112 protein-coding genes and 4 pseudogenes (2 of these 116 cut by a window edge) are annotated in these 115,343 nt (G+C 42.4%); 104 read left to right on the top strand and 12 right to left on the bottom strand.

What is annotated here, in order from left to right; all coding sequences use genetic code 11:
* The 13 genes from BN3282_RS13005 to BN3282_RS15135 all read left to right on the top strand — a co-directional run.
* Nucleotides 1-1,054 carry the 3' portion of a polyribonucleotide nucleotidyltransferase gene (locus BN3282_RS13005; RefSeq protein WP_059069789.1) on the top strand. 1,034 nt of this gene lie to the left of the window's left edge, so 1,054 of the gene's 2,088 nt are visible here — the last part of the coding sequence; its start codon lies off the left edge, out of view; the stop codon is at nucleotides 1,052-1,054.
* A gap of 593 nt (nucleotides 1,055-1,647) precedes the next feature.
* Nucleotides 1,648-2,532, top strand: a complete 885-nt coding sequence (locus tag BN3282_RS13000) for an NAD(P)-dependent oxidoreductase (RefSeq protein WP_059070488.1) — start codon at nucleotides 1,648-1,650, stop codon at nucleotides 2,530-2,532.
* A complete protein-coding gene (locus BN3282_RS12995) occupies nucleotides 2,529-3,326 on the top strand; it encodes an HpcH/HpaI aldolase family protein (RefSeq protein WP_242866640.1) in 798 nt (265 codons plus the stop codon). Before BN3282_RS13000 ends, BN3282_RS12995 begins: the two co-directional genes overlap by 4 nt.
* A gap of 17 nt (nucleotides 3,327-3,343) precedes the next feature.
* The gene (locus BN3282_RS12990) at nucleotides 3,344-4,300 is read left to right on the top strand and encodes a hydroxyacid dehydrogenase (protein ID WP_059069787.1); all 957 of its coding nucleotides are present in this window, start codon (nucleotides 3,344-3,346) and stop codon (nucleotides 4,298-4,300) included.
* A gap of 25 nt (nucleotides 4,301-4,325) precedes the next feature.
* Nucleotides 4,326-5,639 (top strand): GntP family permease, encoded by a 1,314-nt coding sequence (locus BN3282_RS12985; RefSeq protein WP_059069785.1) that lies wholly within the window; start codon nucleotides 4,326-4,328, stop codon nucleotides 5,637-5,639.
* 18 nt (nucleotides 5,640-5,657) lie between these two features.
* The gene (locus tag BN3282_RS12980; protein WP_059069783.1) at nucleotides 5,658-6,800 is read left to right on the top strand and encodes an amidohydrolase family protein; all 1,143 of its coding nucleotides are present in this window, start codon (nucleotides 5,658-5,660) and stop codon (nucleotides 6,798-6,800) included.
* 23 nt (nucleotides 6,801-6,823) lie between these two features.
* On the top strand, nucleotides 6,824-8,344 hold the full coding sequence (locus tag BN3282_RS12975; protein ID WP_059069781.1) for a CoA-acylating methylmalonate-semialdehyde dehydrogenase: 1,521 nt from the start codon (nucleotides 6,824-6,826) through the stop codon (nucleotides 8,342-8,344).
* 19 nt (nucleotides 8,345-8,363) lie between these two features.
* Nucleotides 8,364-9,329, top strand: a complete 966-nt coding sequence (locus tag BN3282_RS12970; RefSeq protein WP_059070484.1) for a D-2-hydroxyacid dehydrogenase — start codon at nucleotides 8,364-8,366, stop codon at nucleotides 9,327-9,329.
* Between the two features lie 12 nt (nucleotides 9,330-9,341).
* Nucleotides 9,342-10,688 (top strand): nickel-dependent lactate racemase, encoded by a 1,347-nt coding sequence (gene larA, locus BN3282_RS12965; protein ID WP_059069779.1) that lies wholly within the window; start codon nucleotides 9,342-9,344, stop codon nucleotides 10,686-10,688.
* Nucleotides 10,645-11,508, top strand: coding sequence for an AraC family transcriptional regulator (locus BN3282_RS12960; protein ID WP_059069777.1), 864 nt, complete (start codon nucleotides 10,645-10,647; stop codon nucleotides 11,506-11,508). Before larA ends, BN3282_RS12960 begins: the two co-directional genes overlap by 44 nt.
* Before the next feature lie 211 nt (nucleotides 11,509-11,719).
* Nucleotides 11,720-11,938: an AbrB/MazE/SpoVT family DNA-binding domain-containing protein gene (locus BN3282_RS12955; protein ID WP_059069775.1), complete on the top strand. Its 219-nt coding sequence runs from the start codon at nucleotides 11,720-11,722 to the stop codon at nucleotides 11,936-11,938.
* Nucleotides 11,935-12,150, top strand: coding sequence for a hypothetical protein (locus BN3282_RS12950; RefSeq protein ID WP_059069773.1), 216 nt, complete (start codon nucleotides 11,935-11,937; stop codon nucleotides 12,148-12,150). The genes BN3282_RS12955 and BN3282_RS12950 overlap by 4 nt, the downstream gene beginning before the upstream one ends.
* Before the next feature lie 97 nt (nucleotides 12,151-12,247).
* The gene (locus BN3282_RS15135; RefSeq protein ID WP_162858249.1) at nucleotides 12,248-12,424 is read left to right on the top strand and encodes a hypothetical protein; all 177 of its coding nucleotides are present in this window, start codon (nucleotides 12,248-12,250) and stop codon (nucleotides 12,422-12,424) included.
* 177 nt (nucleotides 12,425-12,601) lie between these two features.
* On the opposite strand, the gene BN3282_RS15595 is transcribed toward BN3282_RS15135, so the two are convergent.
* Entirely contained in the window at nucleotides 12,602-12,979 is a 378-nt protein-coding gene (locus BN3282_RS15595) for a transposase (protein ID WP_162858248.1), read from the bottom strand.
* A gap of 437 nt (nucleotides 12,980-13,416) precedes the next feature.
* On the opposite strand from BN3282_RS15595, the gene BN3282_RS12940 reads away from it, so the two are divergent.
* Nucleotides 13,417-14,739, top strand: coding sequence for a replication-associated recombination protein A (locus tag BN3282_RS12940; RefSeq protein WP_059069770.1), 1,323 nt, complete (start codon nucleotides 13,417-13,419; stop codon nucleotides 14,737-14,739).
* On the opposite strand, the gene BN3282_RS12935 is transcribed toward BN3282_RS12940, so the two are convergent.
* The 4 genes from BN3282_RS12935 to BN3282_RS12920 all read right to left on the bottom strand — a co-directional run bounded on the left by BN3282_RS12935 (nucleotide 14,718) and on the right by BN3282_RS12920 (nucleotide 18,142).
* Nucleotides 14,718-15,608, bottom strand: coding sequence for a sensor histidine kinase (locus BN3282_RS12935; RefSeq protein WP_059069768.1), 891 nt, complete (start codon nucleotides 15,606-15,608; stop codon nucleotides 14,718-14,720). The two genes, BN3282_RS12940 and BN3282_RS12935, sit on opposite strands and share 22 nt — an antisense overlap.
* Before the next feature lie 43 nt (nucleotides 15,609-15,651).
* On the bottom strand, nucleotides 15,652-16,485 hold the full coding sequence (locus BN3282_RS12930; protein ID WP_059069766.1) for an ABC transporter permease: 834 nt from the start codon (nucleotides 16,483-16,485) through the stop codon (nucleotides 15,652-15,654).
* The gene (locus BN3282_RS12925; protein WP_059069764.1) at nucleotides 16,478-17,392 is read right to left on the bottom strand and encodes an ATP-binding cassette domain-containing protein; all 915 of its coding nucleotides are present in this window, start codon (nucleotides 17,390-17,392) and stop codon (nucleotides 16,478-16,480) included. The genes BN3282_RS12930 and BN3282_RS12925 overlap by 8 nt, the downstream gene beginning before the upstream one ends.
* Nucleotides 17,393-17,476: 84 nt before the next feature.
* On the bottom strand, nucleotides 17,477-18,142 hold the full coding sequence (locus BN3282_RS12920) for a response regulator transcription factor (RefSeq protein ID WP_242866639.1): 666 nt from the start codon (nucleotides 18,140-18,142) through the stop codon (nucleotides 17,477-17,479).
* Between the two features lie 559 nt (nucleotides 18,143-18,701).
* Between BN3282_RS12920 and BN3282_RS12910 the strand changes: the two genes are divergently transcribed.
* From BN3282_RS12910 to ftsH, 34 genes are all read left to right on the top strand, one after another.
* Complete coding sequence (locus BN3282_RS12910) at nucleotides 18,702-21,650, top strand: COG1361 family protein (protein WP_059069759.1); 2,949 nt, start codon at nucleotides 18,702-18,704, stop codon at nucleotides 21,648-21,650.
* Nucleotides 21,651-21,761: 111 nt separating this feature from the next.
* Complete coding sequence (locus BN3282_RS12905; RefSeq protein ID WP_059069757.1) at nucleotides 21,762-22,631, top strand: LytTR family transcriptional regulator DNA-binding domain-containing protein; 870 nt, start codon at nucleotides 21,762-21,764, stop codon at nucleotides 22,629-22,631.
* Nucleotides 22,632-23,160: 529 nt separating this feature from the next.
* A complete protein-coding gene (gene spoIIIAA, locus BN3282_RS12900; RefSeq protein WP_059069755.1) occupies nucleotides 23,161-24,117 on the top strand; it encodes a stage III sporulation protein AA in 957 nt (318 codons plus the stop codon).
* Nucleotides 24,090-24,608 (top strand): stage III sporulation protein AB, encoded by a 519-nt coding sequence (locus BN3282_RS12895; protein WP_059069753.1) that lies wholly within the window; start codon nucleotides 24,090-24,092, stop codon nucleotides 24,606-24,608. The genes spoIIIAA and BN3282_RS12895 overlap by 28 nt, the downstream gene beginning before the upstream one ends.
* A gap of 197 nt (nucleotides 24,609-24,805) precedes the next feature.
* On the top strand, nucleotides 24,806-25,000 hold the full coding sequence (gene spoIIIAC, locus BN3282_RS12890; RefSeq protein WP_059069751.1) for a stage III sporulation protein AC: 195 nt from the start codon (nucleotides 24,806-24,808) through the stop codon (nucleotides 24,998-25,000).
* Between the two features lie 23 nt (nucleotides 25,001-25,023).
* Nucleotides 25,024-25,410, top strand: coding sequence for a SpoIIIAC/SpoIIIAD family protein (locus tag BN3282_RS12885; RefSeq protein WP_059069749.1), 387 nt, complete (start codon nucleotides 25,024-25,026; stop codon nucleotides 25,408-25,410).
* Nucleotides 25,407-26,600 (top strand): stage III sporulation protein AE, encoded by a 1,194-nt coding sequence (locus BN3282_RS12880; protein WP_059069748.1) that lies wholly within the window; start codon nucleotides 25,407-25,409, stop codon nucleotides 26,598-26,600. Before BN3282_RS12885 ends, BN3282_RS12880 begins: the two co-directional genes overlap by 4 nt.
* A 25-nt stretch (nucleotides 26,601-26,625) precedes the next feature.
* Nucleotides 26,626-26,979, top strand: a complete 354-nt coding sequence (locus tag BN3282_RS12875) for a stage III sporulation protein AF (RefSeq protein WP_059069746.1) — start codon at nucleotides 26,626-26,628, stop codon at nucleotides 26,977-26,979.
* Entirely contained in the window at nucleotides 26,969-27,571 is a 603-nt protein-coding gene (locus tag BN3282_RS12870; protein ID WP_059069744.1) for a hypothetical protein, read from the top strand. Before BN3282_RS12875 ends, BN3282_RS12870 begins: the two co-directional genes overlap by 11 nt.
* An 11-nt stretch (nucleotides 27,572-27,582) precedes the next feature.
* The gene (locus BN3282_RS12865; protein ID WP_059069742.1) at nucleotides 27,583-28,194 is read left to right on the top strand and encodes a SpoIIIAH-like family protein; all 612 of its coding nucleotides are present in this window, start codon (nucleotides 27,583-27,585) and stop codon (nucleotides 28,192-28,194) included.
* A 166-nt stretch (nucleotides 28,195-28,360) separates the two neighbouring features.
* Complete coding sequence (locus tag BN3282_RS12860) at nucleotides 28,361-29,953, top strand: peptide chain release factor 3 (protein WP_059069740.1); 1,593 nt, start codon at nucleotides 28,361-28,363, stop codon at nucleotides 29,951-29,953.
* Between the two features lie 89 nt (nucleotides 29,954-30,042).
* A complete protein-coding gene (locus BN3282_RS12855) occupies nucleotides 30,043-30,426 on the top strand; it encodes an Asp23/Gls24 family envelope stress response protein (RefSeq protein WP_059069738.1) in 384 nt (127 codons plus the stop codon).
* Between the two features lie 96 nt (nucleotides 30,427-30,522).
* On the top strand, nucleotides 30,523-30,921 hold the full coding sequence (gene nusB, locus BN3282_RS12850; RefSeq protein WP_059069735.1) for a transcription antitermination factor NusB: 399 nt from the start codon (nucleotides 30,523-30,525) through the stop codon (nucleotides 30,919-30,921).
* Nucleotides 30,922-30,936: 15 nt separating this feature from the next.
* Complete coding sequence (xseA, locus tag BN3282_RS12845; RefSeq protein WP_059069734.1) at nucleotides 30,937-32,163, top strand: exodeoxyribonuclease VII large subunit; 1,227 nt, start codon at nucleotides 30,937-30,939, stop codon at nucleotides 32,161-32,163.
* Nucleotides 32,164-32,167: 4 nt separating this feature from the next.
* Nucleotides 32,168-32,383 carry an exodeoxyribonuclease VII small subunit gene (gene xseB / locus BN3282_RS12840; protein WP_059069732.1) on the top strand — a complete coding sequence of 72 codons (216 nt, stop codon included), beginning with the start codon at nucleotides 32,168-32,170 and terminating at the stop codon, nucleotides 32,381-32,383.
* Entirely contained in the window at nucleotides 32,373-33,269 is an 897-nt protein-coding gene (locus tag BN3282_RS12835; protein WP_059069730.1) for a polyprenyl synthetase family protein, read from the top strand. Before xseB ends, BN3282_RS12835 begins: the two co-directional genes overlap by 11 nt.
* Before the next feature lie 15 nt (nucleotides 33,270-33,284).
* Nucleotides 33,285-35,177: a 1-deoxy-D-xylulose-5-phosphate synthase gene (gene dxs / locus BN3282_RS12830; RefSeq protein WP_059069729.1), complete on the top strand. Its 1,893-nt coding sequence runs from the start codon at nucleotides 33,285-33,287 to the stop codon at nucleotides 35,175-35,177.
* A gap of 14 nt (nucleotides 35,178-35,191) precedes the next feature.
* A complete protein-coding gene (locus tag BN3282_RS12825; RefSeq protein WP_059070482.1) occupies nucleotides 35,192-35,998 on the top strand; it encodes a TlyA family RNA methyltransferase in 807 nt (268 codons plus the stop codon).
* 10 nt (nucleotides 35,999-36,008) lie between these two features.
* Nucleotides 36,009-36,842, top strand: coding sequence for an NAD(+)/NADH kinase (locus BN3282_RS12820; protein ID WP_059069727.1), 834 nt, complete (start codon nucleotides 36,009-36,011; stop codon nucleotides 36,840-36,842).
* Between the two features lie 3 nt (nucleotides 36,843-36,845).
* A complete protein-coding gene (gene argR / locus BN3282_RS12815) occupies nucleotides 36,846-37,313 on the top strand; it encodes an arginine repressor (RefSeq protein WP_059069725.1) in 468 nt (155 codons plus the stop codon).
* 13 nt (nucleotides 37,314-37,326) lie between these two features.
* The gene (recN, locus tag BN3282_RS12810) at nucleotides 37,327-39,021 is read left to right on the top strand and encodes a DNA repair protein RecN (RefSeq protein ID WP_059069723.1); all 1,695 of its coding nucleotides are present in this window, start codon (nucleotides 37,327-37,329) and stop codon (nucleotides 39,019-39,021) included.
* 77 nt (nucleotides 39,022-39,098) lie between these two features.
* Nucleotides 39,099-40,175 (top strand): SpoIVB peptidase, encoded by a 1,077-nt coding sequence (spoIVB, locus tag BN3282_RS12805; RefSeq protein WP_059069721.1) that lies wholly within the window; start codon nucleotides 39,099-39,101, stop codon nucleotides 40,173-40,175.
* 126 nt (nucleotides 40,176-40,301) lie between these two features.
* Entirely contained in the window at nucleotides 40,302-41,093 is a 792-nt protein-coding gene (gene spo0A, locus BN3282_RS12800; protein ID WP_059069720.1) for a sporulation transcription factor Spo0A, read from the top strand.
* 113 nt (nucleotides 41,094-41,206) lie between these two features.
* A complete protein-coding gene (gene glgA, locus BN3282_RS12795; protein WP_059069717.1) occupies nucleotides 41,207-42,655 on the top strand; it encodes a glycogen synthase GlgA in 1,449 nt (482 codons plus the stop codon).
* 35 nt (nucleotides 42,656-42,690) lie between these two features.
* Complete coding sequence (gene metF, locus BN3282_RS12790) at nucleotides 42,691-43,566, top strand: methylenetetrahydrofolate reductase [NAD(P)H] (protein ID WP_059069715.1); 876 nt, start codon at nucleotides 42,691-42,693, stop codon at nucleotides 43,564-43,566.
* Between the two features lie 7 nt (nucleotides 43,567-43,573).
* Nucleotides 43,574-44,224, top strand: coding sequence for a vitamin B12 dependent-methionine synthase activation domain-containing protein (locus BN3282_RS12785; protein ID WP_059069714.1), 651 nt, complete (start codon nucleotides 43,574-43,576; stop codon nucleotides 44,222-44,224).
* Entirely contained in the window at nucleotides 44,221-46,608 is a 2,388-nt protein-coding gene (locus BN3282_RS12780) for a homocysteine S-methyltransferase family protein (protein ID WP_059069712.1), read from the top strand. Before BN3282_RS12785 ends, BN3282_RS12780 begins: the two co-directional genes overlap by 4 nt.
* Nucleotides 46,609-46,742: 134 nt before the next feature.
* Entirely contained in the window at nucleotides 46,743-48,254 is a 1,512-nt protein-coding gene (locus tag BN3282_RS12775; protein WP_059069710.1) for a 4Fe-4S dicluster domain-containing protein, read from the top strand.
* A 32-nt stretch (nucleotides 48,255-48,286) separates the two neighbouring features.
* On the top strand, nucleotides 48,287-53,167 hold the full coding sequence (gene alaS, locus BN3282_RS12770; protein ID WP_059069708.1) for an alanine--tRNA ligase: 4,881 nt from the start codon (nucleotides 48,287-48,289) through the stop codon (nucleotides 53,165-53,167).
* Nucleotides 53,168-53,293: 126 nt separating this feature from the next.
* Nucleotides 53,294-53,470: a 30S ribosomal protein S21 gene (gene rpsU / locus BN3282_RS12765; protein ID WP_004054229.1), complete on the top strand. Its 177-nt coding sequence runs from the start codon at nucleotides 53,294-53,296 to the stop codon at nucleotides 53,468-53,470.
* Nucleotides 53,471-53,575: 105 nt separating this feature from the next.
* The gene (locus BN3282_RS12760; protein WP_059069706.1) at nucleotides 53,576-54,112 is read left to right on the top strand and encodes a putative ABC transporter permease; all 537 of its coding nucleotides are present in this window, start codon (nucleotides 53,576-53,578) and stop codon (nucleotides 54,110-54,112) included.
* Nucleotides 54,113-54,399: 287 nt separating this feature from the next.
* A complete protein-coding gene (gdhA, locus tag BN3282_RS12755) occupies nucleotides 54,400-55,734 on the top strand; it encodes an NADP-specific glutamate dehydrogenase (protein ID WP_059069704.1) in 1,335 nt (444 codons plus the stop codon).
* A gap of 342 nt (nucleotides 55,735-56,076) precedes the next feature.
* Nucleotides 56,077-58,689, top strand: a complete 2,613-nt coding sequence (locus BN3282_RS12750) for a cation-translocating P-type ATPase (protein ID WP_059069702.1) — start codon at nucleotides 56,077-56,079, stop codon at nucleotides 58,687-58,689.
* 31 nt (nucleotides 58,690-58,720) lie between these two features.
* Complete coding sequence (gene ftsH / locus BN3282_RS12745; protein ID WP_059069701.1) at nucleotides 58,721-60,556, top strand: ATP-dependent zinc metalloprotease FtsH; 1,836 nt, start codon at nucleotides 58,721-58,723, stop codon at nucleotides 60,554-60,556.
* Nucleotides 60,557-60,597: 41 nt separating this feature from the next.
* Here ftsH and BN3282_RS12740 read toward each other — a convergent pair whose 3' ends face one another.
* Together BN3282_RS12740 and BN3282_RS12735 are read right to left on the bottom strand one after the other, a co-directional pair.
* On the bottom strand, nucleotides 60,598-61,356 hold the full coding sequence (locus BN3282_RS12740; protein ID WP_059069699.1) for a type 1 glutamine amidotransferase: 759 nt from the start codon (nucleotides 61,354-61,356) through the stop codon (nucleotides 60,598-60,600).
* Nucleotides 61,353-62,714: a Mur ligase family protein gene (locus tag BN3282_RS12735; protein ID WP_059069697.1), complete on the bottom strand. Its 1,362-nt coding sequence runs from the start codon at nucleotides 62,712-62,714 to the stop codon at nucleotides 61,353-61,355. Before BN3282_RS12735 ends, BN3282_RS12740 begins: the two co-directional genes overlap by 4 nt.
* 156 nt (nucleotides 62,715-62,870) lie before the next feature.
* Between BN3282_RS12735 and BN3282_RS12730 the strand changes: the two genes are divergently transcribed.
* The 16 genes and pseudogenes from BN3282_RS12730 to BN3282_RS12660 all read left to right on the top strand — a co-directional run bounded on the left by BN3282_RS12730 (nucleotide 62,871) and on the right by BN3282_RS12660 (nucleotide 78,286).
* Nucleotides 62,871-65,312 carry a cation-translocating P-type ATPase gene (locus BN3282_RS12730; protein ID WP_059069695.1) on the top strand — a complete coding sequence of 814 codons (2,442 nt, stop codon included), beginning with the start codon at nucleotides 62,871-62,873 and terminating at the stop codon, nucleotides 65,310-65,312.
* Complete coding sequence (locus BN3282_RS12725; protein WP_059069694.1) at nucleotides 65,297-66,328, top strand: 3-deoxy-7-phosphoheptulonate synthase; 1,032 nt, start codon at nucleotides 65,297-65,299, stop codon at nucleotides 66,326-66,328. Before BN3282_RS12730 ends, BN3282_RS12725 begins: the two co-directional genes overlap by 16 nt.
* A gap of 398 nt (nucleotides 66,329-66,726) precedes the next feature.
* Nucleotides 66,727-66,852 (top strand): annotated as a pseudogene (locus BN3282_RS15625) (hypothetical protein); the annotation flags it as partial.
* Between the two features lie 23 nt (nucleotides 66,853-66,875).
* Nucleotides 66,876-67,730: a hypothetical protein gene (locus BN3282_RS12720; RefSeq protein WP_059069692.1), complete on the top strand. Its 855-nt coding sequence runs from the start codon at nucleotides 66,876-66,878 to the stop codon at nucleotides 67,728-67,730.
* A 24-nt stretch (nucleotides 67,731-67,754) separates the two neighbouring features.
* Complete coding sequence (locus tag BN3282_RS12715) at nucleotides 67,755-67,964, top strand: hypothetical protein (RefSeq protein WP_059069690.1); 210 nt, start codon at nucleotides 67,755-67,757, stop codon at nucleotides 67,962-67,964.
* Between the two features lie 28 nt (nucleotides 67,965-67,992).
* Nucleotides 67,993-68,214, top strand: coding sequence for a hypothetical protein (locus BN3282_RS12710; protein ID WP_059069688.1), 222 nt, complete (start codon nucleotides 67,993-67,995; stop codon nucleotides 68,212-68,214).
* 21 nt (nucleotides 68,215-68,235) lie between these two features.
* A pseudogene (locus BN3282_RS15590) lies at nucleotides 68,236-68,947 on the top strand (AAA family ATPase).
* 77 nt (nucleotides 68,948-69,024) lie between these two features.
* Nucleotides 69,025-69,213: a hypothetical protein gene (locus tag BN3282_RS15360; RefSeq protein WP_242866637.1), complete on the top strand. Its 189-nt coding sequence runs from the start codon at nucleotides 69,025-69,027 to the stop codon at nucleotides 69,211-69,213.
* A 138-nt stretch (nucleotides 69,214-69,351) separates the two neighbouring features.
* Entirely contained in the window at nucleotides 69,352-69,552 is a 201-nt protein-coding gene (locus BN3282_RS12695; protein WP_059069686.1) for a kinase to dihydroxyacetone kinase, read from the top strand.
* A gap of 346 nt (nucleotides 69,553-69,898) precedes the next feature.
* Nucleotides 69,899-70,123 carry a helix-turn-helix domain-containing protein gene (locus BN3282_RS12690; RefSeq protein ID WP_059069684.1) on the top strand — a complete coding sequence of 75 codons (225 nt, stop codon included), beginning with the start codon at nucleotides 69,899-69,901 and terminating at the stop codon, nucleotides 70,121-70,123.
* Entirely contained in the window at nucleotides 70,116-71,138 is a 1,023-nt protein-coding gene (locus BN3282_RS12685) for a DNA adenine methylase (RefSeq protein ID WP_059069682.1), read from the top strand. The genes BN3282_RS12690 and BN3282_RS12685 overlap by 8 nt, the downstream gene beginning before the upstream one ends.
* Before the next feature lies 1 nt (nucleotide 71,139).
* Nucleotides 71,140-72,048 carry a DNA adenine methylase gene (locus BN3282_RS12680; protein ID WP_205408548.1) on the top strand — a complete coding sequence of 303 codons (909 nt, stop codon included), beginning with the start codon at nucleotides 71,140-71,142 and terminating at the stop codon, nucleotides 72,046-72,048.
* Nucleotides 72,049-72,057: 9 nt separating this feature from the next.
* Nucleotides 72,058-74,175, top strand: a complete 2,118-nt coding sequence (locus tag BN3282_RS12675; RefSeq protein WP_059069678.1) for an AlwI family type II restriction endonuclease — start codon at nucleotides 72,058-72,060, stop codon at nucleotides 74,173-74,175.
* Between the two features lie 402 nt (nucleotides 74,176-74,577).
* Complete coding sequence (locus BN3282_RS12670; RefSeq protein ID WP_059069676.1) at nucleotides 74,578-77,532, top strand: DEAD/DEAH box helicase; 2,955 nt, start codon at nucleotides 74,578-74,580, stop codon at nucleotides 77,530-77,532.
* Between the two features lie 20 nt (nucleotides 77,533-77,552).
* On the top strand, nucleotides 77,553-77,939 hold the full coding sequence (locus BN3282_RS12665) for a (deoxy)nucleoside triphosphate pyrophosphohydrolase (protein WP_059069674.1): 387 nt from the start codon (nucleotides 77,553-77,555) through the stop codon (nucleotides 77,937-77,939).
* Nucleotides 77,940-77,950: 11 nt separating this feature from the next.
* A complete protein-coding gene (locus tag BN3282_RS12660; protein ID WP_242866636.1) occupies nucleotides 77,951-78,286 on the top strand; it encodes a class I SAM-dependent methyltransferase in 336 nt (111 codons plus the stop codon).
* 80 nt (nucleotides 78,287-78,366) lie between these two features.
* On the opposite strand, the gene BN3282_RS12655 is transcribed toward BN3282_RS12660, so the two are convergent.
* Nucleotides 78,367-78,726 carry a helix-turn-helix transcriptional regulator gene (locus BN3282_RS12655; protein ID WP_059069670.1) on the bottom strand — a complete coding sequence of 120 codons (360 nt, stop codon included), beginning with the start codon at nucleotides 78,724-78,726 and terminating at the stop codon, nucleotides 78,367-78,369.
* Nucleotides 78,727-78,812: 86 nt separating this feature from the next.
* Between BN3282_RS12655 and BN3282_RS15130 the strand changes: the two genes are divergently transcribed.
* From BN3282_RS15130 to BN3282_RS12525, 30 genes and pseudogenes are all read left to right on the top strand, one after another.
* Nucleotides 78,813-79,217, top strand: coding sequence for a helix-turn-helix domain-containing protein (locus BN3282_RS15130; RefSeq protein ID WP_059069669.1), 405 nt, complete (start codon nucleotides 78,813-78,815; stop codon nucleotides 79,215-79,217).
* 15 nt (nucleotides 79,218-79,232) lie between these two features.
* Nucleotides 79,233-79,991: a HipA domain-containing protein gene (locus BN3282_RS12645; protein WP_118977232.1), complete on the top strand. Its 759-nt coding sequence runs from the start codon at nucleotides 79,233-79,235 to the stop codon at nucleotides 79,989-79,991.
* 440 nt (nucleotides 79,992-80,431) lie between these two features.
* Nucleotides 80,432-80,701 carry a helix-turn-helix domain-containing protein gene (locus BN3282_RS12640; protein ID WP_317246542.1) on the top strand — a complete coding sequence of 90 codons (270 nt, stop codon included), beginning with the start codon at nucleotides 80,432-80,434 and terminating at the stop codon, nucleotides 80,699-80,701.
* Nucleotide 80,702: 1 nt separating this feature from the next.
* The gene (locus tag BN3282_RS12635; RefSeq protein ID WP_059069665.1) at nucleotides 80,703-81,110 is read left to right on the top strand and encodes a hypothetical protein; all 408 of its coding nucleotides are present in this window, start codon (nucleotides 80,703-80,705) and stop codon (nucleotides 81,108-81,110) included.
* Nucleotides 81,111-81,694: 584 nt separating this feature from the next.
* Nucleotides 81,695-82,441, top strand: coding sequence for a nucleotidyltransferase domain-containing protein (locus BN3282_RS12630; protein ID WP_059069663.1), 747 nt, complete (start codon nucleotides 81,695-81,697; stop codon nucleotides 82,439-82,441).
* Between the two features lie 135 nt (nucleotides 82,442-82,576).
* A complete protein-coding gene (locus BN3282_RS15125) occupies nucleotides 82,577-82,744 on the top strand; it encodes a hypothetical protein (RefSeq protein ID WP_162858213.1) in 168 nt (55 codons plus the stop codon).
* A gap of 203 nt (nucleotides 82,745-82,947) precedes the next feature.
* Nucleotides 82,948-83,427: a hypothetical protein gene (locus tag BN3282_RS15235; RefSeq protein ID WP_205408547.1), complete on the top strand. Its 480-nt coding sequence runs from the start codon at nucleotides 82,948-82,950 to the stop codon at nucleotides 83,425-83,427.
* Nucleotides 83,428-83,448: 21 nt separating this feature from the next.
* Complete coding sequence (locus BN3282_RS15230) at nucleotides 83,449-84,360, top strand: hypothetical protein (RefSeq protein WP_059069661.1); 912 nt, start codon at nucleotides 83,449-83,451, stop codon at nucleotides 84,358-84,360.
* A 5-nt stretch (nucleotides 84,361-84,365) separates the two neighbouring features.
* Nucleotides 84,366-85,829: a hypothetical protein gene (locus BN3282_RS12615; protein ID WP_059069659.1), complete on the top strand. Its 1,464-nt coding sequence runs from the start codon at nucleotides 84,366-84,368 to the stop codon at nucleotides 85,827-85,829.
* 66 nt (nucleotides 85,830-85,895) lie between these two features.
* Nucleotides 85,896-86,219, top strand: a pseudogene (locus BN3282_RS15585) (WYL domain-containing protein); the annotation flags it as partial.
* A pseudogene (locus BN3282_RS12610) lies at nucleotides 86,210-86,917 on the top strand (site-specific integrase); the annotation flags it as partial. The pseudogenes BN3282_RS15585 and BN3282_RS12610, both read left to right, overlap by 10 nt.
* A 546-nt stretch (nucleotides 86,918-87,463) precedes the next feature.
* Nucleotides 87,464-88,438 carry a DUF6017 domain-containing protein gene (locus BN3282_RS12605; protein ID WP_032509785.1) on the top strand — a complete coding sequence of 325 codons (975 nt, stop codon included), beginning with the start codon at nucleotides 87,464-87,466 and terminating at the stop codon, nucleotides 88,436-88,438.
* A gap of 24 nt (nucleotides 88,439-88,462) precedes the next feature.
* Nucleotides 88,463-88,681 (top strand): DUF5348 domain-containing protein, encoded by a 219-nt coding sequence (locus BN3282_RS12600; protein WP_015529213.1) that lies wholly within the window; start codon nucleotides 88,463-88,465, stop codon nucleotides 88,679-88,681.
* A 93-nt stretch (nucleotides 88,682-88,774) separates the two neighbouring features.
* On the top strand, nucleotides 88,775-89,257 hold the full coding sequence (locus tag BN3282_RS12595; protein ID WP_031476076.1) for a PcfB family protein: 483 nt from the start codon (nucleotides 88,775-88,777) through the stop codon (nucleotides 89,255-89,257).
* Nucleotides 89,254-91,044, top strand: coding sequence for a VirD4-like conjugal transfer protein, CD1115 family (locus BN3282_RS12590; protein WP_059069656.1), 1,791 nt, complete (start codon nucleotides 89,254-89,256; stop codon nucleotides 91,042-91,044). The genes BN3282_RS12595 and BN3282_RS12590 overlap by 4 nt, the downstream gene beginning before the upstream one ends.
* The gene (locus BN3282_RS15120) at nucleotides 91,037-91,204 is read left to right on the top strand and encodes a hypothetical protein (protein ID WP_016729065.1); all 168 of its coding nucleotides are present in this window, start codon (nucleotides 91,037-91,039) and stop codon (nucleotides 91,202-91,204) included. The genes BN3282_RS12590 and BN3282_RS15120 overlap by 8 nt, the downstream gene beginning before the upstream one ends.
* A 19-nt stretch (nucleotides 91,205-91,223) precedes the next feature.
* On the top strand, nucleotides 91,224-91,391 hold the full coding sequence (locus BN3282_RS15115) for a hypothetical protein (protein ID WP_162858247.1): 168 nt from the start codon (nucleotides 91,224-91,226) through the stop codon (nucleotides 91,389-91,391).
* 263 nt (nucleotides 91,392-91,654) lie between these two features.
* The gene (locus BN3282_RS12585; RefSeq protein WP_009906233.1) at nucleotides 91,655-91,870 is read left to right on the top strand and encodes a Maff2 family protein; all 216 of its coding nucleotides are present in this window, start codon (nucleotides 91,655-91,657) and stop codon (nucleotides 91,868-91,870) included.
* An 18-nt stretch (nucleotides 91,871-91,888) separates the two neighbouring features.
* Complete coding sequence (locus BN3282_RS12580) at nucleotides 91,889-92,758, top strand: VirB6/TrbL-like conjugal transfer protein, CD1112 family (protein ID WP_032509784.1); 870 nt, start codon at nucleotides 91,889-91,891, stop codon at nucleotides 92,756-92,758.
* A gap of 21 nt (nucleotides 92,759-92,779) precedes the next feature.
* Nucleotides 92,780-93,184: a PrgI family protein gene (locus tag BN3282_RS12575; RefSeq protein WP_054329836.1), complete on the top strand. Its 405-nt coding sequence runs from the start codon at nucleotides 92,780-92,782 to the stop codon at nucleotides 93,182-93,184.
* A complete protein-coding gene (locus BN3282_RS12570) occupies nucleotides 93,132-95,561 on the top strand; it encodes a VirB4-like conjugal transfer ATPase, CD1110 family (protein ID WP_059069654.1) in 2,430 nt (809 codons plus the stop codon). Before BN3282_RS12575 ends, BN3282_RS12570 begins: the two co-directional genes overlap by 53 nt.
* Before the next feature lie 152 nt (nucleotides 95,562-95,713).
* Nucleotides 95,714-97,501, top strand: a complete 1,788-nt coding sequence (locus BN3282_RS12565) for a CHAP domain-containing protein (protein ID WP_456297526.1) — start codon at nucleotides 95,714-95,716, stop codon at nucleotides 97,499-97,501.
* Nucleotides 97,502-97,531: 30 nt separating this feature from the next.
* The gene (locus BN3282_RS12560; RefSeq protein ID WP_059069653.1) at nucleotides 97,532-97,804 is read left to right on the top strand and encodes a DUF4315 family protein; all 273 of its coding nucleotides are present in this window, start codon (nucleotides 97,532-97,534) and stop codon (nucleotides 97,802-97,804) included.
* The gene (locus BN3282_RS12555) at nucleotides 97,794-98,522 is read left to right on the top strand and encodes a DUF4366 domain-containing protein (protein WP_059069651.1); all 729 of its coding nucleotides are present in this window, start codon (nucleotides 97,794-97,796) and stop codon (nucleotides 98,520-98,522) included. Before BN3282_RS12560 ends, BN3282_RS12555 begins: the two co-directional genes overlap by 11 nt.
* On the top strand, nucleotides 98,519-98,704 hold the full coding sequence (locus tag BN3282_RS12550) for a hypothetical protein (protein WP_059069649.1): 186 nt from the start codon (nucleotides 98,519-98,521) through the stop codon (nucleotides 98,702-98,704). The genes BN3282_RS12555 and BN3282_RS12550 overlap by 4 nt, the downstream gene beginning before the upstream one ends.
* Before the next feature lie 12 nt (nucleotides 98,705-98,716).
* Entirely contained in the window at nucleotides 98,717-100,807 is a 2,091-nt protein-coding gene (locus tag BN3282_RS12545; protein ID WP_059069647.1) for a DNA topoisomerase 3, read from the top strand.
* A 218-nt stretch (nucleotides 100,808-101,025) separates the two neighbouring features.
* Nucleotides 101,026-104,853, top strand: a complete 3,828-nt coding sequence (locus tag BN3282_RS12540) for an antirestriction protein ArdA (RefSeq protein WP_059069645.1) — start codon at nucleotides 101,026-101,028, stop codon at nucleotides 104,851-104,853.
* A gap of 3 nt (nucleotides 104,854-104,856) precedes the next feature.
* Nucleotides 104,857-105,801 (top strand): hypothetical protein, encoded by a 945-nt coding sequence (locus tag BN3282_RS12535; RefSeq protein WP_032509773.1) that lies wholly within the window; start codon nucleotides 104,857-104,859, stop codon nucleotides 105,799-105,801.
* Nucleotides 105,798-106,010, top strand: coding sequence for a transposon-transfer assisting family protein (locus BN3282_RS12530; RefSeq protein ID WP_005933795.1), 213 nt, complete (start codon nucleotides 105,798-105,800; stop codon nucleotides 106,008-106,010). Before BN3282_RS12535 ends, BN3282_RS12530 begins: the two co-directional genes overlap by 4 nt.
* Nucleotides 106,007-106,372 carry a cysteine-rich VLP domain-containing protein gene (locus tag BN3282_RS12525; protein WP_059069644.1) on the top strand — a complete coding sequence of 122 codons (366 nt, stop codon included), beginning with the start codon at nucleotides 106,007-106,009 and terminating at the stop codon, nucleotides 106,370-106,372. The genes BN3282_RS12530 and BN3282_RS12525 overlap by 4 nt, the downstream gene beginning before the upstream one ends.
* A 172-nt stretch (nucleotides 106,373-106,544) precedes the next feature.
* Here BN3282_RS12525 and BN3282_RS12520 read toward each other — a convergent pair whose 3' ends face one another.
* The 4 genes from BN3282_RS12520 to BN3282_RS12505 all read right to left on the bottom strand — a co-directional run bounded on the left by BN3282_RS12520 (nucleotide 106,545) and on the right by BN3282_RS12505 (nucleotide 109,725).
* The gene (locus BN3282_RS12520; RefSeq protein WP_032509771.1) at nucleotides 106,545-107,408 is read right to left on the bottom strand and encodes a hypothetical protein; all 864 of its coding nucleotides are present in this window, start codon (nucleotides 107,406-107,408) and stop codon (nucleotides 106,545-106,547) included.
* 76 nt (nucleotides 107,409-107,484) lie between these two features.
* The gene (locus BN3282_RS12515) at nucleotides 107,485-108,831 is read right to left on the bottom strand and encodes a relaxase/mobilization nuclease domain-containing protein (protein WP_032509770.1); all 1,347 of its coding nucleotides are present in this window, start codon (nucleotides 108,829-108,831) and stop codon (nucleotides 107,485-107,487) included.
* Nucleotides 108,792-109,121, bottom strand: coding sequence for a plasmid mobilization protein (locus tag BN3282_RS12510; protein WP_032509769.1), 330 nt, complete (start codon nucleotides 109,119-109,121; stop codon nucleotides 108,792-108,794). The genes BN3282_RS12515 and BN3282_RS12510 overlap by 40 nt, the downstream gene beginning before the upstream one ends.
* A 244-nt stretch (nucleotides 109,122-109,365) precedes the next feature.
* Nucleotides 109,366-109,725, bottom strand: a complete 360-nt coding sequence (locus BN3282_RS12505) for a helix-turn-helix transcriptional regulator (RefSeq protein ID WP_257341972.1) — start codon at nucleotides 109,723-109,725, stop codon at nucleotides 109,366-109,368.
* 309 nt (nucleotides 109,726-110,034) lie between these two features.
* On the opposite strand from BN3282_RS12505, the gene BN3282_RS12500 reads away from it, so the two are divergent.
* The 10 genes from BN3282_RS12500 to BN3282_RS12455 all read left to right on the top strand — a co-directional run.
* Nucleotides 110,035-110,298 (top strand): CD3324 family protein, encoded by a 264-nt coding sequence (locus tag BN3282_RS12500; RefSeq protein ID WP_032509768.1) that lies wholly within the window; start codon nucleotides 110,035-110,037, stop codon nucleotides 110,296-110,298.
* Between the two features lie 131 nt (nucleotides 110,299-110,429).
* Nucleotides 110,430-111,137 carry an Ntn hydrolase family protein gene (locus BN3282_RS12495; protein ID WP_032509767.1) on the top strand — a complete coding sequence of 236 codons (708 nt, stop codon included), beginning with the start codon at nucleotides 110,430-110,432 and terminating at the stop codon, nucleotides 111,135-111,137.
* Nucleotides 111,138-111,150: 13 nt separating this feature from the next.
* Nucleotides 111,151-111,771, top strand: a complete 621-nt coding sequence (locus tag BN3282_RS12490) for a CatB-related O-acetyltransferase (protein WP_032509766.1) — start codon at nucleotides 111,151-111,153, stop codon at nucleotides 111,769-111,771.
* An 82-nt stretch (nucleotides 111,772-111,853) separates the two neighbouring features.
* Nucleotides 111,854-112,378 (top strand): PadR family transcriptional regulator, encoded by a 525-nt coding sequence (locus BN3282_RS12485; protein WP_032509765.1) that lies wholly within the window; start codon nucleotides 111,854-111,856, stop codon nucleotides 112,376-112,378.
* A gap of 4 nt (nucleotides 112,379-112,382) precedes the next feature.
* Nucleotides 112,383-112,799, top strand: a complete 417-nt coding sequence (locus BN3282_RS12480; protein ID WP_032509764.1) for a YjdF family protein — start codon at nucleotides 112,383-112,385, stop codon at nucleotides 112,797-112,799.
* Between the two features lie 2 nt (nucleotides 112,800-112,801).
* A complete protein-coding gene (locus BN3282_RS12475; RefSeq protein ID WP_032509796.1) occupies nucleotides 112,802-112,990 on the top strand; it encodes a cysteine-rich KTR domain-containing protein in 189 nt (62 codons plus the stop codon).
* Nucleotides 112,991-113,510: 520 nt separating this feature from the next.
* On the top strand, nucleotides 113,511-113,951 hold the full coding sequence (locus tag BN3282_RS12470; RefSeq protein WP_021395650.1) for an RNA polymerase sigma factor: 441 nt from the start codon (nucleotides 113,511-113,513) through the stop codon (nucleotides 113,949-113,951).
* Nucleotides 113,932-114,189: a helix-turn-helix domain-containing protein gene (locus BN3282_RS12465; protein WP_032509763.1), complete on the top strand. Its 258-nt coding sequence runs from the start codon at nucleotides 113,932-113,934 to the stop codon at nucleotides 114,187-114,189. The genes BN3282_RS12470 and BN3282_RS12465 overlap by 20 nt, the downstream gene beginning before the upstream one ends.
* 415 nt (nucleotides 114,190-114,604) lie before the next feature.
* Nucleotides 114,605-114,811, top strand: a complete 207-nt coding sequence (locus tag BN3282_RS12460) for an excisionase (protein WP_032509762.1) — start codon at nucleotides 114,605-114,607, stop codon at nucleotides 114,809-114,811.
* Nucleotides 114,812-114,962: 151 nt separating this feature from the next.
* Nucleotides 114,963-115,343: the start of an integrase DNA-binding domain-containing protein gene (locus tag BN3282_RS12455; RefSeq protein ID WP_032509761.1), read on the top strand. It continues 819 nt past the right edge of the window; 381 of the gene's 1,200 nt are visible here — the first part of the coding sequence; the start codon lies at nucleotides 114,963-114,965; the stop codon falls past the right edge of the window.

The following is a 115,343-nucleotide window of genomic DNA, read 5'->3' as shown; positions in this document are numbered from 1 at the left end:
ACAGATATGTACAGTGACAACACTGGCGCCTTTGTCTGACGCACAGCGTATCGATGGACTGGATGAGGCAGAGACATCCAAGAGATATATGCATCACTATAATTTCCCGTCTTATTCTGTAGGAGAGACGAAACCCTCCAGAGGTCCGGGACGCCGTGAGATTGGACATGGAGCATTGGCAGAAAGAGCATTGCTTCCGGTACTGCCGGATGAGTCTGAATTCCCATATGCGATCCGTACCGTGTCAGAGACATTTGAATCCAATGGTTCTACATCTCAAGCAAGTGTATGTGCATCAAGTATGTCATTGATGACAGCAGGTGTGCCGATCAAAGCTGCTGTAGCCGGGATTTCAGCCGGTCTGGTAACAGGCGAGACAGATGACGATTATCTGGTGCTGACGGATATCCAAGGATTAGAAGACTTCTTTGGAGACATGGACTTTAAGGTTGCAGGAACACATAAGGGAATTACGGCAATCCAGATGGATATCAAGATCCATGGTCTGACAAGACCGATCATTGAGGAAGCAATTGCTGCTACAAAGAAGGCAAGAACATATATCCTGGACGAGATTATGAATAAAGCAATCAGCGAGCCTCGTCCGGAAGTTGGACCATATGCGCCTAAGATCATACAGATGCAGATCGATCCGCAGAAGATTGGAGATGTAGTTGGGCAAAGAGGAAAGACAATCAATGCAATCATTGATGAGACAGGCGTGAAGATCGATATTACAGACGATGGAGCAGTGTCCATCTGTGGAACAGAAAAAGAAGGCATGGACAAGGCTGCAAAATTGATCGCTACGATTGTGACAGATTTTGAAGCCGGGCAAGTATTTGAAGGAAAAGTTGTCAGCATCAAAGAGTTTGGCGCATTCTTAGAATTCGCACCGGGAAAAGAAGGCATGGTCCATATCTCTAAAATTTCTAAGGAAAGAGTCAATAAAGTAGAAGATGTTCTTTCTTTGGGAGATGTGGTAAAAGTCGTATGTCTCGGTAAAGACAAGATGGGAAGATTCAGCTTCAGTATGAGAGATGTGGCAGAATGATAATTAAGGGCAAGTCGAGGTAGCGTATCAGGGGCAAAATTCCCCCATCGTCCCTACCTCACCAACATTTCAAAAAAAAGACTCAGTACAGAGGAAAAACCTCTGTGTTGGGTCTTTTTCTATGGAAAATTTTGACAAAAAAGTGGAGGATTTCATAAAAAGAAATCTGAAAGCCTGTTGAAGCAAAATGGGATTTATAAGCACCTGTATGAAAGTTATATCCCTATACACAAAGCAGCTAGTCTTAGGATTGGCTGCTTTTTATACAAGATACAGAGGAGTCTCTGTTATTACATATCATTAGAAACAGCATTTATATTTGTTAATTAAATATCAATTTTGTAAGATTTGAAATATAAAAAATAAAATAAGAAATGAAATAAACAGTAAAAAAAGAAGAAATCAAAAAAAGTGTATCAATATTAAAGAAAATAAAAAATTAACAAAATAAAATAATATAAATGTAAATTTATAGAATAGAACAATTAAACTGTAAGATTGTTAATGGTATTGAAATTGGGTATATTGGATAATATTAAGTGTAAAAAACAGAAAAACTTAGTTGAAATGACTAAAAGAAAGGAGAAATTATGATCAAGAGCATTGGATTTGTCGGCGTGGGAATTATGGGAAAACCCATGGTACTAAATCTAATAAAAGCAGGATTTGAAGTCTCTGTTTATGCCAGGACAAAAGCAAAAGTGGATGATGTTATAAAGGAAGGAGCGATGTTCTGCAATTCTATCAGAGAGTGTGCAAAAGGCAAGGATGCGGTTATCACAATGGTGGGGTTTCCGGAGGATGTAAGAGAAGTATACTTTAAGGATGATGGAATTTTAAACAGCGCGGAGGAAGGGACCTACTTAATTGATATGACAACTACAAGTCCGACGTTAGATAAGGAAATTGCATGGGAGGCAGAAAAGAGACATATGCATGCGTTAGATGCTCCGGTGACCGGAGGTGACTTTGGAGCAAAGACCGGTACACTCTCTATATTAGTGGGGGGGAAAAAAGAGGAATATGAGTATTGCCGTCCGGTTTTTGAAGCAATGGGAAAAACAATTGTATATTTTGGAGAATCTGGTAAAGGGCAGCACGCTAAATTAGCTAATCAGATTGTAATTGCCGGTACATTATGCAGTGTTTGTGAAGCAATGAGTTATGCGGAAAACGAAGGAATTGAATTGCATACGCTGTTTGCTGCTATTTCTGATGGGGCAGCAGGAAGCACACAGATGAAAAAAGTTGCTTCTCTTGCGTTGGATGAAAATTATAATCCGGGATTTTTCATTAAACACTTTGTAAAGGACATGAAATTAGCACAAGGAGAAGCCGAAAAAGTAAATCAGAAGCTGCCTGTTTTGGAGAAAGTTTTGGACATGTATCAAAAACTTGAAAAGGAAGGAAAAGGAAATTTGGGAACACAGGCGTTAATCCAATATTATAGAGACAAAAAAAGGAGTGACATGGAATGATGAAGGAAAATAAATTACGGTACCATTTGGAGAATAACCTGCCAACATTATCAACTAGGCTTTGGAGTACATGGCCTTTTTATACAGAGGTAGTCGGCTCCACGCATAATTTTGATTACATAGAATTTGTGGGAGAATATGCCCCGTTCAGCCAGATGGACTTGGAAAACATAGCGAGAGCAGCGGAATTACATGAAATGGGAACGATGATAAAACTGGATTTACAGAATCGGGGATATGTAGCGCAAAAAGCGGTCGGAGCAGGATTCCAGGCCATTATGTTCGTGGATCATGTCAGTGTGGAACAGGTAAAGGAAAGTGTGGAGATGATGAAGCCGAAGACACCGGATGGAAAAGGGACATTCGGATATCCGAACAGACGGTTTATAGGAACACAGTCACATATTCCGGCGATGGAACATGCAAAACGTCTGGAGGACGTTGTCTTATGTTTTATGATTGAAAAAGAAGAAGCCGTGCAGAATATAGATGAGATCTGTTCTGTCCCCGGGGTGGATATGATTCAGTTCGGACCGAATGATTATTGCATGAGCAAGGGATGGAATACGGTAGATCACAGAGATGAATTTAAAGCGGCGGAGCGAAAATGTATTGAAGCGGCGATTGCACACGGAGTAAGACCAAGATGTGAGATTGTACATCCGGAAGATGCTCAATATTACATAGAGTTGGGAGTAAAAGACTTTTCTCTAGGAGATCAGCTGGCAAAATTGAAGGCATTCTGGAACGGGGAAGGCAAAACAATGAGGGAAATAGTAGAAGGCTTAAAGTAGGGAGGAAACGGAGAACTATGAAATATAAAGTAATTATACCTGAAGATATCACAGAACCGGGAAAAGACTATCTGAGAAAAAATAACTGTGAGATTGTCGTTCTAAACAGTACGGAACCAGAAGTGTTGGAAAAGGAAGGGGCGGACGCGGACGCGCTGCTCGCCAGAACAGCAAAATATCCAAAAGAAATTCTGAGTAAAATGCCGAAACTGAAAGTGATAGGGCGCCATGGAGTCGGGTATGACAATATAGATATGGATTTCTGCAATAAAAATAAGATATGGGTTACGATTACTCCGAACGCGAATGCCAATGCGGTAGCAGAACATACGATTATGCTGTTGCTGGCATGTGCCAGAAATTTGCTTTATCAGAACCAGGAGGTGAAAAAGGGAAACTGGAATTCCAGAAACCAGGTAAAAGGAGAAGAAGTAAACGAAAAGGTAATCGGAATTGTAGGCTGCGGAAGAATCGGAAAACAAGTAGCACAAAAAGCAGTTTTGGGATTGGGGATGAAAGCAATCGGATACGATCCTTATTTGGGAAAGGATATAAAACCTGAGAATATTGAAATGGTGGATTCTGTAGAAACCGTGTTCAAAACCGCTGATTTCATTTCACTTCATCTTCCGGAAACCGGAGAGACAAAACGGATGGTAAATGAGAGATTACTCTCCATGATGAAACCGACCGCAACACTTTTGAACTGCGCGAGAGGCGGAATCATTGACGAGGTAGCCTTATATAACGCTTTGAAAGAAAAGAGAATTCATGCGGCAGGTGTGGATGTATTGGCGGAAGAACCGTTTGACAAGGAACATAAATTCATGGAACTGGAGAACATGGTGATCACTCCGCATAATGCCGCGCTGAATGTGGAAACCATGAATAAAATGGGACTGGACGCTGCGGCAGGTATCGTGGATGTTCTGAATGGAAAGACACCTGCGTGGGCAGTAAGTAAATTTGCATAAGAGTAGAGTGAAGGAGGCGATAAGAATGTTGGGTGTAATTGGAATCATTATTTCACTGGCAGTGTTGATTTTACTGGTGTTTAAAGGGTGGCATATGGGAGTGGTAGCCATCATTTCCTCCCTGATTGTCATTGTGACAAGCAAGATGGATATATGGACAGGTATATCAGAATCCTTTGGTGGCAGCTTTATGTCATTTGCAGGTTCGTGGTTCTTGATATTCGCACTGGGAGCAATTTTCGGTAAGGTAATGGAATTAGGCGGTGCGTCTATGGCCATTGCGAACAGTGTGGTAAAACTTCTCGGGAAAAAACATATTGTACTTATTGTTTTATTGACAACGCTGGTTTTGTCCTATGGCGGTATCGGGGTATTTGTAATTGCGTTTACTATGTACCCGATCTGTATGGCGCTGTTCAAAGAGGCGGATATACCAAAGAAAATCTTTCCGGGGCTGCTTCTGGCGGTTCCAGCTACGGTGACTATGGTGTTTGCACCGGGGACGCCGTCTACGCAGAATCTGATCCCTACGGAATATTTCGGAACTAATATCTATGCGGCGCCAGTTATCGGAATTATTACCTCTGTTTTCGTACTTATATGTGATTATATATTCTATAACTATGTAGTAAAAAGGTGCGCGGCACGGGGCGAACATTTTGTTTCGGGAGAGAATGATAAAATCGAGGATTTGAATGATACAGAGATAATAGAGAAGCTGCCTGCTCCATGGAAGGCGTTTCTTCCGCTGATTGTGCTGATTGTGTCGATTTTTATATTCCAGAGTGTTGTCTCTGTTTCTAATTATGCGGTTGTTTTGGGAATGACACTTGCAATTATTGTGGCGATTATCCTGTATAGAGGAAGATTTGATGTGAAACTGACACTGGCAGACGGTACGACAAACGGTTTAAACGCACTGATGATCACTTCCTGTATTATGGGATTCGGAGGAGTTGTTACGGCGTCGCCGACATACACGCAATGCACGGAATGGCTGTTAAGCCTGGATATGAACCCATTGCTTCTGATGTTTTTCTCCATCAATGTCATCTGCATGATCACAGGTTCCTCTACAGGCGGATTAAACATTTTCCTCAATTCCATGGGAGAATATCTTCTGACAACAGGAATCAATGTACAGATCTTGCACCGGCTGTCCGCAATCGCATCGGCGGGACTGGATGCCATGCCTCATGCCTCGGGAGTTGTTCTGGCGAACTCCGTCGCAAAGACAGATATGATAGATACATATAAATATACATTCGTATCACAGTGCCTGATACCAATGCTTGGATTCGGGGTTGCCGTGGCCTTGTATGTGATAGGGCTTTGCTGATAAAGCGGGAGGTGCAAAATGCGATATGATTTTATTATCCGGGGCGGACATGTGATAGACCCGGAAAGAGGGATAGATGAGACTGCCGACATTGGAATTACAGGCAATAAAATTGCAGAGGTGTCAGATGACGCTGAATGCGGCAGGATAATTAATGCTGCCGGTTGCTATGTATTTCCGGGATTGATTGATTTTCATACGCATATATACGGAAATGGAAGTAACTGTGGCGTACATGCGGATTATCTACTGGCTACAGGGGTGACGTCTGCTGTGGATGCAGGAACAGCAGGAAGCAGTAATTTTGATTCTTTTTATGGCGGAACGGTTGTTCCGAGTAAGGTCAGGATTAAGAGTTACCTTAATATGTATGGAAGCGGTCAGATTGACTATAATATTGTCGAAAAATTTGACCGATGCGAATACAGAAAGCAGGATATTCTTAAAGTGATAGACAGATACCGTGACAACATACTGGGACTGAAAATTAGGATGAGCAGAGGGGTTGCCAAGGATATAGACGCGATGGACGCTATGATGGAGATTGCGCAGGAGGAGGGGGTCGGAGTATGTGTGCATACGAGTAATCCAGTTGTTCCCCTTCCAGAGATAACAGAACGTCTGAGGGCAGGAGATATCTACTGCCACTGCTATCAGGCGTGGGGAGATGAAAGTATTCTGGATGAAAACGGAAAGCTGCGTGGATTTATTATAGAAGCGCGAGAAAAGGGCGTGCTGATGGACGCGGCAAACGGCCGGATGAATTTTAGTATAGAATGTTGCAAAAAAGCGCTGGAACAGGGATTTTATCCAGATATTATTTCAACAGACTGGCTGGATGATAAATATAATATTTCCAGCCATGCGAAGAGCCTTACGTTTGTGATGAGCAAATATATGGAACTGGGAATGACGCTTCCCCAGGTGCTGCGCTGTGTAACTTCTGCGCCGGCAAAGGCTATGGGAATGCAGGGAAAGATAGGAACACTGAAACCAGGGGCATATGCAGATGTGGCAATCTTTAAACTGACAGAGAAGAAGGCGATTCACAGAGACTCCGCTAATCTTACTTTTGAGACACATAAATTATTTGTTCCGCAATGTGTTTTTGCAGATGGTGAACCAGCATTCTGTCAGGCGGATTTTGCGTTGCTGGATTAAAATGAAGGAAGGAATTATATAGAATGGAGAAGATAGGGTATTTTATAAACGGAGAAATGCGTACGTCGGTTACGACAGAATATTATAAGCTGTATGATCCTAGTACCGGACAGGTGGAGGCAGAAGCAGCGAAATGCACGGAGCAGGAGGTATACCGTTGTATTGAAGCGGCGGCAGAACAGTATCAAAAATGGAAGAAAGTTCCCGTAATGAAGCGTGTACAGGTTCTGTATAGAGTCAAACAGTTAATAGATGAAAACATAGAAGAACTTACACTGTGCGTTGCAAAAGAGCACGGGAAAGTATGGTCGGAGGCAAAAGGCGATGTTTTAAAGGCTAGGGAAGGAACAGAACTGGCGTGTTCGGTAAATTCTCTTATGATGGGAGAAGCGCTGATGGATACTTCCAGCGGATACGATACGGTACTGTACCGTGAACCAGTGGGCGTGTTCGGAGGGATTTGTCCGATGAATTTCCCTGCCATGATTCCGTTTGGGTGGATGGCACCGGTGTGTATCGCATGTGGGAATTCAATTATTCTGAAAGTTTCCAGCAAGACACCGAGGACGGCTTTTGCAATGGCAAAGCTTTACAGGCAGGCATTTTATGAAATGGGGTATGAGTATGTCCCTCTGAATGTTATAACTACAAGCAGAAAGGAAGCTGAAATATTACTGACACATCCTGAGGTAAAAGGTATATCCTTTGTGGGCTCTACGCCGGTCGGACTTCATGTATATGGTACGGCAGCGGCACATGGAAAAAGAGTACAGTGTCTGACGCAGGCGAAAAATCATGCGCTTGTATTGAACGATGCACCGGTTACAAGGACGGCGGCAGGAATTATCAACTCAGCATTCGGATGCGCGGGAGAACGCTGTATGGCTCTGCCGGTTGTAGTTGCCCAGGAAAGGATTGCCGATGCATTGGTGGCAAAGCTGACAGAACTGGCGAAAGAGCTAAAGGTAGGACCGGCGTATGACAAAACGTCGGGGCTCGGACCAGTTGTGGACAGCGGACATAGGAAAAAGATAGAAGCATATATAGAGTCGGGAATAAAAGACGGAGCGAAATTAATATTAGACGGCAGAAACGTGACTGTTCCGGGATATGAAGAAGGTTTCTATCTTGGCCCCACTATTTTTGATTATGTGAAACCGGGAATGAAAATAGGCGAGGAAGAAATATTTGGACCGGTACTCTGCATAAAGAGAGTGAAGACATTTGAAGAAGGACTTAGGATAATGAATGAAAATCCATATGCGAATGGCTCCGTGATTTTTACACAAAACGGATATTACGCGAGAGAATTTGTCAACAGGACAGATGGAGGCATGGTGGGTGTAAATGTAGGAATTCCGGTTCCTGTCGGCGTATTTCCGTTTAGCGGACATAAACAGTCATTCTTCGGAGATCAACATTGTCTGGGAAAAGACGGCGTGCGTTTCTATACGGAAAGCAAAACTGTGACAACAAGATGGTTTGACGAAAAAGAGGCGGAAAATACAGTAATCAACTCATGGGACGGAACAATTGATGAATAAAAATCTGGAGGCGGAAAAGATGAAGATTGTCGTATTAGACGGATATACATTAAATCCGGGGGATCTGGACTGGGCAGGACTGGCAGAACTCGGGGAATTAAGAGTATATGAGAGAACCTCGCTAATAGATGAGGAAGAAATTATTGAACGTATCGGAAGTGCTGAGATTGTATATACTAATAAGACCCCGATTTCCAGATATGTACTTGAAAAATGCCCGTCTGTCAGATTTATCGGGGTGCTGGCAACGGGATATAATATCGTAGATGTTGAAAGCGCGCAGAAACGAGGGATACCGGTGGCAAATATACCGTCATATGGCACGGATACGGTAGGACAGTTCGCAATAGGGTTGCTTTTGGAAATTTGCCATCATATCGGATACCATGATCACGCGGTACACGAAGGAAAATGGGAGAAGAATCCGGACTGGTGCTTCTGGGATTATCCTCTGATCGAGTTATCGAAAAAGACCATAGGTATTATCGGGTATGGAAGAATCGGCCAGGCAACAGGGAAAATTGCAAAAGCGCTGGGAATGACCGTACTGGCATATGACAAAAAAATAAGTGAGGAAGGCAAGAAAACGGCAGAGTATACAGATCTGGAAGAACTGTTTGGAAAAGCAGATGTAATCGCGCTGCATTGCCCGTTGTTTGAAGAGACACAAGGAATTATTAATAAAGAAAATATTACGAAAATGAAAACAGGAGTGATTATTATTAATAATTCAAGAGGCGGGCTTATAGTCGAGCAGGACCTGGCGGATGCTCTCAATAGCGGGAAAGTATACGCGGCAGGACTGGATGTCGTATCTTCAGAACCTATACGAAAAGATAATCCTCTGCTGAAAGCAAAAAATTGTCTGATTACGCCGCATATTTCATGGGCATCCAAGGAGAGCAGAAAAAGGCTGATGGATATGGCTGTCGATAACCTGAAAGCATATATAAATGGGACCCCCATTAATATTGTGAACGAATAGAGGAAGTATATGATGGTACATTTTGAATTTCCCTACGGAAAAGGGACGATAAGTACGGATATAGAAGAGGAGAGAGTAAATAAAGTGTTGATTCCTCCGTTTCACACATATTACAATGAAAAAGCAGAAGAAAAGATTATAGAGGAATCACTTTTGCATCCGATCGGGACGGCCAGGCTGCAGGAACAGGTAAAAGGGAAAAAAAGTGTTGTGATCATATCTTCTGATCATACACGGCCTGTGCCGAGCAGAATCATTATGCCGTTGCTTCTAAAAGAAATACGTTCGGGAAATCCGGATATAGATATTACAATATTGATTGCTACAGGATGTCACAGAGAAACAACGAGACAAGAACTGGAAGAAAAATTCGGTACAGATCTTGTGGAACGTGAAAAAATTATAATACACAATTGTGACGCACAGGACGATTTAAAAGAATGTGGCCGACTGCCTTCCGGCGGTCGGCTGCTTTTAAACAAGTTTGCATTGGAGACGGATCTCTTAATTGCGGAAGGATTTATAGAACCTCATTTTTTTGCAGGTTTTTCAGGGGGAAGAAAAAGTATTCTGCCGGGAATAGCGGGAAGAGAAACGGTATTATATAATCACAACGCGCAGTTTATAGACGATCCGAATGCTAAAACAGGCGTTTTGAAACATAATCCGGTACATGAGGACATGATCTATGCCGCAAAAAGGGCTGGCCTTGCTTTTATTATCAATGTAATATTAGATTCTTGCCGGCATATTATATACTGCGTATCGGGCGACTATGAAAAGGCGCATATGGAAGGTGTGAACTGGCTGAAACGAGCGTCAACTGTAAAAGTAGAAAAAACAGAAGTAGTACTGGCCGCAAACGGTGGGTATCCTTTGGATCGTGATATATATCAGGCGGTAAAGGGGATGACAGCTGCTGAAGCAGCTGTAAAAGACAGGGGCGTGATTATCATGCTGGCCCAATCAATAGATGGGCATGGTGGAGAATCCTTTTATAAGACATTTTACAATAAAAAAACACTGGCAGAAATTGCGGAAGACTTTATAAGGACTCCGAGAGAAAAGACAGTTAAAGATCAATGGCAGTCGCAGATATTTTGTCGTATTCTTAGGAAAGCATCAATTATTTATGTATCAGATCTACCTGATGATATTATCAGAAATATGAGAATGATACCCGAAAAAAATATACAAAATGCATTATGTAGAGCAGAACACATATTGCGAAAAAAAGATTTCAAAATAAATATAATTCCAGATGGGGTGTCAGTTATTGTTGATAATGGCTCCACGAATTTACAGGAGAAAAACATTGGAAAAGACAGAGATAAGATCCTATCCCAGAACACATTATGACGAATTTAAGAAACAAGGATACAGAATTTTTTATTTTAAAGATATTATCACGCATCTTCCGGAATATCATTACCATGATTATTATGAGGTATCGGTTATTTTAAGCAGTAGAAACGTAAACTATGTAACAAAAGAAAAAGAATATGAAATAGCGTCAGGAGACATTATAATTTGTAATGTGTTTGAACCGCATTGTTATAAAGAGATGTTGAAAAACTCTTATTGTGAAAGGCTGAATCTAGGTATAGATCCTACAAAATTATTTCAATATTCTGGTAAAAATATAAGAATGCTGTCAGTATTTCAGAAAAGTAATCTGAACTACCCTGTTGTAAAGTTTGATTTTGGAACACTTTATAAATATTATCAGTTAATTGAGATTTATAAAAATATTAAAAACTATCATAATGAATTAATGGAATTATCTATGATTCAATTGCTGTTGGCATATTTGTGTGAAGATTGCTCTATTGATGACAATAATAATGAAAAACAGATTAAGGACATCAGGCTGGTGGCTCATATTATTGAATATATTAATAAATATATTGAATATAATATCACATTGAGTCAGCTTGCCAAAGAGACAAGCTATAGTGTTTCTCATATATGCAGTATTTTCAAAAGTATTACAAATAAGACGATTATCAATTATATTAAAGAAAAAAGAATGGAGTTGGCTTTACAGTATTTAAAGGAAAATTTATCCCTTGTAGAAGTAGCGGAAAAGGCAGGGTTTAATAATTATAGTTATTTCTATAAAGCATTTAAAAAAATGTATGGTATCAGTCCGATACAATACAGGAATGATAAACAGTGAACCAGTATAAAACAGAAATGAGTTAATAAAGGAGTTTAAGAGTGGCCGAAAAATATTTCAGTATATGGAGTTCTATAATTCTAAATTACAGTCTATAGGGGACGGTATAATCGTCATGCAATACTTCGGATGAACAGGAGTATTTTGCTGAAGATTGGATATAATATGAATAAACTTTGTCATAAAATCCAGGTGAGAAGGACAGGTCACAATCCCGAAAGATGTTCGTGACGTTTTCGATGTGGCAAGCGGCGATAGGATTACTTTCGTGGTGGAAGGAAACACTGTCCGTATTGTCAATTCTGCTGTTTACGCCATGCAAATGCTCCAACAGGAAATGACCGGAGAAGCAGAGTGCGCCGGTCTGACTTCAGAAGATGATGTGATGGAACTCGCCAAGAAATTGAGAAATGAGGACGAAAAGGCATGAGAGTTTTGATAGATACTAAGGTCCTGATTTCTGCGGAATTAAGCACCAACGTAACACCATTTCAGGCGTATGTAAAGGCTGCATTCTATTCCAATCATGGTCTGATTTGTGAGGCAGCGGGGCGTGTAAAAACTCCTGACCCGCTGTGTTTATATCTGTTGAATCTCATTTTTGTCGTGTTGGGAATTGACAGGAAAGTTATTCTTTGCTAGAACGAAAATAGAAAAAGGCACTACTGATAGACCGTTAGTCCCCAATATTTAGTTGCTCAGAAGAGTAACCGTAACCTTGGCTGAGGCGGTTACTTTTTTGATTGTCAAATGCATTTTTGACAAAGTAGACGACCTGTATATGGGAGCACCGGGGACGGCGGAAGATGGAATTAAGAGAAATGTTCTTCACAGAAAAGAATACCCAGACCATCCCTGTTTTCGAGATATTAAAAAAGGAATGACTGCGATGCAGAAGATGATAAAGGAAAATTAAGGAAATGAAAAGGACCCTACGATTGAGCAATGTCATTAAGTTAAAAAATTGAATCGAATGATTCTTTGTAACAGAGATGGTAGAATTGAATTCTGCTATCTCTGTTTTTCTATTTCAAAGCACGACAATTAGACAGATTTTCATCTGTCTAAAAAATAAGTATTCAATTCGGCAGTTTTATGCTACTCTGTATAAGAAACCATGAAATATTTTTGCAGTTAGATTGCGTTCTCTGTGTCTACCTGGTTTTATTGGCATTTCTGCAAAGTTATACATAATTAAATGTGCATAAATTTCTTGTTTGATACACACCACCTTTTTTGAATGAAAATTTAGCATTCCCACTGTATATTTGAAATTTCGAAAAGATGTTTCCATCCCCCATCTTCTTGCATATAAATCTTTTATAGTTTTCGCAGGATATTCCATTCTACTTAAATTTGTAAGAACAGTTTCATAAGTATTTTCCGTGATTTTAAAGCGTACAATTCTAAAACTTAGTTTGTAGAATTGTATAGGGTCATTTTTTTCGGAGTTTGTTCGAGAGAAAGTCAAACGGTGTACTGTGTGGAATAAATTTATAGTGATTTTTATCTTTTGTAAAAAGTTCTTTTATTTCATTTGTCTGCTTTCGCGTTAATTTTAAAGATATGTCAACATCAAACTCTTCCTTATCTGGAAGCTATAAAGACGAAATCAAATCTATTTTGGTTTTATAAATATCTAAAAATTTCAATATTTATTATTTAATTAAAAAAAGATAAGAAATAATGTAGACACAGCAAATACAGAGAATCTCGGCATTTGTTATCCAAGGGTGACTACAACGGCGATTTGTTCATTTACAGGAGTAGGCGGATCGATTCTTGCAGTAATGCTTTTGACAGTAATAATGGTCGCTATCGAGGAGCAAATAAGCTTGTGATTACCTTTTCACAAGAGTAAAATAAAAATGAACAGGTTGTTTGGTTTAAGAACAGAGGGATGTACAGATGGAACAGATGACATTATTTGAAAATCGTCCGGCTATGGTGCCGCTCGCCAGCAGGATACGACCGGATTCTCTTGAGAAATTCGCAGGCCAGGAGCATCTCCTTGGCCCAGGAAAGGCGCTGCGGCAACTTATTGAGCGGGACCAGATTTCCTCCATAATATTCTGGGGACCGCCCGGAGTAGGAAAGACAACGCTTGCCAGTATCATAGCGGGAAGGACAAAAGCAGAGTTTATTAATTTCAGCGCAGTGACAAGTGGGATCAAAGAAATAAAGGAGGTTATGAACAGGGCGGAGCAGAGCTGCAGAATGGGTATGCGGACAGTCTTGTTCGTAGACGAGATCCATAGGTTTAATAAGGCGCAGCAGGACGCGTTTTTGCCTTTTGTGGAAAAGGGAAGTATCGTATTAATAGGAGCAACGACAGAGAATCCTTCGTTTGAGATCAATGCGGCGCTTCTCTCCAGGTGCCGTGTGTTTGTACTAAAAGCACTGGAAGAAAAAGACGTGATAAAACTTTTAAAGAATGCTCTCGTAAATCCGGCAGGTTTTGGCGGGCAGAATGTGCAGATCACAGAGGACGATCTGCAGGCGATCGCAGCCTTTGCCAACGGGGATGCCCGCACTGCTTTAAATACGCTGGAGATGGCAGTGTTAAACGGGGAGATTAGTGCGCACGGAATTACCGTTACAGAGGAGGGACTGGCACAGTGTATTAGCCGCCGCTCTCTTTTGTATGATAAAACAGGGGAGGAGCATTATAATCTGATATCCGCGCTTCACAAATCCATGCGCAACAGCGATGTAGACGCGGCGATCTATTGGATGTGCCGTATGCTGGACGGCGGGGAGGATCCCCTGTACATCGCCAGACGCCTGGTGCGCTTTGCCAGTGAGGATATTGGAATGGCAGACAGCCAGGCATTGCAGGTGGCTGTAGCAGCATATCAGGCATGTCATTTTCTGGGAGTGCCGGAATGTGATGTACATCTGACCCATGCAGTTACGTATCTCGCAGCAGCGCCCAAGTCAAATGCGTTATATAAGGCATGTGAGAGATGTAAACAGGACATAAAAGATATGCCGGCACAACCGGTACCTCTGCATCTGCGCAATGCGCCGACCAGACTTATGAAAGAGCTGGAATATGGCAAAGGGTATATCTATGCGCATGATACAGAAGAAAAAATGGCACATATGCAGTGCATGCCGGACGCCTTAAGAGACAGGCGGTACTATATGCCTACAGAAGAAGGCGCTGAAAGAATGGTGAAAAGCCGGCTGGAAGAAATTGCGGCATTTCAGGCGGGAAAGAACAGATGAATACTTAAGACTCCGTCTTGATATACAGCATCGATCGTCCCATGCATTTGTTCTGTGAGGGCTTTTGCGATAGAAAGCCCAAGTCCTGTTGATCTAGAGGCTGTTTCGACCGTGTAAAACCGGTCGAACAGCCTTTTTGCCTGAATTTCATCCATGTTGACGGCGTGATTGGAAAAAATGATCTCTCCGGTATTTTTCAGTGTGATATGCAGGTCGCCGTCGCTGTATTTGAGTACGTTGCTTAAGATATTTGCGAAAATACGCAGAAGCATATCAAAATCCAGGGTGCGCCGTATTTTTTCTTCGGGCAGAGAGATCACAGGACAGATCTTTTTTTGCTTTAATGCCGCATAGTATGCCGATATACTGTATTCAAGCGCATGGTTTAAAATGACAGTCGTGTAGTTTACGTCTTTTGACAAAGATGAAAATACAGAATAACGAAATAATTCTTCTGTCAATTGTCGCAAAACAATGGAACGTTCCCGGATGATATGAAGGTAACACTCTGCAGTCTCTGTTGTTTCTTCCTTTTCTAACAGATCCAGATAGCCAAAGATGGCGGTGAGCGGTGTCCGCAGATCATGGGATATATTCGTCACCGCTTCTTTGAGTTCCAGATCTCCCTGTAAGAAACGATGGCGCTGTACACGGAGTTCTTTTAGCTGTACGTTGATCTGGGCGGCTAATTTCTGCATAGCCGGATCCCGGCTGGATATACTGATCAGGATATTTGTATCTTCCTGTAATCTTGCGGCAAACTGCGCCTCTATTTCTCTGGCAGATTTTTTTAGAAGCCAGATCTTTATCGAAAGCCAGAACAGGAGGATATTAAGAATACAAAGGATGCACGTGAGGTAAAATGTCATATATGTGGAAGGTCCTTTCCATAATTTTACGACGGCTGCCGTATTATTTGATATCTTTTTTGCGAAATGCCACCATTCCGGCTCCGGAGGCGAGTACGCAGACGGCGGCTGAAGAAAGTCCGGATACTAAGGGATCGTCAGGGAGCATCTGTGTGAACTGGATGGACTGCCCGGTGGGAAGCGCATCAAAGCAAAATTGATATACACTTCGTTTTCTTCCGGAGAGGTAACTAGGATTTTCTTCTTCGCCTTCTTCTTCGATCACCCCGGATTCTGTGGCATACATATAGGCGTCATAAGTTTCAGGCTCCTGCAGACGCGCATTGATATACGCTGCAAGGAATAAAAGAAGAAAGACACCCAGTATATTGATGACAGATGCTATGGCCCGGCTTTGCTTCAGCATGGAGACCAGAGTGAAAAGGGAGACGAAAGCAAATGTCATGACTATACTCAAAATGAAAATGAGCAGGATAAAGCGTAAGTCTGCAGAGAAAAAGCCAAAAAGCGGAATTCCGATCGCCAGTGTAGGCAGGATAAAACAAAGACACATGATTAATCCGGCAAAACAGCAGGTAAGCAGATTTGCCAGATAAATAGCAGATCTTGAATGACCGACTACAATTTTATTCCGGATCGTGCCGTCGCTGTATTCCGTCCCGATAAAAAGGCTGACAAAAGCGGACAGCAGGATGCCGATAAAGGTACAATAGGTGAAAAATAGTGTTTCCAAAGTGATAGTAAAATCATGCAGGATCATATTTCTGTAATAGGTGATCTCCAGAAAAACAGAAAGAACGATCATAAAGATGTTACAGATCCAGAAGGTTTTATCTTTTTTTAAACGGGAAAAATTGGCAGCAAGCAGCTTATACATTGTGGACACCTCCGATCAGATTAACATAATAGCTTTCCAGTGTTTCTTCCCGTTCGGTGACAGAGAGGATATCGCAGTCCCGTTCAAGAAGGGAAAGAGCAAGTTGAGAAATATTGACTTTTGAAAAAATATCTGCCAGAGTGTCTGACAAAATATGATAATCGATCCCCATCGTGTCCAATGTCAGAGCGAGCGCTTTCATATCAGAAACCTGTATACGGATACACTTGCGGCATGCGGCTTCCAGCTCTTTTGCCCCGATCTCTTTTATCATACGGCCATTGTCTATGAAACCGTAACAAGTGGCAAGACGGGACAATTCATCCAGAATATGACTGGATATCAAGACCGTGATCTGTTTTTCCCGGTTCAGTTTGAGTATCAGTTCCCGCATTTCAATGATCCCTTGCGGATCCAATCCATTGATCGGTTCATCCAGAACAAGAAAATCCGGGCTGCCTGCAAGTGCGACGGCAATACCAAGCCGCTGCCGCATACCAAGAGAAAAATTTCTGGCCTTCTTTTTTCCTGTATCTGATAGTCCTACAAGGCAGAGCAGTTCCGGGATATCATCAAAAGAAGGCAGACCTAAGATCCGGTATTGTTCCCGCAGATTTTCTTCGGCCGTCATATCCAGATAAATAGAAGGGGTCTCGACGACAGCGCCTATCCTGCGGCGGCATTGCCGTATCTCCTTTTTTGTGTGTTTAGTCCCATACAATGTATAGGACCCTTGGGTTGGTTTTTGCAGTCCGCAGATCAGACGGATAAGCGTGGTTTTTCCGGCGCCGTTTTTGCCGACGAAACCATAGATCGCGCCTTTTGGAATATGCATAGAAAGCCTATCCAATGCTTTAAAATTCCCATAGTGTTTGGAAAGGGAATCTGTTGTCAGAATATACTCCATAAATGTGAATCCTCCTTGTTGTTGATAGGAGTATTTTACTGTATACGAGTTAAGAAACCAGTAAAGGAAAACGTAAAGAAATGGTTAAGGATTTTCTCTTATCTTAAATCCGATTCCCCATACAGATTCAATATGATCTTTGCCGTCTGCTTCCTTTAATTTTCGGCGCAGGTTACTGATATGCACTTTTAGAGAACTTTCTACGCAGTCAGGAGTATCGGCGCTTATCTCATCCAGCATGACAGATTTTGTGATGACCTGGGACGGATTTTTTAACAAAAGCTTGAGAATCGCATATTCTGTTTTTGTCAGTTTTACAGAAATGCCGTTTACAGTGACACGGCGGGAAGACAGATCCATCTGTATAGGCTCAAAGCACAAAAGAGAAGGCGCAGATACTGTCCGATTCCGTAAATGGACTTCCATGCGTGCAAGTAACTCTGCTGTGTCAAAAGGTTTGGTCATATAGTCCACGGCGCCGCTCCTGAGCAATGCGACTTTACCGCACACATCGGTTTTGGCGCTGACAACAATGACAGGCAGATTTTTGATATAAGGAAGCAGTTCCTCTCCGTTTAATCCCGGCAGCATCAGATCCAGCAGGATCAGATCGGGCGTGTGGTCTTTCAGATATAAAAGGACTTCTGTCCCGGAATAGGCACGGGCAGCAGCATATCCCTCGCGTATAAGGAGTTCCTCCAGCATATCTCCGATGGATACATCATCGTCTACAATCAAAATCGTTTTCAAATTCACGGCCTCCAGTCTATAGTATGAAAAATAATCGTGTCTCTGTGTGATTTCTAGAGATATTATATCCATATGAAAGAACGTTTACAAGAAAAATTTGAGGAGGAAGAGAGGAACAGGGATTAACAGATACACGTTTATATGTATTTCCATAAATCTTACAATCAAAGCAAGATATTTTATTCTCATGCCATTATTCGTCCTTTGACGCAGGTTATCGGCCTATTTCGCTTGATATTAAAAATTCAAATAGATATACTGAACGATAAAGACGAAACGATAGGGATAGAAATACAGTGCGGCGCTTTGAATAAGGAAAAATCGGCTGTAGTAAATATCCAGAAAAGAAAGAGAGAAAGGGGTTGACAAAAATGACGCAGGAAATTAGCCTTGTAGAGGCAGGCAGGATAAGTCTGCCCTTTTTTCTTGTCAAGCGGCAAATTACATAAATTCAAAAGGCGTATTTCACCAGTGGAATTACCACGGGCGGGATGCGCCTTTTTATATTGCGAAGTTCATGTAAAAAGTAAAAATGAAATTTTAGAAAGGACGATTTAACATGCTTAAAAAACTCTCAGCAGTTGCATTAACAGTACTGTTAGGTATTTCATCTATCGGTTATCCTGTTGATGCAAAAGAAACAAAAGCAGGCGCACTTCCGCCAAAAGAACAGTTTGCGACCGTTGATGAATTAAAAAGCTTTGACACAGATGATAATGACGGAGACATAGATCCGGCAAAAGTGTATTTTGGAAAAGACAAGCAGCAGTGGTGGATTGCGGGAAGCCAAAGCACGGACAGCATGACGCTGTTCGCGGCAAGTTCGTTAGCAACAGGCGTTGAGTTTAACCCAATATACATATCAAATGGTATGCAAGCCTATAGCAGGGATTGGGGCTGTACGTATACAGGTTTAACAAATGTGGACAGCCCAGGGGACGTCGGCTTGAACCATTATGGCGGAAGCCCATTAAGGAATACGACCTTAAAAGAGTTGGAAACTTCCTGCTTTTCAGATACGGAACGAAGCCTGATGAATGACACAACCATTTATACCAATGATATGACATGTTACGATTATATGAATAATAGAGGTTGGAGTCATCTATTTACGCACGATAAATATTTCACACAGGATAAGCTGTACCTTGCTTATAGTGATGAAATATTTCATGGAGAGGGGAGCGACACCTCTATCACCGTAGGCGGAAACAGAGCGGAGGATCTAACCGGCGGTCTTCGTATTGATTCCAAGTATTGCGAAAGCGTCGGTGCGGAGTTTTGGCTGCGTGCGCCGGACACCACGGCTGCTGATCCAACGAATGCGATGACCGTGAAAAGTATGGGTTCGACTTATGGTTGGGTTCCTTGGTCACTGGAAGCCAGAAATACGGCTGCAGTGGTACCCGCTTTTGAGTTCAATCTGTCATCGGTCCTCTTCGCGTCTGCCGCGCCAGCAGCAACATCTGACGGGGCATTGACACTTGCGGATACCGCCGGCGATGGGGCATTTACCTTACGATACAGTGCAGATGATCTGGGCTATGATCTTGGTTATGCCCTCCATACGGATGATAAGAGTGCGATTGCCGTAAGAAACGTTCCGGAAGGTACTTGTTTAGTCGCGCAGAACAGTGAGGGCGCCTATGCAAAACGAATCACAAATGAAAAAGAAGTTACCGCAGCCGAGATGCAGTTAGATAGTTTTGAAAACTGCGAGGTATGGCTGGAACGGACGGATGAAGAACAGAGAATTACGTATGCGGCAAAGGCGCAATATGGTGTAATTATTGAAGTTGCCTTTAATGAATCAGTAGAAATCACCTCAGACAACGGCATTCAAATAATCCCTTCTGGTACGCCGATAGAACCCATTACCCTAGAAGGACACGACTTCAACCAACTCGGATTTTACATTCTCAAGGGTTACGCCGACAAAATTGAAGGCTTGAATGGCTTGACTGCAACCGAAGAAGAAACAGATAACGGTATTGTTGTTACACTTGCGGGAACGCCAAACGGAAACGTCAATATTACACTGCCGACCGGAGAACCAAAAGGCTCTCAACAGCCGCCAAAGGTAACAGGCGGTATCGGCAAAAAAATCAACGGCACCACAACGGCGATGGAATATGCAATGATTGTTCCACGTGACCCATATTATTCATGTAGTGATGGAAGCACAGAAGCAGTCACCTTCGGCAAGTGTTATGTTCGGTTCAAAAAGACACCAACGCTGAACGCAAGCGATTGGACAGAAGTTGACCTAATTGCACCGACGTATACAATTTCCGCGAATGAAAGTTCTTTGAAATTTGATACAAAAAATGAGGGATACAGCACTGACGGTCTTTCAAAGACAGTCACAATAACCAACACAGGAAACAGTACTGTTACCCTGCTGTCCCCTACAAGTCAAAGCTACGATGTTTCTTTATCACCCACAGAGCTCGCGCCAAGTGAAACGGCTGTTTTAACCGTTACGCCAACGGCTGGTTTAACGAACGGAACGTATGAGGAAACAATCAAAGTTGAGACAACAGAGCGTACGACAGCAAACATAGATGTGTCCTTCAAAGTCAACGGCGCATTGAATGTATCTCTTACGCCAAGCGCAACAGAGATTATCGAAGGACAGACTGTAACACTTACTGCTCATGCTCAAGGCGGAAGCGGTCAGTACACTTATGTATGGTATGCAAATGACGCAGAAGATAATACGCTTCAAGGAAATGAAGTAACTGTATCTCCAACCGTGACGACAACCTATAAAGTAGTCATTACAGATACGATTGAAGATAAATCTGCCACAGCAACTATTACGGTTATTCCAAAGAACTATGATTTAGAAGTGACGGGTAATTTTACATTCGACCAAAAACATATAGGATATGAAGGTGTTTCTGCCAATTGTTTCACTATCGAGAATATAGGAAATGTTGATGTTACAAATATCCAGGCAGCCTTAATAGGAGCAAATGCAGACGTATTTACTTTAGACACAGCAGAAATGCAAGATACACTTGTCCCAACTGGCGCTGCTTCATTTACAGTAAAAACAAATGCCGGCTTAGGCGCAGGAACATATACTGCCCAGGTACAAATCACAGGAGATACCGGCATTTCAAAGACATTTGAAATCAGTTTTACCGTAGAAAACCATGATTATGGAGAATGGAAATCCGATGAAACAGGACATTGGCAGGAGTGCAGCATCTGCAACGAGAAAACCGAAGTAACAGCGCACACCTATGGCGACTGGGTTGTAACGAAGCCAGCCACGGCAACCGAGGACGGAAGCCGTGAAAAGATTTGCTCCATGTGCGGCGACAAGGTAGTCAAGGCTATTCCGGCCACGGGCAGTACCGGCGAGCCGACAAAGCCGCAGACCGATATCCCACAGACAGGCGACGTTTCACACAGTTATCTGTGGTTTAGCCTTATGGCAGCAGGGGTTTTGTTTATCATTATGCTTATGAGGCGTAAAATGAAGAAAGAAAAAGAATAGGAATAAGTCTGTAACATACGAAAAATCGGTATTGCTGTTTATTCCAATGATACCGATCTTAAAAATACAAATGGATATTAATGAGGTAAAAAGCGCAGAGAGGAGAACGATATGGAGAACAATGCAATGACAGCATCCTCTGAATTTGACGCGGCGGCTTTTACAAAGTCGCTGCTCGAGCAGTATTATCACTTAGATGTGGAGCCGTTTTTGAACGCATTGGCGGATAGCGCCATGTGGATCGGTCCCGGCAATGTCTATGTGTCCGGCGCGGCGGCAATCCGAAAATTGTTTGATACGATCTATATGCCCGTTATCCATCTGAGCGAGGTTGAGATGGAGGAGATTTACAGGACAGAAAATCTGGCTGTAGTCGTCGGGCAGTTCAACGCCGTAACAGACGAGAAGGCAGACGGTATTCTGGCAGTACATCAGCGGATTACATTCCAATATCTTCTTACGGACGGCGAATGGAAAATCCTGCATCTGCACGTTTCCAATGAATACAGCGAGTTGGTTGGAGAAGAGGTTTATCCCATTAAAATGAGCCGTGAAACTTATCGATATATGCAGCAACTTTTAGCGAAAAAGTTTATGGACAGTAAAAAGCTGACGCTGGAAGAGGATGCGAAGACCTATTTCATCAACCCGGATGAAATCGTCTGTGTGGAAGCGATGAAGAACCGCAGTGTCATTCACTGCATGACCAAAACGATCGTCAGCAACAAGCCCATCGGCACGCTGGAACAAAAGCTGCCTGCGAATTTTTATCGGGCGCATCGCAGCTTTCTTGTCAATTGCAACAGTATTGTGAAGATTTCCCGCTTTATGCTGGAACTGCAAGGCGGTCTGACAATCCCCCTGCCGGAAAAACGGTATACGGCAATCCGGGAGAATATCAAGACGCTGCTCGGCCGTACGGAATCTGTTCCTTTTCATTCGGCGACTGCCGATAGCGAAATGAAGCGTAAGCGGAATTGAGCTAACACTGCAGAAGTATCTATTCCCTTCCGATTGGAGATGTACAACAGCGTGAAGTCGTCTTTTTTCTGAAATTTAATTGCGAATCTGTCTTCTGATAGAAGGTGAAACTTCTGAATTGGAAGAAACAGCGAAGAAACACTGTGTCAGATAAACAGGGCATTGACAGGAGCGTTCCGAATACAGTTCGCCTGGTTCTTAGCGCAGTACATCTGCGTGTTCCAATGGACACGTCGATGTTCTGTGCTTAGAACCACTCGAACGGATGAGGTAAAGCGGGTCCTGTCCTGTGTTCTGACACAGTGTTTCTTTGCGTATCTTCTGTCGTTTTTTCAATTTTGAAATATAAACTTAAGCTGAGAAAGTGTAAGTGGAAAATATATGTGTTACGTGAGCGAGGAATTTCGGCAAAGCCCTGACGAGTGATGTAACACATATATTTTCCACGATCATTTTGTCAGTTAAATTTATATTTTCAGTCATATTTTATTTCTTTGCTCAATATATATTGTTTTAAGAGGTGGACAAGATGGAAGCAGAGAAAAGGAAAGCGCAGATCCTTCAGGTCTTAGCAAGAGCAGTGCGACAGATCCTGGAGGAGGAAAAGATGGAGTTTACATATCTGCAGGAGATACGGCTTAGAATAGGACAGCCTTTACGCATGATTTATGATAATGAGGAAAAAACACTCCCGATAAGAAGTGAACAGAAGTATATTGTTACTAAGGAGGCAATCAGAGAGACGATGGAGTATATCAGCCATTATTCCCTGTATGCCTATGAAAATGAACTAAAACAAGGATTTTTGACAATAGAAGGAGGACATCGGGCGGGCGTGACAGGTAAAGTGATCGTAGAACAGGGAAAAGTAAAAAATATACAGTATATTTCATCTATTAATATCAGGATGTCACATGAGATCCTGGGATGTGCCAAAGGAATTCTTCCATTTATAACAAAAAACAGACAGGTATGCCATACGCTGATCATTTCTCCGCCTCGCTGTGGAAAGACCACTTTGATACGGGATCTGGTCCGGCAGATCTCGGATGGAAGTGAACACGTGAAAGGCTGTACTGTGGGAGTAGTAGATGAGCGCTCAGAGTTAGGAGGATGTTATCTGGGAGTGGCGCAGAATCATCTGGGGAGCAGAACAGATATTCTGGACTGTTGTCCGAAAGCAGAGGGAATGATCATGCTCATTCGTTCCATGGCGCCCCAGGTGATCGCTGTAGATGAAATCGGCACACAGGAGGAGATACATGCCGTTGAATATGCTATGCAGTGCGGCTGTAAAATGATCGCAAGCGTGCATGGCGCTTCTCTGGAAGAAGCCCAAAATAAACCTATTCTGGGAGAATTGATCCGAAGAAAGCGGTTTGAACGTTATATTGTATTGCAAAATGAGAGAAGACCTGGGGAAATTCAGGGAATCTATGATGAGCGGGGGAGTTCGTTGTGCAAAGAGTGCTGGGAAGTTGTCTGATCATTACTGCAACCACATGCGGAGGACTTCTTTATGCGGCAGAATTGAAAAGTTATCTGGAAAAATTACTCTATATCCGGCATGTTCTTTATCTGATACAAGGAGAGATGGAGTATACAAACGCGCCATTGAGCGAGGTGTTTGGGAAAATAAGCATGCGTGTGAAGGAGCCTTACCGTACATGGCTAAAAGTGATGGAACATGAAGTGGAATCGAGAAGAGAACAAGGGTTTGTGAAAATATGGAACCGCTCTATAGATAAGTATCTGGGCGATCTTCATCTAAAGAGCGTACATTCTATCCAGCTGAAAGAACTGGGGACTTTTTTGGGACAGCTTGACAGAGAGAGTTTTCGGCATACCATGCAGATGTATTTAAATCGAATGGAACTGGAGATAGAAAAAGTGCGGGAAGGAATGGCTTCTAAAAGAAGGATCAGCAGTTGGCTGGGGGTGATGGGAGGAATTTTTCTGGTCGTGATATTACTCTGAATATACAGACAGTTTTGCCTATTCCTGCGCTGATAGGTATACCCATCCGGGCACTCCGTAATATACGCCTTGCAGGCGGGCGTGCTGCGCACGACAAGGTATACCCTTCGGGCACCCCGTAATACATGCCTTGCAGGCGGGCGTGCTGCACACGACAAGGTATAAGAGAGCAGGCAAAGAGAAAGCAGGAGGGAGCCATGACGATAAATCTGATATTTAAAATTGCGGCAGTGGGGATACTGGTCTCTATTTTGAGCCAGGTATTAAAACACAGCGGGAGAGAAGAACAGGCTTTTCTGACCAGTTTTGCAGGACTGATCTTAGTCCTGTCGTGGGTTCTGCCGTATATTTATGATTTGTTTCTGTCTATCAAACAACTGTTTTCCATGTAGTTTTCAAGAGAAGGGGAGAAAGCATGAGCGTATTGCAGATAGGGATCATTGGTGTGATAGGCGCTTTGCTGGCGATCCAGTTTAAAAGCGGGAAAAGTGAATATGGGATCTATATGGGTGTAGGGGCTAGCATACTTTTATTTTCCTGTATTGTCGACCGACTGGAGATATTCATTCGGACAGTAGAACAGATCAGCCATTTTATCAAGGCAGACATGAGTTATATTTCAACGATGATGAAAATGATAGGGATCACATATATCGCAGAATTCTCTTCTAGTATCTGTAAAGATGCGGGATATCAGACAATAGCAGTACAGATCGAGATTTTTAGTAAATTGACGATATTGGCATTGGGAATGCCGGTTTTGCTTGCACTTTTAGAAACAATTCAGGAGTTCTTATTATGAAGCGCTTCTGCAGGCCGTTTTTTTTCTGTTTGTTGTTGCTTTTTCTTTTGCAGTGGACAAAAAGCGTATGCGGCGGCGCAATAACAGTATTTGCAGAAGAAGGAGAAATGACGGAGGAAGAAGAAAAACAGATACAAAACGAAGTAGAGAAAGCTGTGATAGAAGAGTTTGATTTTTCAGAAGTAGATGAAAGCTTAAGGCAGATGTTTCCGTCGGAAAAAGTAAAGTTTAAAGATGTTTTGATGCCGCTTCTGTCTGGAAATATAGAGGAGGCGGGAAAACTATTGCTCACTCTTCTTACAGATCAGCTGTCGTATGAATTTAGATATAACAGACAAAATCTTGTTTATATATTGTTGATTGCGTTGATCGCAGCTGTATTTACAAATTTTTCTAATACGTTCCAAAACAGACAGGCATCGGAGATTAGTTTTTATGTGTTGTATATGCTTTTGATCGTACTGTGTTTACAGTCTTTTTGTGTCGCGATAGAGGGGGTGGAGGAAAAACTGTCGTTTCTTACCACGTTTATGAGGGTGTTATGCCCCAGCTATTTTCTCGCTGTAGCGCTTGCGGCAGGAAGTGTTACGTCATTATTTTTCTATAATGTGATCTTATTTTTAATATATGTTGTGGAAATACTGATCCTTCAGTTTTTACTTCCGCTTATCAATATTTATATCATGGTACAGGTTCTAAGCAATCTGACAGGGGAAGACTTTCTCTCACAGTTTGCAGGACTTTTACAAAAACTCGTGGCATGGATATTAAAGACACTGCTGGCATGTGTGCTGGGGATCAATGTAGTACAAGGGCTTCTCGCCCCGGCGGTCGATTCTTTGAAAAGAGGCGTACTTACAAAAACGGCGGAGGCTTTGCCGGGCATTGGAAATGTAGTTGGAGGAGTGACAGATGTGATACTTGGGACGACCGTATTGATAAAAAATGGGATTGGTATGGCAGGAGCTGTGATCGCTGTAGGAATCTGTGTGATCCCGCTGCTTCAGATGCTTTTGATGGCGTTTCTGTACAAATTTGCCGCTGCCCTAGTACAACCGGTATCCGACAAGAGGATTGTCGGCTGCATAGGGAGTGTTAGTGAGGGTTATGAACTGATCGTAAAAGTAATTTTTTCTACAGGGATCCTTTTCCTGTTGACGATTGCAGTTGTGGCGGTTTCGACGACTTAAAAGACGGACAAAAAGGAGAAAACAGATGTTGACACAGTTATATGACTGGATTATGGATATTACTTCTTATCTGATCGTTGTTTCAGCGGTTTTACAGGTAATACCGGGAAAAGAATACAAAAAATATATTCAATTTTTTTCGGGACTTGTTCTAATACTACTTTTATGTACACCAATTTTGAAACTATCCGGAATGCAGGACACTTTCACAGCTATATATAGCAGCAGAGAATATGAAATGGAAAAACAAGAAATAGAACGCAGAGCACAATATTTTGAAGATCTGGATATCCTCAAGTTTGTGCCTGAACAATACAAGGAACGTATGGAAGAAAGCGGGGGACAGATAGAGGTGGAGGAGATTAAGGTTGGAAAATAAATGGAAGGAATGGCTGTCTAAAATTAAGAAGAATGAGAAACTTCCAAAGAAAAACCAGATACTGATTCTTCTTCTGGCAGGGATACTCTTATTGGTCATTGTATTTCCGGTACCTGAAGACGATAAAAAGGAAGAAGAAAAAATACAGGCACAGTTTCAGGAGCAGACAGAAGATCAAAGCATGTCTGCGTATCAGGAGTATTTAGAGAGGAGAACAGCAGAAGCTTTAGAAGAAGTAGAAGGGGTGGGGAAAGTATCGGTCATGCTTACATTGAGATCGTCTGCGCAAAAGGTGATAGAAAAAGATCAGCAGACATCCAGCCAATCGACAGAGGAGGCAGACAGTGAAGGAGGGACTCGCAGTACGACAGACAATTCTTCTGATAAGACGAGTGTATATGAACAAGGCGCGGACGGAAGTCAGTCTCCCTATGTCAGTAAGGAATTGACTCCGGAGGTAGAAGGGGTAGTTGTAGTGGCAGACGGAGGAGACAACGCAGTGACAGTACAAAATATAAGCGAGGCAGTTCAGGCATTATTCGGGGTGGAAGCGCATAAGATTAAAATAATGAAACGTCACAGTACATCATAAAGGAGGATTCCATGAAACGTTTATTTAAGAAGAATCAAATCATTATCACTACACTTGCAGTGATGATTGCGATTGCCGGGTATCTCAACTATTCGGGCAAGCTGTTCGGAGAAAAAGAGAAAAATACGACAGAAGCAAATGCAGAGTTGGCAAATCAGGAACTTCTGGATATTTCTCAAGAAGACATTGAAACAGGCTCCGAAGATATTGAAAGTAATGATTCTGAGGTGGAGGGAACGCCGGGAGAAGCTGTTCTGACAAGCGGAAGCGCGGATACCACTGTAGCGCAGGCAAAGATCTCCAGAGAACAGGTGCGCGCGCAGAATAAAGAAACTTTGCAGGCGATCATCGATAATACAGATTTAAGCGACGCAGAAAAACAGGACGCAGTGGCACAGATGGTACAGCTTACGGAAATATCGGAACAAGAAGTAGCTATAGAGACATTGATGGCTTCTAAAGGATTTTCAGAGGCAGTCGTAAGCTTAACAGCAGATTCGGCGGATGTTGTAGTAAATGCAGAAGAACTGACAGATGCAAATCGTGCGCAGATCGAAGACATCGTGACACGCAAGACAGAAATCGCCCCTGAAAATATCGTGATCACACCGATACACGAGTAAGTTGGGGATTGCAGTCTTTTATTACATATGCTAAACTAAATTCGTATGTCCAGAAGGAGAACAGTGCCGGACTCACATGCCTGTTTTTGTCTGTTTCATTTTGTTAAAACAGACATGCAGACCAGACCGGCACTGCAGAATTTTATAAATAGGAGAATCAGAAGCTATGTCCGAAATTACGAATGAGATCAAAAAAAGAAGAACATTTGCGATTATTTCTCACCCGGATGCGGGAAAAACGACACTTACAGAAAAATTCCTTTTATATGGAGGTGCGATCAATCTGGCAGGATCTGTAAAGGGAAAAGCGACTGCCAGACATGCTGTATCGGATTGGATGGAGATTGAAAAGGAAAGAGGAATTTCGGTGACATCTTCTGTGCTGCAGTTTAATTACGGCGGATTTTGTATTAATATCCTGGATACGCCGGGACACCAGGATTTTTCCGAGGATACGTACCGTACGTTGATGGCCGCGGATTCTGCCGTGATGGTCATTGATGCGTCAAAAGGTGTGGAGGCTCAGACGAGAAAGCTGTTTAAAGTCTGTGTCATGCGTCATATTCCAATCTTTACATTTATCAATAAGATGGATAGGGAAGCAAAAGATACATTTGATCTGCTGGATGATATAGAAAAAGAATTGGGAATTGCTACATGTCCGGTCAACTGGCCGATCGGTTCGGGAAAGGAATTCAAAGGGGTTTATGACAGACAAAAGAAAGAAGTAGAATTGTTTTCTGAGACGCATAAAGGGACGACAACGGGGGAAGTTAAGACAGTAGATGCAAATAATCCGGAATTGGACTGGCTGATAGGCACAGAGGCAAAAACAAATCTGTTGGAAGAAATCGAGTTATTGGACGGCGCTGCTGCGGAGTTTGATCAGGAAATGGTGGACAAAGGCGAGTTGTCGCCTGTCTTTTTCGGTTCGGCGCTTACAAATTTTGGTGTGGAGACTTTCTTAAAGCATTTTTTGAAAATGACGACTGCTCCTCTTCCAAGGATGTCGGATCAGGGAGAGATAGATCCAATGACAGAACCGGATTTTTCGGCGTTTGTATTTAAGATACAGGCAAATATGAATAAAGCACATAGAGACAGGATCGCCTTTATGCGTATCTGCTCGGGAGAATTTCAGGCAGGTATGTCTGCGTACCATGTACAGGGAAAGAAGGAAGTGCGCCTTTCTCAGCCACAGCAGATGATGGCGAGCGAGAGAAAGATGATAGACAAAGCATGTGGCGGGGATATCATCGGTATATTTGACCCGGGCATTTTTTCGATCGGCGATACATTGACAACATCTAAAAAGAAATTTGCATATGAAGGGATCCCTACTTTTGCGCCGGAACATTTTGCACGGGTGCGGCAGGAAGATACGATGAAGAGAAAACAGTTTGTCAAAGGGATCAACCAGATTGCGCAAGAAGGGGCAATCCAGATCTTTCAGGAGTTTAATACCGGAATGGAAGAGATCATTGTCGGTGTAGTCGGGGTTCTGCAGTTTGACGTGCTCAAATATCGTCTGAAAAATGAGTATAATGTGGAGATACGCCTTGAAACTCTGCCATATGAGTATATCCGCTGGGTAGAAAATGAAGAGATAGATATGAGCAAACTAACTGGTACATCTGATATGAAGAAGATCAAAGATCTGAAGGGCAGACCGCTTCTTTTATTCGTACATGAATGGAGCATCCGTATGACACAGGAGAGAAACGAAGGACTGATCTTATCCGAGTTTGGCCGCTCCTGATGATTCCCCTTTGCAAACAGAGGGATATTTGTTATAATGATAAAAGAGAAAAAGCAAAACGAGTGGAAATAAAACAGGAGGTTTTTAAGATGGCAAGGGACGAAAGAAATACGTATACAATACAGAATGATGCAAATATGGGAGAAGTAAAGATCGCAGACGAAGTGGTTGCGATCATTGCCGCGTTGGCAGCCACAGAAGTGGATGGCGTTGCATCTATGGCAGGAAATATCACGAATGAGCTAATCAGCAGGCTGGGCATGAAAAATCTGTCAAAAGGCGTAAAAGTGGATGTGTTGGAAGGTGTTGTGACAGTTTCTCTTGCTCTGAATTTAAAATATAATTATAGTATTATGGATGTTTCCGGCAAGGTACAGGAAAAAGTAAAAAATGCAGTAGAAACTATGACAGGATTAGAAGTTGCAGATGTAAATATCAAAGTCGCGGGAGTAGAAATGAGTTCTCAGGAGTAAGCTTTTATTGCCAAAGCGTATATCTATGTAGTATAATAAAGGATGTCGTAAGACATCCTTTTTCATTTTAAAGGAAACCTTTAGGAGGAACCAGATATGGTAAGAACAGAACTTCGGGAGCATATTTTTAAAATGTTGTTCCAGATTGAATTTAATAAACAAGAGGATATGCCGGAACATATAAGGTTGTATTTTGACAGTATTCCGCACGCAAAAGAAAAGGATCGAGAATATATACAGAAAAAGTATGATGCAGTCGTGGAAAAAGTGCCGCAGATCGACAGGCTCTTAAATGAAAAGGCAAAAGGATGGAAGACTGCCCGTATGAATAAAGTGGATCTGACGATCCTGCGACTTGCTTCTTATGAGATTTTGTGGGATGATGATATTCCTACCTCTGTCGCTATTAACGAGGCGGTAGAACTGGCAAAGCGTTTCAGCGGTGAGGACGGTCCGGCTTTTGTGAACGGAGTCCTGGCTAAAATGGCAGAGTAAACAGGAGGCATTTTTATGCGCAGTGTCTATACGGTCAAGCAGGTCAATGCGTACATCAAAAATATGTTTGCGCAGGACTTTATGCTGAATCGCATATATATAAAGGGAGAGGTATCTAATTGTAAATATCATACCTCGGGGCACATTTATTTTTCCTTGAAAGACGAGTCCGGCTTGATAGCCTGTGTCATGTTCGCAGGCTCACGGTCAGGGCTTTCTTTTCGTATGCGGGACGGGCAGCAGGTCATAGCAGGAGGAAGTATAGGCGTCTACGAGCGGGATGGAAAGTATCAGCTTTACGCAAAGGAAATCCTATTAGACGGAGCAGGGCTCTTGCATGAAAAATTTGAAGCACTGAAGAAGGAACTGGCGGAAATGGGAATGTTCGCTCCGGAATATAAGCAGCCGATCCCGAAATTTGTACAGACAGTCGGGATCGTGACGGCGTCTACCGGCGCAGCTGTAAGAGATATCATCAACATCGCTTCCCGCAGAAATCCGTTTGTCCAGTTATTGCTTTATCCTGCACAGGTACAAGGAGAAGGAGCGGCAGCTAGTATTATCCGTGGTATCCATGTGCTAGAGAGAAAAAACGTAGATGTGATAATCGTCGGCAGAGGCGGCGGAAGCATAGAAGATCTGTGGGCGTTTAATGAAGAAGCTGTGGCGCGTGCGGTATTTGAGTGCCGAGTTCCGATCATTTCTGCGGTGGGGCATGAGACGGACACGACGATCATAGATTTTGTGGCAGATATGCGGGCACCTACCCCCTCGGCAGCAGCAGAACTTGCTGTTTATGATTATCGGGATGTAAAACAGGTATTGGGAGAGAAGAGGGAAAGAATCAAAAGACAGATGCTCAGCAAAATCGAGAAGGAACGTGCAAGGGCAGCGCAGGCAGCTCTGAAGCTGAAATTATCTCATCCCAGGCAGAAGTTGTTTAACAACAGACAGTATGCGGCTGATCTGGAAAATAAGATACGTACGCTTTTGGAGGAAAAGTTAAGAACGAGCAGGCATAGGCTTGCTATATATGCGGAAAGGATGAAAGGATTATCCCCGCTTAGCAAGTTGAGTCAGGGATATTCTTATATTGAAAACAGCAGGAAGGAAAATATAAAATCTGTTTTGCAGGTTGAAAAAGGAGAAATACTGCAAGTATATATGACAGATGGAGTTGTGCAGGCGAAAGTTTGCGGGGTAGAGGAGCAGGGAATTTGTGAGTCAAAAGAAGGAGTATAAAAAGATGGCAGAAAGAGAAAAACGCGAAGGTCTGGAGGAATTATTCGAAAAACTTGAGACAGTTATGTTGGCTTTAGAAGCGGAGGACGTGACACTGGAAGAATCTTTCCGTCTCTATAATGAGGGAATGCATCTTTTGAAAAAATGTAATGAAACAATGGATGAAGTAGAGAAGAAAGTCCTGATCTTGGACGAGGATGGAGAAGCTCATGAATTTTAAAGAAGAATATCAGAAAAAGGTCATACAGATTGAACAGATTTTAAAGCAGTATCTCCCGGAAAAAGAGGGAAAGCAGGCGGTTATCATGGAGGCGATGGAATATAGTCTTATGGCAGGAGGAAAACGTCTGCGGCCTATGCTCATGTGGGAGACATATCAGCTGTTTGGAGGCGATGGGAAATGTATTGCGCCCTTTATGGCGGCTATGGAAATGATCCATACTTACTCTCTTGTGCATGACGACCTGCCGGCAATGGATAATGACGCATACCGCAGAGGACGCAAGACGACACATATTGTCTACGGAGAGGACATGGGGATCCTGGCGGGAGACGCTCTTTTGAACTATGCCTTTGAAACAGCAGGCAAGGCATTTGACTTAGAACCAGAAAACAGCCTGAAAATCGGAAAAGCAATACAGATTCTAGCGAAAAAGGCCGGTATTTATGGAATGATCGGCGGTCAGGTGGTGGATGTAAAAGAATCCGGACATGCAGTATCTGCAGAAACCTTAGATTTTATCTATCGATTAAAGACCGCGGCACTCATCGAGTCGTCCATGATGATCGGAGCAGTACTGGCCGGCGCAGATAAAGAAAACGTGCAGAAGGCAGAACAGATCGCTGGAAAGATAGGGATCGCTTTTCAAATCCAGGATGATGTCCTGGATGTGACCGGGACGATGGAAGAACTTGGAAAACCGCTCCATAGCGATGAGAAAAATGAAAAGACGACATATGTGACCTTAAAAGGGCTTCAGGAAGCGAAAGAAATCGTAGGTGAACTGACCGGTCAGGCAATTGCAATACTGGAAGGGATCGAGACGAAAGGATCCTGTGAATTCTTAGAGCAGTTATTACGATCTCTGATCTATAGAAAAAAATAAGGAGGAGCTTCCCTTATGCTGTTGGAAAAAATTCAGAAAGAAAATGATATAAAGAAATTAAAGCCGGAAGAATTAAAGCTTCTGGCTGATGAAATACGAGAATTTTTAATCGAAAAGATCAGCAGGACAGGAGGGCATTTGGCCTCAAATCTGGGGGTTATAGAACTGACGATCGCGCTGCATCTGTTTTTGGATTTTCCCCACGATAAGCTGATCTGGGACGTGGGACATCAATCCTATACCCACAAGCTTTTGACGGGAAGACAGGCAGGGTTTGATGAACTGCGTAAATATGGAGGGATGAGCGGTTTCCCGAAGAGAAAGGAAAGCGCATGCGATGCTTTTGACACAGGACACAGCTCTACCTCTATTTCTGCGGGGCTTGGCTATGTGGCAGCAAGAGAACTGCAGGGGGAAAAGTACAAGGTTGTCTCTGTCATCGGAGACGGGGCAATGACCGGGGGAATGGCGTATGAGGCATTGAATAATGCTTCTCGTATAAAGAGTAATTTTATCATCGTACTTAATGATAATAATATGTCAATTTCCGAAAATGTGGGCGGCATGTCCAGCTATCTGGATGGAATCCGCACTGCCCAGGCCTACACAGAATTAAAAAAAGGCGTGGAAGATACTTTGCGGAAGATCCCAGGTACAGGCGAAAAGATCATACAGCAGGTAAAGAAGACGAAAAGTGGGATCAAGCAGCTCTTTGTACCGGGAATGTTTTTTGAAGACATGGGAATCACATATTTAGGTCCAGTAGACGGACATGACATCCGCAAGCTCTATAGGACTTTCTGCGAGGCAAAACGGGTGGATCATGCGGTGCTTGTACATGTACTGACAAAAAAAGGAAAAGGCTATACGCCTGCGGAAGAGGATCCCGCCCGTTTCCATGGAACAGGGCCTTTTGAGATTGAGACGGGCAAGGCAAAAGAAGACAAAGGAAAAGATACATATACAGAAGTGTTTTCAAAAGTTTTTTTGGATATTGCGCGGCACAATGAAAAAGTGGTCGGGATCACGGCTGCAATGGCAGACGGGACAGGACTTGTCAGGTTTGCCAAGAAATATCCTCAGAGATATTTTGATGTGGGAATTGCAGAAGGGCATGCGGTGACTTTTGCCGCGGGCTTGGCGGCAGGAGGGATGAAACCAGTGTTTGCTGTATATTCTTCTTTTCTGCAAAGAGGATATGATCAATTGATCCATGATGCCTGTCTGCAAAATCTACCGATTGTATTTGCCATAGACCGGGCGGGCTTGGTAGGAAGTGACGGAGAGACACACCAAGGTTTGTTTGATTTGTCGTATTTGTCCATGATTCCAAATCTGGTTGTCATGTCACCCAAGAATCGCTGGGAGATGGCGGATATGCTCCGTTTTGCCGTGGAACTGGATGCCCCAGTGGCGCTGCGTTATCCGCGAGGCGAGGCATACGAGGGGCTGGAGAAATTTCGTGCTCCGATCGTACTTGGAAAAAGTGAGATCTTGTATGAGGAAGAGAGTATCGCGCTGATCTTTGCGGGGCATATGGCGTCTGTAGCGGAAAAAGCACGCCGGAAGCTTAAAGAGATCGGATATAGCTGCAGTCTTGTCAATGCCAGATTTGTAAAGCCTGTAGATACACAGATGCTGGAGTATCTGGCACAAGATCATTCTTTATTTGTCACGCTGGAAGAAAATGTGCTTTCCGGCGGTTTTGGAGAACAAGTACTTGCATACGTGACAAAGGCAAAATTAAACGTAAAGGTACGTACGATCGGGATTCCGGATGAGTATGTGGAGCATGGAAATGTAGAGGTTCTGCGCAGGGAAGTAGGATTGACTCCGGAAGTGATCGTAAAGCAGATCATAACAGACTATGCGGCTATAGTTGAAGGTGAATGGGAAAAAACAGTGTAGCAGAGGAAAAGAAGATGAAAGAACGTTTAGATATACTGCTTGTAAAGAGAAATCTTGCGCCGTCCAGAGAAAAAGCGAAGGCGATCATCATGTCGGGAAATGTATTTGTAGACGGTCAGCGGGAAGATAAAGCAGGAACTACCTTTTCAGAAAAGGTGCATATAGAGATCAAAGGACATACATTAAAATATGTAAGCAGAGGCGGATTAAAGCTAGAAAAGGCACTTACACATTTTCAAACAGATGTAAAGGGAAAGGTCTGTACAGATGTGGGAGCTTCCACAGGAGGGTTCACAGACTGCATGCTGCAAAACGGCGCCAGTAAGGTATATGCGATTGATGTAGGATATGGGCAGCTGGATTGGAAACTGCGTCAGGATGAACGGGTCGTTTGTATGGAGAAGACTAATATTCGTTACGTGACACCGGAAGATATAGGAGAACCGGTTGATTTTTCATCCATCGATGTTTCTTTTATCTCTCTGACCAAAGTGTTGCTGCCCATCCGAAATTATTTAAAAGAGAATGGAGAGATTGTGGCATTGATCAAGCCGCAGTTCGAAGCCGGCAGAGAAAAAGTTGGAAAAAAGGGAGTCGTGCGTGAAAAAAGTACTCACATTGAAGTGATCGAGAAAGTGACAGAGTATGCGCAGAAGAATGGTTTTGCCCTCCTTGCCCTGGAGTTTTCTCCGATCAAAGGACCGGAGGGCAATATTGAATATCTGGTGCATCTCAAGAAATGTCCGCAGAAAACAGAAAAGAAAAATCTGACCGACATTATAAAAACTGTAGACAGTGCATTTGAAACACTGTCAAAATAAGAGGAAAGCTATGGAGCGATTTTATATTATCACAAATACATTAAAGGATAAGGACTACAAGATCACACAGGAAATACAAACGTATATCGAACAAAATGGCGGGGAATGTATTTTGTCTGAAAAAGATGGAGACGGTCATATTCTTCCGGAAAGTATCCCGAAAGATGTAGACTGTGCCCTAGTGTTGGGGGGAGACGGGACCATGATCCGGGCGGCAAGAGAGTTAGGTGAACATTCGATCCCTCTTTTGGGCATCAATCTTGGAACATTGGGATATTTGGCAGAGGTAGAGGTCAAAGATTTAAAGGATGCTCTTACATTTCTTCTGCAGGGAAAACCGGATATAGAAGAACGGATGATGATCGAGGGAACGGTGGAACATGTTGTCAAAGATGTGGCGATTAATGATATTGTTCTGACCAGACAAGGAGGACTTAGAATCGTACAGTTTGCTGTCTATGTAAACGGGATCCTTTTAAATACGTATCTGGCAGATGGTTTGATCATTTCTACACCTACTGGTTCAACAGGGTATAATCTTTCAGCAGGCGGGCCAGTGGTAGAACCGACAGCAAGTATATTCGTGCTTACTCCGATCTGTTCTCATGCCTTAAATACGAGCAGTATCGTACTTTCTGCCAAAGACAGGATTGAAATAGAAGTGTGCAGAGGAAGGTATGGCAGAGAAGAACATGTTCTTCTGAATTTTGACGGAACTGACGGAATACCACTTGTAACAGGGAACAGGGTCTGTATACAGAAGGCAAAGGCAACAACGAAACTGGTAAAGCTAAGTAAAGAGAGTTTTATGAAAACTATGCGCAAAAAAATGAAAGGAAACTAAAAAATGAAAGTCAGCCGACATGCAAAAATTATTGAATTGATCAGCCAGTATGATATCGAGACGCAGGAAGAACTTGCCGAACGTCTCTTAAGTGCCGGCTTTAAAGTGACGCAGGCAACAGTATCGAGAGACATTCGCGATTTAAAACTGACGAAGGTTTCTGTGGATGGAGGAAAGCAGAAATATGTGATCCATAGACAGGCAGAAGAAGGGATGAGTGAAAAATATGTACGTGTCCTGAAAGACGGGTATGTATCTATGGATATGGCACAGAATATACTTGTCATTAAAACAGTATCTGGTATGGCAATGGCAGTGGCAGTAGCGGTAGATGCTATGAAGTGGAATGAAGTAGTCGGCTGTATTGCGGGAGATGATACGATCATGTGTGCGATCCGCAGCGTAGAAGAGACCGTGACAGTGATGGAAAAAATACGGAAGATTGTGTTAAAACCTGCGGGCGAGTCTTGAAAGGTAGGCAAATATGTTACAAAATCTGTATGTTAAAAATCTGGCTTTGATCGATGAAGCAGAAGTTACATTCCAGCCCGGATTGAATATATTGACAGGAGAGACAGGCGCGGGAAAATCAATCTTGCTCGGTTCGGTCAATCTAGCCCTGGGCGGACGATATTCGGGTGATATTTTGAGGAACGGCGCCAAAGCAGGTGTTGTAGAACTGACTTTTTCGGTGGAAGATGAAAATCTACAGAAACAACTAGAGGCATATGATGTTTTCCCAGAAGAAGGAATGCTTACGCTAAGCCGAAAACTGATGGAAGGGCGCAGTGTCAGCCGGGTTAATGGAGAGACAGTCAGCAAGAATGTCCTGAAAAACGTAGCCAGTCTTTTGATCGATATTCACGGGCAGCATGAGCATCAGACGCTGCTCAATAAGAAGAATCATCTTGTGCTTCTGGATATGTATGCAAAGGAAGAAACGGATGGTCTGAAGAAAAAAGCGGAGCAGGCGTTCCGAGACTATAAAATGTGCAGGAAGAAATTAGAAGAATCGTCTCTGAATGAAGAAGAACGCAGGAAGGAAATGTCGCTTGCCCAATTCGAAGTCTCTGAGATCGAAGAAGCCTCTCTCAGGGAAGGAGAGGACGAAGAACTGGAAACGTTGTACCGCCGCATGGTGAAAAGCAGAAAGCTAAAAGAAGGTATCACAGAGGCATATCAATATACAAGCGCAGATGAGATAAATAACGCAAGTACGCTGTTAAGCCGTGCTATACGTGCCCTGTCTGAGGCGGCAGATTGTGACGAAAAAGGCGGACAGCTCTATGAACAGATTTTAGAAATCGACAGTCTTCTCAATGATTTTAACCGGGAATTGTCAGATTATGCGAAAAGTTTTGATTTTTCTGAAGAAGAATTTTATGAGACAGAGACTCGTCTAAATCTTCTGAATCATTTAAAGTCAAAATATGGAAGTACAATACAAGAAATCTTGACATATTATGACGGCAAAGTACAAAGACTAAAAGAACTGGAGGATTATGACGCTTATATTCTGAAACTGGAACAGCAGGCAGAAGAAAGTGAGATAAAGTTAAAAAAAATCTGTGAATGCCTGCATACTGTAAGAGAAAAGGCGGCAAAAGGATTTGCGCAGGAGATTAAAAAGCAGCTTGCGGATCTGAATTTTATGGACAATCAGTTTGAGATCCGCCTTTCTGATCTTGGACATTATACGGAAAGTGGGCGGGATGACGCGGAAATTTACATCGCGGTTAATCCGGGAGAAGCTTTGCGTCCTCTTTCTCTGGTCGCTTCCGGCGGAGAACTTTCTAGGATCATGCTGGCAGTTAAGACGGTTCTTGCCGATGAAGAAGATACGCCGACGCTGATATTCGATGAGATCGATACAGGGATTTCCGGGATCACAGCCGGAAAAGTAGCGGAAAAGATGCAGGTCATAGGCAAAAATAGACAGGTGATCTGCATTACCCATCTTCCCCAGATTGCGGCAGCGGCAGACAGTCATTTCCTTATTGAAAAAACAGCAGAATCCGGAAAGACCAGAACGCAGATACGCTCTCTGGACAAAGAGGAATCTATAAAAGAACTGGCGCGCATTTTAGGCGGAGCGAATGTGACAGACAGTATCTTGGATAGCGCGAAAGAGTTAAAAGAATTAGCGGCCAGTGAGAGGAAATACCAGTGTGAAAAATAAAAAAAGCTCATATACTAAAAGCGGATACACATACGTATCCGCTTTATTTTATACAGAAGAAAGGATGTGGGCTTACAATGATAAAGGACAGAAAAGTGGGAAAAAGATATGTGTTTTCTTTTGTCCTGATGGCGCTTCTGATCGTCTGTCTGACCGGCTATCAGGTAAGAAGCAGGGAGAAGGCGAGTTGGCAGGCAGAGGCAAGTACAGATGCCTTTTCTGACAATACTGTACTTCTTGGCGGGATGCCTGTGGGGATATATATGGAAACAGATGGCGTGATGGTTTTAAATACAGAGGAAATAGAAGGTGTGGACGGGGAAGAATATGATCCGGCAGGCAATCTGGTAAAGGCGGGAGACTATATCACTGGCATCAATGACCAGGAAATCCATAATAAGAAAGAACTTCTGCGAGCATTAGAAGAACTGGATGATGCAGAAGTGATACTTGCTGTCCGGAGAAACGAGGCACAGTTGGAAGTGAAGATCAATCCGGTGGAATGCGGACCCAATGAATATAAGCTGGGAATCTGGGTGAGGGATAATGTACAGGGTCTGGGAACGATCACCTTTTTAAATGAAAAGAGCAGATTTGGCGCACTGGGGCATGGGATCCATGATACAGATACAAATGTGCTTATGTCTATTGCGGAAGGGAGTCTGTATAAAACAAGTATACAGGCAGTGCAAAAAGGAGAAAACGGAATTCCCGGCAGTATGGAAGGAATCATTGTCTACAACGGGTATAATAAACTAGGGAGTATTGATAAAAATACAGATGCGGGAATATATGGAACAGTAGAAAAAATTGACGAATTATTTGAAGAACAGATCCCAATTGAGACTGCGTCCAAAGAAGAAATCGCGAAAGGACCGGCTACGATACGTTGCTTTGTTGACGGAAAAATACAAGAATATGACATACTGGTGACAGATATCGACACTTCTGAACAGGAGATCAACAAAGGACTTGTCATCCAGGTGACGGATCAGGCACTTTTGGACAAGACAGGCGGGATTATCCAGGGAATGAGCGGCAGTCCCATCATACAGAATGGGAAGCTGATCGGGGCGGTAACGCATGTATTCGTACAAGATTCGACAAAAGGTTACGGCATTTTTATAGAAAATATGCTGCAGGAAGCAAAGTAGTGTTTTGTCGAATATGTGTCGAATTACTGCAACAAATTCTCCTTGATTCTGCATAGATGTGTAGATATAATAGGCATTGTGGCGTTTTCAAAAGAAAGGTTTTCTGTCTAAAGGAGAAAAAGGGTTATGGAACATTTGAATGTAGCCATTGCTGATGATAATCAGAGAATCCTGGATCTGATGGAAGAGATTATCAATATGGACAATGAGCTAAATGTAGTAGGGAAGGCAAAAAATGGTGAAGAAATGTGTCAGATCATCAGAAATAAACAGCCGGATGTGGTTTTGTTGGATCTGATCATGCCGAAAATGGATGGGTTGACGGTCATGGAGCAGGTCAGCCAGGACAAAAGGGTAAATAAGCGTCCTTACTTTATCGTTGTAACAGCAGTCGGCCAGGAGAAGATTACAGAAGATGCCTTTAACAAAGGGGCAAATTACTACATTATGAAGCCGTTTAACAACGAAATGCTGTTAAATCGGATTAAATCTGTCAGAAAAATGTTCCGAAATTATGAGAAAAAGAACGAAGATACAACACAAGATATTGTTAGCAGAGAAAAAGAATTGGAAAATCATGTCACAAACATGCTGCATGAAATTGGGATCCCGGCACATATCAAGGGATATCATTATCTGCGTGATGCGATCATTATGGCAGTGGATGATATGGATGTTTTAAATGCGATTACGAAGGTACTCTATCCGACAGTGGCAAAAAAATACCAGACAACATCCAGCAGGGTCGAGCGTGCGATCCGTCATGCGATTGAAGTGGCATGGAACAGAGGCAAGCTGGATACACTGGATGAATTGTTTGGATATACAGTCAGTACAGGAAAAGGGAAGCCTACGAATTCTGAATTCATTGCGTTGATCGCAGATACCATACAACTAGAGTACAAACATAGAAACTAAATGGATATTTTAGGAGATTTTCGAAAGATAAAAATCTTTTCATTATAGAGAAAATGCGTTATAATGGACTACAATAGATATTGTTCTTAAATACCTGAAAGAGAGGGGAAAAGATGAAAAATATTTTATTTGCGTCCTCAGAGTGTGTACCATTTATAAAAACGGGAGGGCTTGCCGATGTGGTAGGGTCGCTGCCTAAATATTTCAATAAAAAGAAATATGATACCCGTGTGGTATTGCCCAAATATGCCTGTATGAAGCAGGAGTGGAAAGACAAACTGGAATATGTGGATCATTTTTATATGGATATTGCAGGGCAGAATCAGTATGTAGGGATCCTGCGATATGTACATAATAAGATTACGTTTTATTTTATTGACAATGAATATTATTTCAGTGGATTTGCTCCATACGATGGAGATCCAAAGTGGAATATTGAGAAGTTTGCATTTTTCTCAAAAGCAGTTCTGAGCATTTTGCCTGTTATTGGCTTCCGCCCGGATCTGATCCACTGCAATGACTGGCAGACGGGACTGATACCGGTATATTTGGATAATTTTCGGTATATGGGAGAATATTACAGAGGAATCAAAACAGTGATTACGATACATAACCTGAAATTCCAAGGCGTGTGGGATACAAAATCGGTACGGGAGATCACCGGACTGCCGGAATATTATTTCGTGCCGGATAAGATGGAGGCATATAAGGATGCAAATCTCTTAAAAGGCGGAATCGTTTATGCGGATAAAGTGACGACGGTGAGCCGGACATATGCCGAAGAAATCAAGACGTCATTTTTCGGAGAAGGGTTAGAAGGGCTGATGAGCGCAAGATCCAATGACTTGTGCGGGATCATCAATGGATTGGACTATGAGGAATATGCTCCATTTTCAGATAACAAAATTGTTAAAAAGTTTACAGTAGATACCTTTCGGAAGAATAAGACAGTCAATAAGCTGGCGCTGCAGGAGGAATTAGGACTAAATAAGGATTCCCATGTGATGATGATTGGGATCGTATCCCGACTGACAGACCAGAAAGGTTTTGACTTGATTGATTATGTGATGGATGAACTGTGTCAGGACGCCGTACAGATTGTGGCTCTTGGGACAGGAGAAGTAAAATATGAAAATATGTTCCGCCATTTTGCGTGGAAGTATTCGGGGAAAGTTTCCGCAAATATCTATTATTCTGATGAACTTTCTCACAAAATCTATGCATCCTGTGACGCGTTTCTTATGCCATCTTTATTTGAACCATGTGGTCTAAGCCAGCTGATGAGTTTGAGATATGGAACGCTTCCGATCGTCAGAGAGACAGGCGGACTTAAAGATACAGTAGAACCATACAATGAGTATGAAAAGACGGGCACAGGTTTTAGCTTTGCAAATTATAATGCACATGAGATGTTAAATACTATTCGTTATGCGGAACACATCTTTTATGACAAAAAGAGAGAGTGGAATAAGATCGCGGAGCGCGCGATGCAGAAGAATTTTTCCTGGAAGAATTCAGCCAGACAGTATGAAGAACTTTATAAGAGCCTGCTTGGCGAATAGCGACAAAAGTAAGATAGACAAGAACAGGAGTTTACATGAAGATCATAGACCGACTAAGAGAAGAGAAGATCCATATTTCTTTTGAGGTGTTTCCGCCCAAAAATCAAGATGGATTTGAAAAAGTACTGACAGCAACAAACAAAATCGCAGAACTTCATCCGGCGTTTATCAGTGTGACGTACGGCGCAGGAGGAGGGACAAGTAAAAATACAGCAAAGATAGCCTCTCATATTAAAAGAGATCTGGGTGTGGAGAGTATTGCGCATTTGACATGCGTTTCTTCTACAAAGGAAGAAGTAAGAGAGGTGATCGCAAATTTAAAAAAGCTTGACATAGAGAATATCCTCGCGCTGCGCGGGGATATTCCTGCGGGAATGCAGTTCCCGTCGGGAGAACGGTTTCACTATGCCTATGAGCTTATAGAGGAAATCAAAAAACAGGGCGACTTTTGTGTCGGTGCGGCCTGTTATCCGGAAGGACATGTGGAAAATGAACATAAAGTAGACGATATCAAATATCTGAAACATAAAGTAGACTGTGGTGTTGATTTCCTCACTACCCAGATGTTTTTTGACAACGATATCCACTATAACTTTTTGTATCGGATACGGGAAGCGGGAATTACGGTTCCGGTTCTTCCGGGGATCATGCCGATCACAAGCGCGGCGCAGATGAAACGGAGCCAGGAACTTTCAGGAACCGTATTTCCACGCAGATTTTTGGCAATTTTAGATCGATTTGGCAGTTCTCCGGAAGCAATGAGGCAGGCGGGGATTGCTTATGCGACAGACCAGATTATCGATCTGCTTGCCAATGGTGTAAGGAACATACATATTTATTCTATGAATAAGCCAGAAATTGCATGTGCTATTATGCGAAATTTATCTGAGATCGTGAAATGTCAGGGGTGACGTGCGAATGGATAAGAAGGTCAGAGAGGCCATACGTTATCTGGGTTTTGGCAGAAATACGGTAGATGAGCAGACTCTTGCGATGATTTCAGATTCCTTCCGGGAACTGAAACAGGCGGCAGACCCTAAATCCATCTATCGTATTTTTGATTTTAAGCAATACAGTGATACTAAGATCATGGCAGGAAATTTAAAAATAGAAAGTAGGAATTTGGGGAAGAATTTAAAAGGCTGTGAACAGGTTATATTTTTTGGCGCAACTTTGGGAACGGGAGTGGACACGCTGCTTCGCAGATATACCATTGCGGATATGGCGAAAACAGTTGTCCTGCAGGCCTGTGCGGCTGCTGTGCTGGAAGAATATTGTGATATGTGTCAGGAAAAGATCGGAGAGGCATTGCGAAAAGAAAACAAATATCTGCGTCCACGTTTTAGTCCGGGATACGGAGATTTTGGCATGGAATACCAAGAAGCTCTGATCCGAATGTTGGATTGTGCAAAGCGGATCGGGCTTACTATGACAGGAGGAGCTATGATGGTACCTACAAAATCTGTTACAGCTGTTATAGGGGTCAGTCCCACAGAAGAAAAGTGCCATATAAAGGGCTGCGAGTCCTGCGAGAAAAAAGATTGCATCTACAGAAGGGATACAGAATGATAAAAGAACGTTTAGGAAGAGAACTGTTATTTTTTGATGGAGGAATGGGAACGCTTCTGCAAGAAGAAGGCCTGTTCCCGGGAGAATTGCCGGAGACTTGGAATCTGACGCATCCTGAAGTGATCCGGAAGATACATAGAAAGTATATCGAGGCAGGCAGCGATATCATACTGACAAATACATTTGGCGCGAATGCTCTAAAATTTCATGATGAGACATTTTCTTTGAAAGAAATCGTAGAGAGTGCAGTTTCTCATGTACAAGCAGCGGCAGAATCTGTCGGGAGGAAGATCTATACAGCATTAGATATAGGACCTACGGGAAAACTCTTAAAGCCCATGGGGGACTTGAGTTTTGAAGAAGCATATGCAGCTTTTAGGGAAGTAGTTCTGTATGGAAGAGAAGCCGGTGTGGATGTGATCCATATTGAGACGATGAGTGATACATATGAGATGAAAGCGGCAGTACTTGCGGCGAAAGAAAATACATCGCTCCCCGTCTTCGTGACAACGATTTTTGATGAAAGAGGAAAGTTGCTGACCGGTGCGGATGTTCCTTCCGTTGTCGCATTGCTGGAAGGACTTAGAGTGGATGCGCTGGGGATTAATTGCGGCATGGGGCCGAGACAGATGAAGCCGATCCTGGATACGATCCTGCGGTATACATCTCTTCCGGTGATCGTGAAGCCAAATGCGGGTCTTCCAAGACAGAAGGATGGAAATACATATTATGATGTGAGTCCGCAGGAATTTGCCGACGTTATGGTTAAGATTGTTGAAAAAGGTGCTGCGGCGGTAGGGGGATGCTGCGGTACGACTCCGGAACATATCCGAGCGATGACAGATGCTTTAAGGGGAAAAAGCTTAAGACCGGTGGAAAAGAAAAATTTTACAGTAGTTTCCTCCTACGGACAGGCTGTTTTTTTAGATAAAGGATCCAAGATTATCGGGGAGCGTATCAATCCGACTGGGAAGAAAAAGTTTAAACAGGCCTTAAAAGATCATGATCTGGATTATATTTTGAAAGAAGGCATCATGCAGCAGGAGAAAGGAGCGCATATCCTGGATGTAAATGTGGGATTGCCGGATATTGATGAGCCGGCGATGATGAGAGAGGTCGTAGAAAGTCTGCAAAGTATCACAAGTCTCCCTCTCCAGATAGATACAGTCGATATAGAAGCGCTTGAGACAGCACTTCGTATCTATAATGGAAAGGCCATAGTCAATTCCGTCAGCGGCAAACAAGAGTCTATGGACAAAGTGTTTCCGCTGCTTGCCAAATATGGCGGCGTAGTCATTGGACTTACATTGGATGAAAAGGGAATTCCGACAGACGCACAGGGAAGAGTGGAGATTGCTGAGCGGATCATAAAAGAGGCGGCAAAATACGGGATTGAGAAAAAGGATATTGTTATCGATGCGCTTGCTATGACGATCAGTTCTGAGCCGCAGGGAGCGAAAGTAACGCTTGAGACATTGAAAAGGCTTCGGGAAGAACTGCAGGTACACACAGTGCTGGGAGTATCGAATATCTCTTTTGGACTTCCGAACCGTCCGATCATCAATGCGGCGTTTTATACCATGGCAATGCTAAATGGACTCAGCGCCGGCATTATAAATCCGGCATCTGAAGATATGATGAAATCTTGGTATGCCTATCATGCACTGCAGGATCTGGATGTGAACTGTGAAAGATATATTGAAAAATATGCAGATATGCCAAAAACATCTGCTGTGCCTGTTTTGGCCGCAGATAATATGACTTTACAGACAGCCATTGAAAAAGGTTTAAAGGAAGAAGCACATACCATCGCGGAATATCTGGCGGAGAAGGAGGATCCACTGTCTGTCATCAACACATATATGATCCCAGCTCTGGATAATGTGGGGCAGGGGTTTGAAAAAGGAAGCGTATTTCTGCCGCAGCTGTTAATGAGCGCGGAAGCGGCAAAGAGTGCTTTTGCGGTAGTAAAGGAAAAAATAGCCGAAAAGGGCGGCGCTGGTGAAAAAAAGGAAAAGATCGTCCTTGCCACTGTGAAAGGAGACATCCACGATATTGGAAAGAATATTGTGAAAGTATTATTGGAAAACTACAGTTTTGAAGTAATAGATCTTGGCAAGGATGTATCGCCGGAGAAGATCGTGGAGACGGTATGTGAAAAGAATATCCGTCTGGTAGGTTTAAGCGCGCTTATGACAACGACAGTCGTGAGCATGGAAGATACGATACAACAGTTAAGAGAAAGGGCTCCGGGCTGCAAGGTAATGGTAGGGGGCGCTGTTTTAAACAAGGAGTATGCAGACATGATCGGAGCAGATTTCTATGGAAAAGATGCTATGCAGTCTGTCTATTATGCGCAGGAAGTATTTGCAAGAACACGATAGAAAAAAGTTGTACCGTCTTTTGTACAAATAAGCGTGTTGACAATGCTTTAAGAGGGCGTTATATTTGTTAAGGGAAAAGAGAGGAAAGAAACACGCCTGCTTTGGCAGGAAGAGAGAATCAGAAGGAGGAAACTATGATGAGAGGATTGCAGACACCGGTGAGAGCGATTCGAAGACGGGTGTTTACAGAAGTTGCGAAATTGGGGTTCAAGGCGGACGCGAAGACCTTATTGGATGATATGGAATCTATACCCTATGAAATCGTAAATGACGATACAGAGAAATACAGAGAAAGTACGTATCGTTCCAGAGCGATCGTAAGAGAAAGACTGAGACTGGCAATGGGGCTCTCCCTGCGCCCGGAGAACAAGCCTGTGCACCTGACCGCAGGGGTGGAGGCGAGCAATATTTCTGAGAAATATTATGAACCGCCGCTTATGCAGGTCATTCCCTCTGCGTGTGAAAGCTGTGAGGAAAATAAATATGAGGTGAGTAATGTCTGCAAGGGGTGTCTGGCACATCCCTGTCAGGAGGTCTGCCCGCGAGATGCTATTTCTATGGTGAACGGACGCTCCTATATTGATCAGGAGAAATGTATCAAGTGCGGAAGATGTAAATCTGTCTGTCCATATGATGCGATTGCAAAGAAAGAACGGCCATGCCAGAAGGCATGTGGAGTAGGCGCGATCGTGTCAGATCAATATGGACGTGCTTTGATCGATAATGACAAATGTGTATCTTGCGGAATGTGTATGGTAAGCTGCCCGTTTGGAGCGATCTCTGATAAATCACAGATCTTCCAGCTTGCGAGAGCGCTTTCAGAAGGAGAAAAGGTTGTCGCGGAGATTGCGCCGGCATTTGTGGGGCAGTTTGGCAAGAATATCACACCGAGAAACATTAAAGCAGCTTTGCGTGAACTAGGCTTTACAGAAGTGTATGAAGTGGCTTTGGGAGCAGATATTGGTGCGATTGCCGAAGCACATCATTATGTGGATAAAGTTGTGACAGGAGAATTGCCGTTTCTTCTGACTTCCTGCTGTCCATCCTGGGCAGTGATGGCAAAGAAGTTTTTCCCGGATGTGATCGATCAGATTTCGCAGGAACTTACCCCTATGGTCGCGACGGCGAGAACGATCAAACAGGAGCATCCGGATGCGAAGGTTGTATTTATCGGACCATGTGCGGCAAAGAAACTGGAAGCTTCCAGAAGAAGTGTGCGCAGTGATGTAGACTTTGTCGTTACGTTTGAGGAAATGCAGGCGATGTTTGATGCGAAGGGAATCGATCTGACACAGTATGAAGCGGAGTCATCCTTCCATGACGCTACCGGAGCAGGCCGCGGTTATGCCTGTGCGGGCGGCGTGGCAGAAGCAATTGAAAAATGTATCAATGAATATTATCCGGATGTGCAGGTGAATATAGAGCATGCAGAAGGGCTTGCAGAGTGTAAAAAGATCCTGACTCTGGCAAAAGCAGGGCGTATGAACGGCTGCCTGATAGAAGGAATGGGCTGCCCAGGGGGATGTATCGCGGGGGCAGGAACGAATATTCCTGTACCGGCAGCGAAAAAAGATCTTGCGGCATATGTAAAGAATTCCAGCAAGGCAATTCCGCCGAAAGAGTTGGAAGAGATCGAACTGAAATAAAATAGAAAACAAAAGAACCAGGAGGAGAAAGAATGCAGCCTTATGGAGTAAACCAGTTAAGAAAAATGTTTTTAGAGTTTTTTGAGAGCAAAGGGCACCTTGCTCTTAAGAGTTTCTCTCTAGTGCCACACAATGATAAGAGTCTTCTGCTTATTAACTCAGGAATGGCACCTTTGAAGCCTTATTTTACAGGACAGGAGATTCCGCCAAAGAAGCGGGTCACGACCTGTCAGAAGTGCATCCGTACAGGAGATATCGAAAATGTTGGGAAGACAGCGCGGCACGGTACTTTTTTTGAAATGCTGGGGAATTTCTCTTTTGGGGATTATTTTAAGAGAGAGGCGATCCACTGGTCCTGGGAATTTTTGACAGACGTGGTAGGATTGGATCCGCAGCGTTTGTATCCGTCAGTATATCTGGAAGATGATGAAGCGTTTGAAATCTGGAATAAAGAGATGGGAATCCCGGCAGAGAGGATTTTTAAATTTGGAAAAGAAGATAATTTCTGGGAACATGGTTCTGGTCCCTGCGGTCCCTGTTCGGAAATTTACTATGACAGGGGAGAAAAGTATGGGTGCGGCAGCCCGGATTGTACTGTAGGCTGTGAATGTGACCGGTACATGGAAATCTGGAATAATGTATTTACACAGTTTGATAATGATGGAAATGGACATTATTCTGAACTGGAACAGAAAAATATTGATACAGGCATGGGATTAGAACGTCTGGCTTCTGTTGTGCAAGATGTGGATTCTATCTTCGATGTAGATACGATCAAAGCCTTAAGAGATCATGTGTGTGCCCTTGCAGAGGAAGAATACGGAAAAGAGAATAAAAAGGATATATCTATTCGTGTTATCACAGACCATATCCGGTCGGTAACATTTATGATCTCCGATGGGATCATGCCTTCAAATGAAGGGCGAGGCTACGTGCTGCGCCGTCTGCTAAGGCGTGCCTGCCGCCATGGAAGGCTTTTGGATATAAAAAATGGTTTTCTGCCAGAACTGGCACAGACAGTCATCGAGGGCTCAAAAGATGGTTATCCGGAATTGGAAGAAAAGAAAGAGTTTATCCTGAAAGTAATCGCAAAGGAAGAAGAACAGTTCAATAAGACTATTGATCAAGGCCTGGGCATTCTATCTGATATGATCACGCAGATGGAGAAAGAAAAAACCGAGATCCTAAAGGGGGACGAGGCGTTTAAATTGTATGACACCTATGGGTTCCCGTTGGATCTGACAAAAGAAATTCTGGAAGAAAAGAATTTGAAAGTAGATGAAGAAGGCTTTCACACAGCAATGGAAGTACAAAGAAAGACAGCCAGAGAAGCCAGAGAAGTGACTAATTATATGGGAGCGGACGTGACGGTTTATGAATCTATCGATCCGAGTATCACGAGCACATTTGTAGGATATGATCATCTTAGCTGGGAATCAGAAGTGACAGTATTGACAACGGAAGAAGAAGTGACGGAAGCTCTTTCTGACGGAGAACGAGGAACAGTTTTTGTACAGGAGACACCGTTTTATGCAGCCAGCGGAGGCCAAGAGGCAGATACGGGAACCATATGTACGGAAACAGGAGAATTTCGGGTAGAAGATACCATCAAGCTGTTAGGCGGCAAGATCGGTCATGTAGGAATTGTTACAAAGGGAATGATAAAGACCTCTGATAAAGTAACCTTAAAAGTAGACGCGCGTAAGCGTGCCCTTTCCGCACGCAATCACAGTGCGACGCATCTGTTGCAGAAAGCGCTCCGTACAGTGCTCGGTACCCATGTAGAGCAGGCGGGATCTAGTGTAAATGAGGATAGACTTCGGTTTGACTTTACCCATTTTTCAGCGGTGAAACCGGAAGAACTGAAAAAGGTAGAGCAGATTGTAAATGAGCAGATTGAAAATGCGCTGCCGGTCATCGTAAAAAATATGCCTATTGAAGAAGCAAGAAAGACAGGAGCGCAGGCTCTGTTTGGAGAAAAATACGGCGATATCGTGCGTGTGGTGGATATGGGGGGATTTTCTATTGAATTTTGCGGAGGAACCCATGTAAAAAATACCAGCGAGATCATGTCTTTCAAGATTATTTCAGAAACCGGCGTAGCGGCGGGGGTAAGAAGGATAGAGGCGCTCACGTCAAACGGGCTGATGGAGTATTATGACAGACTGGAGAAAAAGCTGAAAGAAGCAGCGCTTCTGATAAAGGCAACGCCGGAAAATCTTGCCGAAAAGATCACGCATATGATTTCGGAAAATAAGGCGCTCCATGCTGAAGTGGAAGGTTTAAAGAGCAAGATTGCGCAGAGTGCTGCCGGCGATATTCTGGATAAAGTGACAGAGATAGGCGGGGTAAAACTTCTTGCCGCTAAGATAGACGGCGTGGATATGAATGGCTTAAGAGAGTTGGGAGACCAGTTGAAAGAAAAACTGGGTGAAGGAGTGGTTGTACTTGCATCCGGCGCGGAGAATAAGGTCAGCTTGATGGCAACAGCTACAGAAGGCGCAATGAAGCAAGGCGCCCATGCCGGCAATCTGGTGAAGGCGATCGCAGGTCTTGTCGGTGGAGGCGGAGGCGGTCGTCCGAATATGGCGCAGGCAGGCGGCAAAAATCCTGCTGGGATTGAGGAAGCCCTTTCAAAAGCAACANCGTCAGTATATCTGGAAGATGATGAAGCGTTTGAAATCTGGAATAAAGAGATGGGAATCCCGGCAGAGAGGATTTTTAAATTTGGAAAAGAAGATAATTTCTGGGAACATGGTTCTGGTCCCTGCGGTCCCTGTTCGGAAATTTACTATGACAGGGGAGAAAAGTATGGGTGCGGCAGCCCGGATTGTACTGTAGGCTGTGAATGTGACCGGTACATGGAAATCTGGAATAATGTATTTACACAGTTTGATAATGATGGAAATGGACATTATTCTGAACTGGAACAGAAAAATATTGATACAGGCATGGGATTAGAACGTCTGGCTTCTGTTGTGCAAGATGTGGATTCTATCTTCGATGTAGATACGATCAAAGCCTTAAGAGATCATGTGTGTGCCCTTGCAGAGGAAGAATACGGAAAAGAGAATAAAAAGGATATATCTATTCGTGTTATCACAGACCATATCCGGTCGGTAACATTTATGATCTCCGATGGGATCATGCCTTCAAATGAAGGGCGAGGCTACGTGCTGCGCCGTCTGCTAAGGCGTGCCTGCCGCCATGGAAGGCTTTTGGATATAAAAAATGGTTTTCTGCCAGAACTGGCACAGACAGTCATCGAGGGCTCAAAAGATGGTTATCCGGAATTGGAAGAAAAGAAAGAGTTTATCCTGAAAGTAATCGCAAAGGAAGAAGAACAGTTCAATAAGACTATTGATCAAGGCCTGGGCATTCTATCTGATATGATCACGCAGATGGAGAAAGAAAAAACCGAGATCCTAAAGGGGGACGAGGCGTTTAAATTGTATGACACCTATGGGTTCCCGTTGGATCTGACAAAAGAAATTCTGGAAGAAAAGAATTTGAAAGTAGATGAAGAAGGCTTTCACACAGCAATGGAAGTACAAAGAAAGACAGCCAGAGAAGCCAGAGAAGTGACTAATTATATGGGAGCGGACGTGACGGTTTATGAATCTATCGATCCGAGTATCACGAGCACATTTGTAGGATATGATCATCTTAGCTGGGAATCAGAAGTGACAGTATTGACAACGGAAGAAGAAGTGACGGAAGCTCTTTCTGACGGAGAACGAGGAACAGTTTTTGTACAGGAGACACCGTTTTATGCAGCCAGCGGAGGCCAAGAGGCAGATACGGGAACCATATGTACGGAAACAGGAGAATTTCGGGTAGAAGATACCATCAAGCTGTTAGGCGGCAAGATCGGTCATGTAGGAATTGTTACAAAGGGAATGATAAAGACCTCTGATAAAGTAACCTTAAAAGTAGACGCGCGTAAGCGTGCCCTTTCCGCACGCAATCACAGTGCGACGCATCTGTTGCAGAAAGCGCTCCGTACAGTGCTCGGTACCCATGTAGAGCAGGCGGGATCTAGTGTAAATGAGGATAGACTTCGGTTTGACTTTACCCATTTTTCAGCGGTGAAACCGGAAGAACTGAAAAAGGTAGAGCAGATTGTAAATGAGCAGATTGAAAATGCGCTGCCGGTCATCGTAAAAAATATGCCTATTGAAGAAGCAAGAAAGACAGGAGCGCAGGCTCTGTTTGGAGAAAAATACGGCGATATCGTGCGTGTGGTGGATATGGGGGGATTTTCTATTGAATTTTGCGGAGGAACCCATGTAAAAAATACCAGCGAGATCATGTCTTTCAAGATTATTTCAGAAACCGGCGTAGCGGCGGGGGTAAGAAGGATAGAGGCGCTCACGTCAAACGGGCTGATGGAGTATTATGACAGACTGGAGAAAAAGCTGAAAGAAGCAGCGCTTCTGATAAAGGCAACGCCGGAAAATCTTGCCGAAAAGATCACGCATATGATTTCGGAAAATAAGGCGCTCCATGCTGAAGTGGAAGGTTTAAAGAGCAAGATTGCGCAGAGTGCTGCCGGCGATATTCTGGATAAAGTGACAGAGATAGGCGGGGTAAAACTTCTTGCCGCTAAGATAGACGGCGTGGATATGAATGGCTTAAGAGAGTTGGGAGACCAGTTGAAAGAAAAACTGGGTGAAGGAGTGGTTGTACTTGCATCCGGCGCGGAGAATAAGGCCGGCTTGATGGCAACAGCTACAGAAGGCGCAATGAAGCAAGGCGCCCATGCCGGCAATCTGGTGAAGGCGATCGCAGGTCTTGTCGGTGGAGGCGGAGGCGGTCGTCCGAATATGGCGCAGGCAGGCGGCAAAAATCCTGCTGGGATTGAGGAAGCCCTTTCAAAAGCAACAGAAGTACTAAAAAGTCAGGTTTCTTAAGTTTTTTGAAGGAAAACAGTTGACGGAACTGAAAAATATGATATAATCTTGTGTAGTGCAATAAATATACCCGAACAGTCGTATGATGCACAATACAAGGCTGGAGGGGAGGTTAGGTGTGAGACTATGTCGAATGTAATCGTGAAAGAAAACGAGACGTTAGATAGTGCTTTACGCAGATTCAAAAGAAACTGTGCAAAGGCAGGCATTCAGCAGGAGATTCGTAAAAGAGAACATTACGAAAAACCAAGCGTTAGACGTAAGAAAAAATCTGAAGCCGCTAGAAAACGTAAATATAATTAATGATGTGCAGATAAATAGAGTGTTGTGATCCAACACTCTATTTTTGTATCATGATAGGCCCTTAAGAGCGGCTTTACCTGCTCTAAGGGAGAAGGAAGGAATATTATGTGGAATGGGGTCATTTTTGGAAGGGATGTTTATCATATCGTTATGTGGTTCCTTACATACAGTGTACTCGGATGGATCGTAGAATCTATCTATATGTCGATCTGCAACAGGAAATGGACGAACCGGGGCTTTTCAAGAGGTCCTTTTTGCCCCATATATGGGGTGGGGGCTTTAACGGTTTATTTTGTGTTGTATCCTTACAGTCATAATAAACTGCTGCTTTTCGTGTTGGGAGCAGCGCTTGCGACTTTTATCGAGTGGGTGACGGCGAAGATCATGCAGAAAATCTTTGGAGAGATCTGGTGGGATTACAAAGATAAACCTTTTAATTATAAAGGGATCTTGTGCCTGGAAAGCACCATTGCATGGGGTGTTTATACATTGGTCTTGTTTGGGATCCTGCACAGTATGGTAGAACGGATCGTAGATGGAATACCGCGCAGTATAGGAGAAAAGGCAGGTCTTCTTATTTTGTTCGTATATTTCATAGATTTTTTGACGATCGCTTATAAGGAAAGAAGAAAAATTGTATAAAAATAAAAACAAAAATGAATAAATGAAATTCAATTCCTGCAAAAATAATTTGTAAGAGGAATGAGTTCTGAGTTTTACATAAGGCGATTTTCTATGAAAAATAATAGAAAATTACAAAAAAATCATATATATTTTATCTGAATGAAGTGATAAAGTTATAAAATAAATGAAATTTATTGTTGACAAAATTGCATTTACCTTATAGAATAGACGAGTAGATGATTCTGTCACAGATAGCTGGCAGCATTGTCTGCCGGCTATTTTGTATATTTAGGAGGTAAATAGGGATGTCATATGTAGATGAAGTAATTGATTTAGTTGTAAAAAAGAATCCGGCAGAGCCGGAATTTCATCAAGCGGTAAAAGAAGTTTTAGAATCGTTGCGTGTCGTTGTAGAGGCAAATGAAGAACAATTCCGTAGAGATGCTCTCTTAGAGAGAATGACAGAGCCTGAAAGGCAGTTGAAATTCCGTGTGCCGTGGGTAGATGACAATGGACAAGTACAGGTAAATACTGGGTACCGTGTACAGTTCAACAGCGCAATCGGACCATACAAAGGAGGACTTCGTCTGCATCCATCCGTGAACCTTGGTATTATAAAATTCTTGGGATTTGAGCAGATTTTCAAGAACTCTCTGACAGGGCTTCCGATCGGTGGAGGAAAAGGAGGGTCAGATTTTGATCCAAAAGGAAAATCAGATCGGGAAGTAATGGCATTTTGCCAGAGTTTTATGACAGAATTATGTAAATATATTGGAGCAGATACAGATGTACCGGCAGGAGATATCGGAACAGGAGCCAGAGAGATCGGTTATATGTATGGGCAATATAAACGTATACGCGGGCTTTCTGAAGGAGTTCTTACGGGCAAAGGATTGAGTTACGGAGGCTCACTGGCACGTACAGAGGCGACAGGATACGGACTTTTATATCTGACAGAAGAAATGTTGAAATTAAATGGACAGGATATCAAGGGCAAGAGGATTGCCGTATCCGGCTCCGGAAACGTTGCCATTTATGCTACCCAAAAGGCACAGCAGATGGGTGCGAAGGTTGTGACAGTAAGCGATTCAAACGGCTGGGTGTATGATCCGGAAGGGATTGATGTAGAGGCATTAAAAGAGATTAAAGAAATTAAGAGAGAAAGACTGACAGAATATAAAAACTACCGTCCGAATGCACAATATCATGAAGGAAGAGGCGTGTGGTCAGTGAAAGTGGATATCGCTCTTCCATGTGCAACGCAGAATGAACTGCTGCTTGAAGATGCAAAGATGCTTGTGGCAAATGGATGTATCGCAGTAGCGGAGGGAGCAAATATGCCGACTACGCTGGAAGCGACAGAGTATCTGCAGGAGAACGGCGTTCTGTTTGCACCGGGGAAAGCTGCAAATGCAGGAGGTGTGGCAACTTCTGCTTTAGAAATGTCACAGAATAGTGAAAGATTAAGCTGGTCATTTGAGGAAGTAGACAACAGACTGCAGCGGATCATGGTGGACATCTGCCACAATATAGCAGAGGCGGCTGAGAGATATGGTTTCAAAGGAAACTATGTGATCGGTGCGAATATTGCTGGTTTTGAAAAAGTAGTAGATGCTATGAATGCACAGGGGATCGTGTAGAATACGGTTTAAATTTTTGATATGAGGAAATACTGATCATATAAATTAAGATAGGTTCCACTGTCTGAGATTATGAAAATATTGTAAACAGAATTGACAGAAGATAAAAAATGCATTATAGTATCTTTTGTAAAAGGGAGTAACTGGCGTTTATAAAAACGTTTGCGATGTCGTCAATACGATGAGTATTCATCCGTATCGTGATTAAACAGTGAGACTTTTATTGCGTTTAAGTATGCAATGAAAGTCTCATTTTTTATATGCCATAGCAAATAACACGCTGTGTTGAGTCATAAAAGTATTGCTTCCCATACTTTTTTCAGAAGAAAAGGAGGTTTCATGATGAAAAAATATTATCAGTTGTCGGGAGAGGAAACTCTACAAGACATAAACGGGCAGACAGAGCCGCTTAGCGACAGTCAGGTAAAAGAACATCAGGAAAAATACGGACCAAATGAATTGGTAGAGGGGAAAAAGAAGACGACGCTTCAGATTTTTTTAGAGCAGTATAAAGATTTTCTTGTCATCATATTGATCATAGCTGCGATCGTATCCGGCTTTCTGGGAGATATAGAGAGTACAGCGGTTATTTTGATCGTTATCACAATGAATGCTGTTTTGGGAACGGTACAGACTGTAAAGGCAGAGCAGTCTCTTGCGAGTTTGAAAAAGCTTTCCGGACCAGAAGCAAAAGTATTAAGAGATGGGAATGTCATTCAGATCCCGTCTGCGGAGGTGACGGTAGGAGATAGAGTCATGCTTGACGCAGGAGACTATATTCCAGCTGATGGACGTCTGTTAGAATCAGCCAGTCTGAAGGTGGATGAAAGTGCACTGACAGGAGAAAGCCTTGGCGTTGACAAAACGATCGAACCTATACAAGGAGAAGTGCCGCTTGGAGACAGAACAAACATGGTATATTCTGGAAGTTTTGTCACATATGGAAGAGCCTCCTTTGTAGTAACAGATATAGGCATGCAGACAGAGGTAGGAAAGATTGCAAGCCTATTAAAGACGACATCAGAGAAGAGAACGCCGTTACAGATCAATCTGGATCAATTCGGGCAGAAACTTTCTATATTGATATTAGTCTTCTGTGGAATCTTGTTTGGCATCAGTGTATTTAGAGGAGACAATATCGGGGATGCTTTCTTATTCGCGGTAGCTCTCGCAGTAGCGGCGATTCCAGAGGCATTAAGCTCAATCGTCACGATCGTCCTTTCTTTTGGCACACAGAAAATGGCAAAGGAACATGCGATCATACGAAAACTGCAGGCAGTGGAAGGTCTGGGCAGTGTGTCTATCATCTGTTCTGACAAGACTGGAACTTTGACACAGAATAAAATGACAGTGGAGGATTATTATGTAGATGAGACTTGTGTGGCGGCGGATGAGATCAATACACAGAATCTTTCACATAGCAGGCTGCTTCTGGCTAGTATCCTCTGTAATGATTCTACTAATATAGATGGCGTGGAAATCGGTGATCCAACGGAGACTGCGCTGATCAATCTTGGCACTCGTCTGGGAGTCTGTCCGGAAGATGTAAGAGAAAAATATCCTCGTGAAAGTGAGAACCCATTTGACAGTGACAGAAAACTGATGTCCACCAAGCATACGATGGAAGGAAAACCGACGATGCTTGTGAAAGGGGCCGTAGATGTATTGATGGGACGCATGGAGCAGATCCAGATCGGTGCTGAAATACGTCCTATCACCGAAGAGGACAAAAAAAAGATCGAGGAGCAGAACCAGGCTTTTTCCAGATCCGGATTAAGAGTATTGGGATTTGCCTATAAAATAGTTTCAGATGAATTGGAATTATCACTGGAAGATGAATATGGATTGACATTTTTAGGCCTTGTCGCTATGATGGATCCGCCGAGAGAGGAGTCAAAGGCTGCGGTAGCTGAATGTAAGAGCGCAGGTATCCGTCCTATTATGATAACAGGCGATCATAAAGTAACGGCTGCGGCAATCGCGAAGAGAATCGGGATCCTGGAACAGGAATCGGAAGCCTGTGAAGGCGCAGAGATTGATTCTCTTTCAGATGAAGAACTGAAAGATTTTGTGGAAGGTATCTCTGTATATGCACGTGTATCACCGGAACATAAAATACGAATCGTCAGAGCATGGCAGGATAAAGGGAATATCGTCTCTATGACAGGCGACGGCGTCAATGACGCCCCGGCGCTTAAGCAGGCAGACATAGGTGTAGCGATGGGTATCACAGGAAGTGAAGTTTCCAAGGACGCTGCGGCAATGGTGCTGACAGATGACAATTTTGCTACGATCGTAAAAGCAGTGGAAAATGGAAGAAATCTTTACCGTAATATCAAAAGCGCTATCCAGTTTTTGCTGTCAGGGAATTTTGGCGCTATTCTGGCCGTACTGTATGCCTCTATTGCGGCGCTGCCGGTACCGTTCGCGCCTGTACATTTATTGTTCATCAATCTCCTGACAGACAGTCTTCCGGCGATCGCATTGGGACTGGAGCCTCACACAAAAGATGTGATGAAAGAAAAACCAAGACCGCTGAATGAATCTATTTTGACAAAAGAATTTCTGTTAAAAGTAGGAATCGAAGGGTTATCGATCGGTGTAACTACAATGATCGCCTTTATGATCGGTTATAATCAGGGCGGAAACGCATTACTTGCAAGTACGATGGCATTTGCAACATTATGCTGCGCAAGACTGTTCCACGGATTTAACTGTAAATCAGATAAACCGGTTGTCTTTACAAAAGCGGTAGGAAACAATATTTATTTGATCGGTGCATTTGTCCTTGGTATTGCGCTGATTACCAGTGTTGTCATGATCCCGGGACTGCACAGTATCTTTAAGGTGCAGACATTGACTATGACCCAGCTGTTCACAGTATATGGACTTGCAGCTTTGAACATTCCAATCGTTCAAATCTTGAAAGCAGTGAGGGCAGCGCTTTTCAAGTAAATTGCATATAAGAGAAAAAGGAGGAAATAAAATGCAGCAAGTAAAGAAGCCAAAGAGGCCCTTATATATATATTATTTGATCGCTCTGGCTGTCCTGATCCTTTTAAACGCCCTTATTTTTCCTAAATTTATGGGACAGTCAGTGGAGACGGTAGATTATGGTACTTTTTTAAAGATGGTGGAAAATCAAAAAGTATCCAAAGTACAGATTGAAAATGAAAACATTTATTTTACAGATAAAAGTAAAGAGCCAAAATACTATGAAACAACGACATTTGACGATCCTGAATTAGTGGACCGCCTGTATGATTCGGGCTGTTCTTTTGGCAGAGTTGTGAAGGAAGAGATGAATCCGATTTTGAGTTTTATCCTTACCTGGATCGTTCCACTTCTGATATTCTGGGGATTAGGGCAGCTGCTTGCACGCCAGATGATGAAAAAAATGGGCGGAGGCGGTGCAGGCAATCCGTTCATGCAGTTTGGAAAGAGTAACGCAAAGGTATATGTGGCATCTACAACTGGCATAAAATTTGATGATGTGGCGGGAGAGGATGAGGCTAAGGAGTTGCTGACGGAGATTGTGGATTTCCTGCATAATCCGCAGAAATATCAGGAAATTGGGGCAACCTGTCCCAAAGGAGCCCTTCTCGTAGGACCTCCGGGAACAGGAAAAACACTTCTGGCAAAAGCGGTGGCCGGAGAAGCAAACGTTCCGTTTTTCTCCATATCCGGTTCTGAATTTGTAGAGATGTTTGTAGGAATGGGTGCTTCCAAGGTGCGGGATCTGTTCAAACAGGCGAATGAAAAGGCTCCCTGTATTGTCTTTATTGATGAGATCGATACAATTGGGAAGAAACGCGATAACCAGGGATTTGGCGGAAATGATGAACGAGAACAGACTTTGAATCAACTGCTGACAGAGATGGATGGTTTTGATGCTTCAAAAGGGGTGGTTATCCTTGCGGCTACAAACCGTCCGGATACATTAGATCCGGCATTGTTGCGACCGGGGAGATTTGACCGCCGGATACCTGTAGAACTTCCGGATCTAAAAGGCCGGGAAGAAATACTGAAAGTGCATGCAAAGAAGATCAAGATTGGCGATAATGTAGACTTTAATGCTATTGCGCGTGCCGCTTCCGGTGCTTCCGGCGCAGAACTTGCTAATATGATCAATGAAGCTGCGCTGCGGGCTGTCAGGGAAAATAGAAAATATGTGACCCAGGCAGACCTGGAGGAGAGTATAGAAGTAGTCATTGCAGGATACCAAAAGAAGAATAAAGTGCTTTCTACGAAAGAAAAGCTGATTGTCTCCTATCATGAGATCGGCCATGCTCTTGTGGCTGCCCTGCAGTCTCATTCCGCGCCGGTAACAAAGATTACGATCATTCCCCGTACTTCCGGTGCTTTAGGATATACAATGCAGGTAGAAGAAGGAGAGCGCAATCTGATGTCAAAGGAAGAAATACAAAACCGTATTGCTACGCTGACAGGAGGAAGATGCGCAGAAGATTTGATCTTTCACTCTATCACTACGGGTGCATCAAATGACATTGAGCAGGCAACAAAGCTGGCCAGAGCAATGGTCACAAAATATGGAATGTCGGAATATTTTGGCATGGTGGCACTGGAAACAGATGTCAATCCATATCTGGGCGGGGACAGCAGTTTAAGTTGTGCGCCGGAAACAGCGAAGACGATTGATGAGATGGTGATACAGACGGTCAAAGATGCTTACGACAAGGCAATGCATCTGCTGAAAGAAAATGAAGGAAAACTCCATGAACTTGCGAAATACCTGTATGAGAAAGAAACGATAACAGGAGAGGAATTCATGGAAATATTGGAGAAGAAAGAACAAATATAAGAAATAGACCGCCGTCACGAAGAAGTGACGGCGGTTGCTTTTTACGTATGCCGTTTAATGGTTTCTTTTAAGACATACTTTTTATCACTGTATCTGTCTACGATATATTGATTGGCAGCATGTTCGAGTTCATCCGGCAGAGGAGAAAGTGTTACATCGGGACCGTATTTGCGTTTTAGCGCTCGTTCCAGCAGATAATCGCATACATGCGGGTTTTTAGGAAGTAGAGGACCGTGCAGGTAAGTGGCGATCACATTTTTATAGACAACTCCCTCATAACCGGATTTTCCGGTATTCCCCAGGCCATAGAAGACTTTTCCGAAAGGTGTATGATCTTTGATATATGTGCGGCCTCCGTGATTTTCAAAACCTACTACAGGCGTATCAAACAGAGGACTGTTAAGAACGATATTTCGTATCAGACGTTCAGGCTGCCATTCTGTGGTAATATCCAGAATAGAAAGTCCCTGGATTGTCTTTTTATCTGTTTTGTAATATTTTCCAAGAAGCTGATAGCCGCCGCAGACAGCCAGAACAACGCCGTTATCTTCTACGAATTTATGGAAGTCATCCCGGATATCTAGTAAATAATTGCAGACGATTTCTTGTTCCCGATCAGAACCTCCGCCTAAGAGGACGATGTCAAGATTTTGAAAGTCGATCGGATCTCCGGACAGAAAAGGGATGACTTCTGCTTCTATGCCGCGCCATTCAAGGCGTTTGCGGAAACATTGGATATTTCCCCGATCACCGTATAGATTCAACAGATCAGGATATAAGTGTCCAATTGTCAGTTTCATGAAAGTGCGCCTCCTTCCGTTTCTTTTTCCAGAGCAGTGAGCAAATGGTTCGTCCGGTAGAGACCGGAATAATTTACGATCACATAGAGATTTTTTGTACCGTTTTCTGCACGGTCTAAAATAGCGGTACGCAGATCCGTAGTAGAGTCACAGGGAATGCCTTCATACTTCAAACGAAGTCCCATATCGTGCCTGCGGGTACCTGCAGTCGTAATAGACTGCGCATGGCTGTTACAAAGATATTGAAAGTCTACGTCCCACAACCAAGAAATATCCTCTCCATCTTGGTAAGTATCGTTTATCTGTATGATGATGTCTTTTGGCTTATCATCTTTTAATACAAGAGATACCTTCTGCTGGAAACCGATTGGATTTTTGGCAAGATGAAGCTGTACCCGGGCTCCTTTGATGGTAAAAATACTCTCACGGTTATTACCATAGTCAAACGCTTCGATCATAGATTTAAAATCTTGATAGCCTGCCCCTAGAGTCTTCAATGCCGTATAGGCAGAGAGGGTATTATATATATTGTAAGGTGTCCGTACAGTGGAATGAATAGAGAGCCCATCCATATCAAAAGAATATATTTCATCATGGAAAACAATATTTTCAGCAGTGTGATCTGGTACGGGACGCTTCCATCCGCAGTTTGCGCAATGATAGATGCCAAGCTGTCCATAGTGGAAAAAATCATAGTGCAGTTTCTTTCCACAGTTACGGCAGAAAATACTTTCTCGTATTTCGGAACGGGAAATATCGTCAAAAATCTGTTCATTGATGCCATATGTGACAAAGGGGTTCCCACTCTTTTCTGCAAGAGAATAGGAGAGGATATCGTCACAGTTGATGATCAGCGTGGTGTCTGGAACACTTGTTACGGCAGTCAACAATTTGTTGTAGGTGATGTCTACTTCACCGAAACGATCCAGCTGGTCTCTGGAGATATTTGTCAGGAGGGCGCAGTCTGGCTTGAGCTTTGGCAAAACGCCCACAGAGGCAATCTCATCTACTTCGATACAGGCATAGTCTGCGTCCAGCAGACCGTGGCGGTCTGTAGAGAGCACAAAGGCAGAAATAATTCCATTTAGCATATTCGCTCCAGTGCGATTGATGATGACCTTTTTATCTTCTGCTTTTAATGCCTGATAAAGGATTGCATTGGTGGTAGTTTTTCCGTTTGTTCCCATTGTGACAATGATTTTTTCACGGATCTGACCGGATAATTCGGTTAAAATATCCGGGTCGATAAGACGGGCAACGTATCCGGGAAGTGTTACGCCGCTTCCTCGATTTAATTTTTTGATCAGAGTGCTCGTCCCTTTTGCACATTTGATAGCTAATTTACTTCTTAATCTCATACTTATAACCCAACTTTTTATCTATACTTGTATTTTATTAAATACCTGTATTATTATAAGGGAAAAGGCCATAGAAAACAAGGAGTTATTGTGTTAGAATAACAAGGAAATAGAAATAAAAACGGCAGAATACTTCGGAAAGAAGGGAAATTATACATGAGCAAAAAACAGAAGATAAAGGAAGAAGAAAAAAAGGACAGAAGGATCCCGACAACCCGTTACTCTCCAGAATATAGAGTGGGACTTACAAGCGCGCAAGTACAGGAACACAGGCTGCACGGCTGGACAAACAAAGCAGTCGATCCGCCGTCTAAAACGACAAAAGAAATCATTCATGAAAATACATTTACCTATTTTAACTTGATTTTTACGATTCTGGCAGTGCTTTTATGTATTGTAGGGTCTTTTAGGGATCTGACCTTTTTGCCGGTCATCATTTCCAACACACTGATCGGTATCATACAGGAGATACGGGCGAAGAAAGTTCTGGATAAGATGACAATGTTAAATGCGCCTCATGCTCTTGTGGTCAGAGATGGGAAAACATGGACGATTGATGCTGAAGAATTGGTACTGGACGATATTGTTATTTTTCGTGCCGGCAATCAGGTGTGTGCGGACGCAGAAGTATGCGCCGGAGAGGTGCAGGTGAATGAGTCGCTTCTGACAGGGGAATCCGATGAGATTACAAAAAGAAGAGGCGATACATTAATGTCCGGCAGTTTTATCGTTTCCGGACAGTGCCATGCCCGCTTGGAAAAAGTAGGGGCAGATTCGTATATTTCAAAGCTGACGATACAGGCAAAAGAGATGCAGGAAGGCGAACAATCTGAGATGATCCGTTCCCTTGATAAGTTGGTAAAATGTGTCGGAATCGCCATTATCCCAATTGGCCTGGTATTGTTTGGACAGGCATTTTTTCTGCAGGGAGAAGGTTTTCGTTCCAGTGTGACTTCTATGATCGCCGCGATCATTGGGATGATTCCGGAAGGATTATACTTACTCGCCAGCGTGGCGCTTGCGGTAAGTTCTATCCGTCTTGCACAGAAAAAAGTGCTCCTGCATGATATGAAATGTATAGAAACGCTTGCAAGAGTCAATGTCCTCTGTGTGGATAAGACGGGTACTATCACAGAAAATACGATGAAGGTACAGGAAATGATACCTGCTGAAGAATATGAAGAAAAAGAAGACGGCGGACTTTCATTGCTGATAGGAGATTTTGCGGCAGCGATGAGCAGCGATAATATCACGATGGAAGCAGTGAAGGCATATTTTCCGGCGGCTTCGGGCAGAGAAGTTGTATCGAAAACGGGCTTTTCTTCTGCTACAAAATATAGCAGTGTGACTTTTCGGGAAGGCGCTTATGTACTTGGCGCTCCGGAATTTGTGTTAAGAGAAAAGTATCCGGAATATGAAGAGAAGATACTAAGTTATGCTTCGAAAGGAGCCAGAGTACTTGTCTTTGGAAGTTATGATGAAGAGATAGACGGGAAAGCGCTCCATCACGGCATCGTACCGCTGGCATATCTTTTGCTCGCTAATCCGATCCGGGAAGCTGCACAGGAGACCTTCCGATATTTTGCGGAGCAGGGAGTAGAGATCAAGGTGATCTCCGGCGACAATCCGGTGACCGTTTCGGAAGTCGCAAAACAGGCAGGGATCGTCGGGGCAGAACAGTTTATAGACGCTTCTTCTCTGAAAACGCCGGAACAGCTGAAAGAGGCTGTCCTGCATAATACGGTATTTGGAAGAGTGACACCGAACCAGAAGCGGCAGTTTGTACAGGTGTTAAAAGAAGCGGGGCGTACTGTTGCAATGACAGGGGATGGAGTAAATGATGTCCTTGCGCTTAAAGATGCAGACTGCAGTATTGCAATGGCATCTGGAAGCGAGGCGGCAGCGCAGGCATCCCAGTTAGTTTTGCTGGAATCTGATTTTTCCTGTATGCCGCAAGTCGTTTTAGAGGGGCGAAGAGTGGTAAATAATATCCAGCGCTCTGCTAGTTTATTCCTGGTAAAGAATATTTTTTCCTTTTTGTTAAGCCTCTTATCGGTTGTATTTATGTTTACCTATCCACTGGAACCATCACAGGTTTCCTTGATCAGTACATTTACGATTGGGATCCCGGCATTTTTCCTGGCGCTGGAACCAAACAAAAATATCATAAAAGGAAAATTTTTGACGAATGTCTTTTTGAAAGCACTGCCGGCGGCGCTTACAGATGCACTTGCGGTGGGTGCGCTGGTCATCTTTGGTGAGACCTTTGGCGTGAATACGACCGATATTTCTACCGCGGCGACCATGCTTCTTGCAATTGTCGGTTTTATGATCCTGTATACGATCAGTGCGCCGATGAACAAACTGCGTGTCGCTATTTTTGCAGGATCTATAGCAGGGCTTTTATTCTGTAGTTTTTATCTCAATGATTTATTTGCGATCACGGGGATGTCGACAAAATGCGTTATGTTGTTTGTCGTATTCGCAATTGCTACGGAGCCGGTTTTACGTTATTTGACAAGATTGATAGAAAAACTTAGGATTTATTATTTAAGACTGCGCAGAAAAGGAGAGGAAGAAGAATGTCTATACAATTAAACCATGAACTGCCGCTGCCGGATACATTAAAAAAAGAATATCCGCTGCCGGAAGAACTGCGAAAAAGAAAGGAAGAAAGAGACAAGGAGATACAGAAGGTCTTCACAGGAGAGTCAGATCGTTTCCTTGTGATCATCGGCCCTTGTTCCGCAGATAATGAAGATTCTGTGTGTGAATATACAGAGCGTTTGAAAAACGTATCGGATAAGGTATCCGACAAATTATTGATCATACCGAGAGTGTATACAAACAAGCCACGGACTACCGGGGAGGGATATAAGGGAATGCTGCATCAGCCTGATCCGGATAAGGCGCCGGATCTGCTTGCCGGCATCATAGCTATCCGAAAACTGCATATCCGCGTGCTTAGAGAAACCGGACTTTCTTCTGCGGATGAAATGCTGTATCCGGAGAACAGAAGCTACTTAGACGATGTACTGTCGTATGAAGCGATTGGAGCACGCTCGGTAGAAAATCAGCAGCACCGGCTTACTGCCAGCGGAATGGATATCCCCGTAGGAATGAAAAATCCTACCAGCGGAGATTTGTCTGTTATGTTGAATTCTGTAATCGCCGCTCAGCATCCGCACCGCTTTATCTACCGGGGCTGTGATGTAAATACATCTGGGAATCCTTTGGCGCATACGATCCTAAGAGGCGGCGTAGATAAATATGGAAAAAATATTCCCAACTACCATTATGAAGATTTAGTGCGGCTGAAAGAAATGTATCTGAAGCAAGAACTGAAAAATCCAGCTGTTATCATCGATACAAATCATTCTAATTCAGGCAAACAGTTCCAAGAGCAGCCAAGAATCATAAGCGAGGTCCTTCATAGCCGCAGCTATAATCCTGAACTGAAGAAATTAGTGAAAGGTGTCATGGTAGAGAGTTATCTCGTAGAAGGAAGACAGGATATTGGCGAGGATCATATCTATGGAAAATCCATCACTGATCCCTGCCTGGGATGGAAAGAGACAGAAGAAATGCTGTACATGATGGCGGAGAAGGTGTAAGGATGGAGTTATAGCAAGAAATTTACTGACCATAGAAGCGAGGTTGAGATATTTACTGATTCAAGTGTTTGGAGAGGATTTTATACTTATGGCTTCAAGAGCAGAGTGGATTTACCAGAAAGAGCGTACGGTCATATGATATGCCGCGAATAAGAAGAAACACATAGATGATTAGAGGATTATTTATTTGCCACGGCAGGATAAACGTGTAGGTTGCATATTTCCGCAACATTGGGCGGTATTGGGGCAAATCAAGGCATATAAAAAGGCACGATACTACGGTATTGCTACGAATGAAGGTTTTAGAGTTGAAAATATAGAAAATTGTGTGTAATCACTTCGTTTTTAGATCTTGCCCGTGGTTCTGGAAATTTTTTACTTGAAACTTATCTTTCCCACCTGAGTTAAGAAAAGCACATACTGCAAATGATAAGGCAGTTATGGCTGTATATGGATTTAGCACAAAAATGAGAGAAGCCGACTGTGCTGCAGAATTGATGAAGCTATATGAGGGGAAATACTGAATCGAGAAAATTTAAATAAAATATTGGAACAATACATTTCACGATTTGATGAATTAAATGAGAGTATTGAAAATGGTGGAAATGACGAAGGATATAAATGGAGGGCTGAATCACAATTTAAAAATAATTGGAATCTTGATGATACGGATTTTGAGGGAATGTTTATAAAGTCCATGCAGGAAATCAGTAACTTGATTGACAATGCAACGGTTCAGCCAATAGGTGGCATTAGGTTACTTTTAAAACAGGAAAAGGAAGTTGAATTTGTACGACAGAGTTTTCGCAATTTGTTTTGTGAAGATGGTGGAGATTTGGATAAGAGACAGGAACGGATTGATGAATTTATAGATACAGTTAATGCAAAGATAGAAAAATATGTGAATGGCTCGTGGAAATATCCGCAAAGCAGAAATAGTGTTATTTATTATCTGAATTTATGGAAACCGGAAGAAAATTATATTTTTAAATCTACAGAAGCAACTGCGTGGGCAAACTGTATAGAATATGGGGACGATTTCGGAAGTGGAAAAACATTTTCACTAAAAAAATATTATAAGATGTGTGATGAGTTATTAGAAGAAATCAAGGACAATCAGGAACTTCTGAAATTACATTCCGAAAGAATGACTAAGGAAGCAAAAGAGTATGATGATAAGTTACATATTTTAGTGTATGACGTTATTTATTGTGCATATACCTATGGCTTCTACCAGAATATGTCTATTTCTAAAACATCTATAAAAGAACGTATAAGAAGAGCATCCAACCGACAAAAAATGGATGATCTACAAAATATAATTTTAACCGCAGAAGAAAGAATAAAGCAGGCGCAAGGTGAGATAAAACCATTACCGGATCTTACAGGAAAGCAGGTATAACATAAGAAATATGGGAAGGGTAATGTGTTAGAATGTGTAAATGGACGTATGAAAGTCTCATTTGTTGCTAAAGAAGTAATTTTTCAATATCCACAGTCTTTTATAAATGGCTTTTTGACATGTAGTGAAATAGATGAAATGATCTTCAAAAGAAATGGAGAAATTTTGGAAGAAATAGAAAGTCTGAAGAAAAAAGTGAAAAACGCACAGATGGATTTGCAACAGTTACAATAATTTAATGTTTTTTAAGAAGGTGTTTTGCGTGAAATATACACAGGGACAAAAAGCATACAGTGTGGAAAGCAATCGCTTTATAAAGGAAGTGACTATTGTTCGAGGAGCTACTAATTCTTATGTAGTATGGTTTACAGATACTGGTGGTGTAATTCAGGTACATGACAGCAGGGTTTTTGCCACCGAGGAAAAGGCAAGTGCTTTTATCCCATCAGAAAAGAATAAAATTCGGTCGTCATATGAACATTGATCTTAAGGGAGTAATAGTCGGATGAATCCTTTATTTATACAAGGGTTACATATAGATTGGGATAATATTCCCCAAAACAGTTATTTACGGCGAATCGATGCGATAAAAGGATTAGATGAACTGGTATTTCATAATCTGATTCCCTTTTTTGTCGAAAAAAATGGAGGTGGAAAATCGACTTTATTGGAAGCAATTGCAGTTGCCAGTGGGTTTGATCCAGAAGGAGGTAGGAAGAATTATGCTTTTTCTACTTATGATTCCTATTTGCAATTATATGAAGCTGTTCATATTGCAAAGGGATATCGTCAAGCAAAGTGGGGATATTTTCTGAGAGCAGAAAGTTTTTATAATGTGGCAACCAAAGAAGAATATGCAGATTGGGAACATCCATCGGAAAAATACCATGAAAAATCACATGGGGAAAGTTTCCTTGCACTTGCTCAAAATTATCTGTAATCAAACAGATTATATTTTTTTTGATGAGCCGGAAGCGGCATTATCGCCACAGAGACAGCTGACATTATTGATGGAAATTGCTGCTTGTGCAAGACAGGGATCGCAGTTTATTATTGTCACTCATTCCCCTATTTTACTCGGAATACCGAATGCAGAGATATTGTTGTTTGATGATGGTGCGATACATACATGTGAATATGAAGAAACGGAAAGCTATATGGTAACAGAAATGTTTATCAATAACAGGGAACAATTACTTCACAGACTTTTTTCATAATGAGTTAGCTTTGTTCAAGAATAAGAGAAGAAATAATATTATCATAAAATTTTCAGTTGAAGTTGAGAGGCGCTAGTATGAAAAAGAAAACAAAGATTATTATTGGAACTTTGGTTGTTTTTGTAATTTTAGTAGCAGGAATTAGTTATAGAGGATATATATCGGCACATACATTTACACTCTCTGGCAATGAACAAATACAATCAATCACAGGAACTGTAAAAGTAAGTAGTCCGAGGGATACAGAGGTGATTTTTATTAAATAAAAAACTAAGGTAAATTATGCTATTCCTTATATTACCTCTGGAGCAAGTGAAACGATTAATCTTGAAAAGGGAAAATGGTATAATGTTGAAACGGGTAAAGGACTTACAATGAGTTTAGTAAATGTGCGTATAGAGTAGATGTTAGAATTTAGATATGATACTCAACTTCTAATTGAAGACGAAAATTTTGATGAAGATAAAATAAGTGAATATTTTACAAATAATTTTAAAGGAGATTGTTTATTGGCAGTTGAAGATGAAGAACTGATTAAAATTCATTTTCACACAAATGAGCCATGGAAAGTATTAGAGTACTGCTCACAGCTTGGAGAAATTTAAGATATTGTTATTGAAGATATGGATAGACAAGCGAGAGGTTTAGAGGGATAAATTAAAATTTTGTTTAAGCAAATATCCACTCTACGAAACGTAGAAACCGTTAAAATTTACCATATTCTACTGTACAGGGGTGTGAAAAGAATAAGGAAGCTATACAATGAGGCCAGAGAGGAGGAGATACACCTGTGGAGCAAATTAAGATAGGTAATTTTATTGATAAGGCCACAAATCATAGGTAGAAATGCTGCCGGGAATGTGGCTTTTTCTTGTTGAAAAATGTTATAAGAATGTTATAATTTTGCTATAACTTTTAGTTGTTAATTATTGATATTTTTGAGGTGATAACATGGATTTTTCGGAGCAAATAAAAACTTTAAGACAAGAATGTTTACTTAGTCAAGAGGCATTTTCAAAGGAACTAGGTGTTTCTTTCGCAACGGTTAATCGTTGGGAAACGGGGAAAACGCTACCAACATACAAAGCTTTACGCACTATTAAAGAATACTGCAAAAAGAACAATGTTGAATTTTCGATAGATACTAATATTGAAAGAGGTAGTACAAATGGCTAAGTCTACGAATATAAATAATAGAAGATACCTTGGAAATAAATATAAACTTTTACCATTTATTAAAAAAGTTGTGGATTCAGAGTGTACAGATATTGAAATTGTTCTAGATATTTTTTCGGGAACTGGTGCAGTTGCTTCAGCTTTTCAAGACAAGCAATTGATAACCAACGATATTATGTACAGTAATTATATTTCTAACCTTGCGTGGTTTTCACCACGAAAGTATAGTAGAAAAAAAATAGAAAAAATAATTGATGAGTATAACGCTATGGTCATTAATGAAGAAAACTATATGACCATAAATTTTTCTAATACATATTTCAGTCATGATGATTGTTCAAAAATTGGTTTTATTCGTGAGGACATAGAGATGAAATATGCAAACAAAGAAATAAATGTGAGGGAGAGAGCATTATTGATAACTTCACTTCTCTATGCGATGGACAAAATTGCGAAGACATGCGGACATTATGATGCGTACCGTCGAGGTGTAGAATTTGATATGCATTTAGAATTATTATTACCGGAAGCGAGTACAACGAATAATAAAAAGAATAAATGTTACAATATAGATTCGAATGATTTGGCGGGTAAAATTGTTGCTGATTTAGTATATATCGACCCGCCATATAATTCAAGACAGTATTGCGATGCATATCATTTGCTTGAGAATGTAGCTAGATGGGAAAAGCCAGAAGTCTTTGGTGTTGCAAAGAAAATGGATAGGACGGCATTGAAGAGTAAATATTGTACCAAAAGTGCAGCAGAAGCTTTCGATGATTTAATTAAGCAATTGAAGTGTAAGTATATTGTGCTGTCTTATAATAATATGGCAAAAAAAGGGAATGATCGTTCGAATGCAAGGATATCAGATGATGATATCTTCAGAATTCTTCGTGCTAAAGGAAAAGTAAAGGTATTTTCTGAGGAATATAAAGCTTTTACAACTGGGAAATCTGATATAGAAGATAATAAAGAGAGATTATTCTTATGCATATGTAATGAGGAGGAATAAAATGATCCAATCGCCACTAAATTATACTGGCGGAAAATACAAATTGTTGCCACAAATTCTGCCACTTTTTCCTAAAGATATAAATTGTTTTGTTGATTTGTTTTGTGGTGGTTGTAATGTGGGAATTAATGTTTGCGCTAAAAAATATGTTTATAATGATAGCTGTGAGCCATTGATTAATCTCTATTCTGTTATGCAAACTTTAGATCCAGCAAGTTTTATAGATAAGATAGAAACTGTAATAAAAAGATATGGTCTATCGGATGTAAAACTATACGGGTATGATTTCTATAACTGTAATAGTTCAGATGGATTGGGAGCATATAATAGAGATAAATACATGAAGCTTAGAGCGGATTTTAACGCATTGAAAGAAAGAAATGCTGATTATTATGTTATGTTGTATGTACTTATTGTATATGCATTTAATAATCAAATCAGATTTAATAGAAATGGAGAATTTAATTTGCCACCGGGCAAAAGAGATTTCAATCAGAAAATGCATAGTAAAGTTGAAAGATTTATAGAATTGCTTCAAAATCAAAATGCTACATTTATGCATAGAGATTTTAGAAAGATAGCAATTGATAAACTTACAGATAAAGATTTTGTATATGCTGATCCGCCATATTTAATTACTTGTGCTGCGTATAATGAGCAAGGGGGATGGTCAGAAGTTGACGAAGAGGATTTACTTCAAATGCTTGATGAAATATCACAAAGAGGTATTAAATTTGCATTATCTAATGTTTTGGAATCAAAGGGAAGAGAAAATGCTTTGTTGAGAAAATGGATTGAATCCAAACCAAACTACAAAATGATAGATTTGAATTATTCATATAATAATGCAAATTACCAGAGACAAAATAAGGAAGAAAAAACTAGGGAAATTCTTGTTATAAATTATTAGGAGGCTATTATGAGAATAAAAGAAGGTCAGATTTTTAATCTAATGGATACAAATGGAAGAAGAAATGATGTAATCAATGCTTTGCAAGGCTATTTAACAATCTTAGATGATATTCAGAACGAGCAAAAAATGAATTGGGCCTCTATGCCGGAGAGTTTGGCACAGTATGAGTTTTATAGACAGGCTATAGAATTATCGCCAGAGGTTTTTGGCAAACATGGACCATATGATAAACTTGTTGAAACACTGGAAAGTAATAAAGATTTTGCAACAGCTGTTCAAACTAAAGATATGGAGTGGATCCAAAAGAATAGTTTTATGTTCCAAAGTCTTGTTAAGCAATTTGATTTAGGAATAGAAGATAGAGCTAGGCATTATACAAGTAATTTAGTGAAATTGGGTTTCACAGATGAAGGTAGAGAAATTTCACCTGTTGGAGAGCTTCTTCTTGATTTGAAAAAGCTGAGAAAAGATGATTTAGAAATTCTGCTCCCGATAGATGGAGTTAATATAGTTTATTTGCGTCAGTTGATGAAATTGCGATTATTTGATACTGAAGGAGAAAAATACTATTCGCCATTTAATTTGGCTATTTTTGCGTTATTAAAACGTCATAGGTTGTCAGAAAATGAGTTTTCTGAGCTTGTTCAGGGGTTAAGTCCGTATTCGGATTTTTCGGATATTGAACAATATGTTTTAAATTATAGAGAAGGCGATATTGTTTCAGGTGTTTCGATTGATATTCCGGCAGAGATACATACAAATGAAAGATTATCAGAAGCTGTATTTCGAGACAATTATAAAAATAGAAAAAGTAATGCAGGAGTTGATGCATATTGGGTATATTATAATTTTCTATTTGATTATGTAGAGAATCCATCCTCTGCAACAATAGACAAATTGCTTACTTTTTTTGAAAATAACAAGGCAATGCTTAATAAGGCATTCGGGTGTGGTCAGAATATATTTACACAAAAAACAGGAGATAGGCCAACAACAATTGAATTTGCTAAGCAATACAAGAAAATGTTTGAAGGAAATTTAAATATTTATATGTTTAAACAGTTTTCATTGTCAAAGATACTTGATCAAATTCGTGAGTATTCAGATACTACAAAACGTATTTTTAAAGCAACCGGTATTATTAGTTTTGATAATGGGTTTGTTGAATTGGCCTACCGAGAATTGTGTGCATGCATATTTGAGGAAGAATTAATTAAGAATAGAATAGCAGGAAGCATAAGTGAGGAGTTGCATTCATATTATGATTGTTATGCAGAATATGAAGAGGGAATAAATAGTTTTTATTGTAATATAACTTCCTTATCACAAATACTTGAATATTATGAAGAAGAAATAAAACAGGTTGAAGATAATATTCAAAAAGAATTTCCAGGGGCAACTATTGAAGAGATTCCTGTTATTGTTGCGGACAAACGAAGAAAAGAGTTTGCTGAATTTATTGATAAGAATTATCCAGCAGAGAAAGTTAAGGAGATTCTTGGGTTATTTAGTAATAGAAGTAATGATAAACTTATTAAAGACACGGTTAGTCCAGATGCAACAGTACCAACTATCTATGAGTATGTTGTTGGTATAGCATGGTATTATTTTTCGGGAAAAAGAGTTGATATTCTGAGCAGTTATAATCTGACGTTGTCAGCAAACTTTGAACCTTTAGTACATGCTGGAGGTGGACAAGGCGATATTGTAATATATGAAGATGATAAGGTTGTTATGTTAGAGGCTACCTTGATGAATGCAAGTAGTCAAAAACGTGGAGAATGGGAACCTGTATTAAGACATTCTATTAATTTGAAAGTTGAAGAAGAAACTGCTTGCACAGGTAGAGAAGTGACATCATTCTTTATTGCAGATAGCTTTGATTATAATACCATTAATATTTGGAAAGCTGTTGCTGCAGTTCCGCTTCAGTCTTCTACTGATAAGGATAAGTTTACTGATAATGTTGTCATCATGCCTGTTAATACTGATGAATTGTCTTCATTGATAGATAAGTCTTCTGAGTATGACTCAATCATATCAAAGGTACATAAATTATTTGAGATTGACACAATAAACTTTGATATTGAATGGAGAGAAAAATTTATGGGATCCATAATTTAAGTTGTCGCGTTACATAACGGGGGAGGTTAAATCTTCACAACCTTCCTGACTAAAGACCGGCACCCCCTCACGCGCTAATTTTTGTGAAATGTAAAAAAGATTTTAGTTCCCATAGGAGACTACTACCACAGCAAAAATGCTAAAACGTCAAAATAGAGAATATAGTACAAAGGAGTCAAGCTGTGTGATCATCTTGTCGGAATGAGAAATACTATGAATGCAGAAAGCGTTAATGCTGGACAGCACAAGATAAATATAAAGTATATTTGGATTATTTTAGGATTAGATACTAAATGAGCTTTGAAAAGATAATTGAGCAATTGGATATCATGAGATATCTGGAGCAATTTTAAAAAATAAAATTTTCATGAGTGCTTTTTGATAAATAGGTGAGAAAGGAAAATGATTGAACAAATAGAACAACTAAAGCAGGGATTATCCACAGCTTTTATAAATCAAAATATTTCATCAAACTTGGCTTATAAACCACAGTTTGTATCGAACAATTATAAAGAAGGACGAAAGGTTATCTCATCTATTGAAGATGAGCTTTTGTCATGTAAAGAATTTGCTATCAGTGTTGCATTTATCACGATGGGTGGAATCACACCGCTTCTCCAAACTTTCAGAGAATTGGAGCAGCGTGGTATTTCTGGAAAAATTCTTACTACAGATTATCTGACTTTTAGTGATCCGAAGGCACTGAGGATTCTTGCGAATTTTAAAAATATTGAATTGAAAATGTATATAACAGAGAATGGGAAAGAGGGCTTCCATACAAAAGGATATATTTTTAAAAAAGAGGAAATGTATCGGATTATTATTGGAAGCTCTAATATGACGCTTAGTGCGCTTACAACAAATCGGGAATGGAATACAAAAATTGTTTCTGCGGAGCAGGGAGAATATACTAAAAGTGTAGTGAATGAATTTGACCAGTTATGGAATGCGCATCAGTCATTGGAATTCGGGCAGTTTATTGAAGCTTATACCAATGTTTACACAAAGAATAGAATTATCCAGAAACAAAAGGAAATTGCTAAGCAGGCAGAAATCCCATCTCTGGAAGTATATCGTTTGCAGCCAAACTCTATGCAGGTCGGTTTTATAAATAATCTTCAAAAAATTTATGAAGCAGGCGAAGATAAAGCTTTGTTGATTTCTGCGACAGGTACCGGTAAAACTTATGCATCTGCATTTGCAGCAAGAGAACTGGAATTTAAGAAGGTATTATTTTTGGTTCATCGTAATCAGATTGCAAGACAAGCCTTGAAATCGTATCGAAAAGTGTTTCGTGGTAAAGTTTCTATGGGGATGGTTACTGGAAAATATCAGGATTACGATGCTGACTTTGTGTTTGCAACGGTTCAGACATTAAGTAAAGATGAAAACCTGAGCAGATATGAAAAAGAGCATTGGGATTTGATCATTATAGATGAAGCCCATCATAGTTCGGCAGACAGCTACAAAAAAATTATGGATTATTTCAAACCGAGGTTATGGCTGGGTATGACAGCAACACCGGATAAGCGTGATGATAAACTAGAAGGCAGAAATATTTACGAGATATTTAATCACCAGATTGCATATGAAATTCGTTTGCAGAATGCGATGGAAGAGGACTTGCTGTGTCCCTTCCATTACTTTGGAATTACGGATCTGGAAGTTATTGCGGATGCTGGAAAATCGTCTGAAGAAAAAATTGAAAATTTTAGATATCTGACATCAGATGAACGTGTTTTAAATGTAATGAAACAGGCGAAATTCTTTGGACATAGTGGAGACAGAGTAAAAGGTCTGATTTTCTGCAGTCGTATTGATGAGGCGAGAGAATTGTCTGCGAAGTTTAATGAAAAAGGTTGGAGAACGCTTGTATTAAGTGGCAGTGATTCAGAAACTGTAAGAGCAGCAGCTGTTGAACGACTTGCCGGTGATGAGGCAGAAGATGCGTTAGATTACATTATTTCTGTGGATATATTTTCAGAAGGTGTGGATGTTCCGGAAATTAATCAGGTAATTATGCTTCGTCCAACCGAATCACCAATTATTTTTATCCAACAGTTAGGACGTGGACTTCGCAAAGCTGAGGGTAAAGAATATGTAGTTGTTATTGATTTCATTGGTAATTATCGTAATAATTTTATGATTCCAATTGCACTTTCTGGAGACAGAAGTTACAATAAAGACAATATTCGTCGTTATGTAACAGAAGGTGGACGTGTGATTCCAGGCGCAAGCACGATTCATTTTGATGAAATTTCTCGTAAGAGAATCTTTCAGGCAATTGATAATGCAAACTTTAGTGACATTAAATTGATTCGTGAGAATTATACGAATCTGAAAAACAAACTGGGGCACATTCCGGCGCTTGCAGATTTTGACAAGTATGGAGAAATGGATGTACTCAGAATTTTTGATAATAGCAGTCTGGGATCCTACTATAAGTTTCTTGTGAAATATGAAAAAGAGTACACAATCCGATTATCAAAAGATGAAGAAAAAGTAATCGAATTTGTTTCAAAGAAATTGGCCAGTGGAAAACGAGTTCATGAGTTGGAAATGTTGAAACGGATGTTGAAATATCAAAATGGAATCATGGGTTTGTTAAAGAAATCATTGCAGGATAATTATAATTGTTCAATGGATGATAATTGTACTGAAAATGTTGTAAATATGATGACAAATGAATTTCCTACAAGTGCTGCTAAGAAAACGTACTCTCAATGTATATTTCTGGAAAAAGACGGATCCGATTATAGAGTATCTAAATTATTTGCAGAAATGTTACAGAACAAAGATTTCTATCATATTTTGGAAGAACTTATAGATTTTGGTATTTCACGATATAAAGAAAACTTTAGCATGAGATATCAAGATATGGATTTGGTTCTTTATCAGAAATATACTTATGAAGATGCCTGTCGTTTGTTAAATTGGGAAAGAAATGAGGTTCCATTGAATATCGGTGGGTATAAGTATGATAAGAAAACAAAGACCTTTCCCGTATTTATCAACTATGACAAACAGGATGATATTAGTGATACAACAAAATATGAAGACCATTTTACAAGTTCCAATCGTTTAATCGCGATTTCCAAAAGTGGGCGAAGTATTGAATCAGAAGATGTGCAGAATTTTCTGAAGGCAAAAGAACGAGGCATAGATGTGCAGCTTTTTGTAAGAAAAAATAAAGATGATAAAATTTCAAAAGAATTTTATTATCTTGGAAGGATGACTTCAACAGGAGCAGTAAAGGAATTTATAATGCCAAATACTGATAAAACAGCAGTAGAAATAGAATGGGCATTAGATACTCCAGTGAGAGAGGATATATACGAATATATAGTAAATGGATAATAGAAATGATAGGAGAAAAAATGAAGACAATTAGAGTAGTGGCAGCAATTTTGATTGATACTGGAAAAGTGTTTGCAACTCAACGAGGATATGGAGAGTTCAAAGATGGTTGGGAGTTTCCTGGTGGAAAAATTGATGCAGGAGAGACTCCAGAAGAAGCACTTGTTAGAGAAATAAAAGAAGAACTTGATACAGAAATTGAAGTTCTGAAATTGTTAGATACCGTAGAATATGATTATCCGAAATTTCATTTATCGATGGACTGTTTTATCTGTAAAATAAAATTTGGAAATTTAGTGCTGAAAGAACATGAAGCCTCAGCATGGTTGACAAAAGAAACTTTGTATAGTGTGAATTGGTTGCCGGCGGATCAGGGATTGATTCCTTTGATAGAAGAGTGTTTATAAAGAAGGTCGATATGATGAAAGGCGATAGGACTATTAAATATTATGATGAATATGCAAAGCAATTTGTAGAAAATACTGCGAATGTGGAATTTCGTCACATGCAGAATCTATTTTTAGATAAATTGCAAAAGGGTGCATATATTCTGGATCTTGGCTGTGGCTCTGGCCGTGATACAAAATACTTTTTGGAGCAAGGGTATCAAGTGGATGAGATTGATGGTTCGGCAGAATTTTGCAAACTGGCAAGTGAATTTACTGGTATTGAAGTGAAGCATATGTATTTTCAAGAAGTATCTGAGTTGGAAAATATGATGGTATCTGGACATGTTCATCGATTCTGCATTTAAGTTACGATGATTTGGAAGCAGTGTAATCTACGGTTATGGTATCCCTGCATATTAAAAATGGGTAAAAGAAAACCAGAGGTTTATTCCTCTGGCTCTTTTATCTTACATAGACTTCTGACGGTTGCTTCAATCACCGACAATTCTTTATTGTCAAGCTTATTAAGCAAGGCATCGATCTGTCTGTGTGTAGAACTTTTTACCGTTTTTTTCTCTGGGAAAAGGAACTGGTCAAGTGAGATATGAAATCGTTGGGCAAGGAAAAATAATAGCTGAATGCTTGGAAACTGCCCATCGTTTTCAATGGACTGTATATGACGCACGGAATAGTCCAACAGTTCTGCTAAATTTTCTCTTGTCATATGTTCCGTATTGCGGGCTTTCTTAATAGATTGACCTATCGGTGTAAAATCGAAGTCCAGATAGAACTTTTTATCGTCCATTTACTCACCACCTATCCTCTGATACTTCATATTCCTATATTGTACAGAGATGTGACTTCTTATTAAAGAAAGTGAAACGATGATTTATGAGTATCAGTGAAGTTTTAGAACGAAAAAACATGACACAGTACAGACTGGCTGTACAGAGCGGAGTTCCTCATACAACTCTCAGCGATATAATGAGTGGTAAGACTAGAATTGAAAAGTGTTCAGGAGAGACTTTATATAAATTAAGTTCTGCATTGGGAGTCACAATAGAGGACCTGATTTCAGAAAGCATTGAAAAAGCAGCAAAGGAGCGTTCCTGGGAACACGGATTACCGGAATATTTGCAGAATGACCTCGATGCCTATAAAGATGGTTTGAAAAAGAAATCTTCTATATTGGATTGTTTATGGGGCGAGCTTTATGGAAGTATCAATTGTGCTGAGATTAATGAGGAAAGTATTACTCATGAGCATGCACAATATTTAAGAGACAAATATCTGTGAGGTGATGAATGATGGATTTTACAAATTGTAAAAGGATTATTACTAAGGTATATAGGTAGCACAATCTTCAACCTTGTAGGCATAAAAGCACAAAATACTATGCTTGGAACATTTGATGTAAATGGCAAAAAGAAAATTGTATGTGTATGTGAGGAGTTTACATCCGATGGAAGTGTTCTCTATGATTTTTGCTCTATCAAGAATACTATTATTGACTCAGAACATGAAGGCACTGGCACAGATTTGTCAGACTTATTGGAGACTATTGAAAAGCAGCAGTTTGTTAATTCAAGTGAGTTGCGGGACCATTTTTGGAATGTGTTTATCATTGATACAATGCTTGGAAACTTTGATCGACACAATGGAAACTGGGGATTCTTGTATCATAATGCTTCCAATGAATCGGAAATAGCTCCAGTTTTTGATTGCGGAAGTTGTCTTTTGCCACAAGCGGATGAAAAGATAATGGAAAAAATATTGAATGATGAAGATGAGTTAAATGCAAGAATATACAGATTCCCAACATCAGCAATTCAATACAAAGGAAAGAAAATAAATTACTATGATTTCTTATCATCATTGGTAGATGAAAACTGTATATCTGCCCTTGTGAGGATGATTCCAAGAATTAACTTTGAAAAAATCAATAGCTTTATTGATGCGGAAGAGTACCTTTCAGAAACTGCAAAGAAGTTTTATAAATACTATATTTATCAGAGATACGAAAAGATATTGATGACGGTGTACAAGAAATTAGTGACCCAGATGGAGTAGGTTTGAAATATTCAGAGGGCCCTGGTATCCCCTAGCACATAAATTAGTGCGGAGGAACCGGGGCCTTTGTAATTATTTTAGAAATTATTCAATTGGCAACTGGAGTTCTGTCAGCCAGTCAGCTGGACTTTTTTGTACTTGTATGTAAATAAAGAACAGAATAAAAACGAAAAATCCGTTGATAAATTTGGTAGTTATGAAGTTTTTTCGTATTACAGCAAAAGGATTACCGCTTTTTAGGAAAAAATGGATTTAAGTTTTTTATGGACAGTAAGCTGAATAAGAAAGGTGGAACGCTTCTCTTTTCTACTCATCTGATGGTCTATTTTTGTGCGTGTAAATAATGAACGTGTTCATTTCCTTTTGATTGACATATACGGAATCCGTGTATATAATCAAATTAGAAATATACGGCTTCCATATATGAAGGGAGTGGCATTATGGATTATATGAACATAGAAGGTCTTAATATCAAATTAGAGAAAGTAGAATATGTAGATGAAGAAAAAAGGAAAAAGCGTTTGATGGCATATATGTTCAAGGCTGTTCGAGAACAAACAAAAATGAACAGAAAAGAATTTGCAGAATGGCTAGGAATTCCATATAGAACGATGCAAGACTGGGAATTAGGAAAATCACAGGTTCCAGAGTATGTTCTTAGGCTGGTGGCATATAAGGTACAGGCGGAAAAGGAGAAAGGAAGGCTATAGTATGGAAGGTGCAGTAGTAAGTATTTTTTTAGCAATCATATATGCTGTATTTACAATTATGTTAAATATTGCCGGTTTTTTGCTTGCTCATTTTGATGTTGTGAATTCTATGTTACTTGGTGGACCGGCACAGTTTTTCATTAGAAATTATGAATGGGCCTCTGCGTCCAAGTGGATATTATTTTCCGTAGTCTTTATTATTTGTAAGATTATCCGGCATTCTTCTAAGACTGGTAGAATTGCTTTTACGATATTTTCAGTATATGCTGCAGGAGGATTATCAACTGTGTTCATGTCACGAGATACAAGAGCAGAGACTATCAAGATAGCGATTATCTGGCTGCTTGTCGTTTTACTCAATGTTATCAGATGGAGTACCATCAAGAAACAAGTAGCAGAATTACAATAAATCAAAATTATAGGGAGAAGAAAAGCGAATAAATCAGACGAAAAATATTTTCAGCGCCACATCTTGAACGAGATTTGGATATAAAGATCAAAGAGGACACCATAGGATGACGCTAATAGAATATTTATTGCAAAAAAATACACAACAAGTAGTGTTAAATTTAGAAGAGATAGAAAAATAATATTGTTAAAAGAAGGTTATTCACTTTACCAGATGCATATGGCGATGATTGGACTATGAGCAGAAAAGATGGAGCTGGTTCACTTGGAAAATATTTTAACGCATATATTTTGGAGCACCCTGAGTTTGGAATTACATATATACTAGATAAAACCATTAAGAGAAGAGCGGTGTATACATTTAAGAGATAAAAGAATAGATGTAGATTGAATGGTTTCGCATCTTTTTTTCCAAGATATTCTAATTGGACTATGACATAATTCTGTATAGATACTAAAAGTTTGTTTTGTGCAGGAGGATAAGCATATGAGTAAATATCCAGTTAATTTGGAAATGACATTAGAAAATGGCCAGAAGTCAATCAGATGACGACGTGCCTTGGAAAAAGAAGAAGGTGAATGAAAATGAAGGAAGAGATAATTCGTAAATTACGTGAAATTGAAATAAAAGAAAATGTAAAAATACTTCTTGCAGTGGAGTCTGGAAGCAGAGCATGGGGATTTGCTTCTCTGGATAGTGATTATGATGTAAGGTTTATTTATGTAAGACCGAAAAAAGAGTATTTACGGCTTGATACGGTTAGGGATGTCATTGAGGTGCCAATCAATGAAGTACTAGATATCAATGGATGGGATCTACAGAAAGCTTTACGTCTATTATATAAATCAAACCCGACTCTATTTGAATGGTTTTCATCTCCAATTGTATATATGGAAACAGAATTTGCTGATGAGTTTAGAACAATGATGATGGAGTATTTTTCTAGCAAGCGAAGCTTGTATCACTATATCAGCATGGCTGAAGGAAATTATAGGGAATATTTGAAACGAGATATGGTTCGAGCAAAAAAATATTTTTATGTGCTTAGACCTGTGTTGGCTTGCAAGTGGATTTTGGAAAAAGGAACACCGCCTCCAATGCTATTTTCAAAGTTAATGAAAGTACAGTTACCAGAGTACTTAAAACCAGCAGTGGAAGAGTTGCTTGAGTTGAAGATGAATTCTCCAGAAATTAAGGAAATTCCCAGAGTGGACGTAATCAATGAGTACTTGGACCAGTCTATAGAAGAAATAAAGGAATTGGTGAAAGGAGTTAAGGATAAGCAATGCGAGTGGACTGTTTTAAATGAAATGTTTTTACATTCCATTTAAAGAATTTTTACAGTAGATTCTATAAATCCTGTATAATTGGACATATATATGTTTAAGGAGTGATTTTTATGAATATAAGACATCGAGTATCTTCTTTAAAAGATTTACAAAGGGAATGAAGAGTATCAGAAATATATGGAAAATCTGACAGATATGCAGAACCATGTGCTTCTGTATCTTCAGAGCTTCTGCAGTCTGGAAGAAAGCGGTGTAAAGGAAAGACGAGAACAGCAGGTGACGGAAAGAAATGAGGGCAGAGAAGCTGTGCCAAGGGCAGAAGCAGACAGCCACTGGAAAAGATAAGAAATTATCCATTCATGAACGGCTTGAGATTAACAAGAGGATTATTCAAGAAAAGCAGGGAAAAGATAAGCCAGAGAGAGGCTGATTTGGCTGTAAGATAAATATTGTGATAATGGAGGGTGTGGGAAGTAGATTCCTGCATCCTTTTTTAGTGCGTAAATATGTATTGAATGCTATAATGAAAACAGATCGGAGGAGGTTTTATGCTAATTACACCGTTAGGAGATATTGAAATATATATAGATGACAAAGTAGTTGAATATACAGAAAAGTGTATTACAGTATCCGGAGATTTATGTCCTGATGTAAGTGGAAAATATGCCATTGCAGTTGTCTTTTATCCAGATGGTAAATTACATACAATTTCTTGCAAAATAAAGGGTTATACTTTATCCAAAGAAGATGAAATAGAATCAGGAGAACGATTGGAATTGAAATCGTTCTATAAAGGCAATACGAAATTGTCTATAGGTATGGAAGGGGAAGCGGGATATTGTTTCTATGGAACACGTTCATCAGAAATATATGATTATGATAATGATTATATGGAGAATGGAGTTTCATATTTGATAAGGGAAGAGACTAAGACAACGAAGTATGTATTTGGTGTTGCTTGGATAGAAAATGTTACAGCAGAAAATAACTGGCAGACATGGTATGGAGCAGATCCAACAATTTTTTAAAAAGAAAGAGGAATGATTATTATGGGGAAATCATTAAAAAATAAAATGAAAAATGTGGGGAATTTTATAAGTGAAACTATTGTGGAGGTAGGAGAGCAAGTAAAAGATAGTGAAATGCTTAATAAAATTTCTGAAGGAACCAAAGACGGACTTGAAATTGTGTCAAAAAAAGTAAAGTATGGTTCGGAAATTCTTAGACAAAGGGAACGCTCTGTGGATTTACTAGAAAATGTTGAAAATTTAGTAAACAGTATTGCAAATCATCCTAAGAATTTTGAGGCAGATTTTAAGGAGATTCAATTTTATAAGAAAGAATTTAAAGATGTATGTGATTATGCAAAGAAAGAACTTGATGCAGCAAAGAAATCCATGGCAGGTGTGGGAGCAGGAGTAGTCGGGGGTATGGCTGTTGCCAGTTTGGCTCCGAGTGCAGCTATGTGGGTAGCAACTACATTTGGTACAGCATCTACAGGAACTGCTATATCAACATTGTCAGGTGCAGCCGCTACTAATGCAGCTTTAGCATGGCTTGGAGGTGGCGCAGCCGCCGCTGGGGGAGGTGGAATGGCATCTGGAACTGCATTTTTGGCAATGGCTGGTCCAGTAGGTTGGACAATTGGTGGAGCTACACTATTAGCATCAATCGCTCTGTTTGCAAATAAAAAAATAAAACTTGGTAAAGAGAAAAAAGAAGAGATTGAGGGAGTATTACGCAATGTTGAATCAATTAGTGAAGTAAATGTTAAAATGCAGTCATTATTAGATAAGACGGACAAATTAAGAAATATGTTGAATGATCAGTACGGAAAGTGTATGTCCTATTATGAAAAGAGCTTTATGGAAATAACAGATGATGGGCAAATGTTATTGGGAACCCTTGTGAACAATGCGAAATCTTTGGCGGCAACGCTTGGTGAAACTATGGAGGAATAAATTAAATGACAGAAGCTAAAAAGATTATTAAAAGTGGGCAAGAACAAGCGGTTGCTTCTTGGATGAATTACCTGAATCAGGTGCGATTAGACCGATTGATGGAGGTATTGAGGAAAGAAGAATTAAATTTGAACGAAGCAATGTCTACTATAAGTGAAACACTTAAAATAATTAGCAGAGATATAGTAAACAATGGAAAAGGGCGAGGCGGTCAATATGGAATGCATGGATTTATTGCTGAAGTTGCGGAGTGCGGTATAGGAAATGCCAGAGAACAGATTGAGGAAAAAGCACCTATTTATGAATGGATTAATGACAATGGTCCTGAGGATTTAAGAAGAGGTGCAACATTGATACAGCAGAAATTTGTAAATGGAGGCGGGCATTTATCACTACAGGCAATTCGTATGCATTTAAATGCTTATCCTAATTTCCTTGATAATGGTGGAGTATATCAAATCCCGGAAGACCATTATGAAAAAATCAAGTGGTTGCTTTCAATTTCAGAAAAAGAAGCAAATAAAATGCCGACTTTAACAGGCGATTTTTCTCTGAAACAGTGGAGAGAAGTACATGATTTTTTTGAAAATGGCGATATTTCATTGGATAAAGTAGAACCGTCAAAACTAAAATATTCTGAAGTTCAAAGAAGCACATATGAACAGACTTTTTCAAAAGAAAAGGATAATTTAAGAAAACGAAATCAAGAAAGAAAAGAACAGGCATATAATAAAAGTAAACCTACGTTATCTGAGGGAGCGAAAGCAACAGCAGCCGCTGCAGCAATTGAGGGTGCTATGGCGTTGTGCCTGGGAATAGCCGAAATAAGAAAGTCTGGTAAGAAATTTAATACTTTTGATGAGGATGATTGGAAAAAGATTGCAGCTACTACAGGAAAGGGAACCTTGAAGGGTGGTATGCGAGGAGCATCCATTTATACATTGACAAATTTTACTGCAACTCCGGCAGCTGTAGCAAGTGCAATGGTAACAGCAACATTTGGTATTGCGGAACAGGCATATCAATTAAAGCAGGGAAGTGTAGATGAACAGAGATTTATTGAGAATTCAGAAATGTTATGTTTAGATGCCTCAGTTAGTGCACTTTCTTCATTAGCAGGCCAAGTGTTGATTCCGGTTCCTGTGCTTGGAGCAGTGATTGGAAATACTATAGGAACTATGATGTATCAGATTGCAAAGGATAATCTGTCATCCAGAGAGCAGAAGATATTTGAAGAATATGTAGATGCAGTACGTCAGCTGGATGTTTCATTACAGGATCAGTATCAGAAATTTGTAGATGAAATTGGCAAAGATACGAAGTTTTTCATGGAATTATTAGACAGGGCATTTGTACTGGACATTCCTGTAGCATTTGAAGGTTCTATTGATTTAGCAAAATCATGTGGAGTACCAGTAGATGAGATATTAGATAGCAAAGAAAAAATAGCATCATATTTTATGGATTAAAAGATGGTGTGTTATAAATTACCCATCTATGATATTATGTAATTATTCAAAGAAGGGGTGGATGAAATGCCAAAAGGAACAAATCAGAAATATAAATTATATCGTTTAGCTCAGATTATGCTAGAAAGAACGGATGATGAGCATTATATAACAATGTCAGAAATCAAGGAAGCCCTTGGAGAATTATGATATTACTGCAGATAGGAAAAGCTTATAGGCAGATCTAAAGGATTTGGAAGTTGAAGGAGAACCGGTAAAGAACAAATACCATTATCATGTTGTGAGCCGTATGTTTGAGCTACCAGAGTTAAAATTACTTGTCGAATAAAAACTATGAATGAAAGCATTTATTATATGGTTGACACAATACATAGTGCCATTTCAGAAAACATCTTGCAACGGTGGTTGTCAATGACAGCGTAACAAGAGAAGCTATTACAAGAAAGCAGGAGAGAGCGTTTCTTGAATTTGTAAAGCAGGACAAGCACTTTCGTAAGTATTATGAGGGCATTTACATTCTATTTAAGACAGGACTTCGTATTTCTGAATTTGTTGGATTGACGATTTCTGATATTGATTTAGAAAAAGGTGTTATCAATGTCAATCATCAGTTGCAACGTAAGCATAATATGGAATATATTATAGAGGACACAAAGACAGACAGCGGTACAAGACTTGTGCCTATGGCTGATGATGTAAAGGCGTGTTTTCGTAAGATTATTCAAAACCGTAAAAAGCCAAAATCAGAACCTGTGATAGACGGTAAAAGTGGTTTCCTGTATTTAGACAAAAATGATATGCCTATGGTTGCTTTGCATTGGGAGAAATATTTTCAGCATATTTGCGAGAAGTATAATAAAATATATAAACAGGAATTACCTAAAATTACACCTCATGTTTGCCGACATACCTTTTGTTCTAATATGGCAAAGTCGGGAATGAACCCTAAGACATTACAGAATATTATGGGACATTCTGATATAGGAGTTACGCTGAATACATACACGCACTTGGACTTTGACGATATTCAAAAAGAGATGAAAGAAGTCTGTAATCAGTTGCCAAGCATGCGTGAAAAGGTTCAGTGAACCTTTTCTTAGCTAGTTGTAAAGTTGTAAAACAGGCACAGCTTTACAACTTATTTTACAACTTTTGACCGCCAGAACATGAGAAAATATAAAAAGATACATGAACAACTAGAAAACAAGAAGTTGTAGAGATGCCTTAAATACAAGGAAAAATGAAGATATAAGGAGTTATGAAACATGATAAAAATACTATTCATTTGCCACGGCAGTACACTAATCGAGCGCGGAAACCCTTGATATTCCTTGATTTTTTGAAGCTAACAGAAAAAATTTACTACTTATTTACTACCTATAAAAATTATTGATTGCCTTGCCACGATATAAATAAAATTGAACATTATTCGCATGAGCGACGTTACCTTATCCCGACCGGGAAACATGGAACGCCGCTATTTTTTTACCCTCATGTTACGCAGTAAGGGCAAACAAAGCCTTGATTTATGCGGCTCTTAGAGCGCAGAAATGAGAAATGCAAGGGTTGATACCTTTTCCCTCAAAACCGCGTTTCTACTGCGTAACAAATCCAACTAAAGGAGTGATGAAGCTATGGCAGTTTTTCGCGTGGAAAAGAACAAAGGTTATACGGTTATGAGCAACCACCATTTACGCAACAAGGAACTTTCCCTAAAGGCAAAGGGCTTGTTATCGCAAATGCTCTCACTTCCCGAAGATTGGGACTACACCCTTGCAGGACTGTCCCTTATCAACCGGGAAAGTATCGACGCTATCCGCACCGCTGTATGGGAGCTTGAAAAAGCCGGATATATCACAAGGCGACAGGGACGCGACGAGAAAGGCAAAATGACCGCTATCGAGTACACCATTTACGAACAGCCACAGCCCCCGGCATTGGATTGTCCGGTATTGGAAAATCCAACAGCGGATAAGCCGATATTGGAAAATCCGACACCGGATAACCCGACGTCGGAAAATCCAACGCAATTAAATAAAGAGATACAAAAGACTAACTTACCAACAAAAGAAAAATTAAATACAGATGTATCAAGTACCCATTCCATTCCTTTCCATTCCCTAAATCCCTCTCCCTTAGAGGACGCGGCACAGCCGCCGGAACGGAAGCGAAAGGAAACGACAGACGCATATAGCGTGTATGAAGAAATCATCAAGGACAATATCGAGTACGACTATCTGATACAGGATAGATACCTTGACCGGGACAGGATAGAGGAAATCCTTGCCCTTATTCTTGAAACTGTCTGCACCAAACGAAGAACAATCCGTATTGCCGGGGACGACCACCCGGCAGAGCTTGTAAAAGCAAAATTTATGAAACTGAACAGCGAACATATCCGCTTTGTACTGGACTGTATGCAGGAAAACACCACCAAAATCCGCAACATCAAGCAGTACATGAAAGCTGCCCTTTTCAATGCCCCGTCTACGATTGGCAGCTATTACACGTCCCTTGTATCTCACGATATGTACGGCGGGCGCACTATCCAGTCGGCAAGAAGCAAGGGCATACCCGATTACACCTGTAACGAGGACGAAAGCCTGTAAACCAACCCAAAGGAGGATTTTATGATGACACAGAGAACAGGAGCTTTGATTTTTGATGAAACCGCTGACCGCTACGACATTCGCTTTGACGTAAACGACTATTACGGGGGCTTGCATTGCGGCGACTGCATGGAGGTCTTTGTGCGGGGCAAATGGAAGCCTACCCGTATGGAGTACGGGGACAACTGGTATCTTGTAGGTATTCGGGCGGCAGACCTTTCCGGGCTGCGGGTGCGGATTTAACAGGGCGGCGTGAAAGCGGACACTCTTTTTTCATGCCCGCCCCGCTTCCCGGTGGCGGGCATACCACCCTAGAACACGAAAGGAGGACATCCATTGCAGGAGGAAACCAACGAAAAGACCATAGCCCTTTACATCAAGACCGGGAAGCTGACGGCGCAGCAGCTCCAAAAGGCTATGAAAGCCCTGCTTGCACAGATGAAAAAGCAGCATGACAAACAGAAAATCCCGCATGGCAAGCAGACCCTAAAGCAGCTTATGAAGCAGAACGCGGGCGTTTCCAACATTGAAATCACAAAGGACAATATCAAAGCCTTTGAGAGTACGGCGAAAAAATACGGGATTGACTTTGCCCTAAAGAAAGACAGCACCGAAACCCCGCCCCGCTATCTTGTGTTTTTCAAGGGACGGGACGCGGACGCACTGACCGCAGCTTTCAAGGAGTTTTCCGCAAAGAAGCTGACGCAGGAACAAAAGCCCTCTATCCGCAAGCTGATTGTTTCCCTCAAAGAAAAGGCGGCGGCTCTGAACACACAGCGGGACAAAGTAAAAAACAAAGACAGGGGGATTGCAAGATGAACGCTATCAACTGGAAAAAATTGCTGCTTCCCAACATTCCCTATCTGCTCTTTGTGTATCTTTTTGATAAAGTCGGGCAGGCGGTACATCTTGCGCCGGGGGCTGACCTATCCGGCAAGGTGCTGTCGCTTGGGGAGGGATTTTCTATGGCTTTTGCAAATCCGTTTCCGAGCCTTGCCCCTATGGATTTGCTTATCGGTATTGCGGTGGCTGTCCTTATCCGGCTGATTGTCTATGTAAAAGGCAAGAACGCGAAGAAATACCGGAAAGGTATCGAATACGGTTCTGCCCGTTGGGGAACTGCCGAAGATATTAAGCCCTACACCGACCCGGTATTTCAGAATAACGTGCTGCTCACACAGACGGAACGGCTTACCATGAACAGCCGCCCAAAGCAGCCGAAGTATGCAAGGAATAAAAATATCCTTGTTATCGGGGGAAGCGGCAGCGGCAAGACGCGATTTTTTGTAAAGCCGAATTTAATGCAAATGCACTCAAGCTACGTTGTAACCGACCCGAAAGGAACGGTTTTAGTCGAGTGCGGGAAGCTCTTACAGCGGGGCGGCTATCGGATAAAAGTGCTGAACACGATTAACTTCAAAAAAAGCATGAAATACAATCCCTTTGCCTATCTCCGCAGCGAGAAAGACATTTTGAAACTGGTAAACACTTTGCTTGCCAACACCAAAGGGGACGGGGAAAAAGCCGGGGAGGATTTTTGGGTAAAATCGGAACGGCTTTTTTACTGCGCCCTTATCGGCTACATTTGGTACGAAGCCCCGGAGGAAGAAAAGAACTTCACGACGCTGCTTGAAATGATAAATGCCAGTGAAGCCCGCGAGGACGACCCGGAATTTCAGTCCCCCGTTGACCTTATGTTTGAACGGTTGGAGGAAAAAGACCCGGAACATTTTGCCGTCCGACAGTATAAGAAATTCCTGCTGTCTGCGGGAAAGACAAGAAGCTCTATCCTCATTTCCTGCGGGGCGCGACTTGCACCCTTTGACATTAAAGAGCTGCGCGACCTTATGGAAACCGACGAAATGGAGCTTGACACCATAGGCGACCGCAAGACCGCCCTGTTTGTCATTATCAGCGACACCGACGACACTTTTAACTTTGTGGTATCAATCCTTTACACGCAGCTTTTCAATCTGCTTTGCGACAAGGCAGATGATGAATACGGCGGCAGGCTGCCCGTTCATGTGCGCTGTCTGTTAGACGAGTTTGCAAATATCGGGCAGATACCGAAGTTTGAAAAGCTCATAGCCACTATCCGAAGCCGGGAAATCTCTGCTTCAATCATTCTGCAAAGCCAGTCGCAGCTAAAAGCCATTTACAAGGACAACGCCGATACCATAGTCGGCAACTGCGACACCACCCTTTTCTTGGGCGGCAAGGAGAAAACCACCTTAAAAGAAATGTCGGAAATCTTGGGGAAAGAAACCATTGACAGCTTCAACACTTCCGAGAACCGGGGGCGTGAGGTATCGCATGGGCTGAACTATCAGAAGTTAGGCAAGCAGCTTATGACCGAAGATGAAATTGCAGTCATGGACGGCGGGAAATGTATTTTACAGCTTAGAGGGGTGCGCCCGTTCTTCTCTGATAAGTACGACATTACAAAGCACCCCAACTATAAATATCTTTCCGACTATGACAAGAAAAATACTTTTGATATGGAAAAGCATTTAAGGCGCAGACCCGCCCTTGTGAAGCCGGACGAAGTATTTGACTACTACGAAATCAGCGAAAGCGATTTGCAGGAGGACACCGACCATGAATAAACGTATCAGAAAGAAAAAGGACAAGAAAATCACAGAAGCCATAAACGGGCTTGTTTTCATTGCCGAGCGACGGGAACAGCAACGGCAGGCAGCTATCCGGCAGTTTGTGAAACGGTGTGAAGCCCTGTATGAGCAGAAACGGGTGCGGCGGGAACTTTGATTTTACGGGAGGTTACACTATGAGCAGACAGAAAACAAAAACTGATGATATACGTCGTGAACATTATTTTACAAAGATGATAGAAAATGCAGAAAACGCTCTGCGGGAGTATTTGCAGGAACGCGGAGGGGAACAGACCCTTTACGTTACCGAGTATATGCAGCGCAGGAGCTATCTTTTGGAATGACGAAAAATGTGTGTTCCCGGCTGAAAAGAAAGGAGGAATTGACGCAGTAACAAAGAAACAGACAACTTACAGAATACGCGCCCCTACTGGAAAATCCATAACGCCCACACTCAAAACTGAATACCGCCGCGCGGCAGACACATAGGCAGCGCGGGGAACCCGCCACAATCCGGCGGGCTTATGACTGCGGCAGTTACAAAACTGACCGCCGTTTTTTATGCCCTTTTATAGGGCAAGCCGCATTTGCGGCAGAAAGGAGCTTTATGGAATTTTTTAACTCTGCCATCGACGTATTACAGACCCTTGTTATCGCACTGGGCGCAGGCTTAGGCATTTGGGGCGTTATCAATCTCTTGGAGGGATATGGAAACGACAATCCGGGTGCAAAATCACAGGGCATTAAGCAGCTTATGGCGGGCGGCGGCGTTGCCCTTATCGGCACTATCCTTGTACCGCTTCTTTCCGGTCTGTTCGGATAAGTTTACGGAGGGTAGCCTATGGAGAGCATACTTGACGCGATTAACGAATGGATAAAGGAAATCCTTATCGGCGCGATAAACGGTAATCTGTCAACGATGTTCGGGGACGTAAACGAAAAAGTAGGCACCATTGCAGCGGAGGTAGGCAAGACCCCGCAGGGGTGGAACGCAAACATTTTCAGCATGATACAAAATCTGTCGGAAAATGTGATTGTACCCATTGCGGGGCTTGTCATTACCTATGTCCTCTGTTATGAGCTTATCAGCATGGTAACGGAAAAAAACAATATGCACGACATAGAAACATTTATGTTCTTTAAGTGGTTTTTCAAAGCCTTTGTTGCCGTTTTCTTGGTAACACACACCTTTGATATTACTATGGCGGTTTTTGATATGGCGCAGCATATTGTGTCCGGCGCGGCGGGGGTAATCGGCGGCGATACGAATATCGACGTAACCGAAGCCCTTGCCGCCATGCAGGAGGGACTAAAAGATATGGAAATCCCCGAACTACTGTTACTTGTTATGGAAACGAGCCTTGTAAGCCTTTGTATGAAAATCATGTCCGTACTGATAACCGTTATCCTCTACGGAAGAATGATTGAGATATACGCCTACTGTTCCGTTTCCCCTATCCCTTTTGCCACCATGACAAACCGGGAATGGGGACAGATTGGGAACAACTACCTAAAGGGGCTGTTTGCACTTGGTTTTCAAGGCTTCCTCATTATGATATGCGTCGGCATTTATGCAGTTTTAGTAGGCGAAATGGTCTTAGCGGACAATCTGCACAGCGCGATTTTTTCCCTTGCAGCCTATACCGTTATCCTCTGTTTCTCCCTGTTCAAATCCGGCGCACTGGCAAAATCTATATTCAACGCCCACTAAGGGCAGAAAGGAGGTTTTTTCTTGGCGTATGTACCTGTACCCAAAGACTTATCCAAAGTCAAAACAAAAGTCGCTTTCAATCTGACAAAGCGGCAAATCCTTTGCTTTTCAGTGGCACTTCTTATGGGACTGCCACTTTTCTTTTTGCTCAAAGACAGCGCAGGGACGAGCCTTGCGGCAATGGCAATGATTGTCGTCATGCTTCCCTGCTTCTTGGTTGCTATGTATGAAAAGCATGGGCAGCCCCTTGAAGTGGTTGTAAAGAACATCATTCAGACAAAATTGACCCGCCCCAAAGTGCGACCGTATCAGACGGAAAACCTATATGCACTCTTGGAGAAACAGCGGGCATTAGAAAAGGAGGTATCAGCGATTGTCAAAAGGACAGACAAAAAAGACGCGGGAAGCCGCAGGAAACAGGCGTAAGCTGACCCGCGCGGAAAAGAAACAGATAGCGGCGGTTATCCGGCAGGCAAAGGGGGACGGCAAAGCCCACACCGCACAGCAGACCATTCCCTACCTTGCCATGTACCCGGACGGTATCTGCAAAGTGGCACAGCGGAAGTATTCAAAGAGCATTGCATTTGAGGACATCAACTATCAGCTTGCACAGGCAGATGATAAGACCGCCATTTTTGAAAACTGGTGCGATTTTCTCAACTACTTTGACGCAAGCGTGAACGTGCAGCTTTCTTTCATCAATCAAGGCTCACAGCAGGAACAGGCAGCGCGGGCAATCCATATCCCGCCGCAAAATGACGATTTTAACTCTATCCGCACCGAGTATTCCGATATGCTGAAAGCGCAGCTTGCCAAAGGGAACAACGGGCTTGTAAAGCACAAGTACATCACATTTTCCATTGAAGCGGACAATCCGGCGGCGGCAAGGGCGCGTCTTTCCCGTATCGAAACCGACGTACTCAATAACTTCAAGGTGCTTGGCGTATCGGCGCACCCCTTATCCGGCTATGAACGTCTGAAAGTGCTGCATGGGGTATTCCACCCGGCAGGCGAGCCGTTCTCATTCTCTTATGACTGGCTGACCCCGACAGGGCTTACCACAAAGGACTTTATCGCCCCGTCCTCTTTCAAGTTCGGGGAGGGACGCTACTTTGCTATGGGGAAAAAGACAGGGGCGGTATCGTTCCTTGAAATCCTTGCCCCGGAGTTAAACGACCGTATCTTAGCGGATATGTTGGACTTGGAAACAGGCGTTATTGTCAATCTCCACATTAAAAGTATCGACCAGTCGGAAGCAATCAAGACCATTAAGCGCAAAATCACTGACCTTGACAAGATGAAGATTGAGGAACAGAAAAAAGCGGTTAGAAGCGGTTACGATATTGACATACTCCCGTCCGACCTTGCCACCTTTGGAAATGAAGCAAAGAACCTGTTGCAGGATTTACAGAGCCGCAACGAGCGAATGTTTCTTCTCACGTTCCTTGTGGTAAACATGGCAGATACGAAGCGGAAACTGGAAAATGACATTTTCGCGGCGGCGGGCATTGCACAGAAATACAACTGCGCCTTGACCCGTCTTGACTATCAGCAGGAAGCGGGGCTGATGTCCTCTGTCCCTTTGGGGGAGAACCTTATCCCGATACAACGGGGGCTTACCACATCAAGCACCGCTATTTTTATCCCATTCATCACGCAGGAGCTATTTCAGACCGGGGCTGCCCTGTATTATGGGCTGAACGCTTTAAGCAACAACATGATACTCTGCGACCGCAAGCAGCTTAAAAACCCGAATGGGCTTATCTTGGGAACACCGGGCAGCGGAAAATCCTTTGCGGCAAAGCGGGAAATCACAAACGCCTTTCTTATTACCGACGACGATATTTTTATCTGCGACCCGGAAGCCGAGTATTTTGCCCTTGTCAAGCGGCTTGGCGGGCAAGTGATACGCTTATCCCCAACCGGGAAAGGCATGGACGGTACGCCCCAGTATGTAAACCCTATGGATATGAACCTTAATTACAGCGAGGACGACAGCCCCCTTGCACTGAAAAGTGATTTTATCCTTTCCCTCTGCGAGCTTGTCATTGGCGGCAAGGAGGGCTTGCAGCCCGTTGATAAGACCGTCATTGACCGCGCCGTAAGGAATGTGTACCGGGACTACCTTGCTGACCCTGTACCGGAGAAAATGCCTGTCTTGGGCGACCTTTATGACGAGCTGTTAAAGCAGCCGGAGCCGGAAGCTGCCCGCATTGCGGCGGCATTGGAGCTGTATGTTTCCGGCAGCCTTAACGTGTTCAACCACAGAACCAACGTGGAGCTTTCTAACCGCCTTGTCTGCTTTGATATAAAGCAGCTTGGGAAGCAGCTCAAAAAGTTAGGTATGCTCATTGTGCAAGACCAGATATGGAACCGCGTTACCATTAACCGGGCAGAGAAAAAGTCCACCCGCTACTATATGGACGAATTTCATCTGCTCTTAAAAGAGGAACAGACCGCCGCTTACAGTGTGGAGATTTGGAAGCGTTTCCGTAAATGGGGCGGCATACCGACAGCCATTACACAGAATATCAAAGACCTTTTGGCAAGCCGCGAGGTAGAAAATATTTTTGAAAACTCTGATTTTGTCCTCATGCTCAATCAGGCGCAGGGCGACCGGGCTATCCTTGCAAAGCAGCTCAATATCAGCCCACAGCAGATGAAGTATGTAACCCATACCGAAGCAGGCGAGGGACTTATCTTTTATGGAAATGTAGTGCTGCCCTTTGTAGACCATTTCCCGAAAGATACCGAGCTTTACCGCATTATGACGACGAAGCCGGAGGAAGTGAGCAGCCTATGAAACAGTTAAAACCACGCGATAAAATCACACAGAAAATGACCCGCGACGGTGCGGTGGAAATCAACGAAACACAGCAGACTGCCGAGCGTATCAGCAGCCGGGAAGCAGACAGCGACTTTTCACAGCCGGACACCGCTACCGCAGAGCGCGTCATGGAACACCTTGACGCAGCCCATACCCGAAAGGCAAGTAAAAAGGCAGTCAAGAAAGCGCAGGAAGCGGCAGTTTTGCGTACTTCCACTTCCCGCTTGCAGTTTACCGACGAGGAACGGGAAACGCCAAAACTGCAACCCTACATTAAAAAATCGGAAAAAGCAGCCGACAAACTGGACGCGGCAAAGGCAGCTATCCAGAAGCAGAAGAAACTTGTAAAAGAGCGCACCTTTGAGGAAACTAGCGGAAAGGCAAAGACCCGGCTTTACTTTGAGGAACAGGAAAAGCCGATACCCGGCGGCAAAGCTCACAGGAACCCGTTATCCCGCCCCGCGCAGGAAGCGGGGATTTTTGTTCACAACAAAATCCACAGCGTCGAGAAAGACAATTCCGGCGTGGAGGGTGCGCACAAATCGGAGGAACTTGCCGAGCGCGGCGCAAGGTACGGGACAAGAAAATTAAAACAGGGCTACCGCAGCCATAAGCTGAAACCCTACCGGGAAGCGGCAAAGGCAGAACAGGCAGCGTTTAAGGCAAACGTCAATTTCCAGTATCACAAAGCCTTGCAGGAAAACCCGCAGCTTACAAGCAATCCCTTTTCCCGGTTCATGCAGAAACAGAAAATCAAACGCCAGTATGCAAAGACCGTAAAGAAAGGCAGCGCAGCCACCGCCAAAGCAGCCGCCGGAGCGTCCCAAACAGCAGCAAAGAAAGCGGCTGCCTTTGCAGGACGACACCCGGCGGGCGTGATAATCGCTATCGCCGCGCTGCTTCTGTTCATCATGGTATCCGTAGGGCTTTCCTCTTGCGGGGCAATGTTTTCCGGCAGCATGAACAGCGTGTTAGGGACTTCCTACACGTCCGAGGACAGCGACCTTGTGGCAACGGAACAGAGCTATGCCGCAATGGAAAATGAGCTGCAACAGGAAATTGACAATATCGAAAGCACCCACCCCGGCTATGATGAATACCGCTATGACCTTGACACTATCGGGCATAACCCCCACGAATTAGCGTCGTACTTGACTGCCCTTTTGCAGAGTTACACCCCGCAGAGCGCACAGGCAGAGCTAAAGCGGCTGTTCGGCTTACAGTACACCTTGACGCTGACGGAAGAAATCGAGATACGCACCACCACCGACGAGGAGGGCAACGAGGAAGAATACGAATACCGTATCTTAAATGTGAAGCTGACAAACAAGCCGATTGCTTCCCTTGCGGAAGAACTGCTGAACCCACAGCAATTTGAAATGTTCAAGGTGTACTTACAGACACAGGGCAACAAACCGTTGATTTTTGGCGGCGGCTCTCCCGACGGAAGCCCGTCCGAGGATTTAAGCGGCGTGGAGTTTGTAAACGGCACACGTCCCGGAAACCCGGAGCTTATGGAGCTTGCAAAACAGCAGGTCGGAAACGTGGGCGGCTATCCCTATTGGAGTTGGTATGGCTTTAACAGCCGCGTGGAATGGTGCGCCTGCTTTGTGTCATGGTGCTACAATCAAGCCGGAAAAAGCGAACCGCGCTTTGCGGGCTGCGAATGGCAGGGTGTCCCTTGGTTTCAGTCAAGGGGACAATGGGGCGCACGCGGCTATGAGAATATCGCACCGGGCGACGCTATCTTTTTCGATTGGGATTTAGACGGCGTTGCCGACCATGTGGGGCTTGTGCTTGGCAGGGACGGAAGCCGCGTCTATACCGTTGAGGGCAATTCCGGCGACGCCTGCAAGATTAAAAGCTATGACCTCAACTATCAATGTATCAAAGGCTATGGGCTGATGAACTGGTAAGCAGCCCCGAAAAGAAAGGAGAATTTTTTTATGGCAAACAACAAAATCGACCGTATCAATAAGGAAATCGCAAAGACCCGCGAGAAAATCACAGAGTATCAGAACAAGTTGAAAGGACTGGAAGCACAGAAAATCGAAGCAGAAAATCTTGAAATTGTGCAGCTTGTACGCGCTATGCGTTTGACCCCACAGGAACTGAACACTATGCTGTCCGGCGGCGGTATTCCCGGTATGAGTGCCGCGCCTGCTTCTGATGAAGCGGCAGACTACGAAGAACAGGAGGACAATGCAGATGAAGAATAAACTGAAACAGACCATGACTGCCCTTTGTGCCGCCCTTATCCTTATGGGCGGTTTTTCTGTCCCTGCCTATGCACAGGGCGCAGCCACAGAACCACCCGCAGAGGACGCGACCAACGACAGCAACGTAATTGTGGAGGAAAACGAGGAAACGCCGCCCCTTACCCCAAAAGGAAACGCAACACTGGTTGATGATTACGGCGGCAATAAGCAGCTTATCACTGTTACCACCAAAGGTGGCAACTATTTCTATATCCTCATTGACCGGGCAGCCGAGGGGGAACAGACCGTACATTTCCTTAATCAAGTGGACGAAGCCGACCTTATGGCACTGACCGAAACCGGGGAAGCCACGAAAAAGCCGGAAGTCTGCAACTGTACGGAAAAATGCGAAGCCGGAAAGGTAAATACGTCCTGCCCGGTATGTGCAACCACTCTGACAGGCTGCACAGGCAAGGAACCTACCCCACCCCCCACCGAGCAGCCGGAAGAACCCAAAGAAAAAGACGGCAATCCCGGCGCGGTGCTTGCCTTAGTCCTCTTTGTGCTGCTTGGTGGCGGCGCAGCGTTCTACTACTTTAAGTTTATAAAACCGAAGCAGAACGTGAAAGGGAACACCGACCTTGAAGATTTTGACTTTGAGGATTACGACGAGGACGAGCCGGAAGCAGACACCGGGGACACTTCCGAAGATGAAGAAACGGAGGGAGAAAACTTATGACCCTGTTTACCGACAATCCCTTTGAAAAGATGATGATACAGAAACCGGACTATGGCAAAGGGGAAAAAGCCCCGCCGGAGCTTTCTTCCCCACGCTGCGCGGGCTGCCCTTACAAGGGGCAGTCCCCTTGTGTGGGGTACTGTATCAGAAAACTGGAAACCAAACGACAGACCGAACGATAGGAGGAATTATCATTGATTTTAGTTATCGCAGAAAAGCCCAGTGTGGCGCAGACAATCGCTGCCGTACTTGGGGCAAAGGAAAAGAAAGACGGATTTCTCACAGGAAGCGGCTATATCGTTTCTTGGTGCGTGGGACATTTGGTAGGGCTTTCCGAAGCTGCCGCCTACGGGGAACAGTATAAAAAGTGGAGTTATGACAGCTTACCGATTTTGCCGCAGGAATGGAAATACACCGTTGCTTCTGACAAGGAAAAGCAATTCAAAACCTTAAAGGAACTTATGCACCGGGCAGACGTTTCCGAAGTGGTAAATGCCTGCGACGCAGGGCGCGAGGGAGAACTCATTTTCCGCTTTGTCTATGAAGTTGCCGGGTGCAGGAAGCCCATGCGCCGCTTGTGGATTTCCTCAATGGAAGAAGCTGCTATCAAAGAGGGATTTGCACATCTGAAGAACGGCGAGGAATACGACGCGCTCTTTGCTTCCGCATTATGCAGGGCAAAGGCTGACTGGCTAATCGGTATCAACGCAACCCGTCTTTTTTCTGTCCTTTACAATCATACCTTGAACGTGGGGCGCGTACAGACCCCGACCTTAAAAATGCTTGTTGACCGGGACGCAGCGATTACCACGTTCAAGAAAGAAAAATACTACCATGTGCGCCTTGCCTTATCCGGCGCGGAAGCTGCAAGTGAACGAATTTCAGATAAGGCAGAAGCCGACGCATTAAAAACGACTTGTGAAGTGTCAAAAGCAGTCTGCACTTCCCTTGTAAAAGAGAAAAAGACCGCAGCCCCGCCGAAACTCTTTGACCTTACTTCTTTACAGAGGGAAGCAAACCGTATTTTCGGCTATACCGCAAAACAGACCCTTGACCTTGCACAAGCCCTGTATGAAAAGCGTTTGCTTACTTATCCGAGAACCGACAGCAGCTATCTGACTGACGACATGGGCGACACAACGGCGGGCATTATCAAGCTGCTTTGTGGAAAGTTTTCTTTTATGGCGGGAAAAGACTTCACGCCGGAGCTTGCAAAGGTGCTGAACAGTAAAAAGGTATCCGACCACCACGCTATTATCCCCACTATGGAGCTTGCAAAGACTGATATTACCACGCTGCCGGAAAGTGAAAAAAATATCCTTACCCTTGCCGGGGCGCGTCTGCTCATGGCGACCGCCGCAGTACATACCTTTGAAGCAGTTAAAGCTACATTTGAATGTGCCGGACAGCCCTTTACCGCAAGGGGCAAAACCATTCTTTGTGAGGGTTGGAAAGAGATTGACCGAAAATACAGGGCAGCCTTAAAGAACAAGCCCGAAACGGACGACGCAGACAGCGACACAGAAAAGACCCTGCCGCCATTTACCGAGGGGCAGACTTTTGAAAATCCGGCGGCAACGGTAACGGAGCATGACACAACACCGCCGAAACCTCACAACGAAGCGTCGCTACTCTCTGCTATGGAGCGCGCCGGAAGCGAGGACACCGACCCGGACGCAGAACGCAAAGGGCTTGGAACGCCCGCCACCCGCGCCGCCGTCATTGAAAAACTGGTAAAGGGCGGCTTTGTGGAGCGAAAAGGCAAGCAGCTACTTCCTACAAAGGACGGTATCAACCTTGTGTGCGTCCTACCGGACACCTTGACAAGCCCGCAGCTTACCGCAGAATGGGAAAACAATCTGACGCAGATTGCAAAAGGCAAGGCAGACCCCGCCGCATTTATAGAGGGTATCGAGGATATGGCGCGGGAACTGGTAAAGACCTATCCATTTCTTTCTGATAATAAAGCGCAGATGTTCAAGCCGGAACGGGAAGCGTTGGGAAGCTGCCCCCGCTGCGGTTCTCCTGTCTATGAGGGAAAGAAGAATTACTATTGCAGCAACAAGGAATGTATCTTTACCATGTGGAAAAATGACCGTTTCTTTGAAGAACGAAAAGTAACCTTTACCCCGAAGATTGCCGCTACACTCTTAAAATCCGGCAAGGTAAATGTAAAAAAGCTCTATTCCCCAAAGACGGGCAAGACCTACGACGGAACTATCGTATTGGCTGATACGGGCGGGAAATATGTCAACTACCGGGTGGAGCTTCCGAGGAAGAAATAACTGAATAGCAAGCATAGGAAAAGAGTACCCTTTTCCGTAAAATCCCTGCTTTCTCTACCGAGAACGGCGGGGATTTTTTGCTTGTTGGGAAGTGTCCCAAACCCTCTGAAATCTTGAAAAAATCTCTAAAATCTTTGGCAAAAACGCGGGCGCGGGGTACTGAATGATGAAACCGGAACATGCAGCGTCCGCGCTGCTCTTTGGAAAGGAGGTTACACATGGCAAGTTTACGGGACACCGTAAAGGACTATCAAGAAGAATTAAGGGACGGTATCGCTTGGGTGGCGTTTTGGAAAACGGGACGTTCTTGGAACGCGGAATATTTCCACCTTGAAATGGGCGATATTCTCTACCCGGAGGACAGAAGCCGCATGGAAGAAATCAAACAGGCTGACCCTGCCGCCGTTGTGGTAAACGGCTATTATTCCGGCTATCTTGGCGAGGATATGAACCTTGACGAGCTGACCGCCGGGGTGCGCCGCCACTACGAAAACGGATATAGCAATATCGGGGAATTTATCGAAGCCCACGACGACAGGCTGCCGCCGGAGCTTATCGAGGAAGCAAGAGCCGCCGCCCATGCTGCGGGGCTTCCGTTCTCTGAAAAAGCCTACCGGGACGGCGAAGAACCCGACCCCTACATTTTTGACGGGAGCATGAGCATAGAGGACTACGAACTTATGCACCGCATGATTGAAAAAGAAAGGAGTGAACGCATGGAACAACCGATTTTAAGCGGCTATCTTTCCAATCTTGGGAAGTACACCGAGGGCAGGCCTACGGGCGAATGGGTATCATTCCCCACGACTGCCGAACATTTGAAAGAAGTCTTTGACCGTATCGGCATAGACGGCAAAAACTACGGGGAGCTGCATATCACAGAATACCAGTCCTCTATTGCGGGACTGGCAGGGAAATTGACCGAGCTTGAAAACCTTGACGAACTGAATTATTTGGGCGAACTTTTGAAAATGCAGTTTGACGACGACCGGGAAAAATTTACTGCGGCTATCACATACGGCGACCATACAAGGGATTTGCAGGACATTATAAACCTTGCACAAAACCTTGACTGTTACTGGCTTTATCCGTCCGTAAAAAGTGAGGAAGATTACGGGCATTATCTGATTGAAGAACTGGACGAGTTGGAGCTGCCGGAAGAAGCAAAAAACTATTTTCTTTATGAGGAATACGGGCGCGACGCTGCTATCAATGACGGGGGCAGATTTACCGAGCAGGGCTATATCTACAACAACCGCAACACCTTTACACAGTGGTACGACGGACGGGACGTGCCGGAGGAATACCGAGTAACGCCGCAGCCGCCAGTACAGGAAAAGGAACAGGCAGACCTTGACGCTGCTATGGCGGTACAGGCTACACCCGAAACAGAGCCGCGCCCGGTTATCCCGCTTATCCTATCTTCTGAAAAACCCGCCGACAAGATGAAAGAGATTACCGACCGACTGGAACAGGGCATTTTGGGGATTTATGAAAGCGACCGCTACGCTGATTATCTGCGTACCATGTCAAAGTTTCACAATTACAGCTTTAACAATACAATCCTTATCGCCATGCAGGGCGGCAGCCTTGTAAAAGGTTATAAACAATGGGAAAAGGAATTTGACCGCCATGTAAAGCCGGGAGAAAAAGCTATCAAGATAATTGCGCCCGCGCCCTTTACCGTTAAGAAACAGGTGGAAAAAATCGACCCGGACACGCAAAAGCCTGTTTTCGATAAGAACGGGAAAGCCGTTACCGAGGAAAAGGAAATCCAAATCCCCGCCTTTCGTGTGGTATCTGTTTTTGACGTGTCGCAGACCGAGGGAAAGGAGCTGCCCGACCTTGGGATAAAGGAGCTTACGGGCGACGTGGAACAGTATCAGGATTTTTTCGCTGCCCTTGAAAGGACTTCCCCTTTTGACATTTCCTTTGAAGCCTTGGGCGGCAGCGTAAAGGGACGCTGCAATTATGAGGAAAAGCGTATCTCTATCAACGAGGGCATGGACGAATTGCAGAATATCAAGACCGCAATCCATGAAATCGCCCATGCGACACTCCATGACATAGACAAAGACGCGCCGGAACGTCCCGACCGCCGCACCCGCGAGGTACAGGCAGAAAGCGTTGCTTATGCCGTTTGCCAACATTACGGGCTTGATACGTCGGATTATTCTTTTGGGTATATCGCCGGGTGGAGCAGCGGAAAAGAACTTGCAGAACTGAAAGGCTCTCTTGAAACAATCCGCAACACCGCCGCAAGTCTGATTGATACCATAGACGGGCATTTTGCAGAAATCCAAAAGGCACAGGATAAGGAGCAGACCACCGAACAGGCACAGCCCACACAGGAAGCCGCCAAACAGCCCGAAGCAGAAGCAGCCGCGCCGGAGCTTCCCGAGGAAACAGCCCCGGTACAGGAAAAAGAAGCACAGCCGGAACAGGCTGCACCCACCCCTTATTACACTATCAATGAAGCTGCCGCCAAACGCGCAAAAGATATGAACAGCTTTTCCGATTATAAGCAAGGTAGCGCGACGGCTGAATATAGGCATTATGTTGATGAAGCCGTACAGCTTGCAGAAAGGCAGAAACAGCGGGTAGACCCGATGTACCATGAGAAAATCGACAGCCTGCTTGACACCTACGCCCGGAAACTGGCGGCGAACATGAACAAAGGCTATGAGATTGACGCGCGTGTTCCATCTATCCTCATTGCAGGCGGCTCTAACTTCCCCACAAGGAAGAAAGAAAAGCAGAACGCAGCCCGCGACAGCAATTACCGGGAATGGCAGGACATACAGGGACTTCTTGATAAAATTCGCAGCACCGGCATGGGCGGTATCAGCGCAGACGACCCGCAGGCAGTACAAAAGTTAGAAAAGAAATTGGAAATCCTTGAAAAATCGCAGGAAACCATGAAAGCCGTAAACGCCTACTACCGCAAGCATAAGACCCTTGACGGCTGCCCGCAGTTGTCGCCGGAACAGCTTGAAAAACTGAAAGCAGACATGGCGAGCAGTTGGCATTTGGGGGACAAGCCCTTTGCGACTTGGACGTTATCCAACAACAGCGCAGAAATCCGGCGCGTGAAAGACCGTATCAAATCCCTTTCACTGCAAAAAGAAATCGGTTTTGTGGGGTGGGAATTTGACGGCGGCAAGGTGGAAGCAAACACCGAAGCGAACCGCCTGCAAATCCTCTTTGAAGATAAACCAGACGAAGCCACGCGGGAAGCCTTAAAAAGCAACGGCTTCCGTTGGTCGCCAAAAGCAGGGGCATGGCAGCGGCAGCTTACCAGTAACGCCTACTATGCGGCTGATTATGTCAAGGCGATTGCACCCATTACCGGGGAAAAGCCTACCGAGTTACAGCGGGCGCATATCCGGCAGCAAAAGGTAGCCGCACAGGAACAACCTGCAAAGGAGCAGCCGAAGCAGGAAGCCCCACAGCATAAAGATACCTTTTCCATTTATCAGATAAAAGGCGGGGACGAAACAAGGGACTTGCGCTTTGAGCCTTACGACCGTCTGACTGCCGCCGGACACCGGGTAGACCCAAAAAACTATACACTTGTCTATTCCGCACCTCTTACGCCGGGGACTTCCCTTGAAGATATTTACACCCGCTTTAATATCGACCACCCGAAAGATTTTAAGGGACACAGCCTTTCCGTTTCCGACATTGTGGTGCTTCATCAGAACGGGCAGGACACCGCCCACTATGTAGACAGCTTGGGGTATAAGGACGTGCCGGAGTTTTTGCAGCCGGAAAATTATCTGAAAGCTGCCGAACAGACCACCGAGCAAAATTACAACATGATTGACGGGCAGATAAACAACACCCCGACCGCTGCGGAACTGGAAGAAAAGGCAAAAGCCGGAGGACAGATTTCTCTTGCAGAATACGCCGAAGCCCTCAAAGCAGAAAAGAAACAGGCAGAGCCGGAGAAAAAGTCCTCTATCCGGGCGCAGCTTAAAGCAGCGAAAGAACAGGCACCGAAGAAACAGGCAAGACAGAAAACACAGGATTTGGAAAGGAGCTGACCTATGAAGTTACAAAAATTTGAAAATGTGGACGTTATTGCTTCCCTTGAAGCCATAATGAAACAGAACACCGCTTTTTATCAGAGCGATTTTGACATAGACAAACAGATTTTGCAGAAAGCGGCGGTAAGCCCTATCCCGGAGGACAAACGGCTTTTGTGGTTTTCCCGCCCGTCCGGGACGTGCTGCTTCCGGGAACGGGACGTTTTTCTAAAGGACACAAGGCAGCATAATACATGGCGGTTTTACGGGGAACAGACCCGCGATACTATCCTTGCCTATGCGGTGGAACTGACAGGCACAGAGCAGGAAAAAATCAAGGGCAATCTTTATGAACTGGATTATTTGCAGCATTTCCGGGAAGTAATCGAAAAATCAATCCCTGCCGACAACTACACGCTGATTTATGAGCATGGGGAGCTGACAAAGCCTGCCGGACAATATTTTGACGGGGACACTGACCCGCAACTTGGAAAGTTTATACGTTTTGAAGCACAGCCAAACGACCCGGAAGCCTTAAAAAGCCTTTTGAGGGAACAGCAGAAAAAACGAACACCGCATACGCAGAGGGATTTTCAGTTACATATCGCCGCCCTGCATGACAGACGGATTGAAGCAGAAGCCCGCCGGATTGTGGAAAATGTAAAAGGGCTTGGAGAACCGGACAGCCCCGAAAAGACCCATTGTGCGGTAGAACTTTCTCCCTGCTTTGTTCCACTGGCAACGGATAAGGATATGGAACGGCTGCTTTCCATGCTCCCTTACAAAAGCCTTTCCTTATCTACGTTGGAGGGCAGGCATGGAGTTTATGCGCTGATAGATAAAAGCGAGAGGAATAAAGAGATGAAACAGTCCCCTCCCTCTGTCCGGGCGCAGTTACAAACAGAAAAATCCCGAAAAGTCCCGAAAAAGACAGCAAAATCAAAACATCACGAATTGGAGGTATGAGCATGATTAGACTGACCGTTGAAGAAATGAACCTGTTGAGTATTTACCATGAGGGAAGCAAAGCACAGCTTATGGAAAATATGACGGCTGCGCTGCCGTTCATGGACGAGGATATGCGCCCCTTTGCAGAACGCACCTTACAGAAAATCTCCCCGCTAACAGAAAACGAGTATGCGGAGCTTGCCATTTTCGCCGCTGATGAAGTATGACCGGGGGTAAGCGGCTTACGCCGCCACAGAGCCGAAAAGTCAACAGCCTTGTAAAAAAGGAGTGCTGCAACTGCGAGCGCGGACACTGTATCTTATTGGACGACGGGGAGGAATATGTCTGCCCGCAGCTTATTTCCTGTTCGCTTTTATGCAAGTGGTTTCAGATTGCCGTACTTCCTCTTGATAAGCTACTGTATGCAGAGCTTTTCAAGACCGAGGATAAAAAGCGTTGTACCGAGTGCGGCACGTTCTTTGTATCAAAATCGAACAGCGTCAAATACTGCCCGGACTGCCGGAAACGGATTACCCGCAGACAGGCAGCCGAGCGCATGAGGAAACGACGCGCGGTGGTTACGCAATAAGGGCAAAAAGAGCCTTGATTTACAGGGCATAAACGGCGTGAAACTGGCATAGGCGATACAGAATACCTTTTCCCTTGAAATTAGGGTTCTACTGCGTAACATATCAAATCATCTGTACCCACAAAAAACGGGCGCGGCGGCTATGATTACATGGCTGCTGTTGCCCGTCTTTTTATTTGTTTTGTCTTTGATTAGCAATAAGTATTTGAGCTATTTCGGGGTGTTCTTTCAATGACTCTACTTGTTCTTCTTGCCACTCTTGTATTTCCTCTTTTGATATGTCTATCATTTCGTAGCCATGTCTTGTATCAACAAAAACCGCTAGTTCTTTGTAAATTGAAAGAAGCTGTTGATACCCCTCACCTAATCCTAAATATGAAACATCAGCAAAATCAAATTGCAATAAAAAATCATTCGGTTTCGGTAAAATTCGCAACAATTCAGACAGTTGGATTTCTGAAATAATATGTATTACTTGTGTGTCACAATAGGAAAAGCTTGGCGTGCCGGATATTTCGTTGCAAATATTTAGAATTAGCGTCCTAAAGTTGTCACAATCTTTCAACAAATCAAAAGAGTATGGTGTCGTTCCGTTTTCAACTTCATTTTTGAAAGACTTTTGCTTACATAGAATAACTTTATTTTTGAAATGAAGTTTATCCATATCTTCGGGTTTTCCCGTTTGCAATAGTTTTTCTTGCTCTGCTGCATATTTAATCATTGCAAGGAGTTCACTAATATACAGGTATAAACTTACTAATTTAGGTGCAATAATTTCTTTAGCTTTCTTTTCTTGTTTTATAGCAGGAAGATAATCCACCATATAATAGAAAACTAAACTTGTTACATATGCAGAAGTGAATATATCAATCATTTGAGCCATACCCGAAAAAAAGTCGCTTTTCGGAGCATCAAAAATAAATGATATAATTGCAGGAGGAGCAAAAAAATATGGAATAGATGAATTTTTAATCATTAAGAAAATGCTTACTGCAAATAATATAAAAAGTATCTTATGGCGTTTTATAAATGACATAATTTATCCTACCTTTACAGTATTTTTCAATAAATATATTTTACCATAATTCTTTGAGATATTCCATATATAGACTTTATCCGCGCTCTGTTTCCTTTCCACGTTCCGGCTCTTTCCCCTGCCGCAAAATGCTGTCTATGTTCTGTTTGATAACATCGTATTCCTTGACTTTCTTTTTCAACTTTCCATAATCGGCGTAAAGGGCTTCTTTCTGCGCTTGGAGATGTCCGTATTCTTCCTGCATGGCGGCGAGGTTGGGGAGTTTGGTAATGCCCGACGCTTTGAGTGTCTTTGCTGCTGCTTCATGGAGTATCAGACTGCTTTCCTGTTTTGCCCGGTATGCGCCCTTGTCCTTTGCCCTGCGGTATGCGTCATAGGCTGGCTTGGTCTTTTGGTATGTGGCAACGTGCTTCATCAGCACCGCCATATCCGCAAGCCGCCTTTCCACGCCCTTTAATGCCTCTGCCGCCTGTTCGCTTTCCGTCTGGATTTCCGCTATCCTTGCGGTCAAATCTGCATACTGCGTGAGATTATTTTCCGTCAAGAAATTCATGGTCTTTGCTGCCTGTTTCAGATTGTGGATTTTAGCCCACTGTTCATACCCCCGGCTCTCTTGTGCCTTGATACTGTTTTCAATGTCGATAAGCAGCGATACGCCGCGCTGCTCTTTGGGAGTTTTCGCCGCCTTTGTGCGCTTGCCTGCAATCCGTTCTCTGATTACTTCCTCTGTATAATCTGCACCGAGGGTTTTTAAGCGGGTAAACCGTTCCTGTCCGGGAGCACGGCAGGAGATATATTTTCCCGGCTTTATCTCATAGCCCGCCGCCTGTAACCGCTGCAATAATTCTTCAAAACTTGCTACTTGGGGGATAAGCGTATCAACGGCAATTTTCAGCTTGCCTTTCCAACTTGTTCCCGTCTTTTCCGCTTGATATTCCGCATAGCTTTTTCCCTTACTGCCTTTACCCGGAACGACAACGGACAGCCCGTTTTCCCGGCACAACTTATCGCTCATGTTCCGTATGCCGTAGTAGCTGCGCTTATTGGAATTGTACTTATGGTAGTCAACGAAATTGACCGCGCAAAAAATGATGTGGTTATGGATATGCCCCTTGTCTATGTGGGTGGTAAGGACGTATTCGTGCTGTCCCTTTGTTGCTGCGTCGGCAAGCTGCTTTCCGATTGCATGGGCTTTCTCACAGTCCACCTCTCCCGGTTCAAACGATTGTATCAGATGAAAGGCTAAGTTGTTCCCTTTCTGCCGAGCCTGCGACAAAGTATATTCAAACTCAATATCTGCCGTTTCATAGCTGCACCCAAAGGAGGACACAAGTGTTTTCCCGTCTGTCTTATCCGGGTTTTGGATATAATCAAGGGCTTTGCTTAACGTGCTTTTAATAGGCTTAATCTTTGTAACCGCCATATCTCCGCAAGCACCCCCTTTATTTCTTCTATGTCCTCTTGATAGACGCTGCCTGTCGCATTGACACGCTTTGCAATCTGATTGATGTTGACCCCGATTTTCTGTATCTCCGCTGTCATGGCTTTTATATCGCTATGGTCTGTCTGAATGATATAGCCGTCAATAGCAATCTTGCGAAGATACGCCGCCATGTTTTGGGTAGGGACGAGCTTCATTTTCTGCTCAATCAACGCCCGTTCTTTCTCTGTTACATAGAATTTGATTTGTACTTTTCTTTTGCGTCCGTTCATGCAATCGCTCCTTTCCGTTCCGAGGGTTTGGGACACTTCCCAACAAGCAATTTTCAACCGACGCACCGCAGGGTAAGAGGGGGAAAATACGGAAAAGGGTACTCTTTTCCTATGCTTGCTAAGAAAGTTTTTTCCTCACTTATCACTACAACGAAACTCCCAGTATGCCAAAAAAAGCGCAAAAGAAAAACGCCGCAATCCTGCGACGCTTCAATCACTTTATGCAGACAAAAACGAGGGAACTTTATTCCCCCGTCTTGTCGTTGTTGGCTTCCTCTATACCTTTTGCAGTAGCAGACATAATTTTTAAGTCTGTTTCGCTCATTGTGTCAAGCATGGTATCAAGTTGACGGCGGCGTGTGGACTTCTCCTGTTCCCGTTCCGGGAAAAAGAACTGGTCTACTGATACGTCAAGCAGGGTTACAAGCTCATATAAAATCTGTAAACTTGGGTGCTGCCCGCTGTTCTCAATGGACGCGATATACCGGGGCGCAATATTCAGTGTGTCGGCTAACTGATTGCGTGATATTCCCTTTGCTTTTCTTGCTGCTTTAATGGCTTGCCCGAAAGCCTTAAAATCGAATTTTTCTTTGTTCTGCTTCATAGTCATTTCACCCAACTACATTTTACTGTTCCTCTTTTCTTTGAGATATGATTACACATATCATAGTACGGATAGAAATAGAGCATATTATATTAAAAGCAGCGTTGTATTTTTGAGATGAAAATGATATACTGACAATAATCCCTATTTGATTGAAAGAAGTGATTTATATGTGTATCAACACCAAAAAGAGAAACAAAGATTTTCTCCATGCAAAGCCAGTAGATTGCGACGGTTGCATGGAGTAAAATAGTCGCAAAATAATGCTGGCTTTGTAACTTGACTATCATAATCAAGGAGGAAGCCTGCATGAAATATAAAAATGCACAAGTTATTCTTCCGGACGCATTGGTAAAAGAGTTACAAAGTTATGTTCAAGGCGAATATATTTATGTTCCTGTCGAACAGGAGCAACAAAAGCGTTGGGGAGAAGTTTCCGGTTACAGGAAAGAATTAGAGCAACGTAACCAGAAGATAAAACAAGAATATCAAAGCGGTATTTCTATAAATTGTCTTGCCGAAAAATATTGCCTATCTTTATATGCGGTTCGGAAAATTATATATCAAAAGTAAGGTAAGGGGCTGCCGAGTGCAGCCTCTTATTTTTATACAGATTGATTCGGTATTATATAGAGTATAGAAAAATTTTTCAACGAACTGTATGATAAAGAAGAAATATTTAAAATACATGGGAGGGAACTATTATGTGTACCCGATTTGTTTATAATGGGAATGACATGATTACAGGATTTAATTTTGATATTGACCTTGCAGTGTGGAAACATAAAGTGATAAAAGAAAAAGAACGCTTTTATATAGGTATTTTACGACCGGACGGTACATACCACTCTTATCATGGTATCAATAGGAATGGAAATGTTGGGACATTGTTATATGTGCATGACAATCCTGCCGGAATATATCGAGATAATTCTGACTGTATAACGATTGCCGACTTGACAGAACAGTTTATTAAAGCACAAATTTCTTTTGATGAGGTACTCCAAATTGTAAAGGCAAAGCAAGTTACTTATGCACCGGACGCAACCATGCAGGCAATGTTATCAGACAGTCATGGACGTGTTTTAATCATTGAACCGGGAATAGGCTATAAAGAAGAACGCGAACAATATTCCTTGATAACGAACTATTCTTTGATGAAGCCGGAAAGTACAAAAGATTTTATTGTTCCGGGGGACGATAGATATGAACGTGCTTTGAAAAAATTAGAAAAATATAGCCCCGATTTTTCAATTTCAGACGCAATTCAATTACTTTATGATGTACGTCAAGAGGGTGCATGGGCAACGAGAGTTTCTTTCGTGTATTCTGCCAAAGAGCAAACCGTATATTATGTAGAAAATAACCATTTTGAATGTATTCAAACATTCACTTTTCCGTTAGAGCGATAAGGGAGGAACCATTATGTTACAGAAAATTTATCCACGTTCAAAAGATAAAGAAACGGTATATCTTAAAAGTGTTATCACTAACCCTAATATCATAGTGGGCGATTATACTATGTATAATGATTTTGTGAAAGAACCAAAAGACTTTGAAAAAAATAATGTTTTATATCAATACCCTATCAATCAAGACAAATTGATAATTGGGAAATTTTGTTCAATCGCGTGTGGAGCAAAGTTTATTTTCAATAGTGCAAATCATACATTATCGTCCTTATCAACATACCCATTTCCTATTTTTTTTGAAGAATGGGGATTAGACGTAAAAGACATTACAAAGGCATGGGATAATAAAGGAGATATTGTTGTCGGAAATGATGTTTGGATTGGTTATGAAGCAGTCATTTTAGCGGGCGTTACGATTGGCGACGGTGCTATTATCGGAGCGCGAGCAGTTGTAACGAAAGATGTTCCACCTTATACAATCGTGGGAGGTGTACCGGCAAAACAGATACGAAAAAGATTTAATGAGGAAACGATTGATACATTGCTCAAATTAAAATGGTGGGATTGGTCTAAAGAGAGAATATCTAAAAATATTGCCGCTATTCAATCCGGTAATCTTGGATATTTATTATAAAGGAAACACAGCCCATATTTCTCTTGACTTTTACTATTAACAATAGTACTATTGATAATAGTAAAAAGAAAGGAGAAATAATATGTCATCAATAGATTTAGTGGTGCTTGGTATCGTGTTAGAGAAACCGCAAAGTGCTTATGACATACAGAAAGATGTAGAATATCATAACTTATCAAAGTGGACTAAAATAAGTGTGTCGTCAATTTATAGAAAAGTTCTGCAATTAAAAGAAAAAGGCTATTTAGAAAGTGATATTGTAAAAGGAGATAAATTTGCTGATAAAGCGATTTATTCTATTACAGAGAAAGGAAAAGAATATTTTGAAAAGTTAATGTTTACCTATGCTTCTCAAGATGTTCCCCTCTTATTTGATTTTAATGTGGTAATTGCAAATTTGAATAAGGTTAGTTCAAATGAAGCGATTAAACTTATTGCTCAATTAAGAGAAAGTATAAAAATCTCTGCTAAAGCTAATGAAGATTATGCAATTCAATATGCTACTATTCCACTTGTAGGAAGAACAATTTTTGAACAGCAGAAACTTCTTTATAATTCACTTTTACAATGGCTTGACAGCTTTGAAGCGCAGATGAGTAAGGAATGATATTATGGCTATAAAAAGTAGCTTTACGGTCATGTTTGAAGCTCCATTTTGGATTGGCGTATATGAACGATTTGACGAGGGATATTATGAGGTTTGTAAAATCACTTTTGGTAGTGAACCTAAAGACTATGAAGTTTACGATTTTTTGCTAAAAAATTGGAATAGTCTTAAATTCAGTCCTCCTATCAAATCAGAAATAACAGAAGAACGAAAAATCAATCCTAAGCGTATGCAACGAGAAATCAACAATCAGTTACAAAATAAAGGAATGGGAACCAAAGCACAACAGGCGTTGAAACTTCAACATGAACAAAACAAAATGGAACGAAAAGTTAAAAGTAAAGAACAACGGGAAGTTGAAAAAGAACGCCAGTATGCTTTGCGTCAAGAAAAACGAAAAGCTAAACATAGAGGTAAATAATGATGAATAGTGAAAATTGGATTTATTGTCCGGTTTGCAAAAATAAAACACGACTGCAAATACGGGAGGATACTGAATTAAAAAATTTTCCTCTGTACTGTCCAAAGTGCAAGCAAGAAACCCTAATCAATGTCTATAAACTAAATATTTCAGTTATCAAAGAGCCAGACGCACAGACGCAGAGCCGATAACACATGAGGATATTTCCTTGTGGTTATCGGTTCTTTTTGTTGATAGCTACAATCTGTTTTATGATTGCTGATATTTACCAACAACAAAACCGTTACTCTAACGGGAAACGATTGTAGCAGCGTTAAGCAGCGGTTTTGAAATAACAATCAAAGCCGCTGTTTTCTTTTTCCAAAAGTAAGAATACAGAGGGTGTGTTAAAGTCGCCCTTTTATAAGGATATGGCGGTATTAAGGAGGTATCGCCATGTCCTTTTTCTTATGCCTGTCTAATGGGTTACTATCAAAAAAAGCCATTATCCACCGACGGGTTATTCCGGCTATGTAGATGAACTGTCAAATCAATTAAATACTGCTGTTATTTCCTATGCGTCTGTCTGCATTTTGCAGGCAGGCGCATTTCGCATTTTACAGAAGATTTTTCAAAAACTTTGCCCCCTTTTTGGCAAAGCAAAAAGTCGCCTGTATTATCCCGCGAAAAGGGGAGGTACTACCGCCTTTCGGCAGAAAGGAGGTGAACACCATGACACCTAATCGCAGGGAATTTGAAAAGCAATGTGCGTTTCAAAAGTTCTGTAAATCAGTACTTCACAATGAAGCGTGCAACGCCCATGAGGAAATTCGTCGGCGCAGAGTTCGGGAGGTTACTTTTTCCAACCTTGCCTTGCATGAGGAACGGCAGCTTTATACCGTCGATAAGTATTTTCAAGACGAAGAAGCAGAGCCGTCCTATCAAATGGCAGGAAAGGAAATAACCCCAAAATTGCTGCTTGAAGCTATCCGGGCTTTACCCGAAGAACGGCGCAAAATTGTACTGCTGTATTACTTTGAGGGATTGACTGATATAGAAATCGGAAAGCAGCTCAATATCTCAAGAAGTACGGTACAGTATCGCCGGACAAGCTCCTTTGAGCAGTTAAAAAAATATTTGGAGGAAAACGCTGATGAATGGATTGAATGGTAAACCGACCGAGTACCCGGAAACTGCCCTTGTTCCCTATCCCGTTATTTTGGCGGCGAGCAAAGGCGACCCGGACTCAATGAAGATTGTATTGCAGCATTTCAGCGGCTACATAGCAAGTCTTTCCATGCGAAAGCTCTATGACGAGCGAGGAAATGTTTATTTTGGAGTGGACGAAGAAATACGCGAAAGGCTGCAAGCAAAACTAATGAGGGCAATTCTCATATTTAGGGCTGAATAAACCAACGCGGTATTGGAACGCTTCCCCCTTTTCCGTTCCATATCGCAGGACAGCCCTCTGTTCTTTGACAAAGAAAGCGGCGCAATAGAACGGCGACGCAGCATAAGGCAAATCAGATACATTCGATATATGGGGAGCCGTTGGGCTGATACGCCATGACCGAAAGGAGGGACAAAACGAGCGAAAACTATCAGCGTTCCAAAGCAGATTTAGCAACTCTGTCGCCACAATCCATATATCGGTATAATGATACTCCTTTACCGCCGTAGTCCGAGCGTTAGAAGCGTCGCAGACAACGGGTAGAGCTGCATGAGAACCATGCGGAAGTGAAATTCTTGTGAGGTTTGCTAAAACCGTCTGATGAGCCTTTATAATTTTACAATAGTTTTATAGTTCAAGAAAGGGGAGAGAATAAATGAATAATGAAACACAGATACAGATACAAAATAAGTTTTGTTTAACGATTGATGAAGCAGTAATTTATTTTAATATTGGAGAAAAGAAATTAAGAAAACTTGTTTCAGATAATTTGGACTCCGGTTTTATTATTCAAAATGGAGTAAAGTTTCTTATCAAAAGGAAACGATTTGAAGATTTTCTGAATGACCTGACAGCAATTTAACAAATATAGGATAATCAGTAGCCATATCGGATAGGCTATATAGTCTTTCCGCTTTGAGTGCTGCTTGATAAAAGGATAGAAAAAGGGCTTTGCTTATGATATAATTTAATATATCGTGGCGAGGCTCTTTTTGTACGAAAGGAGCATAGACATGAGCGGAAAAAGACGAGATAGCAAAAATCGTATTCTTCGCAATGGAGAGAGCCAACGCCGGGACGGACGATATGCGTTCAAATATATTGATACAACAGGTAAACCGCAGTTTGTTTATAGTTGGAAATTAGAAAAGACAGATAAGACACCACAGGGAAAGCGCGACGACCTTTCATTAAGGGAAAAGGAAAAGCAGATAATGAAAGCGATTGATGATGAAATCGTCCCGCGTGGTGGGGAAATGACCGTTTTAGAACTGGTAAAGAAATATCTTTTACAAAAAACGGGAGTACGGCATAACACAGAAGCAAATTACAATTTTGTTCTCAATATTATTAAGAAAGAGGACTTTGGTAAAAAGCGGATAGATAAAGTGAAA

The organism is Mediterraneibacter massiliensis (genome assembly GCF_001487105.1).
Classification (GTDB): domain Bacteria; phylum Bacillota; class Clostridia; order Lachnospirales; family Lachnospiraceae; genus Mediterraneibacter; species Mediterraneibacter massiliensis.
This window is presented reverse-complemented; position numbering and strand designations above follow the sequence as displayed.

What these genes read in the sequence shown, in the direction of transcription:
- BN3282_RS12995 (WP_242866640.1), top strand. Translation starts at nt 2,529, where the DNA reads ATGATGAAGGAAAATAAATTACGGTACCATTTGGAGAATAACCTGCCA.
- BN3282_RS12990 (WP_059069787.1), top strand. Translation starts at nt 3,344, where the DNA reads ATGAAATATAAAGTAATTATACCTGAAGATATCACAGAACCGGGAAAA.
- BN3282_RS12985 (WP_059069785.1), top strand. Translation starts at nt 4,326, where the DNA reads ATGTTGGGTGTAATTGGAATCATTATTTCACTGGCAGTGTTGATTTTA.
- BN3282_RS12980 (WP_059069783.1), top strand. Translation starts at nt 5,658, where the DNA reads ATGCGATATGATTTTATTATCCGGGGCGGACATGTGATAGACCCGGAA.
- BN3282_RS12975 (WP_059069781.1), top strand. Translation starts at nt 6,824, where the DNA reads ATGGAGAAGATAGGGTATTTTATAAACGGAGAAATGCGTACGTCGGTT.
- BN3282_RS12970 (WP_059070484.1), top strand. Translation starts at nt 8,364, where the DNA reads ATGAAGATTGTCGTATTAGACGGATATACATTAAATCCGGGGGATCTG.
- larA (WP_059069779.1), top strand. Translation starts at nt 9,342, where the DNA reads ATGGTACATTTTGAATTTCCCTACGGAAAAGGGACGATAAGTACGGAT.
- BN3282_RS12950 (WP_059069773.1), top strand. Translation starts at nt 11,935, where the DNA reads ATGAGAGTTTTGATAGATACTAAGGTCCTGATTTCTGCGGAATTAAGC.
- BN3282_RS12940 (WP_059069770.1), top strand. Translation starts at nt 13,417, where the DNA reads ATGGAACAGATGACATTATTTGAAAATCGTCCGGCTATGGTGCCGCTC.
- BN3282_RS12935 (WP_059069768.1), bottom strand. Translation starts at nt 15,608, where the DNA reads ATGACATTTTACCTCACGTGCATCCTTTGTATTCTTAATATCCTCCTG.
- BN3282_RS12930 (WP_059069766.1), bottom strand. Translation starts at nt 16,485, where the DNA reads ATGTATAAGCTGCTTGCTGCCAATTTTTCCCGTTTAAAAAAAGATAAA.
- BN3282_RS12925 (WP_059069764.1), bottom strand. Translation starts at nt 17,392, where the DNA reads ATGGAGTATATTCTGACAACAGATTCCCTTTCCAAACACTATGGGAAT.
- BN3282_RS12910 (WP_059069759.1), top strand. Translation starts at nt 18,702, where the DNA reads ATGCTTAAAAAACTCTCAGCAGTTGCATTAACAGTACTGTTAGGTATT.
- BN3282_RS12905 (WP_059069757.1), top strand. Translation starts at nt 21,762, where the DNA reads ATGGAGAACAATGCAATGACAGCATCCTCTGAATTTGACGCGGCGGCT.
- spoIIIAA (WP_059069755.1), top strand. Translation starts at nt 23,161, where the DNA reads ATGGAAGCAGAGAAAAGGAAAGCGCAGATCCTTCAGGTCTTAGCAAGA.
- spoIIIAC (WP_059069751.1), top strand. Translation starts at nt 24,806, where the DNA reads ATGACGATAAATCTGATATTTAAAATTGCGGCAGTGGGGATACTGGTC.
- BN3282_RS12885 (WP_059069749.1), top strand. Translation starts at nt 25,024, where the DNA reads ATGAGCGTATTGCAGATAGGGATCATTGGTGTGATAGGCGCTTTGCTG.
- BN3282_RS12880 (WP_059069748.1), top strand. Translation starts at nt 25,407, where the DNA reads ATGAAGCGCTTCTGCAGGCCGTTTTTTTTCTGTTTGTTGTTGCTTTTT.
- BN3282_RS12875 (WP_059069746.1), top strand. Translation starts at nt 26,626, where the DNA reads ATGTTGACACAGTTATATGACTGGATTATGGATATTACTTCTTATCTG.
- BN3282_RS12865 (WP_059069742.1), top strand. Translation starts at nt 27,583, where the DNA reads ATGAAACGTTTATTTAAGAAGAATCAAATCATTATCACTACACTTGCA.
- BN3282_RS12860 (WP_059069740.1), top strand. Translation starts at nt 28,361, where the DNA reads ATGTCCGAAATTACGAATGAGATCAAAAAAAGAAGAACATTTGCGATT.
- BN3282_RS12855 (WP_059069738.1), top strand. Translation starts at nt 30,043, where the DNA reads ATGGCAAGGGACGAAAGAAATACGTATACAATACAGAATGATGCAAAT.
- nusB (WP_059069735.1), top strand. Translation starts at nt 30,523, where the DNA reads ATGGTAAGAACAGAACTTCGGGAGCATATTTTTAAAATGTTGTTCCAG.
- xseA (WP_059069734.1), top strand. Translation starts at nt 30,937, where the DNA reads ATGCGCAGTGTCTATACGGTCAAGCAGGTCAATGCGTACATCAAAAAT.
- xseB (WP_059069732.1), top strand. Translation starts at nt 32,168, where the DNA reads ATGGCAGAAAGAGAAAAACGCGAAGGTCTGGAGGAATTATTCGAAAAA.
- BN3282_RS12835 (WP_059069730.1), top strand. Translation starts at nt 32,373, where the DNA reads ATGAATTTTAAAGAAGAATATCAGAAAAAGGTCATACAGATTGAACAG.
- dxs (WP_059069729.1), top strand. Translation starts at nt 33,285, where the DNA reads ATGCTGTTGGAAAAAATTCAGAAAGAAAATGATATAAAGAAATTAAAG.
- BN3282_RS12825 (WP_059070482.1), top strand. Translation starts at nt 35,192, where the DNA reads ATGAAAGAACGTTTAGATATACTGCTTGTAAAGAGAAATCTTGCGCCG.
- BN3282_RS12820 (WP_059069727.1), top strand. Translation starts at nt 36,009, where the DNA reads ATGGAGCGATTTTATATTATCACAAATACATTAAAGGATAAGGACTAC.
- argR (WP_059069725.1), top strand. Translation starts at nt 36,846, where the DNA reads ATGAAAGTCAGCCGACATGCAAAAATTATTGAATTGATCAGCCAGTAT.
- recN (WP_059069723.1), top strand. Translation starts at nt 37,327, where the DNA reads ATGTTACAAAATCTGTATGTTAAAAATCTGGCTTTGATCGATGAAGCA.
- spoIVB (WP_059069721.1), top strand. Translation starts at nt 39,099, where the DNA reads ATGATAAAGGACAGAAAAGTGGGAAAAAGATATGTGTTTTCTTTTGTC.
- spo0A (WP_059069720.1), top strand. Translation starts at nt 40,302, where the DNA reads ATGGAACATTTGAATGTAGCCATTGCTGATGATAATCAGAGAATCCTG.
- glgA (WP_059069717.1), top strand. Translation starts at nt 41,207, where the DNA reads ATGAAAAATATTTTATTTGCGTCCTCAGAGTGTGTACCATTTATAAAA.
- metF (WP_059069715.1), top strand. Translation starts at nt 42,691, where the DNA reads ATGAAGATCATAGACCGACTAAGAGAAGAGAAGATCCATATTTCTTTT.
- BN3282_RS12785 (WP_059069714.1), top strand. Translation starts at nt 43,574, where the DNA reads ATGGATAAGAAGGTCAGAGAGGCCATACGTTATCTGGGTTTTGGCAGA.
- BN3282_RS12780 (WP_059069712.1), top strand. Translation starts at nt 44,221, where the DNA reads ATGATAAAAGAACGTTTAGGAAGAGAACTGTTATTTTTTGATGGAGGA.
- BN3282_RS12775 (WP_059069710.1), top strand. Translation starts at nt 46,743, where the DNA reads ATGATGAGAGGATTGCAGACACCGGTGAGAGCGATTCGAAGACGGGTG.
- rpsU (WP_004054229.1), top strand. Translation starts at nt 53,294, where the DNA reads ATGTCGAATGTAATCGTGAAAGAAAACGAGACGTTAGATAGTGCTTTA.
- BN3282_RS12760 (WP_059069706.1), top strand. Translation starts at nt 53,576, where the DNA reads ATGTGGAATGGGGTCATTTTTGGAAGGGATGTTTATCATATCGTTATG.
- gdhA (WP_059069704.1), top strand. Translation starts at nt 54,400, where the DNA reads ATGTCATATGTAGATGAAGTAATTGATTTAGTTGTAAAAAAGAATCCG.
- BN3282_RS12750 (WP_059069702.1), top strand. Translation starts at nt 56,077, where the DNA reads ATGAAAAAATATTATCAGTTGTCGGGAGAGGAAACTCTACAAGACATA.
- ftsH (WP_059069701.1), top strand. Translation starts at nt 58,721, where the DNA reads ATGCAGCAAGTAAAGAAGCCAAAGAGGCCCTTATATATATATTATTTG.
- BN3282_RS12740 (WP_059069699.1), bottom strand. Translation starts at nt 61,356, where the DNA reads ATGAAACTGACAATTGGACACTTATATCCTGATCTGTTGAATCTATAC.
- BN3282_RS12735 (WP_059069697.1), bottom strand. Translation starts at nt 62,714, where the DNA reads ATGAGATTAAGAAGTAAATTAGCTATCAAATGTGCAAAAGGGACGAGC.
- BN3282_RS12730 (WP_059069695.1), top strand. Translation starts at nt 62,871, where the DNA reads ATGAGCAAAAAACAGAAGATAAAGGAAGAAGAAAAAAAGGACAGAAGG.
- BN3282_RS12725 (WP_059069694.1), top strand. Translation starts at nt 65,297, where the DNA reads ATGTCTATACAATTAAACCATGAACTGCCGCTGCCGGATACATTAAAA.
- BN3282_RS15360 (WP_242866637.1), top strand. Translation starts at nt 69,025, where the DNA reads ATGAAAAAGAAAACAAAGATTATTATTGGAACTTTGGTTGTTTTTGTA.
- BN3282_RS12695 (WP_059069686.1), top strand. Translation starts at nt 69,352, where the DNA reads ATGTTAGAATTTAGATATGATACTCAACTTCTAATTGAAGACGAAAAT.
- BN3282_RS12690 (WP_059069684.1), top strand. Translation starts at nt 69,899, where the DNA reads ATGGATTTTTCGGAGCAAATAAAAACTTTAAGACAAGAATGTTTACTT.
- BN3282_RS12685 (WP_059069682.1), top strand. Translation starts at nt 70,116, where the DNA reads ATGGCTAAGTCTACGAATATAAATAATAGAAGATACCTTGGAAATAAA.
- BN3282_RS12680 (WP_205408548.1), top strand. Translation starts at nt 71,140, where the DNA reads ATGATCCAATCGCCACTAAATTATACTGGCGGAAAATACAAATTGTTG.
- BN3282_RS12675 (WP_059069678.1), top strand. Translation starts at nt 72,058, where the DNA reads ATGAGAATAAAAGAAGGTCAGATTTTTAATCTAATGGATACAAATGGA.
- BN3282_RS12670 (WP_059069676.1), top strand. Translation starts at nt 74,578, where the DNA reads ATGATTGAACAAATAGAACAACTAAAGCAGGGATTATCCACAGCTTTT.
- BN3282_RS12665 (WP_059069674.1), top strand. Translation starts at nt 77,553, where the DNA reads ATGAAGACAATTAGAGTAGTGGCAGCAATTTTGATTGATACTGGAAAA.
- BN3282_RS12660 (WP_242866636.1), top strand. Translation starts at nt 77,951, where the DNA reads ATGATGAAAGGCGATAGGACTATTAAATATTATGATGAATATGCAAAG.
- BN3282_RS12655 (WP_059069670.1), bottom strand. Translation starts at nt 78,726, where the DNA reads ATGGACGATAAAAAGTTCTATCTGGACTTCGATTTTACACCGATAGGT.
- BN3282_RS15130 (WP_059069669.1), top strand. Translation starts at nt 78,813, where the DNA reads ATGAGTATCAGTGAAGTTTTAGAACGAAAAAACATGACACAGTACAGA.
- BN3282_RS12640 (WP_317246542.1), top strand. Translation starts at nt 80,432, where the DNA reads ATGGATTATATGAACATAGAAGGTCTTAATATCAAATTAGAGAAAGTA.
- BN3282_RS12635 (WP_059069665.1), top strand. Translation starts at nt 80,703, where the DNA reads ATGGAAGGTGCAGTAGTAAGTATTTTTTTAGCAATCATATATGCTGTA.
- BN3282_RS12630 (WP_059069663.1), top strand. Translation starts at nt 81,695, where the DNA reads ATGAAGGAAGAGATAATTCGTAAATTACGTGAAATTGAAATAAAAGAA.
- BN3282_RS15125 (WP_162858213.1), top strand. Translation starts at nt 82,577, where the DNA reads ATGGAAAATCTGACAGATATGCAGAACCATGTGCTTCTGTATCTTCAG.
- BN3282_RS15235 (WP_205408547.1), top strand. Translation starts at nt 82,948, where the DNA reads ATGCTAATTACACCGTTAGGAGATATTGAAATATATATAGATGACAAA.
- BN3282_RS15230 (WP_059069661.1), top strand. Translation starts at nt 83,449, where the DNA reads ATGGGGAAATCATTAAAAAATAAAATGAAAAATGTGGGGAATTTTATA.
- BN3282_RS12615 (WP_059069659.1), top strand. Translation starts at nt 84,366, where the DNA reads ATGACAGAAGCTAAAAAGATTATTAAAAGTGGGCAAGAACAAGCGGTT.
- BN3282_RS12605 (WP_032509785.1), top strand. Translation starts at nt 87,464, where the DNA reads ATGGCAGTTTTTCGCGTGGAAAAGAACAAAGGTTATACGGTTATGAGC.
- BN3282_RS12600 (WP_015529213.1), top strand. Translation starts at nt 88,463, where the DNA reads ATGACACAGAGAACAGGAGCTTTGATTTTTGATGAAACCGCTGACCGC.
- BN3282_RS12590 (WP_059069656.1), top strand. Translation starts at nt 89,254, where the DNA reads ATGAACGCTATCAACTGGAAAAAATTGCTGCTTCCCAACATTCCCTAT.
- BN3282_RS15120 (WP_016729065.1), top strand. Translation starts at nt 91,037, where the DNA reads ATGAATAAACGTATCAGAAAGAAAAAGGACAAGAAAATCACAGAAGCC.
- BN3282_RS15115 (WP_162858247.1), top strand. Translation starts at nt 91,224, where the DNA reads ATGAGCAGACAGAAAACAAAAACTGATGATATACGTCGTGAACATTAT.
- BN3282_RS12585 (WP_009906233.1), top strand. Translation starts at nt 91,655, where the DNA reads ATGGAATTTTTTAACTCTGCCATCGACGTATTACAGACCCTTGTTATC.
- BN3282_RS12580 (WP_032509784.1), top strand. Translation starts at nt 91,889, where the DNA reads ATGGAGAGCATACTTGACGCGATTAACGAATGGATAAAGGAAATCCTT.
- BN3282_RS12565 (WP_456297526.1), top strand. Translation starts at nt 95,714, where the DNA reads ATGGAACACCTTGACGCAGCCCATACCCGAAAGGCAAGTAAAAAGGCA.
- BN3282_RS12560 (WP_059069653.1), top strand. Translation starts at nt 97,532, where the DNA reads ATGGCAAACAACAAAATCGACCGTATCAATAAGGAAATCGCAAAGACC.
- BN3282_RS12555 (WP_059069651.1), top strand. Translation starts at nt 97,794, where the DNA reads ATGAAGAATAAACTGAAACAGACCATGACTGCCCTTTGTGCCGCCCTT.
- BN3282_RS12550 (WP_059069649.1), top strand. Translation starts at nt 98,519, where the DNA reads ATGACCCTGTTTACCGACAATCCCTTTGAAAAGATGATGATACAGAAA.
- BN3282_RS12540 (WP_059069645.1), top strand. Translation starts at nt 101,026, where the DNA reads ATGGCAAGTTTACGGGACACCGTAAAGGACTATCAAGAAGAATTAAGG.
- BN3282_RS12535 (WP_032509773.1), top strand. Translation starts at nt 104,857, where the DNA reads ATGAAGTTACAAAAATTTGAAAATGTGGACGTTATTGCTTCCCTTGAA.
- BN3282_RS12530 (WP_005933795.1), top strand. Translation starts at nt 105,798, where the DNA reads ATGAGCATGATTAGACTGACCGTTGAAGAAATGAACCTGTTGAGTATT.
- BN3282_RS12525 (WP_059069644.1), top strand. Translation starts at nt 106,007, where the DNA reads ATGACCGGGGGTAAGCGGCTTACGCCGCCACAGAGCCGAAAAGTCAAC.
- BN3282_RS12520 (WP_032509771.1), bottom strand. Translation starts at nt 107,408, where the DNA reads ATGTCATTTATAAAACGCCATAAGATACTTTTTATATTATTTGCAGTA.
- BN3282_RS12515 (WP_032509770.1), bottom strand. Translation starts at nt 108,831, where the DNA reads ATGGCGGTTACAAAGATTAAGCCTATTAAAAGCACGTTAAGCAAAGCC.
- BN3282_RS12510 (WP_032509769.1), bottom strand. Translation starts at nt 109,121, where the DNA reads ATGAACGGACGCAAAAGAAAAGTACAAATCAAATTCTATGTAACAGAG.
- BN3282_RS12505 (WP_257341972.1), bottom strand. Translation starts at nt 109,725, where the DNA reads ATGAAGCAGAACAAAGAAAAATTCGATTTTAAGGCTTTCGGGCAAGCC.
- BN3282_RS12500 (WP_032509768.1), top strand. Translation starts at nt 110,035, where the DNA reads ATGAAATATAAAAATGCACAAGTTATTCTTCCGGACGCATTGGTAAAA.
- BN3282_RS12495 (WP_032509767.1), top strand. Translation starts at nt 110,430, where the DNA reads ATGTGTACCCGATTTGTTTATAATGGGAATGACATGATTACAGGATTT.
- BN3282_RS12490 (WP_032509766.1), top strand. Translation starts at nt 111,151, where the DNA reads ATGTTACAGAAAATTTATCCACGTTCAAAAGATAAAGAAACGGTATAT.
- BN3282_RS12485 (WP_032509765.1), top strand. Translation starts at nt 111,854, where the DNA reads ATGTCATCAATAGATTTAGTGGTGCTTGGTATCGTGTTAGAGAAACCG.
- BN3282_RS12480 (WP_032509764.1), top strand. Translation starts at nt 112,383, where the DNA reads ATGGCTATAAAAAGTAGCTTTACGGTCATGTTTGAAGCTCCATTTTGG.
- BN3282_RS12475 (WP_032509796.1), top strand. Translation starts at nt 112,802, where the DNA reads ATGAATAGTGAAAATTGGATTTATTGTCCGGTTTGCAAAAATAAAACA.
- BN3282_RS12470 (WP_021395650.1), top strand. Translation starts at nt 113,511, where the DNA reads ATGACACCTAATCGCAGGGAATTTGAAAAGCAATGTGCGTTTCAAAAG.
- BN3282_RS12465 (WP_032509763.1), top strand. Translation starts at nt 113,932, where the DNA reads ATGAATGGATTGAATGGTAAACCGACCGAGTACCCGGAAACTGCCCTT.
- BN3282_RS12460 (WP_032509762.1), top strand. Translation starts at nt 114,605, where the DNA reads ATGAATAATGAAACACAGATACAGATACAAAATAAGTTTTGTTTAACG.